The following is a 113,964-nucleotide window of genomic DNA, read 5'->3' as shown; positions in this document are numbered from 1 at the left end:
CGACGAGCGCGTCGAGGCGGGGGGTGCGGTCCAGCAGCCACGCCGCGGCATGGCCACCGGACGGGGTGGTGAAGTCACCGTACGCGATCAGCGGCTGGCGACCGGCGGCAGTCATGGCGCGACGGTACCCCTCGAGGCGGTCGGCCGCCGCCGGGGAGTCGGGCGGACCGGCGATCGTGGCGATCGTCCGGCGGCCGCCCAGCAGGAGGTGCTCGACGGCCTGGCGGGCGCCGTCGCGATTGTCGACGTCGACGAAGGGCACGGTGAGCTCGGGCCGGCCCGCGGCCCGCACCGGCACGCGGGAGGTGGCCAGGGACACGGCCAGGGGATGCCGGCCCGGCGCGCCGACCAGCAGCACGCCGCCCACGCCGCCGCCGGTGAGGAACTGGGTGGCACTGGAGACCGTGCCGTGGGGCGCGGACATGGTGAGCAGCGGTACCCCGCGCGTGGCGAGCTCCTCCTCGGCCCCGGCGAGCAGGCGGGCGACGAAGCCGTCGCGGAAGAGCCGGGCGGCGGGCTCGAACACGACGGCGGCCACGGGCAGGCCGGCGCTCTGGTGGTCGGTGCGGCGGGGGGCGCGGTGGCGGACATACCCCAGCCGGGCGATGGCGTCGTGCACGGACACCCGGGCAGAGGTGCTGACCCGCACCCGGCCCGTGAGCACGCGCGAGACGGTGGCGGCGGAGACCCCCGCGGCGGCGGCGACCTCGGTGACAGTGGGTTGGGCTGGCTCGGCAGCATGCTGGGCAGGCATCAAGTCTCCTGTGGGAGCGACTCGTGCGGTCAGCGTCAGCCACGAGTTACCGCGATGTCAACTATCGGTTTCGATCGCGCTCATGGTCACGATTGGGGCTATCGCAAGCGTGACCGAATAGGGAATAGTCGTCGATTGTGTCCGGGATCGAGGTTGGCCGCAGGGTGCTCGACCGCTACCTGCTGGTCCGCCCGATCGCCCGGGGCGGGATGTCGCTGGTCTACGAGGCCGTCGATCTGGAGCGGATCCGGCCGGCCGCGGTGAAAGTGCTGGCGCCGGCGTTCGCGCACAACACCCGGGCCTGTTACTCCGCGCGACGCGAACCTCACCTGATGCAGCGGGTGCGCCACCCCACGGTGCCGAAGGTCTTCGCGTTCGGCGAGGTCGAGACCGACGGCGCGTCCGTTCCGGCCGTGGCGATGGAGCTGCTCAACGGGGTGCCGCTGGCGACCCGCCTGGCTGAGGGGCCACTGCCCTGGCCCCGCGCGGTGGAGATCGCGGCCTCGGTCGCCGAGCTGCTCGCGGTCGCGCACCGGCGGGGCATCGCGCACCGCGACCTGACCGCCGACAACGTCATGCTCACCACGGCCGGGGTGAAGATCATCGACTTCGGGCTGGCGGTGCCGTTCGCGCACCCGTCGGCGACGCGGGTCGAGCACGCTCCGGCGTGGGACGTCTACGCGCTGGGCGTCCTGCTGTATCACATGCTGACCGGCCGCTCGCCCCACGCGCCCGGCGCCCGGCTGCTGCAGGCCGCACCGACGCCCGTGGTGCTCACGCCCGGCCTGCCACGCTCGGTGGCGGAGCTGTGCCGCCAGTGCATGGCCAAGCGCCCGGACGAGCGGCCGGAGAGCGCCGCCGTCGCGCTGTCGCTGTGGGCCGAGTTCGCACCCGACTGGCAACAGACCACGGACTTCACCGAGAGCTACAGCACACCGTCTCATCACGGTGTGTAGTCAGCGCATTTTGCCTGCGTAAGCGCTTTGTCGGGTCCTCGGTTGGACTTCCCGCCCGCACCCCCGTTACCCGTTGTAATCGCCGACCGGGGGCGCCAAGCTTCTCGGACAAGGTGCACGACGGTTGCCGGCAGGGAGCCGCCGGGCACCACCACCGGATAGCCGAGGGGAAGCTGTCATGTCAGGTTCGAAGGTCACCGGCGTGGTCGTGACCGGCGGAGCCACCGCCGGGTCACTGCCTGTCACCGGAAGCCCGGTCTTCGCCATCGTCGTCGCCGGCGTCGCGCTCGTCGTCACCGGGTTCCTGATGGTGCGGGCGTCCCGCTTCAAGCGCAGCGCCGCCTGAGCCATGACGACGATCCTGCTGGTCGGCTTCGCGCTGCTGACGCTGTGGCCGGCGTACAACCTGGCGCTGGTGGCGTTCAGCGCCGGCGACGCGGCCACCGCCGGACGCCGCCGCCGGCGCGACGCCATCGCGCCGAACGGCAACGAGCCGCTGACCTTCTGGATCGTCGTGCCCGCCCTCAACGAGGAGCGGGTGGTCGGCCGGACGGTGGGCGCCGCCCTGGCGCTGGCCGGACCGGAGGGCACGCGCACCAGGGTTCTGGTGGTCGATGACGGATCGGACGACGGCACCCCGGACGTCCTGGCCGCCATCGACCACCCGGGCCTGACGGTCCTGCGCCGCGACTTTCCCAACGCCCGCAAGGGCAAGGGCGAAGCGCTCAACGCGGCGTTCCGGGCGATCCGGGAACTCTCGCTCGCCGGCGGGGAGGACCCGGAGCGGGTCGCGGTCGGCGTCATCGACGGCGACGGGCGCGGCAGCGCCAACCTGCTCTCGGAGGTTTCGCGGCTCATGCGCGACGCCGAGGTCGGGGCGGTGCAGGTCCGCGTGCGCATCCACAACCGCGACAAGGTGCTCGGTGCCGTACAGGATCTCGAGTTCGCCGCGATCGCCAACGCCAGCCAGCTGCTGCGCGACGCGGCGGGGACGGTCGGCCTGGGCGGCAACGGGCAGTTCGCCCGGCTGTCCTCGCTGATGCGGCTGGGCAACGCGCCCTGGTCGCACTGCCTGGTCGAGGACCTGGAGCTGGGGCTGCGGATGCACCTGGGCGGCGAACGCATCCGGTACACCTCGCTGGCCCACGTCAAGCAGCAGGGCCTGGTGGACGTCAAGCGGCTGGTCCGCCAGCGCACGCGCTGGGCGCAGGGCAACCTGCAGTGCGTGTCGTACGTCCCGAGGCTGATCGCCTCACGGCGCATCCGCAACCACGCACTGGTGGAGATGCTGTACTACCTGCTCGCGCCCTGGATGAACGCATTCGGCACGGCGGCGGTGTTCGGCCTGTGGGGATACGCGATGTGGCGCCTGATCCCCGGGCACGGCGACACGTTCATGATCCACTCATGGTGGCAGATGGGCGAGGTCGCGCTGTTCTGGGCGATCGGGATGACGGTGCCCGGGCTGGTCTGGGCCGCCGTGCACCGGGTCCAGCTGCGCGACGAGAAGGCCTCGACACTGCTGCGGGCGGCGCTGGCCTACCCCTTCTTCCTGATGCTCGGCCTGGTCGCGACCTGGCGGGCGATCGGCCGGCAGGTCGCGCGGCGACAGGCCTGGGCCAAGACGGAGCGGCTCGCCGAAGAGCCCGCGGCCGCCTAGTTCCGACCCAATTTATACCGATAAATCCGCACGGATGCGGCACTTACCTTCATCAAAGGTGACGCAACATGCTTCCTGAAGTCTTCCTGATCGCCGGCACCCGCCCCGAGGCCATCAAGCTCGCCCCCGTCGCCGCCGCGATGCGCGCCGCCGGCCGGCTCAGCCCGGTCCTGGTCGCCAGCGGCCAGCACCCGACGATGGTCACCCAGGCCCTGGCCGCCTTCGACGTCGAGGCCGACGTGACGCTGCCGCTGCAGCGCGTGACCGGCAGCCAGCCGGAGCTGCTCACCGAGATGATCAAGCAGCTGGACTCGCTGCTGGAGACCCGCCGGCCGGCCGCCGTGATCGTGCAGGGCGACACCACCACCACGCTCGCCGGCGCGATGGCCGCGTTCTGGCGCCGCATCCCGGTCGTGCACCTCGAGGCCGGGCTGCGCTCCGGCGACCTGGACTCGCCGTTTCCCGAGGAGGCCAACCGCAAGCTCGTCGGCCAGCTCGCCGCACTGCACCTCGCCCCGACCGCGCTCGCCGCGACGAACCTGCTCGACGAGAGCGTGGCCCCGGCCAACGTCCTCATCACCGGCAACACGGTCGTCGACGCGGCGATCGAGATCGCGGCCCGCGAGCTGCCGTTCGACGACGCCCGCGTGGCCGCCGCGGTCGACGCCGCCGAGCACGGCGAGGCGCGCCTGGTGCTGGTCACCGCGCACCGCCGCGAGTCGTGGGGCGAGCCGCTGGAGCGCATCCTGCGCGCGGTGAAGCGCCTGGTCGAGGCGTACCCCGACATTCGCGTCGTGCTGCCGGCCCACGCCAACCCCGCGGTGCGGGCCCAGGTCGAGGCGGGTCTCGCGGGTGTACCGCGGGTGACGATCACCGACCCGCTGCCCTACCCGTCCCTGGCCCGCCTGCTCTCGCACGCCTACCTCGCGCTGACCGACTCGGGCGGCATCCAGGAGGAGGCGCCCACGTTCGGAGTTCCCGCGCTGGTACTGCGTGAGGTCACCGAGCGCGTCGAGTCCCTGCACGCCGGCTGCGCCAAGCTCGTCGGCACCGACGAGGACCTCATCGTCGCCGAGGCCGCCCGGCTGCTCGACGACCCGGCCCTGCGCGAGGCGATGACGGCCAGCGGCAACCCGTACGGCGACGGCCTCGCCTCGACGCGTACCGAGCAGGCGGTCGCCGCCCTGCTGGGCCTCGCGCCGATCCCCTCTCCCATGCCCGACTTCGCGCAGTCCACGTCCGGCTCGCTCGTCTGATTGGTGTTCCGTTCCATGCGAAAGCTGTCCGCTCTGCTCGGCCTCGTGCTGGCCGCGGTGCTCGGCGTCGCCGCCCCGGCGGCCCCCGCGCTCGCCGCGACCACGGCGAAGGTCGCCTCCGGCACCGGCGCCCCCGGCTCCAGCGCCTCGACGAAGACGCTCGTCCTGTACGACTACACCGGCCCGTACGCGTGGCTCGGTGAGGACTACGCGATGATGGCGACGAACCTGGTCTCGCACTTCGGGGCCTGGACCGCCCACCCCGTCGGGTCCTACACGGCCGGCGAGCTGTCCAAGTACAGCGCCGTGGTCTACGTCGGCTCCACGTACGACGAGCCGATCCCGACCGCCTTCCTCGACGACGTCCTGGCCACGAGCAAGCCGGTGGTGTGGCTGTACGACAACATCTGGCAGCTGACCGCGCGCTCCGCGGACTTCGCGACGAAGTACGGGTACACCTGGAAGGGCTTCGACGTCTCCGCCGTCGCCAAGGTCGACTACAAGGGCACGGCCCTGACCCGCGACACGCGCAACCTCGCCGGCATCATGGACTACGCCGTCTATGACAGCGCCAAGGCGGTCAGCGTGGCCGACGCCGTGCGCGCCGACGGCACGAAGTTCCCGTGGGGCATCAAGTCGGGCAACCTCACCTACATCGGCGAGATCCCGTTCTCGTACATCACCTCCAACGACCGGTACCTCGCGTTCTCGGACCTGCTGTACGACGTCCTCGCCCCGAAGACCGCGCAGCGGCACCGTGCCCTGGTCCGCATCGAGGACGTCGGCCCCGACGCCGACCCGGCCGAGCTGCGCGCCATCGCCGACTACCTGGGCAGCCGGAAGGTCCCGTTCACCGTCGCCGTCTACAGCCGTTACCGCGACCCGAAGGGCGTGAACAACAATGGCAAAGCCGAGGACTACACGCTGCGCCAGCGGCCACTGGTGGTCAGCGCCCTGAAGTACATGCAGAGCAAGGGCGGCACGCTGCTCATGCACGGATACACGCACCAACTCGACGCGCTGAACAATCCGTACGACGGCGTCTCGGCCAACGACTTCGAGTTCTTCCGGGCGCATGTCGACGCCAACGACGCCGTCATCTACGACGGGCCGGTCAAGAACGACTCGGCCGCCAACGTGACCGCCCGCGTCACCGCCTCGCGCGCCGACTGGCGCCTGGCCGGCCTGTCGCAGCCGACCATCTTCGAGCCGCCGCACTACGCCGCGAGCGCCCTGGACTACAAGACCATCAACTCGCTCTTCGGCGTCCGCTACGACCGTGGCCTGTACTTCCCCGGCGTGCTCGCCGGCGGCACGGTCGACAACAGCGTGGCGCACATGGTCGGGCAGTTCTTCCCGTACACGGTGCGCGACGTCTACGGCTCGACGGTGATCCCGGAGAACATCGGCAACATCGAGCCGGAGCCGTTCAACCAGCACCCGGCGGTCCTGCCGGCCGACCTGGTCGCGAACGCCAAGGCGAACCTGGCGGTCCGCGACGGCGTGGCGAGCTTCTTCTACCACCCGTACCTGGGCACCTCGTACCTGAAGCAGACGGTCGAGGGCATCCAGGGCCTGGGCTACACGTTCGTCTCCGCGGCGTCCATGTCGTCCTGAGCGGTTGCTCCGCCGGCTTCGGGCCGGGCTCTCCACGGAGGGCCCGGCCTTCGCCGTTTCCCGGGGCGGCTCCGCCTTCACGGCCTTCGCCGTCTCCCCGGGGCGGCCCCGCCTTCACGGCCTTCGCCGTCCGCGGGAGTTATCCACAGGCCGGAAGTTTGTCTTGCCTGCGGGCCGCGGGAGAGGAAGGCTCGAAGCATGACCAGCACGGGGATCGCTCGACCGCTTCAGCCGCCCGCCGGCCATGCCGTCAACCGTGGACCGCCCCTGGCTTCGGCGTGACGCCGCCGGGCGCGGCGGTTACTGCTCCAGAAGGAGGTGGGGCATCAGGCGCTGCACGGCGTCCAGGTCGTAGACGCGGCGGATCTGCGTCACCAGGCCCGCCTCGTTGATGGTCAGGAACTCCGCCAGGCGGAAGGTTTCGCCGTTCAGGGTGCAGTCGTAGATCAGGGCGGCACGGCCGCCCAGGATCGTCTGGGAGAAGACCGCGATGGTGTCCAGCGCCGCGGCGTAGGCCGTCAGCAGTTCGATGAAGTCGCCGTCCGGGTCGAGGTTGGTCTCGATGCCCGGGGCGGCGGCCAACAGTTTGAAGAGGTCGGCCGTGCGGCCGTTGGTCCAGGCCGCGACCCAGCGGCCGACGACGTCCTCCACCGAGTTTTCCATCGCCACACATCCTCGCATGCCGCCTTCCGGGCGTGCCGCGCGATCGCCCGGTCCGCGGGCCGGTGGACGTCGGGCGCGGGCGGGGTTTCAGGAAAGGGCTTTCCTCAGTACTATCCGGAGGCATGTTGCGCATCGACGAGGACATCACGGCGAAGGCGCTGCTCGCCGCCGTGGAGCGGATGTTCGAGCTCTCCGCCGGGAAGATCCTGGCCCTGGACCCCGACGGGGGCGACGGGTCGCCGGTGTTCACGGTCGACGGGCGATACACGGCGCGCGGGTGGACGGAGTGGACGCAGGGGTTCCAGGTCGGTTCGGCGCTGCTGCAGTTCGACGCCACCGGGGACGAGCGGTTCGGCACGCTCGGGCTGGAGCAGACCCGGAGGCTGATGGCGCCGCACGTCAGCCACGTCGGCGTGCACGATCACGGGTTCAACAACGTCAGCACCTACGGGGCGGTGCTGCGGCTGGTCAAGGAAGGCCGCATCGACGCGCGGCACCGGGACGCGGCCGAGCTCGCCCTCAAGGTCAGCGGGGCGGTGCAGGCGGCCCGGTGGCAGCCTATCGAGGACGGCACCGGGTACATCTACAGTTTCAACGGGCCGCAGTCGCTCTTCGTGGACACCATCCGGTCGTGCCGGGCGCTCGCCCTCGCGCATCAGCTCGGGCACGTGCTTATGGGCGAGCACGACGAGCGGATCGACCTTCGGCAGCGGATGCGGCAGCACGCGTACAACACCGCGAGGTACAACGTCTTCTACGGCACCGGGCGCGACGCCTACGACGTGCGGGGGCGCACCGCGCACGAAGCGCTGTTCAACGTCAACGACGGGCGGTTCCGGGCGCCGAGCACCCAGCAGGGGTACTCCCCCTTCTCCACCTGGACCCGCGGCCTGGCCTGGGCGATGCTCGGCTTCGCGGAGCTGCTCGAGTTCTCCCCCGACGACACGTTCGCCGAGGCGGCCCGGGCCACCTGCGACTTCTACATCGACTCGGCGCCGCGCGACGGCGTGCCGTATTGGGACACGGGGGCGCCGGGGATCGCCGGCCTGGACCTGGACGCGCCCGCGGACCCGTTCAACGACTTCGAGCCCGTCGACGCGAGCGCCGCCGCGATCGGGGCTCAGGGGCTGCTGCGGCTCGGGCGCGCGCTCGGCGACCCGCGATACACCCAGGCGGGCCTGACGGTCGCGCGAACGCTGCTGGCCGAGCCGTATCTTTCCACCGACCCGAACCACCAGGGCCTGCTGCTGCACTCCGTCTACCACCGGCCCAACGGCTGGGACCAGGTCCACGAGGGGCAGAAGGTCCCCAACGGCGAGTCGAGCATGTGGGGCGACTACCACCTACGGGAACTGGGGCTGTATCTGCTCCGCCTGGAGAATGGCCCCTACTACACGTTCTTCGGCGGTGTCGCGTGAGCGGTCCGGAGCGCAACGGCGCCCGATGTGGGTCGATCGGCGCGGAGCCAAATCGAGCCAGGCTGGGTGTTGGGGCCGCTCACCATGGACTCAGTTTCCTCGCGCCGGCACCGGAGCGTGCGGCGCCTGGCCCGAGCCGACCATCGCGAAGCCTCACCGAACCACACTCGACGGCGCCTGGCCCGAGCCGACCATCGCGAAGCCTCACCGAACCACACTCGACGGCGCCTGGTCTGGGTCGATCATCGCGAAGCCTCACCGAGCCGGACTGGGCGGCGCCTGGCCTGAGTCGACCATCGCGAAGCGTCGCCGAGCCGGACTGGGCGGCGCCTGGTCTGGGTCGATCATCGCGAAGCGTCATCGAGCCAGACTGGGCGGAGGTGCTGGCGTGAGCGCCGCCCTGGTCACCGGCGCGTCCCGCGGGATCGGGCGGGGCATCGCGCTCGCCCTGGCGCGGGCCGGGTGGGACGTCGTGGTCAACTACGCGAGCAACGCGGCCGCCGCCGAGCAGGTCGCGGCCGAGGTGGAGAAGCTCGGAGCGAAGGCGGCAACCGTCCGGGCTGATGTGGGCGATTCCGCGGACCGCGCCCGGCTCGTGGCGGAGGCGTACGAGGCGTTCGGGGACGTCGAGCTGCTCGTGAACAACGCGGGCGTCGCGCCCTCGGTGCGCGCCGACATCCTGCAGGCCGGGGAGGAGTCGTTCGACCGGCTCGTCGGGATCAACCTCAAGGGGCCGTATTTCCTGACGCAGGCCGTCGCGAATCGGATGATCGCGGCTGGGACCGCCGGGCAGATCGTGACGATCTCGTCGATGAGCGCATACGCGGCGAGCGTGAACCGCGGCGACTACTGCATCACGAAGGCCGGGCTGTCGATGCTGACCAAGCTGTTCGCGGCGCGCCTGGCCGAGCACGGCATCAACGTGTACGAGGTGCGGCCCGGCATCATCGCCACCGACATGACCGGCGGGGTCAAGGAGAAATACGACCGGCTGATCTTCGACGAGGGCGTGACGCCGATCCGGCGCTGGGGCACTCCGGAGGACGTCGGCAAGGCGGTGGTGGCGATCGCGAGCGGGCTGCTGCCGTTCTCCACCGGCCAGGTCATCGACGTGGACGGGGGCTTTCATCTGAAAACCTTGTAGGGCGCCGATTCGGTTGTCACGGCCGCCGGTGTGCTTTTTCACGTGTCGCCGGCGGCCCGACCGGGTAGGGATTAAAGGGTGCGTCTTCGTCCGAATGTTGCCCTGAAGGCCGTCTCCTCGCTGCTGCTGTGCGGATTGTTCGCCGGGGTGGTGGTGGCCGCGGCGGTGTTCCCCGGGCTCGCCTTCTCCGGGCTGGCCGCGAAGTCCGGGGCCGACACCTTCGAGGATCTGCCCACCGACCTCGACGTGCTGCCGTCGCCGCAGATCTCCTACATATACGCCAGCGACGGCAAGACGTTGCTGGCGATGATGTATGACGAGAACCGGCGCGACGTGCCGTTGTCGGATGTGTCGCCGTTCATGGCGCAGGCGATGGTCGCGGCCGAGGACACCCGCTTCTACGAGCACCGCGGCGTCGACCTCAAGGGCGTGGCCCGCGCGTTCGTCAACAACCAGGAGGGCGGGGACCAGCAGGGCGCCTCGACGCTCACGATGCAGTACGTGCGGCAGGTGACCTCCTACTCGGCCCGCACGCCGCAGGAGGTCGTCGACGCGACCGCCAAGACGCCGGCGCGGAAGCTGCGCGAGATGAAGCTTGCGATGGCGATCGAGAAGAAGCTCACCAAGCAGCAGATCCTGGAGCGGTATCTCAACATCTCCTCGTTCGGTCACGGCGCCTTCGGCATCTACGCGGCCGCGCACGTCTACTTCGGCAAGGACCCCAAGGACCTCACGCTCGGCGAGTCGGCGCTCATCGCCGGTCTGGTGAAGGCGCCCTCGACGAACGACCCGGCGACCGCGGACGGGCTGCCGCGGGCGGTCGCGCGCGAGGGGTACGTGCTGGACCAGATGGTGACGATGAAGTACATCACCCCCCAGCAGCGCGACGAGGCCAAGGCCGCCAAGCTGAGCGTCGTCGGCCAGCGCACCCCGGAGGGCTGCGAGAACATCCAGCGCCCGGATCTCGGGGCCGGTTTCCTCTGCGACTACCTGCGCCGCTGGTGGCTGGAGCAGCCGGCGTTCGGCGCCGACTCCTACGAGCGGGAGAACCGGCTGCACTCCGGCGGGTACACCATCATCAGCTCGCTCAACGTGCAGGCGCAGGCCGCCGCGTTCAAGTACGCGAAGGACCAGCCAGACGTCGGGGGCGCGAAGATCGGCATGGGCGACCCGGAGGCGGTGATGGTCGCCGCGGTCGAGCCGGGGACCGGGCGGGTGCAGGCGCTGGCCACCAACCGCAACTTCAGCAACGACCAGACCCACAACGGCCCGAGCACCAACTCGGGCAAGAAGGGGCAGAAGGGCAACTACCCCAACACCACGGTGCCGTTCATCACCGGCGGGCCTGAGGTGCCCGGCTACCAGGCCGGATCCACGTTCAAGATCTTCACGGCGGTCGCGGCGATGGAGTCGGGGCTCGCGCTGTCGCACACCGAGGACGTGCAGGCGCAGTTCGTCTCCAACTACCCGATCGACGCGAACAGCCCGGCGGCCTGCAACGGCCCGCACTACTGCCCGAAGAACTCCGAGGGCGACCCGACCGGCACGTTCAACATGTGGCAGAGCTTCGGCATGTCCCTGAACACGTACTTCGTGCCGCTGGAGCAGCGCGTCGGCGCCGACCACGTGGTCGACGTGGCCAAGCGGCTCGGCATCCAGTTCCGCGCCCCCAGCGACGCGAGCTTCGCCAAGGACGCCAAGGAGTGGGGCGCGTTCACGCTCGGCGTGTCGGACACCACGCCGCTGGACCTCGCGGGCGCTTACGCGACGCTCGCCGCCGACGGCAAGTACTGCGCGCCGACGCCGATCACCGAGATCCGCGACGCCGGCGGCAACAAGATCGACGCCGGGCAGCCGCAGTGCAAGCAGGTCGTCGACCCCGACATCGCCCGGGCCGCCGTGGACATGGCCCGGTGCCCGGTGGGCGACCAGTCCGCGTTCGGCGCCTGCCCCACCAGCGGCACCGCGATGGGCACCCGGGGCGACGTCGGCCGGCCGGTCGCGGGCAAGACGGGCACCACGGACAGCGGCAAGAGCGCGACGTTCGTGGCGATGACCCCGCAGCTCGCCGTGGCCGGCATCCTCACGGACCCGGACGACCCGCGGACGAACCGGAACATGTCACACCCGGTCATCAACAACGCGGTGACGTACACGCTGAAGGGCGCCCTCGCCGGGATGCCGGTGGTGCAGTTCAACCCGCCGAGTCACCAGCAGGCGTTCGGGAACTGACCGCGGCCGGTTCGCCGGCCGCCCTGGCCCGCAGCAGCTCGTGCACCTCGTCGATGTCCCGCGGCGAGGTGCGCGAGGCCAGCCAGTACATGATCCCGGTCGGGATGAAGAACACCTGGAACGCGGCGAGCCCGATCGCCAGGTTGGCCGGGGGCGGGAAGCTTCGGGCCAGGGCGGCGAAGACCGCGCCGACGAGCCCGTTGCCGGCGGCGCGGCCGACGCCGTTGACGAGGTTGCCCATGGAGTACACCGTGCCGCGGTGCTCGGGCGGGTTGACGTCGGCGATGAGCGCGAACCAGTTCGGCGAGTTCGCCGAGGTGAGCGCGAGCGCCAGCAGTGCCAGCGCGAACGCCCCGGCCAGGCTCGGCGAGGTGAACAGCGAGCCCAGGACCAGCTCCAGCGCCGGGCGGCCGTCCGGCTCCGGCAGGCTCAGCGGGGCGAAGAACAGCAGGACGTACAGCGGGACGCCGGCGAGAATCCCGATCGCCGCCACCTTGGCCCGCCCGCCCCCGTCGCGGCGCTGCCAGCGGTCGCCGATCAGCCCGCCGACGATCGAGAGCACCCCGCCGAGCTGGAACAGCGTGGCGAGCAGCCCGCCGATCGCGATCGCGGTCCGCTCGTCGTAGCCCTGCTCCTCGGCCCGGGCCTGGAACAGCCGCGGCAGCCAGACCAGCGACCCGAACGCGGCCTGCGCCGTGAGCCCCTGCATGACCAGCCAGACGTTGGTGCGCCGGGCCGCGATGCGTGGCAGGTCGTCGCGGGAGATCCGGTGCTCGTACTCCTCCCCCGCCGCGAACACCGCCGCCAGGTCGGGCTCGCTCTGGCCGCGGCGGATGTCGGCGGTGGTGAAGTACGCGACCCCGGCCACGACGCCGAGCGCGGCGAGCACGTAGAAGGGCGTGCGCCAGTCCTCGCCGCCGAGCTGGCTGGCGACCAGCACGCCGGCGAGCGTGCCGACGCCCTGCGACAGGCCCCACAGGCTCATCACCAGGCCCCGCCGCCTCGGCGAGATCAGGTCGCTGACCACGGAGAAGCCGACCGACCCGACGGCCCCGAGCCCGACGGCGGCGAGCAACTGGGCGGCGAGGAAGCCCCAGTAGCCGGTCGCGAACACCGTGAGGCCGGTGCCGGCGGCCCAGATCAGGGTGCCGACCATGAGCACGGGCTTGCGGTCGGTGCGGTCGCCCGCATACGCCCACAGCACCGCGGCCACGGCCGTGACCAGGTAGCTGATGGCGGTGACGACACCGAGGGCGCCCTCCCCGACGCCGAGGGCCCGGCTGATCGGCGAGTAGAGGGGCGGGACGAGCCCGATGGCTACGTTGTCGAGCGAGGCCAGAATGATGAAGACGACCACGCTGTACACCCGATGCACGCTGCCCACCCAATCACCGCCGCCCCCACTTTGGCCAGCGCAGGTGATCGGTTGTTGATCAAGTGCCCGGCAATCGGCCCCCTGCCCGCGCCCGCCTGCCACCACGCGCTCGCCTCGGCGGGTCCAAGCGCCAAGGAGGCCGAACACGATCTTGGCCGCCTGCCGGTCGCCCCCGAAGCGCCTGCGCCCGTCCGCCCGTGCCCGCCGTCCGTCCGCCGCCGTCCGCCGCCCCGCGTCCGCAGCGCGGCAGTTCAAGCACCAACGCGGCGCCGCGGTCTCGATTCCCCCTGTCGATCAACTTAGCCGATTTATCAGTATTTGACTGATAAAAAGTCCGAAGCCCGCGTGATTCGGGTTTATGACCCGACAGGCGAAGAATTCGATATGTCGGGTGGCTCGACCGTGAACTCCCCGACATATCGGGGTCGCCGGACTCCCCTGGGCAAAGCGGGCACTGGCGACGGACAGGGTGCGCAGGCGCTGGATGGCGTACGCCGTGGAGGCGATCGTGAACACGTCCGGCATTTCGGGGGAATCGCCGGACTGCCCTGGGCAAAGCGGGCGCCGGCGACGGGCCAGGGGGAAGTCCGTCGCCGGCGTGCTTGTCAGCCGGTCTCGCCGGCGACGGACAGGGTGCGCAGGCGCTGGATGGCGTACGCCGTGGAGGCGATCGTGAACACGCCCGCCATGACGCAGCTCAGGGGGACCGCCACGTTGCCGTGCAGCAGGTCGGTCGGGGCCAGCCAGTCGACGATCGCCTGCACGTACTGCTGCACCGACAGCTTCTGCGTGCCCGACAGGATGTTGCCAAGCACGCCCTCCCAGAGCACCACGTACGCCAGGCCGACGAGCACCGGGCGGCGGGTCAGCACGCTCATCATGAGGAACAGGCTGCAGTATGCCAGGGAGCCGATCACCGCGCCCACGAACAGCGCGAAGGCCAGGGCCGCCTCGCCGGCGATGAGGCCGACGATGAACAGTGGCACGCCGGCGAAGAGGGCGGTGATGCCGGTGGCCACGATGAGCTTGGTGAAGATGATCTCGGAGCGGGGCAGGGGCTTGGCGAGGATGTGCGTGATGGTGCCGTCGTCGATCTCGGAGCCCAGGACGCCGGTGCCGATGATGAGGGCGATCACGGGCAGTACCGCCGAGAAACCGAGCCCGCCGATGACGCCCTCGCCCCATTCTGCCGGCGCCGGCCCGAAGGCGCGGACCAGCAGCGTGAGGCCGATCAGGACGAGCGGCAGCGGCACCAGGAGCCAGATCCGGCGGCGGCCGAGCAGGCCGCGGGTCGTGATCATCGCGACTGTGGCGTTCATCGGGCACCCACCAGGTAGGAGAAGACGCTTTCCAGGGACTCGTCGGCCGGGATGAGCCGCCGCACGCGGACGCCTTCCTTGAGCGCGATGCGCGGCAGGGCGCGGGTGAACGTGCCGTAGTCGGACGCGCGTACCTGCAGGCCGGTGGCGTCGATGTCGACGCCGGCGACCGAGTCCTGGGCCATGAGGGCGACCGCGAGGCGGCGGTCGTCGCTGGAGCGGATCGTGAACACGTGCGGGCGGTTGGTCATGAGCCGCCGGATGGTGCGGAACTCGCCGGAGGCGGCCAGGCGGCCCGCGACCATCACCTGCACGGTGCCGGAGACCTGCTCGACCTCCTCCAGGATGTGGGAGGAGAACAGCACGGTCCGGCCGTCGTCGCCCATCTTGTGCAGCAGGTCCATCATGTGGAAGCGCTGCCGCGGGTCCATGCCGTTGAAGGGCTCGTCGAGCAGCAGGACGCTGGGCTCGTGGACCAGGGCGGCGGCGACGCGGATGCGCTGGCGCATGCCCTTGGAGTACGTCTCGATCCGCCGGTCCTGGGCCGGCTCCATCTCCACCAGGGCGAGCGCCCGGCGGGCCGCCTCCTCGGGATCGGGCAGCCGGAACAGTTTCGCGCTGGCGAGCACGAACTCCTTGCCGGTGAGGAACCCGTGCACCGACTCACGCTCGGAGACCAGGCCCAGGGTGCGGTACACGTCCGGGTTGCGCCAGGTCGGGGCGCCGTCCACGGTGAGCGTGCCGCGCGACGGCGCGAGGAACCCCGACATCATGTGCAGCAGGGTGGTCTTGCCGGCACCGTTGGGGCCCAGCAGGCCGGTGACGCCCGGCCCGAGGGTCATGGTGACGTCGTTGACGGCCACCACGTTGCCGTACCACCGCGAGACGTGCTGCAGGTCGACGGTGCTCATCTCAGGCGGCCACCTTCCGGTAACGCAGGATCAGGAGTCCGACTGAGCCGCCGAGCAGCACCAGCGCCCCGAGCCCGTAGGCGGGGCCCCAGTCGCCGATGGGCAGCCTCGTCGCCTCGGGGCCGAAGATCCACTGCTGCAGGCCGAGCATCAGCGTCATCGGGTTGGCCAGGAACGACAGGTGCTGCAGGGTGTCGTTGCCGAGGAACGACAGGATCGCCACGATCGGCGAGCTGATGAGGAAGACGCCGACGATGAACGCGGCGGCGAACGCGCGCCGGCTGCTCAGCGAGGCGATGAGCAGCGAGACGCCGGCCAGGATGAGGGCGCGGATTCCGGCTCCGGCCAGGCCCGGTCCCAGGTCGCCGAGCTCCAGCCAGGCGCCCTTGAACCCGTCGGTGCGGGTGAACACCGCGCCGAGGTAGATCAGCAGCTGCGGCACGCCGAGCAGCAGCACCACCGCGGTGACGAGGGCCGCGTACTTCGCCAGCGCGTAGTCCGTGCGGGACAGGGGCCGGGAGAAGTACAGCGGGAGTGTGCGGTCGCGCAGGTCCCGCGAGACGAGCTCGGGGGCGACGATCGCCAGGAACAGCATCACCGGGTAGCTCAGGCCGTCGGCGTAGGCGCGGTAGGACATCAGGGTCTGGCCGGAGATCGAGCGGTACGCGATGACGACCACGGCGACGAGCAGCACGATGCCGATGATCAGCCACGGGAAGATCTTGGCCTTGGCCCCGCGGCCGATGCCGAACGCGGCCCGGACGCTGTGCTCGTAGAGGGAGCGGTTCGCATACCACCGGCCGAGGCGGGCTCCCGTGTACCGCTGATAGCCGATGTCGTGGATGACACTAGTCTGCGGCGCCACGGCCGGCCTCCTGAACAGCGCTGACCGCGGGTGCGGTGACGGTGTGGGTCTGGAACAGCTCGGCCACCCGGTGGCGGCGCTGGTCGAGCCGGTGCAGCGGCAGGTCGAGCTCGGCGACGGCGACCAGGATGCGGTCGTACACGTCCTCGCCGTCCAGCGGCACGTTGAGCGCGGCCCCGTCGCGGCTGGCCGGGATGCCCAGCTCCGCGAGGCGGGCGGTGAGCTGGTCGACGCCGTCGCTGACCTCGACGGTGAGCACGTCCCGGCTGGTCGTCATGTCCTCGACGCTCGCCGAGCGCAGCAGCCGCCCGCCGTCGATGGCGATGATCGAGTCGCAGATGCGCTCGACCTCGCCGAGCAGGTGGGAGCACACGACGATGGAGATGCCGAACTCGGTGCCGATGCGGTGCACCAGCTCCAGCATGGCGTCGCGGCCGGCCGGGTCCAGGCCGTTGGTCGGCTCGTCCAGCAGCAGCAGGTCCGGGTCGTGCGCGAGGGCCTGGGCCAGCTTGACGCGCTGCTTCATGCCGGTCGAGTAGCCGCCGATCTGGCGGTAGCGCTCCTCGTAGAGCCCGACGTGGCGCAGCGCCTCGGAGGCGCGCTCGCGGGCGGCCGTGGCGGGCAGGCCGCTCATGCGCGCGAGGTGGGTCACGAACTCGGCCGCGGAGACCTCGCCCGGCAGGCAGTCGTGCTCCGGCATGTAGCCGACGCGGGCCCGCACGTCCTCGGCCTGCGTGGTCGGGTCGAGCCCCAGGACGCGCAGCTCGCCGGACGAGGGCCCCAGGAGCCCCAGCATGATCTTGATGAAGGTGGACTTCCCGGCGCCGTTGGCCCCGACCAGACCGATGATCCCCGGCTGGACGGCCAGGGTCAGGTCCGACAGGGCGATGACGCCGCTCCCACCCCCGTAGCGCTTCGTCAGCGCACGCGTCTCGATGAGTGTCACGCCGCCGAGACTACGGAACGTGTACGGCCCCGACCATCCGGAACGCACCTGAAAGCCGTTCCTTAGGGGTTCTACCTGTGATGATTCTCAGGTTCGGCATCCATTCAGGTCAGGGTCGAACGCGCCGGGTGAGGGGTATGCGGGCGAGCGCGACCTGGCGGTCCGGGGGGTGGCGGTCGCGGGCCGCGGACGCCGAGACGCACCGGATCAGGTCCGCGCATCACCTGCCGCGGGATGCAGGCCGGCCAGCCTCAGCAGCAGCTGCTTGACCTCGGTCGCCTTGACGGGGCCGGTCCGCAGGTCCGGGTCGCCGCACAGCCAGACCGGGCCGTCGCCGGGGTCGGCGGGAAGCAGCCCGTGCGAGCCCTTCACCGCGCGGGCGCCCGCGTCGAGGCCGACCGCGCTCATGAGGTACCGCATCCCGAGCTTCTTGCGCAGCAGCGCGAGCCCGGCCCGGGCCTTCGCCGCGCCCGGCCCGGCGGGGTCGAAGAACAGCTCCGCGGGGTCGTATCCGGGCTTGCGGTGGATCTCGACGAGCCGCGCGAAGTCGGGCGCGCGGGCGTCGTCGAGCCAGTAGTAGTACGTGAACCAGGCGTCGGGCTCGGCAAGCAGGACGAGCTCGCCGGAGCGCTCGTGATCCAGGCCGGCGTGCCGCTTGCCCTCGGCGTCGAGCACCTCGCCGACGCCGTCCAGGCCGGAGCACAGCTTGCGTACCGTGGAAACGTCCTGCGCATCGCGCACGTACACGTGCGCGACCTGGTGGTCGGCGACGCAGAACGCGCGGGACGTCCACGGGTCGAGGTACTCCATCCCGTCCTGGGTGTAGACGTTGAGCAGCCCCTCGGCGCGCAGCATCCGGTTGACGTCCACGGGCCGCGACACGTCCGTGATGCCGTACTCCGACAGCACGACCGTCGTGGCCCCGCGCGCCTCGGCGGCGTCCAGCAGCGGCCCGAGGACGGTGTCGAGCTCCGCCGCGGCCCGCGCCGCGCGGGGGTCGGACGGGCCGTAGCGCTGCAGGTCGTAGTCGAGGTGCGGCAGGTACACGAGGGTCAGGTCGGGCCGCTTGTCGGCCAGGATCCGCTCGGCGGCCCTGGCGATCCAGGCCGAGGAGGGCAGGCCGGCGCCCGGGCCCCAGTAGGTGAACAGCGGGAACGGGCCGAGCGCGTCCTGCAACTCGTCGTGCAGCGCGGGCGGGAAGGTGTAGCAGTCCGGCTCCTTGCGCCCGTCGGCGTAGTAGATAGGGCGCGGGGTGACGGTCCAGTCGACGTCGGCGCCCATCGCGTACCACCAGCAGACGTTGGCGACGGTGTAGCCGGGCTCGACGCGCCGGGCGGCGTGCCAGAGCTTGTCACCCTGGACGAGCGCGTTGTGCTGGCGCCAGAGGAACACCTCGCCGAGGTCGCGGAAGTACCACCCGTTGCCCACGATCCCGTGCCCGGCGGGCGGCTCGCCGGTGAGGAACGTCGACTGCACCGGGCAGGTGACGGCCGGCAGCACGGGCTCGAGCGGGACGGCGGGGCCGAGGCGGGCGAGGTTCGGCATGTGCGGCAGCAGCCGCGGCGTCAGCCCGACGACGTCGAGCACGACAAGGGGACGGCTCATGGGGTGCGCTCCAGGGATTTGAGGCCGAGATCCTGCAGGGTGTCGCGCGCGAACGCGAGCTCGGCGGCCATGCCGTGGGCGAGGGCGAGCGGGCCCTCGGGGCGGCGGCCGGGTGGCAGGACGCTCCAGGTGTACGTCTCCACCTCGAGGTGGTCGCAGGCCGCGATCGGGCCACCGACCAGGGCGCCCAGGCCGGCCCGCAGCACGCCGGTCGTGGCCCGCAGCGGCGGCTCCGGCTCGGCGTGCAGCGGCACGTGGTAGTGCACCCGCCACGGGCCGTCCGCCCCGGCCCGCAGGGCCTCGTCCAGGTCGTCGTAGGACTCGCGGCAGCCCTGGGTCCGGGTCTGGTGCAGGAAACGCGGCTCGGCGTAGCGGGCCAGCACGTCGCGGGCCCCGGCCGGGTCGGGGACCTCCAGCGCGGCCGAGACCTGGACCTTCACCACCGGCAGACCGGCGCGGGCCAGGCGCTGCACAGCGGTGACCGGGTCCTCCCAGGCGCACGCCAGGTGCGCCAGGTCGACGCAGACGCCCAGGAAACGGCGGTCGACCCGGTCCAGGTGCACGGCGGCCTGCAAGGTGTTCTCGATGACGCAGCCGGGCTCGGGCTCGAAGGCGACGCGGATCGTGCGGCCGGACCGGGCCGCCACCGCCGCGAGGCCCTCGGCCAGGGCGTCCAGGGTCCGGCCGACCCGGGCCACCTGCGGAGCGTCCCACGGGTTGCGCCAGCCCAGCGGCAGTGTCGAGATCGAGCCGCGGGCGGCGTCGTCCGGGAGCAGGTCGACCAGGATCCCGGCCAGGTCGAGGGTGTACCGCAGGCGCCGGGGATCGGCCCAGTCCGGGCTGTACACGGCGCGCTTGACGATCGGGGCGTGGAACTCGCGGTACGGGAAGCCGTTGAGGGTCACCACCTCCAGGCCGCGGGCGTCGAGCTCGCGGCGCAGTCGCCGGCGGCCGGCCACGTCGGCGGCGAGCTCGGCCGCGACGCCCGAGCTCAGCCACAGGCCGAGGCCGAGCACGCCGGTGCCGAGCCGTTCGCGCATCGGCGTGGCGTAGGTGTCCAGCTGCTCGACGATGCCGCGCAGGTCCTCGGCGGGGTGGACGTTGGTGCCGTACGCAAGGTGCACGATCTGGCCGTCGCGATGCCGCAATCGCATCAGTCACCCCCGCGCCGGATCGAGTTGCCCGCGTACGCCTCGTCCCGCTCCACCGCGGACAGCTCCAGCCGGCCGGACTGGCCGTAGAACTCGACCGGGTTGCGCCACAGCACGCGGTCCACGGTGTCCTCGTCGAAGCCGGCGGCCAGCATCGCCTCGCCCGTACGCCGGGTGAGCAGCGGATCCGAGCGGCCCCAGTCGGCGGCGGAGTTGACGAGCACGCGCTGCGGGCCGTACTCGCGCAGGATGTGCACCATCCGCTCCGCCGACATCTTCGTGTCGGGGTAGATGGAGAAGCCCATCCAGCAGCCGCTTTCGGCGACCTGGGCGACGGTGACCTCGTTGAGGTGGTCGACGGCGACCCGGCCCGGGTCGATGCCGGACTCGCGCACGACCGCGAGCGTCCGCTCAGTGCCCCGCGCCTTGTCCCGGTGCGGGGTGTGCACGAGCGCGGGCAGCTCGTGCTCGACGGCGAGGGCGAGCTGCGCGGCGAACACCTCGTCCTCCTCCGGGGTCATCGAGTCGTAGCCGATCTCGCCGACCGCGACGACGCCGTCCTTGTCCAGGTATCGCGGCAGGACGTCCAGGACCTCGCGGCAGCGCGGGTCGTTGGCCTCCTTCGGGTTGAGCGCGATCGTCGCGTGGTGGCGGATGCCGAACTGGCTCGCGCGGAACGGCTCCCAGCCGACGAGGGCGTCGAAGTAGTCGACGAACGACCCGGCGCTGGTGCGCGGCTGGCCGAGCCAGAACGCGGGCTCGACGAGCGCCCGCACTCCCGCGGCGGCCATCCGCTCGTAGTCGTCGGTGGTCCTCGACGTCATGTGGATGTGGGGGTCGAAGATGCGCATGAGGGCCCCTCTGGCAGGAGTGGGTGGGTCAGCGGGCGCTTGAACGGATACGCTGCAGCAGCTCGGTCGCGTCGGCGGCCAGCGCCCGCCCGGCGGCCCGGCGCTCCTCAGCGAGCCCGGCGAGCATTTCCGCCAGCTCCCCGTCGGCGCGCTCGTCGAGATCGGCGACGCCGGCCAGCGGCAGCTGCATGAACACCGCCTTGAGCACCCCGTGCCGCCACGCGGGCTGGTCGAGGTGCCGGGCGGCGGGGCCGAGCGCGGCGGCGACGAGCCGGGTGTCGTTGGTGCGCAGCGCGTCGTGCAGGATCGGCTCGGCGACCTCCCGCGGCAGGTCCAGCCACGGCAGCGCCCGCAGCACAGCCCGTTTCTCGGCGGCGTCGCCGTAGCGGTACAGCATCGGGATCTCGGTCTTGACCGGCAGCCGGGTCAGCAGCAGCACCCGGGCGGCGTCGTCGCTGCTCCAGCCGGGCGGCTGCGTGAGCATCCAGCGCCCGCAGCGCCGCCCGGCGGCCGGGAACAGCCGGGCGATGGCGGCGGGCTGGCGGGCCACGGTCGCAAGCGCCGTGTCGAGCCAGACCGGGTCGGTCAGCTCGGCCCGCAGCCCCTCGGCGACCGTCTCGATCCTCATCGTTGGGGTCCTCACGACACCGCCTCCTTCTCGCGCAGGAAGGCCAGGGACTCGCGGGCGACGGCCGGGGCGGCGTGACTGTGCCGCGGCAGCTCGACCGCGACCAGGCCGCCGTAGCCGATCTCGGCCAGCGCGCGCAGCACCGGCGGGAAGTCGACCTCCCCCTGGCCGAACTCGAGGTGCTCGTGCACGCCGCGGCGCATGTCGTCGATCTGCACGTTGACCAGCGACCCGGCGGCGCGGCGCACGCACTCGTCGGCCGGGACCGGCTCCAGGCAGCGACAGTGCCCGATGTCCAGCGTCAGCCCGAAGTGCAGGGGCGCGCCGAGGTCCGCGCGCAGCCGCTCCCAGTCGGCCATCGACTCGACTAGCATGCCCGGCTCCGGCTCGAAGCCCAGCATCATCTCCGCCCCCTCGGCCGCGGCGAGCACCTCGGCGCAGCCGCCGACGAGCCGCCGCCACGCCTCGGCCCGGTCCAGCCCGTGCGGGGGCACACCGGCCCAGAAGCTGACCGCCTCCGCGCCGAGGTCGGCCCCGATGCGAACCGCGCGCCGCAGGAACTCGATCCGCGGCCCGGGCTGGTCGTCCTGCAGCGTTGGGGCATGCTTGTGCCATCTGTCGAGCAGGTATCGAGCCCCCGTCTCGATCACCACCCCGAGGCCGTGGGCCTGCAGCCGGCGGGACACGTGTTGCACCTGGCGCGCGAGGTTGCCGTCGAACGGGTCGAGATGATGGTGGTCGAGGGTGAGCGCGACCCCGTCGTACCCGAGCCCGGCGATGACGTCGATCGCGTCGTCGAGCCGATGGTTGCTGAAGCCGTTGGTGCCGTAGCCGAACCGCAGCCCGCTCACGCCGGCACCTCCGCAAGCTCCGGCGCCGGCGCGAGGAAACTGAGCCTATGGTGAACGGCCCCTCCGCTGCGCTCCGGACCGCTCACGCCGGCACCTCCGCAAGCTCCGGCGCCGGCGCGAGGAAACTGAGCCTATGGTGAACGGCCCCTCCGCTGCGCTCCGGACCGCTCACGTCGGCGACACCTTCCGCGACAGGCGCCGCGCGACGGGCGCGGCCGCCGCGACGGCCAGGCCGGTCAGCGGGGCCCCGGCCCGGGCGGTCAGCGCGCCCTGCAGGACGGGAAGGTTGAGGATGCCGGCCCCGACCGCGCCGCGGATGTGCGCCGCGTCCGGATCCCGCACCGCCTCCACCTGCGGACGCCCGAATCGGACCGCGTACCAGGCCGCGAGCGCGGTCGCCACCGGCCGCCCGAACACGGCCGCCGGCTTCGGGCTCCCGGCCTCCGCCCTCGCGGCCACCGCGACGGCCGCCGTTGCGGCCAGGGTAGCTTTGGGCAGCTCGGGTGCTGCGCCGTCCACCTCGGCCCCGGACAGGGCGGTCACCGCGTAGGTGTGGGCGAACACGGTCGCCGCCGGCCAGAGCGCCTGCCGCAGCCGCCCGTCCGTCGCGCCCAGCAGGACGTTGAGGCCGCGGCAGGTCGCCATCACGGCCGGATACTTCAGGCGCAGGTCGTAGGCCCAGATCGCCCCGGCCAAGGGGACCGCGACCGCCAGGGCCCGCCGGCCGCCGGTGAGGCCCGCCGCGAGCACGCCCGCGGCGGTGAGGCCCGTGGCGACGCCCAGTGCCGTCGCCGGTGTCACGCGGCCGGACGGGATCGGGCGGCCGGGGCGTTCCTTGGCGTCGATTTCGCGGTCGGACCAGTCGTTGGCGGCCATGCCGGCCCAGTACAGCAGGACGCTCGCCCCGGCCAGGCCCGCCGTGCGCGGACCCAGCCGCCGCGCGGCCGCCGCGCCGGCGATGACGTCACCGGGGACCGAGAGCGCGGCCGGGGCGCGGACCAGTTCGGCCAGATCGCGCCAGGTCCCGCTCCGGCGAAGGCCGCCGGTTCGCCACGGTTCGGTCAGCTTTCGCCGCTTCATCGCAGGCTCTGCACGAAGGTGACGAGCGCCTCGAACTGCTCGGCCAGGCCGTGCGGGGGCGCGGTGCCGAGCGGGTCCTTGAAGAAGAAGGCGAGTTCCGGCAGCGGGCCGCAGAGTCCGTTACGGTGGGCGGCGGCGGTGATGCGGGCCAGGTCCAGGACCAGCGGCGCGGCGAGGGCGGAGTCGCAGCCGTGCCAGGTGAACTCCATGCGCATCGGGGTGCCCAGGAAGCCGGCGAAGGTGACCAGGTCCCAGGCGGTCTTGAAGTCGCCGATGTCGGGGACGTACTCGATGCGGGTGTGCCCGTCGGGGACGTAGCCCAGGGTCTCGCCCAGGACCCGCTGCTTGCTGGCCGACTTGGCGGCGTTGGCGGCCGGCTCCGACAGCGTGGCGCCGTCGCCGCCGCCGAGGAGGTTGATGCCCGACCAGGAGCGCACATCCAGCCGGCGCATGGCGAACATCGGGGCCAGCACGGACTTGAGCAGCGTCTCGCCGGTCTTGCCGTCGTGGCCCGCGTACGGGACGTTCTGGCGCGACGCGAGCTCGTGCAGTGCCGGGAGGCGGGTGCCGGTGGACGGGGTGAAGTCCACGTACGGGCAGCCCGCGCTCAGGGCGGCGTAGGCGGTCAGGGCGCTTGCCGGAAGTACGACATCCGGGGTTGCCAATGCCTGACGGAGACTCTCCAGGCTCTCGTGCGCCGGGTGTCTCGCGGCGGCGGGCTCGGTCGAGGCCACGTTGACCACGACGACCCGCTCCAGGTCGTGCCGCTCGCGGAAGGAGGCGATGTCGGCGGCGATCGCCTCCGCGGTGTCACGCTGGGTGTCCGCTCGCGGTAACGGTCGTACCTCCTCCTCCACTGTAGACAGTTCACTGTGGAGCGCGGCGACCAGTGGCGTGGGCACGACACCGGCTGCGGCGAGGGCCTCGGCCCGTTTCAGCAGTCCGGTGTCGGCCACGTCGTGACCACCGAACACCAGGTCAGCGAAGCCGGGCAGGGCCCCGCTGCGCAACCGCGGATGCTCGCAGACGCAACCGGCCGGTTCGGCGAGTCCGGCCTTCAGCGCCGCAGCGCCGACGATGCTGGTGACGGCGACGGAACCGCGCGCGCCTACCAGCCACACACCCGTACGCACGGGCTCCTCCTAGCGGGTGAGGAACTGTGGAGCTGAGGCGACATCGCCGACTGTCGCTGGGTACGAAGCCTAGATCCCCCTCCACCCTTTCCGCCAGTACCAACCGAACTTTCGTTGAAATCAAGGGAAGTTTGCGGCTATGTGAACTAAAGTCGAGGCAGGAACACCCATCGCTCGACGGCCGTCCACACCCCGGTCGTGACCAGGTAAATGCCGGCCGCGAGCGGCACGAGCGGCGCGAACACCACCGTCCCGAAGGTCGCCACACGCACGAGCCGCGGCGCGTCGGCGGGCAGCCGGCGCAGGTTCCACACCGCGACCGCCACCAGCAGCGCGACGATGATCCACCCGGCCAGCAGCGCCGGGTGCGCGATGAGCCGCAGGGTCAGGTCGGCGCCGAGCAGCGTATGGTCGTGCATGCCGCCGTTGGTGAACTCGCGATACAGCAGCCAGACGAACGGCGCCTGCGCGAGCACCGGTACCAGCCCGGCGAACGGCCCCGACCCGGCCGCGCGCAGCACGGCCGTCGTCTCCTGGGCGAGCACCACGGGCTCGTGCCCGTGCCGCTGCCGAAGCTCGGCGATCCGGGGCGCCAACCGCGCACGGACGCGCTGGGCGTGGTACGACCGCATACTCAACGGCAGCAGCAACGCCCGCAGCACGAGGGTGGCGACAACAATGGCGGCCGGCACCGATCCCAGCAACCCGGCCAGCCCCAGCAAAACATGATGAACCACGATTCCGACCCTTCACTGGTCGCAACGTCAACGTTTCTCGATCTCGACAGCCGCCACCGACCCGGCCGCGCGATGCGGTGCCCGGGTGCGATGACCTGGTTGATGCGCGTTCCTTGTGGATCTGTGCTGAACGCCGCTCGTCAGCCCGGCGGTGCGGTGGGTGAGCCCTTGGGTCGGGGAAGGCCGGGGGTCCCGGCGGTTGTTCCGGGTCGCGTCGGGACTTCGACCGCCGCGCTACGGACATCCAGGCATCCCGGCGTCGTGTTACCCGCACTGCGGAGTCCGGCATTGCGGAATCAGGCACGACGGAGCCCGGCACCACGGAACCCGGGACTGCGGAGAACCCAGCACCGTGGGATCCAGCACCGCGAAGTCGGCACGAGGACCCCGGCGCTGCCGGACCCGGTGTTGAAGATTCCGTCGCTACGGGGGCTTCAGCGTTATGGGTGTTTCAGCGCTGTGGCATCCCCGTCGCAAAGGCGCTTCGCGGCGGATTTTGGCCTGGGGTGCAATTCCGCGGCCGGCCACATCGCCTCATCGGGCATTGCCTGGAACCGGCCGGCCGCGCTGGGCAATGGCGATCCGCATGGCGGCCGACCCATTGCTCACACAGCGAGGCGATTCCAGTTTCAGCCCGGCAACCCGACCGCCGTGCCCACCCGTCACCGGAAGCCGGCCCGCTCTGCTCAGCCGACCAACCCATGAGCGGGCGGCCGAGCGGTGCCGTCGGGACGAGGCGGCGGGTTCAGATTCCGGGCGCGCGGGGCCGGGGACGGCCGGCCGCATCGGGATCGACGCTGCGAATGGGCTGCCGCCGGGCGCTACGGGCCCGGGCCGGCACGGCCAGCATCCGCGCGGAGGTCGCGGGGGCCCCGGCCACGAGCCGGGCGGCGAGCACGACGGCCAGCGCGGCCAGCACTGCGGTGGCCACCGCGACGACGTCACCGGGCGAGCCGGCGAAGGCCCACGCGGTGAGGAGGGTGGTCAATGACCACGACATGCGTCAGATGCTACCGAGCCAAGGCAACCGCGAACCAGGTTTGCGGCAAGACCGGCACAGTTCAGGCATGAGAGCCTGGGCGTCGCGATCGACTTGGCCCTGGACACAAGCAGGTCGACGCTGGTCGGCGGAGCGGTTGGCAGAGATGCGCACGGCCGGAGAACGGGTAGATCCTGACGCAGGTGGATCTGGGGATGGGCCGCTGTAGTGCAAGCGCGGGGCGGATGGGCCCCGAGGGTGGTGAGCCCACGGCGGCGGAGATGGGCCGGCAGAGTTCGGACGGCCGCGCTGGCGCGGGCGGCGGGTGGCGGTGGGCCACGTGGCGCGAGTCGTGGGCGCGGGGCAGGGGCCTGAGTCGTGAGCGCGGCCCGTGGGGCGTGGGGCGTGGGGCGCGAGACCTGGGCGCGGCGCGTGGGGCGGGGCGGGGGCACGGGCGCGGGGCACGGGGCACGGGCACGGGGCACGAGCGCGGGGCACGGGCACGAGCGCGGGGCACGGCGCGGGGCGCGAGACCTGAGCGCGGCGCATGGGGCGGGGCGGGGCACGGGCACGGGGCACGGGGCACGGGGCACGGGGCGCGCGGGGCAGAGCACGGGGCGCGGAGCACGGGCACGGGGCGCGGAGCACGGGCACGGGGCGCGGAGCACGGGCACGGGGCGCGGAGCACGGGGCGCGAGACTGGGTGCGGCGCGTAGGGCAGGACGTGGGGCGTGGGGCAGGGTGTGGGGCGTGGGGCAGGGTGTGGGGCGTGGATTCGTGGGTCAGGGAGTCGGGGTGCTGCGGGACTTTACCCAGGCGGCTATCTGGGTGCGGGAGTCCAGGTTGAGTTTGTTCAGGATGTTGGAGACGTGGACGGCGGCTGTTCTTGGGGAAATGTATAGGCGGCGGGCCAGTTCTGCGTTGGTCAGGCCCTCGGCCAGTAGGACGGCTACCTCGCGTTCGCGGGGGGTCAGGGACTGGTCGGCGGGGCCGGTGGACGGCGGTGCTGACAGGCCCAGGCGGCTGCGTAGGGCCGTCAGCTCGGCCACGCGCCAGCCCGCCCAGCGGGACAGGTGGGGCTCGGCGGCTCGGGTGTCGGTGCGGGCCGCGTCTGGGTTGCCCAGGGCCAGGTGGCAGCGGGCGGCTCCCAGGTGGCCGGTGCCGCGCTGGGCCGGCAGGAGCATGGTGGGCTCGGCGACCGCGGCGCGGTAGAGGCGCAGGGCCTCCTCGGTGTCGCCCTCGGCCTCGGCGATCTGGGCGTTGGCGAGCCAGCGATACGCATCGTCGAAGAGCGGGTCGTCGATGGCCTCGGCCAGGGGGCGCAGCTCGGCGGGGATGAGGCCGGCCGAGAGGCCCGCGGAGATCAGGTCGTGGGCGAAGTCGCGGCCCGTCACGCCGGTGACCCGCACCGCGTCGAGGACGGTGCGCAGCAGCTCGCGGGCCTGGTCGGTGCGGCCCAGGCGGCAGGCCAGATGGAACTGCAGGCCGGGGACCGAGGTCTGGGTGAGCATCGTGTAGGCGTCGGTGGACTGCTCGATCAGGCCGCGGATGACCATGTCGGCCTTGTCAAGCTCGCCGGCCTCGAGCAGGAGGCCGGCGAAGAGGACGCCGTGGTAGTCGCTGCCGTTGCGGGTGCGCAGCAGGCCGCGGTCGCGGCGGCGGGCCGACTCGAGCTCGCTCAGGGCGGCGCCCAGGTTGCCCTCCTGGACGGAGAGGCGGGCCCGGCCCTGGAAGTAGGCGGCGACGGCCAGCGACTCGAACCCGGCCCGCTCGGCGAAGGTGCGCATACGCTCGAGCGCGGCAGACCAGTCGGCGGGGCCGCCCGGGAGCAGGTTGTAGAGGTTGTTGAGCGACCGCGCGGCCAGCAGCCACTCGCCGGCCTCCTCGGCCTCGCGCGCGGCCTCGTTGAGCAGCTTGACACCCTCGTCGACGCCGGCGGCGACGTTGACCAGGGCGGAGCCCTTCTCGACCTTGCCGGCGAGCCAGACGGCGGGCAGCCCCAGCTCCTCGCCGAGGGCGATCGCCATGTCGGCCCAGGCCACGGCGCGCTCGGTGTCATCGTGCAGCATGTACGCCTGGGCGATCGCCGCATACGCCTGCGCCTTCGCCGGGCCGTCGTCGAGGTGCGCGATCTCGGCCCGCAGCTGGGCGGCCCGCTCCTGCATGCTGCCGCTGCTGCCGATCTCCCAGCTGAGCCGGACCAGCAGCCGCAGCGCGTCGGCGCGCTCCTCGCGGGTCGCGGCGGCGGCGAGCCAGCGCCGGCCGAGCTCCTGCGCGTCGTCGAGGAGGCCGGCCAGCCACGCGGCCCGGGCGCCGCAGGAGAGCAGCTCGACGTCGTCGGGCAGCTCGTCGAGGCCCATCTCGGCGAGCTGGAGCGCCTGGTAGGGCGAGCCCATCGCCAGATAGACCACCAGCCCGCGCCGCGCGGCCTCGACCATGTCGAGGTATCGCCCGGCGCCCTTGGCGTGGTGCGCGACCAGCGCGTAGTCCTTGCTGCCGGTCGACAGCAGCGTCTCGAGCGCGAGCTCGTGCAGGCGGCGGCGCTGCCGGGCGAGCATCTCGTCGACGAGGGCCTCGCGGGTCAGGGCGTGGCGGAAGCTGAACTCGTCGTCGCCGGTCTCGACCATGAGGCCGCGGCGCACCAGGGCCCGCAGGCCGTCGATGAGCTCGTTCTCGTCGAAGCCGGTGACGGCGGCGAGCAGGTCGAACGGGACCTTGCGGCCGAGCACGGCGGCCGCCTCGACGATGCGCTTCTCGGCGTCGTCGAGGTCGTCGAGCTGGCGGCGCAGGGCCTCGGCGACGTTCCACGGCAGGGGCCGGTCACACAGGGTGTCGAGGTCGCCGTCGCCGTTGGCCTTGAGCAGCTCCTCGAGGAAGAACGGGTTTCCGCCGGTGCGGTTGTGCATGGACAGCGCGGTGCGATATGCCGGAGGGCGCCCGGTCGCGGACTTCAGGAACATCGACGTGTCGGCGAGGCTGAGGCGCTCGAGCCGCACGTTGGTCACCGTGTATCGCCGTTCGAGCCGGGTCAGCAGGTCGGCGAGCGGGTGCCGGCGGGTGACCTCGTCGGGCCGATAGGTCCCGATGAGCAGCCGGGGGCCGGGCAGCTCGGCGATCCGCTCGAACAGCGCGACGCTCTCGGAGTCGGCCCAGTGCAGGTCCTCGAAGACCACGATCGACGAGCCGGGCGTGGTCAGCTGGCGCACGATCTCCAGGCCGGCCTGGATGCGGTCGATCATCGAGCGGGACGCGTCGGTGACGATCGTCAGCTGCTCCGGCTCGAGATGCTCGGAGCGGTTACAGCTGTCGATGGCGTCGAGGAGGACCTCGAAGGGGCGGCTGAGGGTGCCGGGATCGGCCTGGCCGTCGAGCACCGGAACCGTCTCGGGCTGCCCCGCGATCAGTTCCTGGACCAGACGGCTCTTGCCGATGCCCGGCTCCCCGCCGAGCATGGCGATGGAAGGCTCGGACGTGTCGATGAGGCGGCGCAACCGGCGCAGCTCGTCGCCGCGGCCGACCATCACCTGGCTCATTCCGCTACGGCTGGCCCGCACGCCACCAGCCTACCGGCGACCGGCCGGTGCTCCGGCTGTGACGGACGCGACCCGCGCCACCAGCGGCGGCGCCTGCCGCGGCCGGCCGCGCGGGCGTGCGAGCCGAGGCCGAGCAGGCCCTGCTGCCGGTGCTGGAGCTGGCTGAACAGAAAAACGGGGTGCATCATCTCGACTCCTTGGCCGGGTGGTTCCTTCGATGACTCCATGCTGTCGAAGTAAGGCCCCGGTGCCATCTGCACCTGTTACGTATTCTGACGCCTCCGGCCGCTCTAGTCATCGGGTTGGCACCTAACTAAGGCCTGTTCAGCCGAGCACGCCGACCGGAACCTGGCGGCTGGTGCTGCGCTGCGGCCGCCGCGGATCGGCATCTGGATGATGGCGCCGCCGGGGCGGTGGTGTCCGGAATCAGGCGCAGATCCGATGGCACGTCGCTACACCGTCAGCCAAGTTCGAACCACGGATCCTTGGTCATCACACTTGGGGACCCCAGAACCAGAGCAGCCCCGGTGCTGCGGCGCGGACCACCAGCAGGGGTATGGTCCACGCCGACGCACCGGGGCTGCTCTCCCCCGCGGTTCGGTCGCGGCAGGTTCGGGCACCGGACAGGCCGCCTTCCCGGGCGGCCCTCGCAGCGGCATGTCAGGCGGTTGCGCGCTCGCGCTCGCGCCGCGTTCGACGCCGCAGCTTCACGCGGCTTGACCAGTGCTTGGCCTCGTCGAGCATGTCCAGGTGGCGCTGGCGGACGAGCTCGGTGAGCAGACCGTCGTGGACGTTCATGGTCGGGACCCCTTTCAACCTTGTGACTCCATCCTGTCGGAGTAAGGCCCACGCTCCATCGGTATCACTTACGTAATCCCACCTCCCCGACATACGTAGACGGCACGGGCGGCCGTCTACGTATCCCTAGCCCCGTCTAGTCATCCGGCGTTTGCGCAGGTTACGGCGGCCTCAGCCGGGGAATTGGTCGATACATGATGCGTATCGGGACCTCCGGCTGGCAGTACCAGGACTGGCGGGGCCGCTTCTATCCCCGCGACGTCCCGCACCGCCTGTGGCTGGAGCACTACGCGGCGGCGTTCTCGACGGTCGAGGTGAACAACGCGTTCTACCGGCTGCCCGAGCGGCGTACGTTCGAGGACTGGCGGGCGCGCACCCCGGCGGACTTCGTCGTCGCGGTCAAGGCGAGCCGCTTCCTCACGCACGTCAAGCGCCTGCGGGAGCCGACGGAGCCGGTCGAACGCCTGATGGACCGGGCCGCCGGGCTGGAGCGCAGGCTCGGGCCGGTACTGCTGCAACTGCCGCCGACCCTTCCCGCGAACCCGGAGGCCCTCGACGAGACGCTGCGGGCCTTTCCGCGTGGGGTGCGCGTCGCCGTCGAGCCGCGTCACAGTTCGTGGTGGAACGGCGACGTCAGGGCGGTACTGCTGCGAAATGAAGCGGCCTTGTGCTGGTCGGACCGCAAGGGCCGCCCGCAGGCGCCGCTGTGGCGCACCGCGAAGTGGGGCTATCTGCGCCTGCACGAGGGGCGCGCAGCGCCCTGGCCGCGTTACGGCCGCTCCGCCCTCGACACCTGGACGGGCCGTCTGGCCGAGGCGTTCCAAGATTCGGACATTTACGTGTACTTCAACAACGATCCCGGATGCGCCGCCGTCGCCGACGCCGTGGCGTTCGCCCGCCTGGCGCAGCGGCGCGGACTGGCGCTCGGGCGCGCCCCGGAGCAAGTTCCGCGCTGGTCGTAGGCTTCCTTCGTGGCCAAGTTCTGTTGCGCGGTGTTCGTGCTCGCCGCATTTTTCGCGCTGCTGGTGTGGCAGCGCCGCCACCTGCTCAACCGCGACCACGACGACCGCCGCCGCTGATTTCACGCGGCTGCGCGCCCGAAGACGTCCGCCGGTCGCGATGGCCGACGTTCGGGATGAGCGGCAACCGGCAGTTCAGGCCGGGCGGGCCACTACGCAGCGCCACCGGGAACCGGCAGAAGCACCGGCAGAACCACGAACGTCACCGTCGAGGCCTACGCCACACCGATCGGCGCCGATGTATCAGACGGGTCGCATCGCCACTCTCCTCCTGTGCGGGCGGCGACGAGGAGCCTCCCGACGACCACAAGAGGTTTCAACTCATCGGATATCCGGCAGAACAGCCGGACAAACCCGGTAAACGCCCAGATGGCAGCCACCGGAGGGTCGCGAGAAGGTTGCCCAGAGTGACGATGGAACAACGGAACCAGGACGTTCCCGATATTCTGTGTACTCGATGTGGGGACCGGAGGGGGGCCGCCCATATGGGCAAGCACGGGGTCGCGGCGGATCGAGCAGGAACGCGCGGAACACGGTGACCACAACGCTCGGCAAGAACGGCTCCGGCGCCTTCGACGGGGCGACCGAGGCCGTGCTCCACCTGCACCGCGCCGCCAACGCCGTGCGCCAGCACGTCGAGCAGGAGGTGCTGCGGGCCCATCAGCTGACGTGGACCGGGTTCGTCGTGCTGCGCACCGTCTGGGCCGCGCGCCGCATCGAGACCCGGCACGCCGCCGAGCAGGCGGGCATCTCCAAGGCCACCCTGACCGGCGTGGTGGACACGCTGTCCGGGCGCGGGCTCATGCGGCGCAGCGACCACCCCGACGACGGCCGGCTGGTGCTGCTGCAGCTGACCCGCAAGGGGCACCGCCTGATCCGGGATCTGCTGCCGGAGTCGCAGGGCGCCGAGGCGTACGCGCTGTCGTATCTTGAGCCCGGCGAGCTCGCGGTCATCACGACTGCACTGCGTGGACTGGTCGACCACCTGGAGCGACCTCGCTAACGGCGCGCCAACCCCCAATGGCCCCGTTGAGGGGAATTGCGTCATTCTCCGGCCCGCCGATCGTTGGAGAAAGACCGGAACAGTGCCATAACAGGTGTGACCTCCGGCGCGGACGAACGGGCTTGCCTGGACTACTGTTCGAGGCAGCGTCGACGACGATCCGCAGCACACAAAGGTGTCCGAACGGACACATGGGATGCATACAGCGTGGTCTTTTCATCGCCCGATGAAGGGATCAGACTGCACGAGAACGGCCCGACACCCCCGGACCCGCGAAGACCGTGGAAGGACCCCGATGACCGAGGCAGGCAAGCACGACGACGCCGGCGAGTCCGGCCCGCCGGACCTGCCGCTGCGCTCGGCCGCGCCGGCCCGGCGCGCCACCGTCGGCGACCTCACCCCGAACGACCCGATCCGGATCGACGAATACCGGCTGCTCGGGCAGCTCGGCGTCGGCGGCATGGGCACGGTCTACCTGGCGCAGTCGCCCGAGGGCAACCGCGTCGCGGTCAAGCTGGTCCACCAGCACCTGGCCCGCGACCCGCGCTTCCGGGTGCGCTTCGCCGGCGAGGTGCGCGCCGCCCAGCGGGTGCCCGGCTTCTGCACGGCGCGAGTCCTCGACTCGGGCGTGTTCGAGGAGCGGCCCTACCTCGTGACCGAATATCTCGAGGGCATCCCGCTGTCCCGGCTGGTCGCCGACGACGGCCCGCTCGACCCGGCCATGCTGCACAGCGTGGCGCTCGGGGTCGCGGCCTCCCTCGCGGCCATCCACAACGTCGGCCTCGTGCACCGCGACCTGAAGCCGAGCAACCTGATGGTCACGCTCGGTGGCGTCCGGATCATCGACTTCGGCATCGCCCGGGCGCTCGACGCGGCCAGCGACATCACCGGCACCGGCAACATCGTCGGCAGCCTCGGCTGGGCCTCCCCCGAGCAGCTGCGCGCCGAGGAGCCCACCGCGGCGATGGACATCTTCGGCTGGGGCTGCCTGGTCGCCTTCGCCGCGACCGGCCGCCATCCGTACGGTGGGGAGGAGGCGGCCGCCCGCGCCTGGAAGATCCTCGAGGGCGAGCCGGACCTCAGCGGCGTGCCCGACCCGGTGCGCGACCTCGTCGCCGCGGCCCTGAGCCGCGATCCGCAGGACCGCCCGGACGCGCGGCAGCTGCTGCTCGGCCTGGCCATCGACGACCTCGAGACGGCGACCGTCCCGGTGCAGCGGCGCTGGCTGCGCGGCCCGGCCCAGATGTCGCGCCGGCGGGTGACGTCGATGGCGATCGCCGTACCGATGGCGCTGGCTCTGGTCTTCGCCGCCGCCGAGACGACCTCGGACCTGATGGGCGGCACGCCCAGCACCGACACGCACCACGGCACGACCGGCGGCGACTCGGTCACCACCAACCTGTCGCCGCTGCCCGTGCCGCACGCGACCGGCGGTGCCGACAGCCGGCCCAACGGCGGGGCGACCGCGACGCAGATCGGCAACCCGACCAACATCGCCCAGACTCCGGCGCCGACGCAGACGGTCGACGGCCCGGTGACCACCCCGACGACGACGACCCCGGTCCCGACGACCACGCCGCCGCCGGTGGTCACCACCACCACCACGACGCCGCCGGACCCCACTACGACGGCTCCCACGCCGGTCGACCCGACGACGACGAATCCGGTCAACCAGCCGCTGGTGCACCTGCCGTAGGCCTGCCCTCAGACGACGTGCTCGAGGTACCGCTGAATGGTCTCCTCCAGCACCTCCTGGCCGGGGCGTGACCACAGGTCCTCGTGGAAGACCTCGACCTCGATCGGCCCGGTGTACCCGGTCGCGTCGACGGCCTCGCGGAAGCGGCGCATCTGCACACAGCCGGTGCCGGGCAGCCCGCGGCCGAGCAGCACCCCCGCCGGCAGCGGCGTGATCCAGTCGGCGACCTGGAAGCACGCGATCCGCCCCGCCGCCCCGGCCCGCGCCAGCTGCGCCCAGACCTGGTCGTCCCACCAGAGATGGTACGTGTCGACGGCGACCCCGACGGCGTCCGCCGGGAACGGCTCGGCGATGTCGAGCGCGTTGCCGAGCGTCGAGATCACGCACCGGTCGGAGGCGAACATGGGGTGCAGCGGCTCGATCGCGAGCTGAACCCCGGCCCCCTGCGCGTGCGGGACCAGCCCGGCGATCGCGTCGGCGACCCTTTGTCGCGCTCCGTCGATGTCGCGGCTACCGTCCGGCAGGCCGCCGCTGACCAGGACGAGGACGGGGGCACCGAGCGTGACGGCCTCGTCGATGGCGCGCAGGTTGTCCTCGCGCCAGGCGTCGGCGGTGAAGAACCCGCCGCGACAGAGCGTGGTGACGTCGAGCCCGGCGGAGCGGACGAGGGCGGCAGTACGCTCGACACCGTACGTGTCGACCTGGTCACGCCACAGCCCGATCCCCGTCACACCGGCCGCCACACAGCCGGCGACGGTGTCCTCCATGGGCCAGCGCTTGGTGGTCGCCTGGTTCAGCGAGAATCGCGACAAGTCACCCAAAGTTGCCTCCATTGCTTGAAAATTTCGCACTTGTACCGCATGTGCCCACCCGCTGCCGGGCCGCCCGGGCTCGCACAGCGCAAGTCCCCACCCACGACGGGCACGGCCGTTGCGCCGTCCGGGCCTCCCCTTGCAAGAATTCGGCCGCCCCGACCGCTCCGCGCACAACCGTTCCCGCCGGTGGCAGGCCCGCGCCGAGAGCGGGCCGCAACGCGACCACGCCCCTGTCGTGCAAGGCACGTTCCGCCAGTAGCACGCCCCGTGCCAGGAACAGACCGCCACGTGCAAGAACAGAGCCGCAACGACGACTCCCGCCAATGGCACGCCCCTTGCCGCAGTCGGGACGCCGCTTGCGACAAACGAACCGCCACGACCGCGCCAGGCACGACGACCGCCAGTGGGGGCACGCCCGTTGCCAAAGAGCGGGCCACCACGTGCAGCACCTGGCCGCGACGACCGCATCCCCGCACGACCACTCCTGCCAGGAACACGCCCCTTGCCACAGCGGGCCTCCGTTTGCCAAGTCGTGACACCCGTGCCACAACGGGACGCCGCGCACCACCGCCAGAACGCCCCTGCCAATGCCCGAACGCCGCTTGCTGCTGCGGGGGCGCCCCTGCCAGTGCCCGAACGCCGCGCACGACCGCCGGAACGCCCTTGCCGCTGCCGGAACGCCGCTTGCCGCTGCCGGGGCGCGGCGAGCCGCAGCTGTGATGCCGCTTGCGAACCGCCGCGACCGCGCCGTGCACGACGACCTCCGCCCGTGGCATGCCCGTCGCCACGTGCACGACCCCGCCGCCACAAGCGTGCCCGGCGCGGCGATATCCAGCGTGGGCACGAGCGGGTCGGCGGGTGTGGGCGTCGAACACGGTGTGGCCGGTGAGCGTCGTCGCGGTGCTGTGGTTTACAGGTCCAGAGACGGGATCTCGATGCGCCGGCCGGTGCGGGCCGACTCGAGGCCGAGTTCGGCCAGCTGCACGCCCCGGGCGCCGGCCGCGAAGTCCCAGGGGAACGCCGTGTCGTCGACCACGTGGCGCAGAAAGCGCTCCCACTGTACCTTGAAGCCGTTGTCGAACGGCTCGTTGTCCGGCACCTTCTGCCACTGCTCGCGGAAGCGCTCCGTGGCCGGCAGGTCGGGGTTCCACACCGGCTTCGGGGTCGCGCCACGGTGCTGGATGTGGCATTCTCGCAGGCCCGCGACCGCGCTGCCGTGGGTGCCGTCGACCTGGAACTCGACCAGCTCGTCGCGGTGCACGCGGACCGCCCACGAGGAGTTGATCTGGGCGATGATGCCGCCCTCCAGCTCGAAGACGCCGTAGGCCGCGTCGTCGGCGGTCGCGTCGTAGACGGCGCCGGACTCGTCGACCCGCGTGGGAATATGTGTCGCGATGGTCGCCTGGACAGAGCGTACCGGGGCGAAAATGCGCTCCAGAACGTACTGCCAATGGGGAAACATGTCCACGACGATCCCGCCGCCATCGGCCGATCGGTAGTTCCACGACGGGCGCTGCGCCGCCTGCCAGTCGCCCTCGAACACCCAGTAGCCGAACTCGCCGCGCACGGACAGGATGCGGCCGAAGAAGCCGCCCTCGACCAGCCGCGCGAGCTTGCGCAGGCCGGGCAGGAACAGCTTGTCCTGCACGACGCCGTGCTTGACCCCGGCGGCGCGGGCCGCGCGGCACAGGTCGGCGGCGGCGGCGGTGTCCTCGGCGAGGGGCTTCTCGGTGTAGACGTGCTTGCCGGCCTCGATCGCGGCGCGGATCGCCTTCTCGCGCTGCTGGGTCACCTGCGCGTCGAAGTAGATCCGCACGTCGTCGCGGTGCAGGGCGGCGTCGAGGTCGGTGGTCCAGTCGGTGAGGCCGTGCCGCTCCGCGATCTCCTGCAGCTTGGCCGGGTTACGGCCGACGAGGATCGGCTCGGGCCAGATGCGGCGGCCGTCCCCGGCGGGCAGGCCGCCCTCCTCCCGGATGGCCAGCAGCGAGCGGACGAGATGCTGGCGGTACCCCATGCGGCCGGTCACGCCGTTGAGGACGATGCCGATCGGAACGCGGTTCACGGGTCTCCTTCAGGGAATGTAGATATCAAGCAGGCCGCACATGCCGTGCCGCCCCGACTCGGTCGGCGCCGGCAGCACCTCGATGCCGCCGGCCGCCAGGTGCGTGAGGTCGCCGTTACCGAGTGCGTCGAGCTGCCGCCCGGTCGCAAGGGCCACCTCCAGCGCCCCGGACTCCCACCGCTGCCGCCAGTCGGCCAGGCGCGGGGCGACCAGCTCGGCGGCGGCGCGGCAGAACGCGGTGAACGCCTCGGGGCCACCGGCGCGCATCGCCAGGAAGCCGGTGACGGCAAGGTCGCGGCGGCGGTACGCGGGCGCGAGGTCGGCTCCGCCGGGCAGGGTCGCGGCGGCCCGGTACGCCTGCGGGTCGCCGACGACGTCGGACGGGAACGTCAGCACCGCGTCGCCGGCCTCGGGCAGGCCGCTGTTCTGCATGAGGACCACGATCCGCAGCCCGCCGTCGTTGACGAGCCGGTGGATGGTGCCCGGCCGGAACCAGGCGACCGTCCCCGGCGTCAGCGCGGTCTCGCGGTAGCCCTCCCCCGACAGCGTCTGCACACGGCCCGTTCCGGCGAGCACGACGTACCCCTCGGAGCACGTCAGATGCATGTGCGGCGTGCCCCCGTGCAGCCCGTCGGGCGCGGTCGTGTCGTACACCGACAGCCGCGACACGCCGACCGCGCCGGGCAGATGGGACCCCATGGAAACCCTCCGGATTCAGGAAACCGCTTTCCTGAGGCTAGCCGGTACGCTGAGCGCGGGTCAATGGAGAGGAGTCCCGATGGCGACGCTCGCCGACGTCGCCCGCCGTGCGGGCGTGTCACCGGCTACCGCTTCCCGGATCATCAGCGGCAGCACCAAGCTCGTCACCGACGAGTTGCGCGCCCGGGTCCTGCGGGCCGTCGACGAGCTGCAGTACGTGCCGAACGCGCACGCCCAGCTGCTGGCGAGGGCGCAGCGCACGGCGGTCGGCGTGATCGTGCACGACGTCTCCGACCCGTACTTCGCCGAGATCACCCGCGGGCTGCAGCAGGTCGCCACCGCGCACGGCCGGCTCGTCATCATCTGCAACAGCTACCGCGACCCGGCGCGCGAGCTCGAGTACGTCGAACTGCTGCGCGCCCAGCAGGTCGCCGCGATTGTCCTGGCCGGCTCGGGCTACCACGACGCAGTGTTCACCAAGGCGCTGAAGGGCAAGCTGGCCGCGTACACCCGCACCGGCGGCCGGGTCAGCGTCATCGGCCGCCACGAGCTGCCCGGCGACGCGGTCATGCCGGCCAACGAGGAGGGCGGCTACCTCGCCGGCCGCGAGCTGTTCGGGACCGGCCACCGCAAGGTCGGCGTCATCGCCGGCCCGCGCGTGCTCACCACGACCACGGACCGCCTGGCCGGCCTGCGCCGGGCCGCCCGCGAGTCCGGCCGCACGCTGCCGGCGCGCCGGGTGGCGTACGCCGGCTTCGACCGCGACGGCGGCGCCGAGGCCACGGCGGAGCTGCTGAGCTCCTCCCCCGACCTGACGGCGATCGTGGCGCTCAACGACCAGATGGCAGTGGGCGCCCTGAGCACCCTGCGCGAGCGCGGAGTCGCGGTGCCGGAGCAGATCTCGCTGATCGGCTTCGACGACATGCCGATCGCCCGGGACGTGACCCCGGCCCTGACCACGGTCCGCCTCCCCCTGGCCGAGATGGGCGCCCGGGCGATGTCGATGGCGCTGGAGGACGGCAACGGCGACGAGTCACGCATCGAGCCGGCCGAGGCGACCCTGATCCGCCGGGCGAGCACGCAACCGCTGCCGTCCTGACCGGCGCTCAGCCGTTGACGTCCTGATAGCTGGGCAGGTCCGCCCGGACCGCACCACCGTCGCGCACCGCCGTGGCGGTCTCCACCACCGCGGCCAGCGAGGCCCGGAAGAGCAGCGACCCCATGCTGACCCGCGCGACACCGAGTGCAGCCAGTTCGCGCACGGACGGCCCGCTTGGAAGCGCAAGAACATTCAGCGGTACCGCGAGCGCTTCCACTATTTCCGAAATCTCCGATCTGTCCGACATCCCCGGTACGAACACTCCATCGGCCCCGGCATCCTGATACATCCGCGCACGCCGAACCGCCTCGCGCACGTCCCCGGCCCGCAACCAGTGCGTATCGGTCCGAGCGTTGACGAACAGGCCGGGCACCGCCCGCTTGATGTCCCGGATCAGCCGGGCGTGCGCGGACGGCTCCGCGAGCCCGTCCTCGACGTTGACCCCAGCTCCCCCGGCCTCGGCAACCGCGCTCGCGGCCGCGACCGACCCCCGCTCGATGTCGGCCGAGACGAACACCGGCAACGAGCTCAGCCGCCCGACGAGCCGCAGGGTCGCATCGACGGCGGCCCCTTCGCCGTCGGGGACGCCGTGACCGGCCGCCACCCCGAGACTGGTGGTACCGACGGCCGCGAACCCGGCCGCGACCAGCGCCCGCGCCGAGGCGACGTCCCAGGCGTTGGGCAGCACGAGCGGCTCCCCGGCCCGATGCAACTGCGCGAACTCACTCCCGCTCACCGCAAGGCTCCTTCCACCAGCGCAAGCGCGTGTTCACGGCCCGGGCACGCTCGCGGCCCCGACCCGAACGGCGCATCCTTCAGCGGCACCGCGATGACCTCACCGTCCGGCGCCACCCGGCGGGTCGCGACCACCGGCGGATCGTCGCGCAGCACCTCCTGCACCGGCCTCGCCCGCGCCCGCTCGATCAGCGCCGCCGTGGCGTCGCAGGCCTGCACGAGCACGGCGACGTATGCGGCGGTCCGCTCGTCGTACGTGCCCCCGAACGCCGCGACGAGCCGATCGACGGCGGCGTCGGCCGTGGTGTCACCGGTCTGATAGGCCCCGGCCGCGACCCGGACGTCAGCGACGACGCCGGGAACCGCCGATTCCGCGATGCCGAGGGCACCGGCGAGCCGCCCGGCGGGATGTCCGGCATACGGCTCGCGCAGCGCGGCAGGATCGATCCCGGCCAGCAACTCCTCGACCGCCGCCCGGCGCCGGGCGTGCACGGCGCCGTTGCTGAACCGGCTGACGGTCGCCCGCAGCCACCCGATGCCGGCCGCGGCGGGCCCGGGTTCGGGGACGGGATACCAGAGCTGACGCATACCGCCGACGCTACGACGGGAACCGTTCGGCCCCGGCCGAACCGTCCGCGCGGATGATGGAGCCAGGGGGTTCCCAGACACCGTGCCCGGACGACGCGGAGAGGACCGAGCCATGAGCACCGACGCCCGTCAGCTCGCCGCCCTTGCGACACTGCTCGCGGACGAGACGCGGGCGGCCATGTGTCTGGCGCTGCTCGACGGGCGCGCCTGGACCGCCGGCGAGCTGGCCCGGCACGCCGGGGTCGCCCGCTCCACCGCCACCGAGCACCTGCACCGGCTCGTCGGCGGCGGGCTTCTGGCGCAGGAGCGGCAGGGCCGGCACCGGTACGTCCGGCTCGCCGACGCCTCCGTCGCGCACCTGGTCGAGGATCTCGCAGCCCGGCTCGAGCCCTGCGGACATCCCGGCCGGGGGCTGCGGCAGGCCGCCGCGACGGAGGCCATGAAGCGCGCGCGTACCTGCTACGACCATCTCGCCGGCGAGCTCGGGGTCGCGGTCACCGACGCCATGACCGAGCGCGGACTGCTCGATCAGCGCGCCGGCTTCGCCCTCACCGACGCGGGGCTGGCCTGGCTGACCGGCGATGGCGGCATCGACCCGGCGTCCCTGCGGCGCCAGCGCCGCCCGCTCGCCCGCGGCTGCCTCGACTGGACCGAGCGCCGGCCGCACCTGGCCGGCGTGGCGGGGGCCCAGCTGTGTGAGCGGTTCCTGGCGCAGCAGTGGCTGGTACGCATCGGCAGCGGCCGGGCCGTCAAGCTCACTCCCGCCGGCCGCACCGGCCTGCGCGACCTGCTCGGCATCGGCTGACTCGCCCCAGCCGTGCACAGATCAACTGGGACGCGGGCAAACGCTGTCGACACCGCACCAGGACGTGGTCCATTGCCGCCTCGGTCCAGCAACGCGCCGGCGCGAATCTGGCGCCGGCCTGCTGGACCGGGCCCGCGACGACCAAGGCGACCCGCGCACGCCGAAGCCATGATGAAAGTTGCGATGATCCGGCTGGTGGCCGCCCGCCTCGCCGGTGAGGACATCGAGCCGAAGTAGCCCGACCGGCAGGTGATGGTCAGGCGCGCGGGGCGGCTGTGCTGGCGCGGATGATCAGGTCGGCGGGGAGGCACAGGTGTTCGGCCGGGGCGGGGTCGCCCGTTCTGGACGCCTCGATGGATCGGGTCAGGGCGGCTGCCGCCGCGTGGCCCTTCGCGTGGATGTCCTGGCGCACTGTGGTCAGGGGCGGGCGCATCCGGGCCGCCGCCGGGCTGTCGTCGAAGCCGACCACCGACAGGTCGCCGGGGACGGTCAGGCCCGCGTCCACGGCGGCCTCCATCACGCCCTGGGCCAGGGCGTCGGAGAAGCACAGGATCGCCGTCGGGGGGTTGGGGGCGGCCAGGAGGAGCTGGGCCGCCTGGTAGCCGGACTCGGGGTGGCCGTGGGGCCGGCGGGCGATCGACGGCGTGATGCCCGCCGGGGTGAGGGCGTCGAGCCAGCCCCGCAGGCGCTGGGAGCCCACGAAGCCGTCGATCATGTCGTCGGGGCTGACCATGCCGTGGCCGCCCCGCATGCCCGCCGTGACGATGCCCACCCGGCGGTGGCCCAGGTCGACCAGGTGCTGGGCCGCGGCCCGGGCACCGTCACGGTCGGCGACGTTCACCGCGGGGACGCCGTCGGCCGGGATCTGGTCGATGAAGACCAGGGGGATCTTGCGGCGCAGGAGCCAGTCGACGCCGGTGCTCTCCGGGTCGCACGAGTAGACCAGGGCGCCGTCCATGGCCACGTCCCGGGCCGGGATCACGTTGCCGGCCTCGGTCGTGGTCAGCAGGGTCAGGCCGAGGCCGGTCGGGGCCAGCTCGTCGGCGATCGCGCCGAGGAAGGTCGTGGCCACCTCGTCGCCGAAGGCCTTGCTCAGGGAATCGGTGAGGAGGATGCCGACCGCGCCCGTGGTGCCCTTGGCCAGCGCCCGGGCGGCGGGGTCCGGGCCGACGTAGCCCAGTTCGTCCGCCACCGCCAGGATCCGGTCGCGCAGGGTCGGGGACAGCTGGTCCGGGCGGGAGAACGCGTTCGACACCGTCATCCGGCTCACTCCGACCTGGTCGGCGATCGTCTGCAGGGTCACCCTCCCCACCGCTGCGCCTCCCATGTCGATCGGTGCTCCTGCCCAGACCTTAACGCGCCAGGCAGACCTTAACGTGCCGGCGTCGAGCGCATCGCCGGGGCGGGGGCCACGGCCTCCGCGGCGCGGTGCAGTGTCGCGGCCAGGGCCGCCCGGGTGCGGTACGCGCGCGGCGGCCGGGCCGGAGCGTCGTGGGCGACTACCGGGGCGCCGGGCAGGGCGCTGGCGTACTCGAACTGCTCGCCGTTCCAGGCGCCGCCGAACTCCTCGGACAGGGCGGCCTGGGAAACGATCAGTAGACCCGCGGCCCTGTACCGGTCAAGCCGTTTTCTGTCAGCGGCGGCGAACCCACCACAGGGCGGCGCCGCCGAGCAGCAGGACCCCCGCGACCGGCCAGATCCAGACCGGCGACGAGGACGAGCCGGAGGGGGCCGGCGCGGCGGAGGACGGCGCCGGCGGGGGCGAGCAGGTCTTGGAGTCCGGCATCGGCGTCGCGTCCGCGGCGGCGACGTGCAGGACGCCCTCGCACCGGCCGATCGCCGGGGTGCCCATGTCGGCCACGACGGTCCAGTCGCCCGGGGCCAGGGTCCCGCTGTACGTGACCGCGTCCCCGTTGCGCTTCAGCGGCGCCGGCCCGACCCGCTGCCCCGCGGCCGACGTCGCCAGCATCGTCATGCCGATCGGCTCGGTGACCGGGTGGCCGTCCTGCCAGACCGCGGTCACCCAGACCGAGCCGCGGCCGTCCCCGTGCAGGGTCAGCACGACCCCGGCGTGCGCGCCGGCGCCCTCGGCGAAGCCGAAGACGGCGATGGCGACCGCGATGAGGGTCGCCGCGAGACACGCCGCGGTCCGGCGCCACAGGGGCGCCGGGCCAGGACGTTCGATCGGGGGGTGTGTCATGCCTGCTGCGGCACCCAGCTCTGGTACCGCGCACCGCCGGCCTTCTGCAGCACCAGCAGGCGGCTGCCGAAGTACTCGTTGTTGCTCACGCCCACGACCAGCCCACCGGGCGAGGTCAGGGCCACGCCGTAGTCGGTCTTGGCGACCGTCCACTTGAGGGCGGCACCGCAGTCCGTCTGGACCACCGTGGCGCCTGCGGCGTCCTTGTTGCCCGCGGTGCTCAGGCACTCGTTCGTCGCCTTCGAGCGGACCACGAACGCGTTGCCCGCCGGCTCCAGCTTCCACTGCTGGTTCGCGCCGTTGTGGCGGCTGTACAGGATCACCGGCGTGCCCGGCGCGCGGCGGGCGCCGAACAGGTCGACCACCCCGCCGGTCAGGCTGTTGCCGAAGACCGTCCAGGCGCCCGCGGCCGGGGCCTTGGCCGCGGCGGTGTGCACCGTCACGGTCTTGGTCCACGGGGTCAGGGTGCCGTTCTGCGCGAGCGAAATCCCGATCTGGTAGTCGGTGTCGGGGCGCATGCCGACGATGCGGACGTTGGTGACGGAGACGCGGCCGATGGAGCGGCCGCCGAGCATGACCGCGTAGCGCGCGCCCTTCCCGGCACCGTCCCAGGACAGACGAACAGAGGTCGCGTCGACAGCACTGGTCCGCAGCTCCTTCAGGCCGCCCGTCGAACTCCCGGTCGGCGTCGGAGTCGGGGTCGGGCCGGCCGTCTTCGTCGGAGTCGGCGAGGCGGTGGTCCTGCTCGGCGACGGGCTCGGCGAGGCCGTCTTCGTCGGGGTGGGCGAGGCCGTCGTCTTCGTCGGCGTGGGTGAGGCGGTCGGGGACGGCGGCGGGGTCGTGCCGCCACCGCTGCCGGCGATCAGGAACTGGTTGTTGGCCACGTTCCAGTTGTTCGCCAGGTAGCTGCCCGGGCTCGGGTTGGTGTTGTAGTAGTCGTCGTGGTTGCAGTCGAGCCGGTCCTCGTGGGCCCGGTCGCTGCACTTGACGCTCGTCTTCAGGCCACCCGAGTCGTTGTAGCACATGATGTCGTACTCATCGAGGCAGTGCGCGGCCTTGCTGGAGTTCGGCGCGTTGTTGTTCACGGCGCCGAGGTTGTGGCCGAGCTCGTGGGCGGCGACGCTCGCGGCCCAGCAACCGGTGTCGCTGCGGCCGTAGCCGGGGCCGCCGTTGCTGCGGTTGTTCGCGCCCGGCTGGGTGTCGCCGGCGAAGGTGCCGATCCCGCAGTACACCTTCGACTCCCCGAAGATCATGTACTTGCGGTCGGTCCGGTTGTAGCCCAGCGCCTTCAGGCCGTTGATCGTGGCGTCGAAGGTGTCCAGGCCGCCGGCCGGCAGCTCGACCTCGCGGACGTCGACCTTGCAGTCGGAGGTGGTGACGAAGCGGACGTGCCGCTCGCCGCCGGTCTCCTGGGCGCTGGCGTTGTAGATGGTGTCGACGCCGGCCGACCAGGTCCGGAACGACTCGAGGTACTGGCTGAAGCGGCTGGCGGTCTTCGCGTCGCGCACGTAGAGCACCTGCACGCGCTTGCCGGTGACCCCGTCGCCGTCGCAGGCGACGCCGCTCGATCCGACGGTGACCGCGGCGGTGCCGTCGGAGGCCGACTCGGGCACGACCGCGAAGCCGCCGTCGGCCCCCTCGGCCGCGCCGTCGTCGGCCAGGACGGTGGTCTCCGGCGGGGCGGCGGCGGTGTCGGTCTCGGCCACGGTCTGCTGCGTCGCGGCGGCGACCGGCTGCACGTCGGCGTGGACGCTGAGCCCCGGCGGGGGCACGTCCGGGCCGTGGCTGCACTGTTCGCGCTCGGTGAGGACGTATCCGCCGACGCAGGGCTCGCCCTTCTTCGCGGGCGTCAGGCCCTGGTACACCAGGCCCAGGTCGGGGTTGTCGGCCGGGGCGTGTCCGATCGCGGTCGGGCCGCGGTCCTTCTCGTGGAACAAGGACTGAAAGGCGCCAGGGCCGGCGATCGCAGTGCCCGCGGCGAGCACGACGACGCCCAGGGTCGTCACAACACGGCGCATGAGGCGGCGGGACTTCTCGGGTCGCGCTTGCACGCTCGGTTCCTCCGGGAGGGGAAAATGGCGCGCGGCGAGGACCGGCACAGGGCAGAGGTACCGATCCCCGCCGCGCGCGGGACGCCGGCCTTCGGGAGTGGCAAGGCGGGTGAGTGCCGGGCGTCCACGTGGGAACGCGCTGACGATAGCCAGGCCGACGGCAACCTATCCACCCGAAAGAGGTCAGTTAAGCCACATCTAATCCAGACTTGTTCCGGCCCTCAACGGTCAAACAGTCTTCCTATCCGGAGACCTCAGCAGGACCAGTTCGGGGACCGCGGTAAGACCTATTCGAAGGAGCGGAAGAAGCCGCGGCCACGGCGCTCGTTGGGCTCGCGGGACAGGCGCCCGACCAGCCAGCGCGACGGCGGCGGGGCCTCCTTCGGGGCCGGGTCGGCGTCGGCCATGACGATCACCACGCTCGCCCCGCCCAGGGCGCTGGTGCCGATGTTCACGGTGCCGTTGCCGGCGACCGCGACCCGCCGCACGATGTCCAGGCCGAGGCCGGTGGAGCCCTGCTGGCTCTCGCCGCGCTGCATGGCGAGCTCGGGGTCGGGGATGCCGGGGCCACCGTCGTCGACGCGCAGCACCACGTATCCGTCCTCGCGCCGGGTCACCGCGACCTCGAACGGCACGCCCTGCGGGGTGTAGCGGATCACGTTGCCGATCAGGGCGTCCAGCGCCGCGGCCAGCTCGCTCTTGGGCACGGTGACCGGGGCGGGCGAGTCGGTGCCGATCGCCTTGCACTCGCGCTCCTGGTCGCCGGCGACGGCCGACCAGAACATCATCCGGTCCCGGACGATCTCGGCGACGTCGCAGCCCTCCTCGCCGGTCGACGCGGCGGCCCCGTCGGCGCGCTCGCCGCGGTCGGGGGTCGGCGAGTGCGCGTCGATGGGCTCGCGCATGGCCCGGATCAGCTTGTCGACCTCGACCTCCAGCGCGGCGATCGCGTCGCGGATGCGCTCGGCGTCCTGGGAGTCGTCGAGGGTCTCGGCGTCCAGGCGCAGCGCGGTCAGCGGGGTGCGCAGGCGGTGGGAGAGATCGGCGACGAGCTCGCGCTCGTTGGACAGCAGCGCCATGATCCGGTCGGCCATCACGTTGAGCGCGAAGCTCGCGTCGGCCAGTTCCCGGGGGCCCTGCGGGTCGATGCGGACGTCGAGGTACCCCTCACTGAGCGCCCCGGCCGCCCCGGCCAGTTGCCGCGCCGAGATGATGATCTTCGCCGCGAGCCGGTCGGCGACCCACACGGAGGCGACGATCAGGCCGAGCGCCACCGCGGCGAGCGCCCACCACGCGCCGCTGACCCCGCTTTCCAGCTCCGAGGCGGGGATGAACACCTCGACCACGGCGGTGTGCCCGGAGCCGAGGTCGACCGGCTCCAGGTAGGACTGACCGCCCGGCACGTCGGCGATCACCGGCGCGGCCTGGTCGGCGGCGCGGTCGAGGTCGCCCACGGCCGCGTGGCCGGAGCCGATCTCGGTGCCGTCGTCGCCGAGGTTGTGCACGGAGACGCGCGAGACCGCGGGGCCGCCGGTGCTGGCGATGGCCCGCTCGATGCTGAGCGGGTCCGTGGTCACGGTGAGCACCGCCACGACCACGGCGGTCTGGCGTTCGGCGTCGGCGAGCGCCCGCTCCCGGGCGAGTTGCTGGACGACGAGACCCAGCGGGATCAGGAAGGCGAGCGCCACCATCGTGGTGACCGCCGCGGAGACGTAGGCGAGGGTGCGCCTCAGTCCGGCGCGCTGAACCTGAAGCCCACGCCCCGCACGGTGTGCAGGTATCTGGGTGCTGACGCGCTCTCGCCAAGTTTCCGGCGTAGCCAGTACAGATGCACGTCGATCGTCTGGTCCTCGCCCACTGAGGGTTGCCGCCATACCTCCTCCAACAGCTCACGGCGTGAGACCACCCGGCCGGGCCGGGCGGCGAGGTACGCCAGCAGGTCGAACTCCTTGCGGGTCAGGGTCAGCGGCTCGCCGTGCAGGTAGGCCTGGCGCTGGCCGATGTCCACCCGCAAGCCTCCCACCTCGATGGTGGTGGGCTCCTCGCGACTCGCCCGTCCCGTGCGGCGCAGCACGGAGGTCATCCGGGCGTCCAGGTGGGCCGAGGTGAACGGCTTGATCATGTAGTCGTCGGCGCCCGCCTTGAGCAGCCGGACGATCTCCGCCTCGTCGTCGCGGGCGGTGGCGATGATGATGGGCGTGTCCGCGATGCCGCGCAGCATGCGCAGCGCGTCCGCGCCGTCCAGGTCGGGCAGGCCGAGGTCGAGCACGACCAGGTCGGGGGTCTCGGCGGCGAAGCGGCGCAGCGCCTCCAGCGCGGTGCCGACCGCGTGCACCGTGTGACCCCGGTCGGTCAGGGAGCGCAGCAGGGCGCCCCGCACGACATGGTCGTCCTCAACCAGCAGCACCGTGGCCATGCGAAGAAGGTACTGCCTGTGTCCAGCCGGAGTCCCGACGGCCGATGGACGAATCCGACATGTACTAATTTTCGCCAACACAACCTGGCGGACCGCCAGGCGGACGCCGAATGGATGCCTATCCGCGCAGGGTCGGCCTAAACCCGCTCCGGGCGTAGGCCCACGCCGATGACCCGCGCGGGGATCGCGCGCAGCAGCGGGTGGCGGTCCAGCAGTCGGATCGGCAAGGGTGGCCGGGTCGGGCGCCCGGTCACCGCCGGCGCGAGCACCGCCCGCTGCAGGGCGCGCTGGACGAGCTGGGTGCCCGCGGTCGGCAGGGTGCGGCGGCGCTGGAGCGCGGCCAGCTCCCGCTCGGTCGGCGGGCGCCCCTGCTCGAACGCGCCCGCGATCACCCGGGCGGCGGCGACCGCGTCCTGGATCGCCAGGTTGATGCCGACGCCGCCGACCGGGGACATCGCGTGCGCGGCGTCGCCGATGAGCAGGGCGCCGGGGACGTGCCAGCGGTACAGGCGGTCCATGCGCACGGTCAGCGTGCGCACCTGGCCCCAGTCGCGGATCTCACCGACCCGGCCGGCCAGATAGGGCACGCTCGCCGCGATCCCGGCCCGGAACTCGTCCAGCCCGGCGGCGCGGATGCGCGCGTCGCCGCCCTTCGGCACGACCCAGCCCATCTGCCAGTACTCGCCGCGGTCGATGCCGATGAACAGCCGCCCGTCGTCGACCCGCCCGGCCAGGCCCTCGGGGTCGTGCGGCTCGCGGGGCAGGCGGAACCACAGCACGTCGATCGGCGCCCCGAAGTCCTTGGAGCGCAGGGCGAGCTCACGGCGTACGATCGAATGGCGCCCGTCGCACGCGACCGTCAGGGGCGCCACGACCTCGACCTCCCCCTGCGGGGTGCGCGCCGTCACCCCGACGACCCGGCGGTCCCGGCGGTTGACCGCGACCACCTCGCAGCGGCGGTGCAGCGCGAAGTCCGCGTGCGCCGCCAGCAGCTCGAGGAAGTCCCACTGGGGCAACATCATGATGTACGGGTGCGGGGTGTGCAGCCGCTCGAAGTCGACCGGGCGGAACGTGCCCTCGTCATAGGTGAAGTGGATCTGGCGCACGATGCGGTGCGGCAGCCGGGCCAGCTCCTCGCCCAGGCCGAGCTCGTCCACGAGCCGCAGGGTCGAGGGGTGCACGGTGTCGCCGCGGAAGTCGCGCAGAAACGTCTCGTGCTTCTCCAGGACCACGGTGTCGACGCCGCGCCGGCCCAGCAGCAGCGCGAGGACCAGCCCCGCCGGTCCGCCGCCGACGATGCACACGTCCGCTTTGACGATCATCACGAACCTTCCAAGAGCCGCCCGATGATCTCCAGTGCCTGCTCAACGTCCGGCTCGCCATCCGCGATGGCGTCCGCATACAGGAAACTCTCCCCGATCCGCACGATGACAAACGCGAGCGTGCGCGCGTCGAGCCGCGGCGCGAACGCTCCCGCCGCGATCTCCTCGTGCATCAGGTTCTCCAGGTGGGCGACCACGCGGCCCTGGACGATCCCGCGCTTGGAGGTCAGGATGCGAAGCGCCGCCTCGGGCTCGGTGGCCAGGAAGTGGCGCAGGCTCGGCTGGTCCTTGACCGCGTGCAGGAAGTGTCCGATGACCGCGACGACCCGCTGGGGCCCACGCAGCCCCTCGGCGTGGCGGACCGCCCGGTCGAGGTTACGGTCGGTGAGGTACCACAGCACGTGCCCGAGCACCTGGTCGCGCCCGCCCGCGCGGCGGTACAGCGTGGCCCGCCCGATGCCGAGCTCGACGGCGAGGGAGCGCATGTCGATGCGCCGCCCGGCGAGGAACCGCTTCAGAGCCGCGTCGAAGACCTCATCCGGCGGCATGCGCGGTCTCGGCGAGCAGCGTCGCGGGGTCGGTGTTGGCCCCGCACAGCACCACGACCGCGGTGCCGGGGTCCTCGACGAGCGCCAGGCCGGCGAGCGCGGTGGCCGCCCCGTGCTCGACAGCCAGCCGGTGCTCGCGCCACAGCTCCCGCCGCGCCGCGACGATCGCCTCGTCGGGCACGAGGATGCTCTCCACCTTGTGCCGTACGGCAAGATCGAAGGCGATCGCCCCGACCCGCCGCGCCCCGAGCGAGTCCCCGGCGACGCTGTCGACGCCCACGTCCACGGGCGCCCCGGCCGCGAGAGCCGCGTGCAGCGCCGACGCCCCCTCGGGCTCGACCGCCACGACCCGCGCCCGCTCCCCGACCGCGGCCGCGATCCCGCCGACCAACCCACCGCCGCCGACCGCGACGAGCACCGTGTCGGCCGCCGGCAGCTCCAGCCCGACGGTCCCCTGCCCGGCGACGATCTCGGGCTGGTCGTAGGCGTGCACGAACAGCGCCCCGGTCTCGGCGACCCGGACCGCCGAGGCCGCGTAGGCCTCCGCGTACTCCCGCCCGTGCTGGTGGACCCGCGCCCCGAGCTCGCGCAGCCGGGCCACCTTGGTCTCCGGCGCGGTCACCGGCACGAACACCTCGGCCGGCACCCCGAGCCGCCCGGCCGCGTAGGCGACCCCGAGCCCCGCGTTGCCGCCCGAGGCCACGACGACCCCAGGCGCGGGCAGCGACCCGTCCGCGCGGGCGGCGAGGATACGGTTGAACGCCCCGCGCGCCTTGAACGACCCGCTGTGCTGCAGCATCTCGAGCTTGAACCACAGGCCGGGCCGCACCTGCCACGACGGCGTGGGCCGGACGTGCCCGTCGATCCGCCGCGCCGCCGCCTCGACATCCGCCCTGTCCACCATGCCGATTACCCTAGTCCCGCACCGTGGCGCCCCTCACCGGCCGCGAACCGGGCCGCGCCGAGCGATGCGCCACTCGCCAGCGACCGCACGCCGAAGCGGTGCTCGGTCGCGAGGCCGTCCTCGACGCCACGGCCCAGGGAGTCGTACAGCGAGAGCCGGTCGTTGCGCAGACACTCCTGCGGCAGCGCGCTGAGCTTCCCGGCGAGCGCCTCGGCGGCCTCGCGGGCGGCACCGCGCGGCACCACCCGGTCGGCCAGGCCGATACGGTGGGCCTCCGCGGCGTCGACCGGCCGCCCGGTGAGGATGAGGTCGAGGGCCCGGCCGGCGCCGATCAGCCGCGGCAGCCGCACGGTGCCGCCGTCGACGAGCGGGACGCCCCAGCGGCGGCAGTACACGCCGAAGACCGCGTCCTCTTCCACCACCCGCAGGTCGCACCAGATCGCCAGCTCCAGCCCGCCGGCCACGGCGTGCCCGGCGACGGCCGCGACGACCGGCTTGGACAGCCGCATGCGGGTCGGGCCCAGCGGCCCGTCGCCGTCCGGCTCGACGCGGTTGCCGCGCCCGGCGGCGACGGCCTTGAGATCGGCGCCGGAGCAGAAGGTGCCACCCGCGCCCCACAGCACGGCGACGTCGGCGCCCGGGTCGGCGTCGAACTCACGAAAGGCGGCGGCGAGCGCCTCGGCGGTCGGGCGGTCGACCGCGTTGCGGGTTTCGGGCCGGTCCAGCACGACGGTCAGGACCCGGCCGCGGCGTTCAATCCGAACGGTCATACGCCCAGTCTGGCCCCGGCCGGGCTTCGTGAATGCCGGCTCGGGCCGGGCGGGGCTAAGGTCGTGTCATGGCTACCGCACAGTTTCGGCGGGAGACCTCGGCCCGGGGTGAGTTCGTCCGCCAGCCCAACCGGTTCACCGGCCGGATCACCGCTCAGTCGGCCTCCGCGCCGGGTGAGGGCCCGGACGAGCTGGACCGCTGGCCCCTGGAGGCGGGTCGATACCGGCTGATCTGGTCCCGGGCCTGCCCCTGGGCGCACCGCGCGGTGATCGTCCGCGGCCTGCTGGGCTTGCAGGACGCCGTCTCGCTCGGCACGGTCGACCCGATCCGCGACGAGCGCGGCTGGCGCTTCACCCTCGACCCGGACGGCCGCGACCCGGTGCTCGGCATCGAGTTCCTGTCCGAAGCATATGCGCGCACCGACCCGCAGTATGAGGGTCGCGTGACCGTGCCCGCCCTGATCGACACGCTGACCGGCCACGTGGTGAGCAACGACTACCCGCAGATCACCCTGGACTTTTCCACCGACTGGGCGCCCCTGGCCACCCAGTGGCCGGACCTGCTCCCGGCCCACGTGCGCGGCGAGATGGAGCAGCTGATGCAGGAGATCTACGAGGACGTCAACAACGGGGTGTACCGCTGCGGCTTCGCCACCGGCCAGGAGGCCTACGAGGAGGCCTACGACCGCCTGTTCGCGCGCCTCGACCGGCTGGAGTCACGCCTGGCGTCCCGCCGCTTCCTCTTCGGCGAGCACATCACCGAGGCGGACGTGCGGCTGTTCACCACCCTGGTGCGCTTCGACGCCGTGTATCACAACCACTTCAAGTGCAATCGCAACAAGCTCACCGAGATGCCTCACTTGTGGCGCTACGCACGCGAGCTGTTCAACACCCCGGGCTTCGGCGACACCGTCGACTTCGACCAGATCAAGCGGCACTACTACGGCACCCACGCCCAGCTCAACCCGTCCGGGATCATTCCGAAGGGTCCGGACCTGGCCCCCTGGACGGCGTGACGGGCCCCTGCCGGACCTCCTGGGTCACGGGGCGCAGCCGCTCGGCCGAGGGGCGGTAGATCTCCTCGGCGACGCTGAGCAGCCCGCCGTGCAGGTTGCGCCGCCGGATTCGCCTCGCCAGCAGCACCAGGGCCCCGAGGATCACGGCGAATGCCGCCCCGACGAGCAGGAGCGCGCGCAGACCGTCCATGGCTGCAGAGCGTACGGCCCGCGCGCGACTGCCGGCTATCGCCGGGCGTAGCGGCGGCGCCGGTACGAGCCCCAGCGACCCGACGTCCAGGTGCCAGCCCCGGCGAGGTGCAGGGCGATGCAGAGGAACCCGGCGAGGCTCAGGGTGCCGACGTCGAGAATCGGGCCGGTGCCGGCGCCGAGCAGGTCGATCAGCAGGGCTACCGCGAACAGGATCGCGGCGATCACAGCGAACACGTCAGCCTCCGGGGGTTCGTAAAGGTTGACCGCTGTCTACCCAAAGCCGCGAAATCCTAATCGACGCCCGGTCCCTCCCCGCGGTCGAGTAGCTCGGGCACCGCGGCCGGCATGCGCGCTCCTGCGGCGTGAGCCGAGCCGTGATCGAGGCGGGCGACGAGCTTTCCGCCGCCGGGTTCGCGGTGACGGTCTTCGGCGAGCGGCACGCCCAGATCAGATCGTCGAGGGCCGCATCCTTCTTCGTACACGGTGGCGTCCGTGGCCGTAGAGACGGCGCTGCCGCCGATCAGCGGTCCGTGGACCAAGTTCGGGGAGGCCGCCGACCGTGCCCCGGGGCGGGTGATCCAGGTGCGGAGCTGATGCTCAGCACCCTGGGGCAGAACTCGGCCCGCACGCTGCCCGGCGAGCGGGGGCTGGCAGGAGGTCCTGCCCCACGGCGAGTCCACCGAGCTCTGACCGGAGTCGCCACCCATCTCCCCTGCTTGGACCGCGTTCACGCGCGGCGCCGGTCACCGGTGCGTGGCCGGCATGCCGGATGAGTCGGGCAGGTGGCCGCCGGTGCTGGCCGGAGTGTGACGGGCCGCCGCCCGGGGAGCTGGCGGCGCGCCCGCCCGGTGGCCTTCACCGCCGCGTTCGAGCGCCTCGGCGAGCCCGTCGAGGCGGCTGGCCGCCCGCCCGTGGCGGGCGCTCGGCGCCGAGGCGACCGAGCGCTGCGCCACGCTGCTCGCGCCGATCGCCACCCGGATCACCAGGCCGCGGCGAGCTGCCGGCCCCGGCGCCGGACAGCCCGAGGCACCGGTCCTCGCGGTCGGGGCGTACCTGCTGGAGGCCGGCGTTACACCCGTCGACCGGTGCGCGGCCGCCGTCACCGCCGTCACATGCGAGTTAGTTGACTTGCGGAATACTTCTGACGCAAGTAGCGTTGTCCGCAGCGTCAACCGCACGCGACTCCGGAGGAGGGGTCATCATGCCCGCCGTTACCGTCGACAACGTTCTTGCGCTTCCGCGCGTCGTCGCGCCCGATCCGGTCGGGGCGCAGGCGCGGCCCGTCGTGTCCGTCACAACGGCGCCGAAGGGGTTCGAGGGCGAGGGGTTTCCCGTCCGGCGCGCCTTCGCCGGCGTCGACCTGCGGGCGCTCGACCCGTTCATCCACATGGACCAGATGGGCGAGGTGGAGTATGCGCCGGGTGAGCCCAAGGGCACGCCGTGGCACCCGCACCGCGGGTTCGAGACCGTCACCTACATCATCGACGGCGAGTTCGTCCACCATGACTCCAACGGTGGGGGCGGCACCATCACCAACGGTGACACGCAGTGGATGACCGCCGGATCCGGGATTTTGCACATCGAGACGCCGCCGGAGCACCTGGTGGTCAGCGGCGGGCTGTTCCACGGGTTCCAGCTGTGGGTCAACCTGCCCAAGGCGAACAAGCTGGCGGCGCCGCGCTACCAGGACATCCGCGGCGGGCAGGTCGCGCTGCTGTCCAGCACCGACGGCGGAACACTGCTGCGGGTCATCGCCGGTGAACTCGACGGGCACGCCGGACCGGGGATCACCTACACGCCGATCACACTCGTACACGCGACACTGTCCCCCGGCGCCTCACTGACACTGCCGTGGCGCAAAGACTTCAACGCGCTCGCCTACACACTCGCGGGCAAGGGAACCGCCGGAGTGAAGGGGCGCCCGGTGGAACTCGGGCAACTGGCCGTATTCGGAGCCGGGGACACCATCACAGTGACCGCCGACGCCAAGCAGGACCCGCACCACCCCACTATGGACGTACTCTTCCTCGGCGGACAGCCGATCCGCGAGCCCGTGGTGGCGTATGGTCCGTTCGTCATGAACACCAAGGCCGAGGTCATGCAGGCGTTCGAGGACTACCAGGCCGGCCGGCTCGGCAGCATCCCCGCGGCGCACGCGGACGTTCGGGGAGAGGCTTCGGGTGACGCCTCGTAGCCCACTGAGAGACCTCACGGTCGCTGATAGTCTGACCACACAGGGCCAGGTGGAGGGAGGTTCGATGAGCGCGCCAGCTCCAATGCGGTGGCCAGTGCCGCCACCTGGTGGGTTCACCGCGGAGGATCTCGATCGTCTCCCCGACCTTCCGGCGCACACCGAGCTCATCGACGGGAGTCTGGTGTTCGTGAGCCCGCAGAAGGCGTTCCACACACTTGTCCTCGACCTGCTGGTCACGGCCCTGCGTCTCAGCGCACCCAAGAACCTGCGAGTGCGGCGGGAGATGTCCGTCGTCCTGGACCGTCGTCAACGACCCGAGCCCGATGTAACGGTCGTGCGGGCTGACGCAGTGACAGGAGGGGACCAGACGGCGTATCCCGCCGACGCCGTCGTGCTCGCGGTCGAGGTTGTCTCACCCGACTCCGAGGTACGTGACCGCGAACGCAAGCCGCAACTGTACGCCCGTGCGGGCATCGGGCACTTCTGGCGCGTGGAGGACGACGGCTCAGGCAACGCCATCGTCTATATCTACGAACTCGACCCAGCCAGCAACGCCTACGCCCTGACCGGCATATTCCACGATCGGGTGAAGGTCAATGTTCCGTTCGACATCAACGTCGACCTGACCGAGATTCAACACCTCTGATCGCGCAGCTCGCCGCCACGCGTGCGAGCCTGCCCTCGGCGGGCGGCCACCTCGGCAGCATCCCCGCGGCGCGCGCGGACGTTCGGGGTGAACGGCCGAGTGGTTCACGCTGCTGTCCTGCAATTTCGCGATGTACGACCCATTCGGGGCACGCAGTACAAAATTCCTGAAGATACCATATCGGACATGGATGGTGATCCACATGCGGCTTTTGGTCGATTCCGATGTGGGTGTGGACGAATGACCGCCGGCGGGCTGTTCCACGGGATCCAGCTGTGGGTCAACCTGCCCAAGGCGAACAAGCTCGCGGCGCCGCGCTACCAGGACATCCGCGGCGGGCAGGTCGCGCTGCTGTCCAGCACCGACGGCGGAACACTGCTGCGGGTCATCGCCGGTGAACTCGACGGGCACGCCGGACCCGGGATCACCTACACGCCGATCACGCTCGTACACGCGACGCTCTCCCCCGGCGCCTCACTGACACTGCCGTGGCGCAAAGACTTCAACGCGCTCGCCTACACACTCGCGGGCAAGGGAACCGCCGGAGTGAAGGGGCGCCCGGTGGAACTCGGGCAACTGGCCGTATTCGGAGCCGGGGACACCATCACAGTGACCGCCGACACCAAGCAGGACCCACACCACCCCACCATGGACGTACTCTTCCTCGGCGGACAGCCGATCCGCGAGCCCGTGGTGGCGTATGGTCCGTTCGTCATGAACACCAAGGCCGAGGTCATGCAGGCGTTCGAGGACTACCAGGCCGGCCGGCTCGGCAGCATCCCCGCAGCGCACGCGGACGTTCGGGGAGAGGCGTCCTGAGTGGACTTCCAGGTCGTTGACAACGCCGATCACAACCGGTTCGAGATCCGGGTCGACGGTGAGCTCGCGGGGTCGGCGTATTACCGGCTCCGCGAGCAGGAGATCACCTTCACCCACACCGAGGTGGAGGCGGCGTTCGAGGGCAAGGGCGTCGGCAGCAAGCTCGCCAACGGCGCCCTGACCCTCGCGAAGGACCGCGGGCTTCAGGTGGTCGCGCAGTGCCCGTTCATCGCCGCGTATCTCAAGAAGCACCCCGAGCTGGCATAGGCAGGTTGATCCAGGTCGGGTAGAAGTCCCGCAGCACGTCGGTGATCCGGGTGGCGATCGGCGCGAGCAGCGTGGCGCAGCGCTCGGTCGCCTCGGCGCCGAGCGCCCGCCACGGGCGGGCGGCCAGCTGGTCGGTCGCCTCTTCCAGGGTGGCGTACGCCGTGCGCGCCTTCTCCGTCGCCGCCCCCTCGCCGTCGAGGTAGCCGCGCCGGTGGAGCCGGCCGCGGGCGGCGTCCCACTCCTCGTCGCTCCAGCCACGGGCCGGCTGGGCCATGCCGCGTCCGCGGCCCTCGTTCAGCGCGACCCGCCACACCATCGCCTCGCAGCCGTCGAGGCCCTCGACGAGCAGGGCGGCGAGGTGGCCGTCGCCGCGGTGCTCGCGCAGGATCGTGGCGGCCTGCCACAGGATGCCGGGGGTGTCCGACGGCCACGGCAGGGCGGCGTTGGCGGCGGCGAGCACTCGGCCGTGCGGCTCGGCACCCTGAGCCGCCACCTTGAGCAGTTCGGCGGCCTCGTCCGCCCCGGCGGTCCCGTCCAGCGCCGGGGCGAGCGCGCGGCGGGCGCCGTCCAGCCGGGCGGCCAGCGCGCCCTCGGAGGTGATACGGGTCCAGACGTCGGGCAGGGCCCGGGCGACCATCGACGGGGCGAAGCCGTAGAAGGCGCCGACGACCGGCCCGGGGCCGACGGCGCCGAGCGGGGCGGCGCGGCCGGCGAAGTACCCCCGCCAGAAACCGCGCAGGCCCGCCTCCTCGAACGCCGCCCGGCCCTGCGGGGCGAAGTAGGTGACCGCGTGCAGCGGCTCGAAGAGCGACCACATGCGGCGCTCGGTCGACAGCTCCGTCGTCATGAACCTGACGATAGGTGGGAGCGAGCCCCGGCAGTACCGCCGGGACCGCCCGGTTTGTCACAGCGCCGCTCTGGTCCGGCGCGGCCACCCGAAGCGTTCGACCTGCGTAACGCCGCATTCGCCCCGTGAGAACCTCGGTGTGGCGGCGCTCACACAAGCGGTGTACGGAACGGTTTCGTTTCGCGTTGACGGTCGAGCTACATTTCGAGACGGAACGGTTCCGTACACCTTGTTTCGGGGAGGTCAGCGTGGGTACGGCGACGAGGCCGGAGCGGCGCGAGGCCATCTGCGAGGCGGTGTTCGAGCTGCTCGGCGAGGTTGGGTACGACCGGATGTCGATGGACGCGGTGGCGGCGCGGGCCCGCGCCAGCAAGGCGACCATCTACCGGGGCTGGCCGAGCAAGCCCGAACTGGTGATGGAGGCGATCGAGCATCGATACGGCGGGGCAATGGAGCCCCCCGACACGGGCTCGCTGCGCGGCGACCTCATCGCCCAGCTGAACGCCGTGTGCGCGGCGGCCGGCGGGGCGGACGGGGCCGTGTTCACGGGGCTGCTGACGGCGGCGACGCACAACGCGGAGCTGGCCGAGTGCATGTTCCGGTGCGCCTACGAGTCCAAGCACGTGATGTACGAGTCCATGCTCAAGCGCGCGGTGGAGCGCGGCGAGCTGCCCGAGGGCACGCGCGCCGACCTGCTGCACGAGGTGCTGCACGCGATGGTCACGAGCCGGCGCATGTGGCAGACCGGTCCGCTCGACGCCGCGTTCGTCGAACGCCTCGTCGACCGCGTTCTCATCCCCGTGCTGCACACCTGACGCTGCAAGCGATGTCGTGATCCGTCCGCGGCGCGCGGACGGAGGTTTCCCGCTGCCCTGGAGGCTGGCTACATGGCAAACGACGCGGTCTTCACGCCCGAAATATCGGTTAAATCCCCTTCTTCGGTCCCACCCGATCCGCGCCGCTGGCTCGCGCTCGCCGTCATCGCCGTGGCGCAGCTCATGGTCGTGCTCGACGCCACGATCGTGAACATCGCCCTACCGTCGGCACAGCAGGCCCTGGACATCTCCACCGCCGACCGGCAGTGGATCGTCACGGCGTACACGCTCACCTTCGGCGGCCTGCTGCTGCTCGGCGGCCGCATCGCCGACTTCTTCGGCCGCAAGCGCACCTTCCTCATCGGCCTGCTCGGCTTCGCCGGCGCCTCGGCGCTGGGCGGCGCCGCGGTCAACGCCGGCACCCTCTTCGCCGCCCGCGGCCTGCAGGGCCTCTTCGGCGCCCTGCTCGCCCCGGCCGCCCTGTCGCTCATCACGGTCACCTTCACCGAGGCCCGGGAGCGCGCGAAGGCCTTCGGCGTCTTCGGCGGCATCTCCGGCGGCGGTGCCGCGATCGGCCTGCTCGCCGGCGGCGTGCTGACCGAGTACGCGGACTGGCGCTGGTGCCTGCTGGTGAACATCCCGATCGCCGTGTTCGCGTTCGCCGCCGCGATCCCGCTGGTGCGCGAGAGCAAGGCGCAGGGCGACACCCGGTACGACATCCCGGGCGCGGTGCTGGCGACCGCCGGCCAGGTGGCCCTGGTCTACGGCTTCACCAAGGCGGCCACCGACAGCTGGAGCTCGGGCGTGACGATCGCCTGGCTCGCCTCCGCGGTGGTACTGCTCGGGGCGTTCCTGTTCTGGGAGGCGCGCACCGCCCACCCGCTGCTGCCGCTGCGCGTGCTGTTCGACCGCAACCGGGGCGCGTCCTACCTGGTCTCGATCCTGCTCGGCGCGGGCATGCTCGGCATGTTCCTGTTCATGACGTTCTACCTGCAGCAGACGATGGGCTGGTCGGCCCTGAAGAGCGGCGTGGCCTACATGCCGTTCTCCGGCGGCATCATCGTCGCGGCGATCATCGCCTCCCGCCTGCTGCCCCGCACCGGCCCGAAGGTCCTGATGTCGGTCGGTGGTGTCCTCGCCACCGCAGCGATGATCTGGCTGACCCGCCTGGACCTCGGCTCCAGCTACACGGTGGACATCCTGCCGGCGTTCGTCGCGATGAGCCTGGGCATGGGCCTGGTCTTCGTGCCGCTGTCGAGCCTGGCCCTGTCCGGCGTGGCCAACCACGACGCCGGCGTGGCCAGCGCCATGGTGAACACGACCCAGCAGGTCGGCGGCTCGCTGGGCACCGCCCTGCTGAACACCATCTTCACCACGGCGGTGACCGGCTACGTGACCGACCACGCGGCCTCGGCCGCCCAGGGCGGCGCCGCGGGCGCGCAGCTGCTGCAGGCCCACGCGGCGATCCACGGGTACAACGTCGCCTTCACGGCGAGCGCGGTCCTGCTGGCCATCGCCACGGTGGTGGTGATCGTGATGATCCGCAACTCCTCGGCCACGACCGCGACGACGTCCCCGGACGCGGCTCCGGTCCACATCGGCTGACCCTGTGCCGCTGCGCGGTCCTGGTGCTGCGCATCAGGGCCGCGCAGCCGCTCGTCTTCGCCCTCAGGTATGCCCTCGCGGCTTCAGATGGGGGCGGAGCTGCCGATGTGAGGAGGCACGTCACATCAGGCGTAAGGGAGTCGCGAAATGCCCGGGGTGCTCTCCTGGCTCATGCCGAAGGTCAGGCTCAGCGACGCCGCGTTCCGCTCACGGCACCGGGCGCTGACCGCCGTGCTGTGGCTGCACCTCCCCGTGCTCATCATCATGAGCCTGGTCAACGGGCACAGCGTCGTCGGTGAGCACGTGCACGCGGCGAGCTGGGTGGTCTGGTGTTTCATCGCGGGCGTGTTGCTGTGCGCGCTCGCGGCCGGGATCGCGCGTACGCGGCGGGGCGGGTCGGTCGCGGTGTCGATCGGGCTGCTCCTCGCGGCCATGGCCCTCGTGCACGCCGGGAACGGGCTCACCGACCTGCACTTCCACTTCTTCGTGGTGGTCGGGCTCGTCAGCCTGTACCAGGACTGGATCCCGCTCGCGCTGGGCGTGCTGCTCGTCGCCGTGCACCATCTGGCGATCGGGCTGACCATGCCGGAAATGGTGTTCTCGAGCCCGCAGGCGCGCGCCCACCCGGTCTGGTACGTGCTGCTGCACGCCGGGTTCGTGCTCGCGATGTGCCTGACGCAGCTGACGTACTGGCGATTCGCGGCGCACGCCGAGGCCGAGGCCGACGCCGAGCAGGAGCGGCTGGCCGCCGAGAACCAGGACCGGCTGCGCGCCGCCGCCGAGGCCGCGAGCCGGCGCGAGGAGGAGGCCGCCGCCAACGCCGCGGAGCAGGTCGCGCGGAGCGAGCAGCTGGGGCGGCGCCTGGAGACGGTACTCGCCGACGTCGCCGACGCCGGCGTGCGCCTCGGTGCCGAGGCCGGCTCGGCGATGCAGTCCTTCCAGTCAGCGCTCGCGGGCATGAACAACACGGTGCAGGGCGCCGTCGGCGACGTCGAGGCGGCGCTGAACGACTCGAACCACGCGCGTCGCGTCATCTCGGAGCTGGAGTCGGCGGTTTCCGACATCGCCACGGTCGCCGGCCTGATCCAGGCGGTCGCGGACCAGACGAAGCTGCTGGCGCTCAACGCGACGATCGAGGCCGCCCGCGCGGGCGAGGCCGGCAAGGGCTTCGGCGTGGTCGCGAACGAGGTCAAGGATCTCGCGGCGCAGACGGCCGCGGCCACCGCCCGCATCGAGACGACCGTCGGGCAGGTGACGGCCGGCGCCGCCGCGGTGGCCGGGGCCGTCGGCGGGGTCGCGGACCGGCTCGGCGCGGTGGCCACCGCCCAGCGCGAGGTGGCCGCCTCCCTCAACGAGCAGACGAGCCTGGCCGCCGCGACCCGCGGCTCGGTCGCCGCGGCGGCGGAGAAGGTCAGCGCGTCCGCGCAACAGTCGTAGCGTCCGCCTCTCGGGCCGGCCCATCTCGTCATGTCGGGTGTTCGGCGTCGGCTCGCTCGCGCTGCCGGACAAAGTCCCGCCGACCTTGGCGGGATGACGTGGCCGGGGGCAGGGCGATGCGGTTGCGGTTGGGGGTGCCGCTGCGCAGCACCGCGGCGAGCCTGGTGACGGCGGACACGGTGCTCCGCATCTGCTCCGGGTAGCCGGCGACCAGGAGCGACGACACCGAGCGCGCACGGCCGGAGCGGCCGGAAGCGTTCAGCCCGTCGCGCCGGCCGGGGCCGGGGACGTCGCCGGGGCGGGGGTGCGAAACGCCGGGGCGAGCAGCACGATCCCCGCGGCGAGCCCGGCCGGGATCGCGAACGCCCAGCGCAGCGACAGGCTCTGCGCCACCGCGCCGATCAGCCCGGCGCCGACCACGAAGCCGACGTAGTTGAACAGGTTGACCCGCGCGATGGCGATGCCCGTCCCGGCCGGGTCCAGGCGGCCCGCGGCCGAGAAGGACTGGGGAACGACCAGGGACAGGCCCAGGCCGACGATCGCGAAGCCGGCGATGCTCAGCGCCGCCGTGCCCGAGACCGCCACCAGGATCAGGCCCAGGCCGCCGACCACGCCGCCGACCGAGACCGCCGCGGTGGGGCTGAAGCGGCTCACCAGGCGGTCGCCGGCGGTGCGGCCCAGGAGCATCGTCGTCTGGTACGCGGCCAGGCCCAGCGCGGCGACGCTCGTGCTGGCGTGGAGGGCCTTCTCGATGAACACGGAGCTCCAGTTGGAGACCGCGGAGTCGGCGATGAACATGAGCATCATCGCGATGCCGACCAGCACGATCGGGCGCCACGGGACGGCGGCCTCCGCGGCGGCCTGGGTCGCGGCCGGGACCTGCTGGGCCTCCTCCGCGCGGCGCAGCTGGCCCGGGCCGGCGAGCAGGGCCAGAACCACGCCGGCGGCGGCCACCGTGGCCAGGGACTCGGCGGTGGACCAGCCCAGGTGCGCCGTGCCGGACGTGGCCAGCGCGCCCAGGATCGCCCCGGCGCTCCAGACGGCGTGGAAGGAGTTGAGCACCGGGCGCGCGTATCGGCGCTCAACCCCCACGCCCTGCATGTTCATGGTCGCGTCGACGAGGCCCAGCATCAGGCCGACGAGCGCCAGTGCGACGTACAGCTGCCAGCGCTGCCCCGCGAAGCCCGTCAGGGCGATCGCCACCGCCACGCCCGGGCCGCCCGCGCGCAGCACCAGTGAGCTGCCCAGGCGCGCGCTCAGCAGGCCCGCGACCACGCTGCCGACGCCGGCCACGACCGGCACGGCCAGCAGGACCAGCGACAGCTGGGTGTCGTCGAAGCCGAACTTCTTCTGCAGCGAGGCGACCTGGGTGAGCAGGCCGGCGAAGCAGAAGCCCTGCGCGAAGTACGCACCGGCGACGGCGAGCCGCGCCCGGCGATCACGCTGATCCACTGGCCGGTCTCCTCGATGAAGAGAAGTGAAATTATCTCGGAAGCATTGTCGACCGCGCGGCCGAGCGCAAGAGCACCGTACGGTTCACAGGTTGAGGTCGCGGCCGCGGAAGAACCGGGCGGCGGACGATCACTCGGGCGACGTACCCACCGGGGCGTCGAGCAGAGCCGTCAGCAGGTCGCGCAGCAGCCCGATGCCGTCCTGGCTGAGCACGGACTCGGGGTGGAACTGCAGGCCGGCGAACGTCCTGCCGCGTAGCGCGTGCACGTCGCCGTTGTGCGGGTCGCGGGCGACCTCGACCGGCCCGTACCCGGTGTCGAGCCGCTCGCTGTCGTGCGTCGCCGCGAAGGTGGAGTAGAAACCGACCCTGGCCGCGCGGCCGAAGAGCTGGATGTCGCGCTGCATTCCCTGGTACGGCTGGGCCTTCCGGCGCAACGGCAGTCCCAGGAGGCCCGCGGTGAGCTGGTGGCTCAGGCAGATCGCGAGCATGGGCCGGCCCTCGTCGAGCAGCCCGGCCACGATCCGCCGCATGCGCGCGATCTTCGGATCGTCCAGCTGTCGCGGGTCGCCCGGGCCGGGCCCGGGGATGACCAGGTCGAACTCTTCGACCGGGATTTCGCAGTCGTACCGCACGAGCCGCGTCGAGAGCCCCAGCACCCGCAGCTGATGCACGAGCATGCCGGTGAACGTGTCCTCGGCGTCGACGACCAGGGCGCGCCGGCCGGCCAGCGCGGGATCGGCGGCGAGGCCGTCGCGGGGCTGAAGCCAGAACGGCGCGAGGGTCGCGTTGCGCGCGACGAGCGCGGCCTGCACCTCGGGATCGGCCGCGAGCGAGGCGGGCGCCTCCGGGCCGGCCGCGGATGCCGTCGCGCCGGAGTTGCCGGCGGCTGAGCCAGGCCCTTCGGAGCCGGCCACGGCGGGCGTTTCCGGACCCCTCGCGGCCGATTTGTCCATTGTGGACTGTTGGGGGTCGAGGCCGAGCGCCCGGAGTACGGCTGCGGCTTTTGTATGGGTTTCCAAAACCTCGCCGTCGGGCGTGGAGTGGCGGACCAGCGTGGCGCCGACCGGGACCCGCAGGCGGCCGGCGTGGTCGATGTCGGCGGTGCGGATGAGGATCGGGGCGTCCAGCGTCGGGCGGCCCTGGGGGTCGCGGCCGAGCAGGGCCAGGACCGCGCCGTAGTAGCCGCGGCCGCGGCGCTCGTGGCGGGCGACCACGCGGCAGGCATTCTCGATCGGGCTGCCCACGACCGTCGGGGCGAACATCGTTTCACGCAGGACGTCCCGCACGTCGCGGGAGCCCCGGCCCGCCAGGAGATACTCGGTGTGCACGAGATGGGTCATCTCTTTCAGATACGGCCCGATGACCTGGCCCCCGAGGTCGGCGACGGTCGCCATCATCTTGAGCTCCTCGTCGAGGACCATCGACAATTCGTCGATCTCCTTGCGGTCGGCGAGGAACCGCAGCACCGCGGGCCTGGTCGGGGTGCCGCGCAGGGTGCCGCTGATCGGGTTCATCATGACCAGGCCGTCGTCGACGCTGACGTGCCGTTCGGGGGTGGCGCCGACCAGGGTCCGCTCGCCGGTGTGGACGACGAACGTCCAGTACGCGCCGCGCTCGCGGGTCAGCAGGCGGCGGAAGACCGTGAGCGCGGCCGCGACCGGGTCGCCTTGGAGGTCGGCCTCGAAGGCACGGTGGATGACGAAGTTCGAACCCTCGCCGCGACCGATCTCGTCCCGCAAGACCGTTCGCACGATGTCCGCGTACTCGTCGTCCGCCACGTCGAAGCCCGCGTTGTCCAGCACGATAGGGTCGTCGGGCAGCGCGGCGACGAGGTCGGAAACGGAAACCTCGTGCCGACTCCGAATGTGCAGAACCGACAGCGGAGTCCCGTCGTCGACGCAGTCGAATCCGCGCTCGCGAACCTGCCAGAACGGCACCAGTGCAAGGCATTCCTCGGGAAGGTCGGCGAGACGCTCCACCGTGGACACCGGCCCGGCGAGCACCTCGACGGCGTCGCGCCCCTCCCGCCGCAGCAACGCGAACGGAGTCCCATGCGGCAGCGCGTTCCCGGCCGCACTCGCGAGGCGGGTTTCACGCGGCGGCGCGGACGGGGCCTCGGGTGGCGACGCGTTTCCGGCGGCCGGTTCGACGCGCTCGCCGACCGGTGGGTGTGCGGCGGCCCGGGCCGGCGCGGGCTGAGCCTTGGGGTTGCTCGTCATCGGTTTCCCTTCGGGGTCGGTGGCCGCCTGCGAGGCGGCCCCGGCTTCCCGGGAAAGCACAACGGCCGCCTCGATGGGCGGCCGCGGATGGTGTCGCGCGGAAGTGTGGCCGCCTCGTCAGGCGGGCCACCAGCAACTGTTCATGCGCGCGGACACGAGCAAGAGCGTACGGGGCGAACCCCGCCGGCGCCAGCACCCCGGCGGAGTTCGTCGAAACGGCGAGCGCCTCAGGTCACCTGTTGAGGGAGCCCATCTCGGCGTAGCGGGCGCCCGCCACCCCGCGGCCGATGGAGAGTTTCTCGATGGCGGCCAGGTCGTCCGCCGTGAGCTCGACGTCCAGGGCCGCGGTGTTCTGCTCGACGTACTTGCGGCGCTTGGTTCCCGGGATGGGCACGATGTCGTCGCCCTGCGCGAGGACCCATGCCAGGGCGAGCTGGGCGGCGGTGACGCCCTTGGCCTCGGCCAGCTGGCGTACCTCGGTGACCAGATCCAGGTTCTTCTGGAAGTTCTCGCCCTGGAAGCGGGGGTTGGTGGCCCGGAAGTCGCCGGGGCCGAACTGGTCGGGGCTGGTGATCTCGCCGCTGAGGAAGCCGCGGCCGAGCGGGCTGTAGGCGACCAGGCCGATGCCGAGCTCGCGGAACAGCGGGAGGATCTCGTCCTCGGGGTCGCGGCTCCACTGCGAGTATTCGTACTGGCCGGCCGTGACCGGGTGCACGGCGTGGGCGCGCCGGACGCTCTGCGCCGAGGCTTCGGAGATGCCCAGGTGGCGGACCTTGCCCGCGGCGACCGCCTCGGACAGGGCGCCCCAGGTCTCCTCGACGGGGACGGTCGGGTCGACGCGGTGCTGGTAGTACAGGTCGATGTGCTCGACGCCGAGGCGCTGCAGCGACGAGTCGACGGCCCGGCGGACGTACTCGGGGCTGCCGTTGATCCGGCGCGCGCCGCCCTCGCGCTGGATGCCGAACTTGGTGGCCAGCACCACCTGGTCGCGCCGGTCGGCGATGGCGCGGCCGACGAGCTGCTCGTTGGTGAACGGGCCGTACATGTCCGCGGTGTCCAGCAGCGTCACGCCCAGGTCGAGCGCGCGGTGGATGGTGGCGATGGACTCGGCGTCGTCGCCGGGGCCGTAGAACTCGCTCATGCCCATGCAGCCGAGGCCGAGCGCCGAGGTGGTCAGTGCACCGAGGTTTCTCGTTCGCATGCCCCCTACGTTCCCCCTTGGAGCGCGCTCGAAGTCAAATACACTGCGAAAACATGGAAGCCGGGTTCACCATCGCGGAAGTGGCCGAGCACACCGGGCTGACCGCGCACACGCTGCGCTACTACGAGCGCGCGGGGCTGCTGAGCCCGCCGTCGCGCGGCACGAACGGGCATCGCCGATACTCGGAGCTCGACCTGGGCATGTTGCGAATCCTCACCCGGCTGCGGGCGACCGGGATGTCGATCGCGGAGATGCGCCGCTACGCGCAGCTGTGCCGCAGCGGGCCGGCGACGTTCGAGGCGCGGCGGGTGCTGCTGGAGGAGCATCGCCAGCAGGTGCTCGACCGGATCGCGGGGCTGCGGGCCGACCTGGAGAGCATCGAGACGAAGATCAAGCTCTACGCGGAGGGCGACTCGCGGGACCTGCCGGTCCGGCGGGAGCGGGCCAGGCCGTAGAGGCAGACCAGGGCGGCCAGAACCATCGGCGCGCCGTCGCGGATCAGGCCGTCCGCGCCCAGGAGCAGGTAGCACAGCGTGGGCTGCACCAGCAGCACGAACGCGGAGATGCAGCCGAGCAGCAGGCGGGCCCAGCCGTGCCCGAACAGGGCCACGAAGCTGATGATGCCCGCCACCAGGCCGATCGCCAGGCCCAGGACGAACCAGGAGACCACCAGCGGCACCGAGATCTCCGGCCGCAGGCGTGGGATGTCGAACAGCGAGCCGAGCGCGACCAGGCACGGCACGAGCATCAGCGCGGAGTAGGACAGCGCGGCGACGCGGGCCGTGAGGACCCACGGCGGTACCACTCGCCGGGGCTGGCGGCGGGTGAGGTGCTCGTCGATGCCGGGCGAGCGGAACAGCTGCCAGAGGACCGCCGCGCACAGGGCCGCGACCACGACGAGGCCGACGATGACCGGGACACGGGGCAGGAGGGCGCCCTCCTTCGGCTGGACCAGCCGCGCCGAGGCGAACACCGTGGTCACGGCCAGGATCAGGCCGAGCGGGCGCGCCGTGAGCCGGCCGAGGCGCACCTCGCGCATCAGCAACAGCAAGCCGATCGCGCGCAGGATCGCCCAGAACGTGCGTACGCCCAGGCCGAAGCCGGCCTCGGCGGAGTACCGCAGATTGATCACGTCGACCACGACGGTCGCCACGGCCGTGAGCAGCAGGAGCCGGCGCAGCCGGCGGCTCGCCGGGGTGGGCGGCGGCGGGCGCTCGAACCGCACGAGGTCGCTCAGCGAGCGTCCCGCGCCGTTCATGGAACCGCACGCTAACATCCGGGCTCGCGGCTTATCGTGGGGGCATGCTGGAGCACCTTCGCGTCCTGGTCGTCGACGACGAGCCGGATCTGTGCGAGATCGTGCGCAGGGTGCTCAGCCGGGCCGGCGCCGAGGTGCTGACCGCTTCGGGGCTGGCCGGGGCCCAGCGCTGCCTGGCCGAGCACCCCAAGGGCATCGACCTGGCGATCACCGACCTGAAGCTCAACGACGGCTCCGGCACCCAGGTCGCCGAGGCGGTGCGCGCCAGCAGCCCGGACGCGATGATCATGTACATGTCGGGGCTGCCGTACTTCGACGCCGCCGTCATCGAGCTCGGCCCGGACGCGTCCGTCATCGCCAAGCCGTTTCGCGCCACCGAACTGGTCGACACCGTGCAGACGGCACTCATCAGGGCCGGAAGGGTCGCCCCGGAACGTTAACGGGCGGTCACCGCGGGGCATAGGGTCCTTACACCGTGTCCCCGGGAGGTGGCGCACTCGATGACTGCCAAGCCTTCTGAGCCTTCTGACGACTCGGTCACCGAGGCGCAGCCCTCGGACGATCCGGTCCCGGGCGGGCCCGATCGGCCCACGCGCCTGAGCCGGCGCTCGTGGCTGGGGGTGCTCAAACGCACCGTCAAGGAGTTCAACAACGACAACCTCACCGACTGGGCCGCCGCGCTGACGTACTACGGCGTCCTGTCCATCTTCCCGGGCATTCTGGTGCTGTTGTCGGTTTCGGGGCTGCTGTTGACCGACACGACCCAGGATGCGGTACTGAACAATGCTCAGGCGCTCTTCCCGGCCTCGATCGCGGGGCCGATGACCGCCGCGATCACCGAGCTGAAGCGGGGCTCGCACGTGGCGGGTCTCCTCGCCGTCATCGGCCTGCTGGGCGCGATCTGGACGGCATCCGGATACGTCGGGGCGTTCATGCGCGCCTCCAACGCCATCTACGACGTGCCGGAGGGGCGGCCGATCTGGAAGGTGCTGCCGATCCGGCTCGGGATCACCATCGCGGTCGGCACGCTGATCGCTGCGGCGGCGCTGAGCGTCGTGTTCACCGGCCGGTTCGCGGAGCAGGCCGGCGGGTGGGTCGGGCTGTCCAAGGAGTCGGTGCAGATCTTCGACATCGTGAAGTGGCCGGCGCTGCTGGTCGTGGTGATGCTGATCCTGGCGATCCTGTACTGGGCGGCGCCGAACGCCCGCCAGCACGGGTTCCGCTGGATCACGCCCGGCGGCGTGCTGGCCGTGTTCATCTGGCTGATCGCCTCCGGCGCGTTCGCCGTCTACGTCTCGAACTTCAGCTCCTACAACAAGACGTACGGCACGCTCGGCGGGATCATCGCCTTCCTCGTCTGGTTGTGGATCTCCAACATCGCGATCCTGCTCGGCGCCGAGTTCGACGCGGAGCTGGAGCGGGGCCGGGCGATGGAGGCCGGACTGGCGGCCGAGGACGAGCCCTACGTGCCGCTGCGGGACGACCGCAGCGTCAACAAGGACCAGCAGACCGGCCTGAACTGATCAGCGGGTCGACGGGGTCAGGGCGGCGCCGACCTGCTCGACGAGGCCCGACATCTCGAAGGCCACCTGCCCCACGTCGCAGCCCGGCTGGACCATGGCCGCGAGGCTGGCCAGGTTGTCGCCCTCGCCCAGCGCCATGACGAACAGCAGGCTGCGGTCCATCTCCACGATGGTGCGCAGCACCGGGCCCGACGCGGTGCAGGCGGACAGGCCCTGGGCCAGGCTGACCACTCCGGCGACCATGGCGGCAAGCTGGTCGGCGCGCTCGGGCGGCAGCTCGTTGGAGGCGGCGACCAGCAGTCCGTCGCCCGAGACGGCCACCGTGTGGCGAACGCCGACGACGCGTTGCGTGAAGCCGCTCAGCAGCCAGTCCAGCCCGGTGGTCGGTGTCATGCCGCAGGAGGTCCTTCCGTGTTCGTGGCCGCGGTCACCGGATGCGGGGTGGCCGCCTGCTGGTAGCCGGTCAGGAGATCCCGGACGGCCTCGGGCTCGAGGTCCACGGTAGGGCCATCGGGCGTGCGTACGGGACCCCGGACGACGGGGACGAGGGTCGAGCGCGGGTGCGGCACGTCGACCGGCTCGCCGCCCGGCAGCGCCTGGCCGCGTTCGAACGGGCGCGGCGGGAGGCGGCGCACCACCGGCGGGTCCACGGCCGGCAGCGGGGCGCTCAGCACCAGGGCCGGCGGCAGCTGGACGATCGCGCGCAGGCCGCGGCCCGACGGCGGCGGGCGCAGGGTGACGGTGAGCCCGTGACGGGCCGCCAGCCGGGCGACGACCGCGAAGCCCAGGCGGTGCGCCTCGGCGGCGTCGAGCGGCGGCGGGTCGGCGAGGCGCGCGTTGTGCTCGGCCAGGGCCGGGGCGGGCAGGCCCGGGCCGCGGTCGGCGATCTCGATCACGGCGCCGGCGCCGGCGCGGCGGGCCTCCACCAGGACCGGGCGGTCGGGCGGGCCGTTGCGGGTGGCGTTGTCGAAGAGCTCGGCCAGCAGGTGTACGACGTCATCGACGGCCTCGGGCGCGATGTGGACGTCGGCGGCGACCCGGACGTATTCGATGCGGGGGTAGTCCTCGATGCGGGACTGGGCGGCGCGGACCAGGTCCAGCAGGGTGACCGGGTCGCGGCGGCCGACGGACGTGTCGGCGCCGGTCAGCACGAGCAGGCTCTGGTTGTCGCGGCGGATCCGCGTCGCGAGGTGGTCCAGGGCGAACAGCTGGGCCAGGCGGTCCGGGTCGGCCTCGTCGCGCTCGGCGGCGTCGAGGTGATGGACCAACTCGTCGGCGAGGTGCTGGCTGCGGCGGGCCAGGCCGATCACGGCGGCCGAGGTGCCGGCGCGCAGGGCGGCCTGCTCGGCGACGGCGCGGGCGGCCTCCTCGCGTACGACGTGGATGTCGGAGTCCACGTCGAGCAGCACCGGCGCGACCCGGCGCGGGGTCCGCGCGGTGCGCACGGCCAGGGCGATCGACGCCGCGACCAGGGCCAGAACGGCCACCAGGCCGGCGATCAGGGTGCGGTTCTGCTCGTCGCGGGCGGCGCGGGCGAGGGCGGCCTCGTCGGCGCCCGCGGACGCGGCCAGGGTGCTCAGCGCGTCCAGGGCCGGCTGGGCGTCGCCGGCCAGGCCGGACGGGACCCGGGCCAGGCGGTCGCGCCACGCCGGGGGCACGCTCTCGCCGAAGCGGCGCAGGGCGTCGAGGTGGGCGGCCTGGTGCGCGGCGAGGCTCTCGTGCCAGGCGGGGGTGTCGTCGCCGCGCAGGTCGAGGAGCTGGATCTGGGCGAGCTGCTCGCGGGCGACGGCGAGCCAGCCCGACGCACGGGCGGCGGCCGCGACGGACGGCGGGGCAGGGCGGCGGGTGGTGTCCTGCCGCAGCTCCACCACGTCGGCGATCAGCTGGGTGTATTGCAGGAGGAACTCCCCCGCCCCCACCCCGGGCGAGCCGGCGGCGGCCCGGGTGCGCAGGTCGCCCAGGGCGTCGAGCTCCGCGACGAGCGCCGGGGTGAGCAGGCCGGCGGCCGCGGCCCGGGCGCGCAGGTCCCGCAGGGCCGGGTCGGCGGCGGCGATCTTCTCCTGCAGCGCGACCTTCGCCTCGCCGGTGCCGGACAGCAGCACGCGGGCGGCGGCGTAGCGCTCGGCGCCGAGGGCGGTGGCCGCCGTGTCGGCCGCGACGCCGGCCGCGATCGCGGGGCGCGGGTCGGCCAGGCGGCCGTTCTGCCCGGCGTACGCGTAGGCGGCCACGCCCGCGAGCGCCAGCAGCCCGGCCACCGGCAGCAGCAGCGCGAGCAGGAATCGGGGACGACGACTGGGCGCAGCATCGATCGGCACCGCTACCCCCTGACCTCATGTCCGGTCACTCATACGTACCACCCCTCGCAGGGAGTACGGAATAGATGACTTTTGGTAATCACGATTCATCCAGCTCACGCTGCCGGTTTCACCCGCTTTTGCGCGGAAGGCCGGGCACTTAAGCGAGAAGAAAGACAAAGTTGAACCGTGCTCGCACCTGGCCGCTTGAGGCCCGAACCGGCGCTCACTAGATTCTGCAGGCGTGGCCGAACGGCTCTTCCCGGATGACCCGGGCGACGCGCCCAAGAAGGTGAAGGGCGCGTTCTTCTCCGACTACACCGGCGAGTTTCCCATGCCGCGCGTCCTGCAGTCGGCGAAGGAGGAAGCCCCGCGGCAGCCGGCCGCGAAGCCGGCCCAGCCGAGCCGGGGCCCCGCTCCGGCCTGGCTGCGCACCGGGCGCCCCGCCCTGCACGAGCTGACCCGCAACCGCCGGCAGGCGCTCATGGCCCTCGGCGGCGGCGCGGTCGCCCTCGGCGCGCTCGGCACGACGGCCGCGGCCGTCTTCGGCCCGCCCGCGGCCGACCCCGACGACTTCGTCAAGACCGGCAGCGGCGGCGGCAACATCTCCCCGCACGACGCCGGCTCGTTCTCCAACCGCGACGCGAGCTACACCAGCGGCCAGGGCGACCTCAACGACCTCGGCGCTTCCGGCACCGCCGACACGCCCTCGGCGGCCGCGGTCGCCGCGATGCGCGCCACCCCGCGCTTCCCGACCCCGCTCACCCGCGACCCGGTGCTGCACCTGCTGCGCCGCGCGACCTTCGGAGCGACCCCGGCCGACGTGGCGCTGGTCAAGCAGATCGGCATCGACGCCTGGATCGACCAGCAGCTGGAGCCGGACAAGATCCCCGATCCGGTCGCCGACGCCGCGCTCAAGGCCGTGCCGACCGTCACCATGACGACCGCGCAGATCCGCTCGTCGGTCAAGGACGGCGACGGCAAGCCGATGATGGAGCTCTCCCGCGCGGTCATCGCCCGGCAGATGTGGAGCAGCCGGCAGCTGTTCGAGGTGATGGTCGACTTCTGGAACAACCACCTCAACGTGACCAGCCCGTTCGACGGCGGCTGGGACGTGCGCGGGCCGTACGACTCGGGCGTCATCCGCAAGCACGCGCTGGGCAAGTTCTCCGACATGCTCATCGCCTCGGCGCGCGACCCGGCGATGATGCGCTACCTGGACAACACCTCCTCGGACCAGCGCAACGTCAACGAGAACTACGGGCGCGAGCTGCTGGAGCTGCACACCGTCGGCATCGACGGCGGGTACAACGAGAAGGACGTGCGCAACTCGGCGTACCTCATGACCGGGCGCACCGCGACGCGCGAGGGCACGTTCAAGTACGAGCAGAACCGCCACCGGACCGGCGCGGTGAAGGTGCTGGGCTTCCAGCACGCCAACAAGTCCCGCACGGACGGGCTCGCGGTCGGGGACGCCTATCTGCTGTACCTGGCCACCCACCCGTCGACGGCCCGATACGTGGCCCGCAAGCTCTGCGTGCGCTTCGTGTGCGACACCCCGCCGCAGGGGCTGGTGGACCGGCTCGCCAAGGCGTACCAGGAAAGCGGCTCGGCCGTCGTGCCGGTGCTCAAGGTGCTGTTCCGCTCGCTGGAGTTCTGGATCGCCACCGGCCTCAAGACGCGCCGGCCGCTGGAGAACTTCATCGCCACGGGGCGGGTGGTCGGCACCGCGCCGGGCACGGACACCGCCAAGGCGCTCGAGGACCTGTACAACTTCACCAACAAACTCGGGCAGCCACCGCTGGGCTGGGGCCCGCCGGACGGCTACCCGGACGTGGCCACGGCGTGGAGCTCGGCGGCGGGCATGCTGGAGACCTGGAACGCGCACCGCATGTTCCTGCAGCAGTCGTGGAAGGGCCTGGCCAACCCCAAGGCCGACAGCCTGGTCACACAGCCGGCCGCGACGCTCGGCACGTATCTCGACGTGCTCGCCAACCGACTGCTCTTCCAGCCGATGCAGCCCGCCGAGAAGGACGCGCTCATCAAGTTCCTCGGGGCCAAGGCCGACACCCGCATCACCGACACCAACCTCGGCGGCAAGCTGCCCCTGCTGGCCCCGCTGGTCCTCGACTCCGTCTACCACGCGCTGCGGTGAGGGACATGACCGACTTCCCGGACTTCCCGGACTTCCCGGAGGGTGAGCGCCGTCCTCAGAGCCTCGAGGAGCTGCGGCGGCACGGGCCCAACCTGTGCGAGGCGGCGATCCGCGTCCACGCCGAGAAGGTCACCGACGAGCTCGCCGCCGAACGCGACAAGTGGAGCAGGGGCTTCACCCGCCGCCGGCTCGTGCAGGGCGCGGGCTTCGTCGGCGTCGCGGCGCTCGGCACCCAGCTGGTGACCAGCCGGGTCTCGTTCGCCGCGCCCGAGGACAACAAGAACACGCTCATCGTCATCTTCCTGCGCGGCGGGATGGACGGGCTGTCGGTCGTGGCGCCCGGCGACGACGCGAACTACAAGCAGATGCGGCCGAACATCGCGGTGCCGATGGCGGCGATGAAGCCGGCCGGGCGCGGGTTCGGGCTCAACCCGGCGATGACGGCGCTGTACCCGCTGTGGGACGCCGGCAAGATGGCGGCCGTACACGCCGTGGCCTCCCCCGACGCGAGCCGCAGCCACTTCCAGGCCCAGGACGCGCTCGAACGCGGGGCCGCCTCGGTCGCGGTGCGCACCGGCTGGCTCGACCGCGTGCTGGCGCAGATGGGGCCGGGCACCACGTTCCGCGCCATCGCACAGGGATCGGCGCTGCCCCGCTCGCTCGTCGGCGGCGAGCAGGCGATCGTGCTCAACGGCATGCGGGACTTCCGCATCGACAACGACAACATGCGCAGCCAGACGATGGAGGCGCTCAAGACGCTGTACACCGGCCTCGACCACCCGCTCGCGAGCACTGCGGGCTCGACGCTGCAGGCGATCAACACCGCGCAGAAGCTCGCCACGACGCAGTACCGGCCGGCCGAGGGCGTGACGTATCCCGGCGGCGGCCTCGCGGACCGGCTGCGCGACATCGCCCAGCTGCTCAAGGCCGGCGTCGGGCTGCGCATCGCCGCCCTCGACGTCGGCGGCTGGGACATGCACACCAACCTCGGCGGCGTCGGCGGCGGCGACATGAAGAACTCGCTGACCAACCTCTGCGAGGCGATCGGCGCGTTCTGCACCGACATCGGCCCGCTGCTGGACAACACGACCGTCATCACGATGAGCGAGTTCGGCCGCCGCGTGCAGGAGAACGGCAACGCCGGCGTCGACCACGGCCACGGCAACGCGATGCTGCTCTTCGGCGGCGGCCTCAACGGCGGCAAGGTGCACGGCAACTGGCCGGGCCTGGCCGCATCGGCGCTCGACCAGGGCGACGTGGCCGGCGCCAACGACTACCGCGACATCCTGGCCGAGATGCTCAAGAAGCGCTTCAGCGTCGGCGACTCAGCCGCCATCTTCCCCAACCACGACTTCAAGACCCTCGACGTCTTCAAAGGCTGAACACGGGGCCCGTCGTCGTCTGCAGGGTGCACGCGTTGCCGAAGGTGTGCTGGTACGCCACCTTGCGCCCCTTCCAGCGGCCGCTCGCGGTCACCGTCACCGGGTCCCACTGCATCGTGCACAGGCCGCCGCCCAGCTGCAGCTTGTCGAAGCGCCCGCCGACCCTGGCGAGCTGCGCGCACGCCTCGCGCGCCTGGTGGTGGCTGCCGCCCGCGGGCTGGCAGCGCAGCGAGGCGCGGCGCTGGGCGGGCTGCGTCGAATCGCCCTTGGCGACGGTGAGCACGAGCTGGATCGGCTTCGGTCCGCTCGCGGCCTGGGCCGCCCCCGCACTCGCCGCCTCGACCGCGCCGACCGCCGCCAGCAGCATCGACGCTGCCGCGACCGCTCGCGTTACACCCATTCGTGTCCCCTGTTCGCGCGTTGACCCGTGCGGAGAGTCTACGCCGGACCGGCGAATTTTCCGGACATTTCATGATTTTTCGGTACTGCCCGTGCTGGATTCATGCGGGCCTTGCTCCCCGTTGATCGTCGCGCGGGATTAGGGTGCTCTACACGCGCACTTCCACCGCCGGAGGTTGGCCCCGTGCCCCTGGAAGCACAGGCCCAGAAGCTCGTCGCCGGCTTGGTCCGGGTGGCCGCGATGGCCCCCGTGGACGGCCCGGCGCCGGACCATGGGCTGCCGCCGGCCCACCGCCAGGTGATGCTGCTGCTGGGCCGCCGCGACCGCGAGTATCGGCTCTCCGACCTCGCCGCGGACCTGGGCGCCTCGGTCGCCGCGACCATGGCCCTGCTCTCCCCGCTCATCGCCGACGGCCTGGTGGAGATGAGCCCCGCCCCGTCGTATGCTGCCCGCGACATGCGCGTCGCCGCCACCGACCGCGGCCTGTCCACCACCCCCGCCCCTGCCAACTGGGCCGACCGCCTGCTCGCCGAGGTCGAGGGCCTGAGCGACAATCAGCAGGCCCGCCTCCTGCGCATGGTGACCGCACGGATCGGCCTGCTGCAGCAGCAGGGCAGCATCCCGATCACGCGGATGTGCCTGTCCTGCCGGTTCTTCGACGGATACCGCCACCCCGGCACGCCGGCCCCGCACCACTGCTGGTTCGTCGACGCCCCGTTCGGCTACCGCGAGCTACGCCTGCACTGCCCCGACCACATTCCCGGCGCCCCGCCCACTCCCGGCCGATAGGACCTTCACGCTCCGTGCACGGCCACGGCCCGTCGGCGCCCCACATCGGTGAACCTCGGCACGCTGTCCCGTGCGCGGGGCAGGAAGTGCTTTTATGCTGTTCGCGTGACAGGTTGGGGTACGCCATGAGCATGTCGGTGACGACCAACGTCATGATGGACGGATCGACCGTACTCTCCGTCCGGGGTGAGATCGACCACAGCAACGCGACCACACTCCGTCAGGAAATCGTGTCAGCCGCCACGCAGCGCCGCCCCGGCGCCCTGCGGGTCGACCTGGGCCTGGTGACGTTCATGGATTCGGCCGCGGTGGGCGCCCTGGTCGCAGCCCAACGCGAGTCAGGCGCCGAGGGCGTCCGGATGGTGGTATGGCGAGCCAGCCCGTTCGTACACCGCCAGCTACGCACAGCAGGAGTCCACGAGATCCTGGGCACCCCAGCCGAACAGGACACCGACCACATCCCGTTCTGACGGCCCCTTCCCGCCACGCTTGCGACTCGACCTCCCGGCTCGAACGTTTCCGGCCGCGGTTACTGATTGCGACACCTCCCCGTTTCATCGCCCAGTCCCCCCTGGCCAGCCCCAACACAACTACGCTCCGCGGGAAGCACCATGCCGGATTTTTCGCCTGCCGGGAGAAAAATCGGGCGTGAGGCACGGTGCGAGCCGGCCAAGACGCCGAGCCAGCCAGACCGACGAGCTGGACTGACCGACGAGCTGGGCCGACGAGCCGGGCCGACGGGCCAGTGGGCCGCCAACAAGCCAGTTGCGCTGCCGGCGGGCGAGGCCAGCAAACCAGGCTGGACCGCCGACGAACGACAGCGCTCAGTGCATCCGCGAGTCGGTCGACTCCGTCCCAGCCGGGCGCCTGCGGCTGATTCTGTGTGCCCGCTCCCCCGCCGTCACGCTGCAAATCGCTGACAATGGGCTCCTGCAGGCCCTGCGATCACGGGCCGGATTTTTACCTTATAGGGCGAAAAATCCGGCGCGCACGCCGGATCGCCAAGCTGAGCCGCTGGCGAAGAACCCCTTGGGGCCTCCCACTCCGACACGACGGCGTCGCCGCCGCGCGGCGAGAGCAGCATGTCGGATTTTTCGCCCGACGACGGATAAATCCGGCGCGGAGCGCCGGATTCGCTGCAGAAGACGGCGACGACGCACGGGAAGACGAGGGTGGAGGGGTCGGACGGACCCGGGCACGTGGACTCGCCGGGAACCATGCCAGAGGGCCGAACGAACGGCGTGAATCTGCCGGAACCGTGGGCAAAGAGCCGGACGCCGGAGCGTGGACTCGCCGGAACCCGGCCAAAGAGCCGGACCCTGGAACGTGAACCTCCCGGAACCACAGCAGAGGACAGAACCCGGGAGCATGAACCCGCAGGCGTCAACGACGCTCGAAATTTGACCCTCTGGCGACGCGCCTCCCGCAGAGGGTCATTTTTCGGCCGTCGTCGACAGCCGGAACCGGGGCAAAGAGTCGGGCCCTGGAGCGTGAACCTGCCAGGAACCACAGCAGGGGCCGGACTGGGCGGCGTGAATCCGCCGGGACCGGGGGCAAAGAGCCGGACGCCGGAGCGTGGACTCGCCGGAACCCGGCCAAAGAGCCGGACCCTGGAACGTGAACCTCCCGGAACCACAGCAGGGGTCCGAACGAGGCGGCGTGGACTCGCCGAAACCCGGGCAAAGAGCTTGAACCTGCCGGAGCCAGAGCGGAGGGCAGGAGCCGGGATTGAGCCCGCCGGAAATCAGAGTCGACGGGAACAGGAGCTTGGCAGGGACGGTGGTGGAGGGGCCGCGTTGACCGGCCGGATACCCAGCACCGGAGCGGGGGTGTTGGAGTCGGGGCACCAGAACGGGCTGGAAACGGGTCGGTCCTCCGAAGTGGCCCGTGCGGCGGCGGGGGGCTTCGGAGGACCGGTTGGGTCGCGGGAAAGTTTCTTCAGGCGTTTGAGATGTCCGACGATACCGGGGACGGGACCGCGGCCGGCTGGGTTGGGACCTCGTAGCGGTTGGCCGGGGCTGGGCGGACGTCGTCGTGGGGGAAGACCCAGACTCGGTAGGCCCACAGGCGGAAGACCATTGCCAAGGCTACGCCGATCACCATGCCGAAGATGAAGTCGGAGAGCTCCTCGACTGTGCGGCTCACGTTGGGCACGTGCAGGCCGAAGATGTACTGGGCCACCCACAGCGGGGCCGAGTTCAACGCTACGCCAATGCCGTTGACCACGGAGTACAGCAGCATCTCGTGGTGCCGGCGGCGGCCGCCGCGGGTGCGGAAGGACCACTCGCGGTTGAGGAAATACGAGACCACCGTGGCGATGACGTTGGCGATCGTCAGCGCGGTGACCGGTTTCGCATCGAGGACGGTCAGGCGTAGGCCGTAGTTGAGGACCAGGCTGACCACGTAGCAGAAGCCGCCGACGATGAGGAACTTCACCGTCTCGCGCTTCCTGCGGAGCAGGTCCGCTACCTGCCCCGGCAGCAGATTAAGGGTCCGGTCTATAAGCCGCATCGCCGCGACTATACCCGGCAAACCTTGCGCCACGCGCACCGCTGCTAGTGAAAAACTGTCCGGTACCCCTCAGCGACCCACCGTGCACACGGATGCCGCGAGCGTCATCGAAACCGACTCCTGCAGGGGGCCGACCACGACGCAGTACGCGACGGCGGGGTCGACGCCGCGCACGACGTACTCGGCGGTGCCGGGCGGGACGGTGCCCAGCACCGTCGCGGGGGCACCGGCGCGGGACAGCGCGACGACGATCGTGACCGGGAGCGCCGCCCAGGTGACGGTCAGCTCCTTGCCGCCGTCGCGCAACCGTAAGTCGCGGATCACGGCGCCGGACGGGGCCGCCGACGGCGCCGATGACACCGGGGGCGGCGTGGCGGTCGGCACGCTGGGCTCGAGGCCCGCGGCGGCCGAGGCGCCGGCCCGGGGGCCCGCGTCCGGGAACTGTTGCCAGAGGACAAGCCCAGCGAGTACGGCACCCAGGAAGAGCACGACCACCACGGACATCAGCGGCCACACGGACCTCGCCGCCGGCGCGGGCGGCGGCTTGGACGGCGCGACCGGGTCGACGACCGTCGGCGGCGGCGCGATCGAGACCGGGGCCGAGGGCATCGGGGGCTCGACCGCCGCCAGCTCCCACTCCACGGCCTTGGTGAACGGGTGGCGGGTGCCCAGCCGGGCCCGGGCGGCCGCGTGGGCCAGCGTGAAGAGGCGGCGGGCCTGCAGGGCGTCGCCGGTGGCGTACTGCAGCGCCGCCAGCTCGGCCGCGATACGGATGGTGTCGAGATCCTCGGCGCCGTACTCGCGGCGGTGGATCACGTAGGCGGCGTTGAGCATACTCAAAGCCAGGGCCGTCTCGCCGCGGTCGCGCTGGAGCAGGGCCAGGTTGACCCGGGCCAGGCGCACGGCGCGGCAGACCGGGTCGGTGCCCTCCTCGTCGATGCCGCTGTCCAGGACGCGGTGGTAGAGCCGCTCGGCCTCGTCCCACTCGTCGTGGTCGTGGCGGACCGCGGCCAGCACGGCGACGGCGTGGACCGTGCGCGGGTCCACCTGGCCGTATCGCCGCTCGGCCTGCGTGGCGACGGCCTCCGCCAGGTCGTAGGCGGCGTCGAGCTCGCCGAGCTCGCGCAGCACCTCGGCGAGCAGCCGGCGCGCGGTGAGCCGGTCCTCGTCGGACAGGGCGGGCTCGGACAGCAGCCGCTGGACCTCGTCGCGGGCGCTGGTGAAGTCCCAGCCCACGATGAGACGCTCGACCTCGTCCAACCGGTCGGTGACATCGACAGTACTCACAGTATCCCTCCGCCCCCGAGAGCTTAGGGATGCCGATGACGCAACGCCAGCTTTCGATCACGCAAAGATGCGGACCGTGCGACAAATGGCGTCGGCCCCGGCAGCCTGCCACGTCGCTGCCGGAGCCGAGCCGTCCGCGTCACCGCGTCAGAAGCCGCGGGCGCCGCACACTGTGAAGGTTCGGCCACCCGCGGAAAGCCTTGAGGGATTCAGCCGACGATTCGCTGGTACAGCCGCAGATAGTCGGCCACCATGCGCTCGGCGGAGAAGCGTTCGAGTGCGCGGGCGCGGACCCGGGCGCGGTCGAGCTTGAGCGCGTCGTCGAGCACGCCGGCCGCCTCCTGGACGCCCGCCGCCAGGTAGCCGGTGACGCCCTCGTCGACGATCTCGGACATCGAGCCGAGCGGATAGGCGACCACGGGGGTACCGCAGGCCATCGCCTCCACCACCGACAGCCCGAACGGCTCGGCGAAGCCGATCGGGTGCAGCAGGGCCGCGGCGGAGCCCAGGATCTCGGCGCGCTCGGCCGGGCCGACGTTGCCGCCGTACACGATCTGCTCGCCGTCGACGTGCGGCAGGACCTGCTCGGCGTGGTACTCCCGATCGTGCACCGGGCCGCAGATCAGCAGGCGGCGGCCGGTCGTGCGGGCGATCCGGATCGCCTCCGCGGTGCCCTTGTCCGGGTGGATGCGCCCGAACGCGACCAGGGTCTCCCCCGGCTCCGGGCAGAACGGGAACTGGCGCACGTCGATGCCGTGGTAGATCGTCGCGGCGTAGTCGAGGCCGGGGCCGCGGTCGGCGTCGGAGATCGAGACGAAGGCCGAGCGGGAGCGCTGGTACGCCGGGAGGATCGCCGGCGAGCAGAAGCCGTGCACGGTGGTGAGCAGGCGCGTGCGGCAGAACTCGCTCATCGCCAGCGGCAGCCAGTCGAGGTGGTTGTGGACGAGATCGAAGCGGCCGCTGCGCTCGTAGCAGTGAGCGACGTGGATGGCCTCCCAGACGCGGCCGTCGTACGTGGCGTCCTCGTTGTACGGGCGCCCGACGACGCCGTCGAGCCGGGCCGAGGTGATCGAGTCCAGGCTCGCGAAGAGCGTGACGTCGACGCCGCGGGCCACGAGACCCTCGGCGAGCAGGGAGACGACCTGTTCCCACGGGCCGTACGCGCGCGGCGGCGTCCGCCAGGCGATCGGCCCGAGCAGTGCGACCTTCATCGGAGCCCCCTACCCCCGCGCCCCCGCGCGAATCCCCTTACACCGGCGGGCCGGGCTGCCGATAGGACAACGGATGAATCGCCCGAAGCCCCGCCCAGACCGAACATAACCGAAATATCGGATATGTCGGTGTGCGAAGCGCCCGACATATCCGGATCACGAACGCTTTCGAGGAAACTTCCACCTCGTCACCGCACAGGGAGACCGATGACCGCTTGGCGCTGGTATGCCGGCCTCGGGCTCGGCGCCGTCGCCGTCGGCGGGTTTCTGCCGGTCATGGCCAGGCAGGGGCTGTACACCCTGCTGGGCATCGCCGCGGCCGTGGCCGTCACCACCGGGATGCGCCGGTACCGGCCCGGCGACCGGCGCAGCTGGCACGTGTTCGCGGCCGCGATCTGGAGCTCGGTCGCGGCGGCGCTGCTGTACGGGGCCGAGTACGCGATCAGCGGCCGGATCGGCTTCCCGGCGTGGAAGGACCTGCCGTTCCTGGCGTCGTACCTGCTCATGGCGGTCGGAACGCTGCGCTGGGTCCGGCCCGACCCGGCCCGGCCGCGGGCCGAACGGTTCATCGACTCCGGGATCGTGGCCTCCGGCGTGGCCGCGCTGGCCTGGACGTTCATCGTGCACCCGCTGCTGTTCGAGCACCGCGCGGACGTCGCGCACGAGGTGAGTCACATGACGTACGTCGTGATCGACCTGATCCTCGTGGTGCTCACCGCGCGCATGATCTTCACCAGCAGTGTCCGCAGCCCGGCGCACGCGCTGGTGTCGTGCGCGCTGTCGAGCGTCATCGTCGGCGACGTCGTCTACTACGCGGCGATCGCCTGGACCGGCAGCACGAGCGGGGACAGCCTGTCGACGGTGCTGTACCTCTGCGCGTACACCCTCATCGGCACCGCCGCGCTGCACCCCTCGATGGCCGGGGCGGCCGGCCGGCCCGAGCGCTCCCAGCAGGTCATCCCGCGCCACCGCGTCCACCTGTACTCCGTGCTGGCCCTCGTCGGCCCCGCGGTCGCCATCACGATGCTGCTGGCGGCGCGGCCGCTGCCGTCGCGCTGGTGGGTGCTCGTCCCGCTGGCCACGTCGGTGGTGACGTCGGTGCTGCTGATCGCCCGGCTGAGCCAGCTGGTGCGCTTCGCCGACCGGCGGGTGCACGAACTCGACGCGCACGCCGCGGCGCTCGGCGAGGCGCTGCGCGAGCAGGAGGCGCTGCGCCAGCAGCTGACCCATCGGGCGCTGCACGACGCGCTCACCGGGCTGGGCAACCGCGCGCTGCTGCAGGAGCGGCTGGAGCACGCGCTGGCCCGCTCCAGCGCCGCGCACGGGCTGCTGCTGCTCGACCTCGACGGGTTCAAGGACGTCAATGATACGTACGGCCACCCGACCGGCGACGCGCTGCTCATGGAGGTCGCGGCGCGGCTGCTGGGGGTCGTGGGCACCTGCGACACGCTGGCCCGGCTCGGCGGCGACGAGTTCGCGATCCTCATGGAGGACGCGGACGCGCAGCGGGTCGAGCGGGTCGGGCGGCGGGTCGTCGAGGACCTCGGGCAGCCCTTCGCCGTGCACGAGCGCGAGCTGTCGGTGACCGCCAGCGTCGGGTCGCTGCTGTTCGCGACCCCGACGACGCCGTCGGAGGCGCTGCGCAACGCGGACCTGGCGCTGTACGCGGCCAAGGCGGCCGGGAAGAACCGGCTGACGGCGTACGACCCCCGCCTGGCCTCCGAGCGCACCGAGCACATGCGCATCGCCGCGGAGCTGCGCCGGGCCATCGCCGGCGAGGAGTTCACGGTCAACTACCAGCCGGTGGTGGACCTGGCGACCGGGCGGGTGACCGCCGTCGAGGCGCTGCTGCGCTGGTCGCGCGACGGGGTCGCGGTGCCGCCGCTGGACATCATCCCGGTGGCCGAGCAGCACGGCCTGATCGTGCCGATCGGCGCGTGGGTGCTGCGGCGCGCGTGCCGGGACGTGCGCACGTGGTACGAGCGCTTCGGCATCTCGGTCACCGTGAACGTCTCCGGCCGCCAGCTGCGCGAGCCCGACTTCGCCGAGACCGTGATCGCCGCGCTGCGCGACGCCGGGGTGCCCGGCACGGTACTCATCCTGGAGATCACCGAGAGCGTGCTGGTCTCGGCCGGCTCGGCCGCCGACGACGTGACGGCGCTGCTGACCCGGCTGCGGGCCGAGGGCGTACGGGTCGCGGTGGACGACTTCGGCACCGGGTACTCCTCGCTGGCCTACCTGCGCCACCTGCCGGTCGACATTCTCAAGATCGACCGGACGTTCACGCCGGACGGCGGGATGGCCGAGGAGATGGCGTTCACCCGGGCCATCGTCGAGCTCGGCAACAGCCTGCACCTGTCCGCGATCGCGGAGGCCGTGGAGACGCCGGAGCAGGCCGAACGCCTGCGGGAGCTGGACTGCCCGCAGGCCCAGGGGTACCACTTCTCCCGGCCGCTGCCCGCGGCCGACCTCGACGAGGTGCTGACCGCCTCGGGCGGGGTGCTGAGCCGGGCTACGCCTTCCGCAGCAACCGGTGCTGCCTGACGACCGGGACGGCGAGCGTCTTGTACCCCACCTGCTCGAACAGCACCGTCATCTGCTCGCCCGCGTAGGACAGCACCACGCCCTTGCCCCACTCGCCGTGCCGGACCTCGCTGTGCACCGGGAACGGCGCGTCCGCGGCGGCGGCCAGCCCCGCGGCGGCGCTGCCGTCGGTGCAGTTGTCGCAGTGGCCGCAGGTGCCGTCGAGGTGCTCGCCGAAGTACGCCAGCAGCGCCGCGCCCCGGCACTGCTCGGTCTCGGCGAAGTTGCGCATCATGTCCAGCCGCGAGCGCGACACCGTCTGCTGCCGCTCGGCCTGGGCCTCGGCGAGCTCGGCGGCCTTGGCCGGGGTCGGCGCCCAGCGCGGGGCCTTCACCTTGCTCCCGTGCAGCATCCGCGCCCCGCCGACCTCCTCCAGCAGGGCCAGCAGCTGCCCGAGCTTGCGCTCGCCGAGCCCCGTGCGCTCCTCGAGCTCGTCGCGGGTCAGCGGCTCGCCGGCCGCCCGCAGCAGGGCCGCGAGCGAGGCGACCTCGTCACGGTCGACGCTGACGTTGGTGAAGAACTTCCGAAGACCGCTGTCCTCGGTACGGTGCAGCAGCAGCACGTTCGCCGGCTGCCCGTCGCGCCCGGCGCGGCCGATCTCCTGCAGGTAGGAGTCGGGCGAGTCCGGCAGCGAGACGTGGTTGACCCAGCGGATGTTGGGCTTGTCGATGCCCATGCCGAACGCGGTCGTGGCGACCATCACCGGCACCTCGTCGGCGAGGAATGCCTCGTGGGCCCGCTCACGCTCGCCGGCGCTCATCCCGCCGTGGTACGCGACCGCCTCGATGCCCTCCTCGACCAGGCGCTCGGCGAGCTCCTCGGTGCCGCGACGGGTCGGGGCGTAGACGATGCCGGGCGGGGCCGAGGAGCGGATGCGCGCGACCAGGCGGCGCCAGCGGGTCTCCTCGTCGGGGCAGTGGACCGACTCCAGGTACAGATTCGGCCGGTCCAGTCCCGTGACGACGACCTCCGGGTCGCGCATGCCGAGCCGCTCGATGATGTCCTCGCGCACCGGCGGCGACGCGGTCGCGGTCAGGGCCACCACCGGCGGGCGGCCCAGCTCCCGGATGAACTGCCCGAGCTGCAGATAGTCCGGGCGGAAGTCGTGGCCCCAGGCCGACACGCAGTGCGCCTCGTCGACCGCGACCAGGCTCGGCTTGAGCGCCTTGATCTGGCGGACCCGGGCCGGGTCGGCGAACTGCTCCGGGGTCAGGAACACGAACTCGGCGTCGCCGGCCTTGAGCGCCTCCAGCGCCTCCTCGCGCTCGCTGCGCCCCTCGGCCGAGGAGAGCCGTACGGCGACCAGTGACTCGTGGTGGCGCGCGGTCAGCGACGCGATCTGGTCCTGCTGCAGCGCCAGCAGCGGCGACACGACGATCGTCGGCCCGGGCAGCAGCGGGGCCGGTACCTGGTAGATGGCGGACTTCCCGGCACCCGTCGGCAGCACCGCCAGCGCGTCCCGGCCGGCCATCAGCGCCTCCATGGCGCGCAGCTGCTCGTCGCGCAGCCGCTCCCAGCCGAAGCGCTCCTTGGCGACACGGCGCAGTTCTTCCGCACTCATGCGCGCCTTCCTATCATCCCGGCGCCCGTTTCTCTGATAGGACCTCAGGTATGCCTATCGAGACGCAAGGTGTGGTCGCACTGGGGAAGGGCCGGCCGGTCAGCCTGGAGACGATCGTCGTACCCGAGCCGGGCCCCGGCGAGGCGCGGGTCGAGGTGCAGGCGTGCGGCGTCTGCCACACCGACCTGCACTACCGCGAGGGCGGCATCAGCGACGACTTCCCGTTCCTGCTCGGCCACGAGGCGGCGGGCATCGTGGAGTCCGTCGGCCCCGGCGTGACCGACGTGGCCCCCGGCGACTTCGTGATCCTGAACTGGCGCGCCGTGTGCGGCCAGTGCCGCGCCTGCCTGCGCGGACGCCCCTGGTACTGCTTCAACACCCATAACGCCAAGCAGAAGATGACCCTGTCCGACGGCACGCCCCTGTCCCCTGCCCTGGGCATCGGCGCGTTCCTCAAGCACACGCTGGTCGCCGCCGGCCAGTGCACCAAGGTCGACCCGCAGGCCCCCGCCACGGTCGCGGGCCTGCTCGGCTGCGGCGTCATGGCCGGCATCGGCGCCGCCGTCAACACCGGCAACGTGACCCGCGGCGACTCCGTGGCCGTCTTCGGCTGCGGCGGCGTCGGCAACGCGGCCATCGCCGGCGCCCGCCTGGCCGGCGCGAAGACGATCATCGGCGTCGACGTGGACGTGCGCAAACTGAACTGGGCCACCGAGTTCGGCGCGACCCACGTCGTCAACTCCCGCGAGACCGACCCGGTGGCGGCGATCCGCGCCCTGACCGGCGGCTTCGGCGCCGACGTGGTCATCGAGGCGGTAGGGTCGCCGCAGGTGTACGAGCAGGCGTTCTTCGCCCGCGACCTGGCCGGCACCGTGGTCCTGGTAGGCGTGCCCCGCCCCGACATGCAGCTGACCCTGCCGTTCCTGGAGGTTTTCGGCCGCGGCGGCGCGCTGAAGTCCAGCTGGTACGGCGACTGCCTACCCTCCCGCGACTTCCCCATGCTGGTAGACCTGCACCTGCAGGGCCGCCTGCCCCTGGACAAGTTCGTAACGGAGACCGGCAGCCTCAACGACGTGGAGGAGGCCTTCCACAAAATGGAGCGCGGCGAGGTCCTACGCTCGGTAATCGTAATCTGACCTACCGCTCCCCCGGCCCGTGGCGCCTCCTCACCGCGCCACGGGCCGTTTCACGCAACGGGCCAGCCGCCCCGCGCCACGACTCAACACCTCACACCCGATGAATGAGGCCGCTTACCATCGCGACTCGAAGCTGGACAAACAGTCCCCCGCATCCGCATGCCCGCCCGCCGCAAGCCCGCGTCGCGACAGTTCGGCAGCGCAGCATGGTCTGGTCTCGCATCGGTCAGCAACGCCGAGTGTCCGGTCCGGCGACCCGGGTGACGGCGGAGCCTCGACCTCCACCTGATGACGACATGACGGTCAGTTCGGCGGGGACCGTGCCCCCGCTGCTGTTGTTGTTCGATCCCGACTACCCAAGGCAACGAACGCGAGGAGCACCCGACCCGGCGTCGTCCTCCGTGGTGATGTGGTCGAGCCGCGCGTCCATCGACCGCCTTCTCGCCGTCCGGCGACCCAAGCCCACGGCCGGCAAGATCGGGCGCGCGGATGACGCGGTGAACGCGCCCCGGGAGCAGCATGTCGCGGCCAGCCCGAAGGTGGGCTCAGCGGCGACGAGGGCTGCGCCAGTGCGACGGCGGCCCGACCGGTGGCGGGCGCCGGGGAGGTGTGCGGTGACGCAGCGTCGCTGGAACAGCTCGACCGTTGCCGCGGCGGCGGTGACGCGGAGTCACCAGAACCGCTCGACCGTCGCGACGGTGACGGTGCCGGTGGCGGTGACACAGCATCGTCGCCGCAACGGTCTGGCCGGTGCAGTGACGGTGGCGCGCCGGCTCGACAGCACGCCGACCGGACAGGCCGGGAACGCAGCGACTCAAGCGGCCCGGAACACGGTGGCGGAACCGGCCGAGAACGCGGTGACTGAACCGGCCCGGAACACGGTGGCGGAACCGGCCGGGAGTGCGGGGGCGTCGGTGCAGGCTGGGAACGCGACGACGGCGAGGGCCTTGGCGAACGTTCCGGCGAAGGCTCTGGCGATGGTGCACGGGACACCGGCGGCGATGGTGGCCTCGGCGACGGTGTTCGAGATGTCGGCGGGGGCTGCGACGGTGGGGCAGCAAGGTCGTGCGGACGAGACGGTCCGGGCGGGGTGGGCGCGGTCGGATCGGAGCGAGGGTTGGGCCGGACGGACGGACAGCGGGGACCGGGCTGGATACGCAGACGACCGGAGTCGGACTGCGTCACCGGACCGCTGGAGTCGGGCTGCACAGGCGGACAACCCAGGCCAGGCCGAGCCGACAGACAGCGGGGACCAGGCTGGACACCCACACGACGGGAGTCGGACTGCGTCACCGGACCGCCGGGGCCGGGCCGCATCACCGGACCGCCAGAGTCGGACTGGGACCCCGAACCGCCGGGGGCGGGCTGCGCTGGCGGACAGCCCGGGCTGGGCCGAGTCGACGGACAGCGGGGAGCGGGCTGGATAGCCGGACGACGCGAGTCGGGCCGCATCACCGGACCGCCAGAGTCAGGCTGGGACCCCAAACCGCCGGAGTCGGGCTGGGCCGGCGGACAGCCCGGGTCAGGCCGAGCCGACGGACAGCGGGGAGCGGGCTGGATTGCCGGGCGGCGGGGGTCGGGGTGAGTCATCGGACCGTGGGAGACGGACTGGGCTGGCGGGAGGCGAGAGTCGGGTCGAGCCACCGGCCCGCCGGGGTCGGGCTGGGCTGGCGGACGACCCGGGCTGGGCTGAGTTGACGGGCGGCTCGGGTTGGGCTGGGGCGCCAGGGAGCGGCGGCGGGCGGCTCGGGCGTCCTGCTCTGCCCAGTGGGCGGTGATCTCGGCGGTGCGGGCCTCGGCGTCCAGGCGGGCCAGGCGCTCGGCATGACGCGCCTCCAAACCACGGCGGCGGGCCTCGGCGAACTCGGCGCGCACCGCACGACGACGAGCCACCCGACGACGGTGCTCGGCCAGCATCGCATCCAACCGAACACGCCACTCCGAATCGGTAATCCCGGTCAGCACCTCACCCATGACAAGAACCTAGAACAGGGGTACGACAAAAACCCCTGAGCAGGGGAAACAGGCGGCGGCAGGTGATGCGTCGGGATTCAGAGTGGTCATGCCGGATGGCACGGGTGCCCGACATTTCGGATCCGCACCACGGCGGCGGTTGAGCCCGTTCCGCTCGACCGTCGCGGCCAGATGCGTTCGCGTCCGATTTGTCCGGCATAAGGCCCCGCAAATCGGGCGTGCGTAGCCGTGGTCACCGGAGAGGGACTATCGGAAGGGGTTGTCGGCGATAGGTTTCCGATATATCGTCGAAGTATCAGAAGACGATAGAACCACGAGATGGGGGATGCGATCATGAGGTCGCGACACGGATTCTTTGACACCGGCGCCTGGCAGCGGGGGTTTGGCAGCTTCGTTCCGCCGTTCCCGCCTGGCGAAGGGCGCGGCGGCTGGGGTGGCCGTGGGCATCACGGCGGGCATGGGCGCGGGCGGGCCCGTGGCGGGCGGCCGAACGTGCGCAACGCGGTTCTCGCGCTGCTGCACGAGCGTCCCATGCACGGCTACGAGATGATCCAGGAGCTTGAGCAGCGTACGGGTGGCATCTGGCGGCCCAGTCCGGGCTCGATCTACCCGACCCTGCAGATGCTGGAGGATGAGGGGCTCATCAGCGCGGAGGAGAGCGGTGGGCGCAAGCGATTCGTGCTCACCGACACCGGGCGGCCCGAGGCCGAGGCGGCGGCGCAGAACGCGCCCTGGCAGGAGTACGGCGACGAGAACGTCTCGCAGGCGCAGGAGTTCCGCGACGCCGCGTTCGGGATCATGGACGCGCTGCGGCAGGTGGGCTTCAACGGCACGAGTGAGCAGCGCGCCCAGGCGCTGGAGGTGCTCACCGAGACCCGCCGCAAGCTGTACGCCATCCTCGCCGATTGACGCCGACAGATCAAAAGCCGATCAAAACCAGACCCGGTCCCGGGGCGTGCGGGCCCCGGGACCGTACCGCGCGCAGAAGGAACCGCCATGCGTTGGTGGACCATCCGCCCGGCGCCGTTGCCACCCGCGCCGGCACCGGAGACGACTAAGGCCGCCGGGCCGGATCCTCGTTCCGGCCACCCAGCGCCGCCCAGACCTGGTTGACCGTCTCGAATTGCGTGTCCTCCGGCAGCCGCTCGAGCGCGTCGAGCACCTCGTCGGGCGCGTTGAACTCGGTCGCGCCGGCGATCAGATCGTCGCGGTCGCCGGGCAGGCTCGCCATCGGGATGTACCGTCCCAGATTGCTCCTGCCCTCGACCTCGTCGGCCGTCATGCCGACCGGTGCCCCGAAGGTGCGGGTGCCCTCGCCCTCCGGGTCGACCTGGCGCGCCTCGAGCTCCGCCTCGCGCTGAAGCCGGTCGTCGAGGGCGACCCCGTGCTTCGTGTTTCCTCGCTGCATGGCATCCATGAATCCGCAGGTACCCGGGCGAATTCCCGCCAAACGGGTGGTCCCCCGATTGGAAACCGGTGGGTCTGGGTAGCTGGATAACACTCGCCCGATTCACCGGACTCCGAACCCCCCGGCGTGCCGGACCGGGCGCTTCGCAGGAGGTGAACACGCAGTGGCACCACGCATCGGGCAGATGTTCGGCGCCCGCACCGCGACCGAGCGCGACGGCGTGGACGACCGCGCCGAGGCCCGCACCTGGCGCCTGGGGCGCAAGCACGACAAGGACGGCGACGGGATCGACGACCGTACCGAAGCCACCACCACGGGCACGATTCCCGCGGTCGGCGTCGTGGACCCCGATCGCGACACCGCGCCCATCCGGCGCACGGTCGACCGCGAGCCGGTGCCGGTCCGCCCGGCCACCGCGCGGGCGAGCCTGCTGGCCACGCTGGGCCTGATCCTGGGTGTCGCGGGCGTCGCGGTCGCGCTGACCGGGCTGCTGGCCCCCTGGGCGATCGCCGTCGGCGCGCTGGGCCTGCTCTTCTCGTTCGGCGGCATCATCGCCGGCGTACGCCCCGATGTGGCCGGCCGCGGCCTGGGGACGCTGGGCGTGCTGCTCAGCGGCACGGCCGTGGTGTTCGGCATCCTCGCGATGACCGGGCAGGTCGGCTGGCTCTCCACCGACACCGACCAGGTCGCCCGGCTCAACGACTGGCTGGACACCAAGCTGCCCTGGATGAAGGACTGGTGATCGCGTCGGCCCCCCGCAGTTCGCGCACGGCGCCCCCCGCCAAGGGGTCCGGGCACGCGTGCCCGGACCCTGCTCACGCGGCGGGGGCCACCCGGGGTGCGGGCTCGGGGCCGGGGGCCTTGCGGCGCGTGGCGAGGATCGAGCCGGCCAGGATCAGCGCGAACGCCACGCCCGTCAGCCAGGTCACCTCCTCGCCCAGGACCAGGGCGCCCAGGACCACGGCCACGGCGGGGTTGACGAAGGTGATCACGGTGGCGCGTACGCCGCCGACCTCGGCGATCAGCGCGAAGAACAGCACGAACGCCAGCGCCGTGCAGATCACCGCCAGTGCCAGCGCTGCCAGGGCCGGGCGCAAGGTCAGGTGGCTGAGCAGGGCGGGCAGCTTCGGCACCGAGACCGGCGCGAAGAGCAGGGCGCCGACGACCAGCGAGGCGGCGGCCACGCCGTAGCGGGGCACGTCCGACAGCCAGCGCTCGATGATCAGGGGGCCGATCGCGTAGCAGACGACGACGCCGCCCAGCTCGAGCATGGGCCGGGCCCCGCCGCCGCCCGCGTGGAAGCCCAGCAGGACCGCCACGCCCGCGAAGCCGACCAGCAGGCCGCCGACCCGGGTGGCGCTCAGGCGCTCGCCGCGGTCGCCCAGGCGGGCGATCACCGCGGCGACGAGCGGCACGCCGGCGATGACCAGGCCCGTGAAGGAGCTGTCGACGTGCCGCTCGGCGTCCGACAGCAGCAGCCAGGGCAGGCCGATCTCGACGACCGTGTAGACGAGCAGGGGCAGCCACGGGCGCAGGGAGGCGCGCACCTCGCGGCGGGCCAGGGCGACCGGCAGCAGCAGCACCGCGCCCAGGGCGGTGCGGACGAAGACCAGCTCGGCGGGGCCGATCTCGCGGACCGCGACCTTGATCAGCAGGTAGGGGATGCCCCACACGACGCACATCGCGCCGAAGAGGAGCCAGCCACGACGACTCATGGCCCCGATTTCACGCCGGCCGGCGCATCGCGTCTTGAACGCTGTTGCGGAACGCCGCCGGGGTGACGCCCGTCACGCGCTTGAACCACCGGGTCAGGTGCGCCTGGTCCGCGAAGCCCACGGCGCCGGCCACCTCGGCCGGGGTGCGGCCCGAGGCCAGCAGGTGGCGCGCGTGGCACACCCGCTCCAGCACGAGCCAGGCGTGCGGCGGGAAGCCGGTCGCTTCGCGAAAGACTCTCAGCATGTGGTACGGCGAGAGCTCCACCCCCGCCGCCAGTTCCCGCAGGCTGGGCGCGCAGCGCAGGTCCGCCAGCAGCCGATCGCGGATCTCGGCCACCTTGCGCCCCGCCGCCGCGTCGCCCGGCTTCGGCGCGCCGGGGGCCGGGCGCAGCGCGCCGTGGCGCTGGACGACCGCCTCCAGGGCCCAGGCCAGCTTGGACTGCGCCGCGAGCGGGTCGACACCGGCGGTCAGCTCCTCGTGGGCGGAGCGGACCAGGTGCACGCTGCGCGGGTCGGTCACGACGGGCTCGCGGAAGATCGCGCGCTCGGTGCGGCCGTCGAAGAGCAGGGACTCGCTCGGGTACAGCACCCGGTAGGCCCAGCCCTCCGGCCGGGCCGCCATGCCGTCGTGGGGCTCGTCCGGCTCCAGGATCGCGAGCGTCCCGACGCCGGCCCGGCGCAGGACACCGCGGTAGCGGAACTGCTCCTCGCCGCAGGTCACGACGCCGATCGCATACGTCGCGTGGCTGTGCCGGGCGAACTGGTGGCGGTGGTAGCTCGCGGTCAGCAGGTCGAGCGCTTGCCGCCCGTCATCGACCCGCGTCCACTCCGCCGACTCCCCCACGCAGCGAACGTAGCACTGTGCGAGCCGGATCAGGCGTGGGTCGCGACGCTCAGCACGCGGTCGGTCAGGGTGGGGTCGGCGCGCAGCTCGGCGGCCGAGTGGGTCGCGGCCACGACGCCGTCGGCGAGCAGCGCCACGCGGTCGGCCACCGCCAGCGCGTGCTCCGGCTGCTGCTCGACCAGCAGCACCGTCAGGCCCGCCCGGGCCAGCTCGGCGACGACCGCGCGCACCCGGTCGGCCAGGTCCACCGCCAGGCCCTCGCACGGCTCGTCGAGCAGCAGCACCGTCGGCTGGGTCAGCAGGGCCCGGGCGATCGCCAGCATCTGGGCCTCGCCGCCGGAGAGCTGGTCGCCGCGGTTGCGCTTGCGCTCCTGCAGGCGCGGGAGCAGCTGCAGGACCCGCTCGACCGTCCACTCGCCGCGGCGGCGGGACAGGGTCAGGTGCTCGGCCACGGTCAGGCTCGCGAAGACGCGGCGCCCCTGCGGTACGAGCGCGATCCCGGCCCGGGCGACGCGGTGCGCGGGGCGGCCGGCCAGCTCGGCCCCGTCCAGCGTCACCGCGCCCGCCTTGGGCTTGACCAGGCCGCAGATGGTGTGCACGAGCGTGGTCTTGCCCGCGCCGTTGCGGCCCAGGACGGCCAGGGCGGTGCCGGTCGGGACGGTGAGGTCCACGCCGTGAAGGACGGTGCCGCCGCCGTATCCGGCGTGCAGGCCCTGGACGGTCAGCGTCACGACGTCGCTCCTGTGATTCCCGCGTACGCGGCCTTGACCTCCGGCGAGCGCCGCGTCTGCTCGACCGTGCCGGTGTGGACGTGGCGGCCCGAGTGCAGGACGGTGACATGGTCCGCGAAGCCGTACACCAGGTCGAGATGGTGCTCGACCAGCAGCACCGCCACGCCCTCGGGCAGCGTGGCGAGCAGGCCGGCCAGCAGCTCGACCTCCGGCGGGGCCAGGCCCGCGGCCGGCTCGTCGAGCAGCAGCAGCGCCGGCTCGCCGGCCAGCGCCATCGCGAGCTCCAGCTGGCGGCGCTGGCCGTGGGACAGCGAGCCGGCCTTCGTCGCGGCCACGTCCGCCAGGCCGACCGCGGCCAGGTGATCGCGGGCGCCCGGACGCAGCCGGCCCCACGGGCGGCGGGCGGCCACGAGCACGTTGTCCAGGGCCGTGAGCGTCGACCAGACCGCTGGATGCTGGTGGGTACGGCCGATGCCCAGCCGCGCCCGCCGCGCCGGCGACATCCGGGTCACGTCGCGGCCGTTGAAGCGGATCCGGCCCGACGTCGGGCGCAGGGCGCCCGCGACCAGGTTGAGCAGCGTGGACTTGCCTGCGCCGTTGGGGCCGATCAGGGCCCGGCGCTCGCCGGGGGCCAACTGCAGGGCAACGCCGTCCAGGGCGGCCAGGTCACCGTAGCGGCGGCCGAGGTTCTCGACGGTCAGGATCATCGCGCCGCCCCCGTCGTGGTCTCGTCGATCGGGGCCCGCTGGGCCGGGATCGGCGGCGGGGCGGCCGGGCGGCGCCGGCCGAGCCGGGTCAGGAACGACAGGGCCGCCCGGTCGCCGAGCAGGCCGTTGGGCAGCAGGTACACGCAGGCGATGAACAGGATGCCCAGCAGGAGCGGCGCGTGGCCGGCCTCGGCGAGCCAGTCCCGCGTCGCCACCACCAGGCCCGCGCCGACCAGCGCGCCGACCATCGACGTGGCGCCGCCGATCACCACGGCGAGCAGGATGAGCGCGGCGACGTCGAAGGCGCCGTCGCTCGGGGAGACGTACGAGTTGACCGTCACCAGCAGCGCGCCGGCCACGCCGGCCAGGGCGCCGGCGACCACATAGGCGACGGTGAGATAGCCGTTGACCGGATGGCCGCTGGCCTTCATGCGCCGGACGTCGTCGCGGGTGGCCCGCAGCAGCGCGCCCGCGGGCGAGCGCAGGGCCAGCAGGACGGCCGCGACCAGGACCGTGACGACCACCAGAGTGTAGAGGTACACCGCGGAGTCCGTGTCCAGCTCGGCCAGGCCCGGCAGCGGCGTCACCTTGGCCAGTGCCACCATGCCGTCGGTGCCGTGGGTCAGCGACTTCCAGCGGCCGGCGACCGTGGACGTCAGCTCGCCCAGGGCCAGGGTGATCATCAGGACCACCACACCGCGGGCGTAGACCACCAGCGGGGCGGTGATCAGGGCGAAGAGCGCTCCGGTGCCGGCCGCGGCGAGCAACTGCAGGATGCCGAGGTCGACGTCGTGCTGGATGAGGATCGCGGTGGTGTAGGCACCGACGAGGTACGGCGCCGTCTGCCCCAGCGTCGGCAGCCCGGCGACGCCGGTCAGCAGGGCCACGGTCACCGCGAGCAGGCCGACGATCAGGATGCGGGTGAGCATCAGGTTGGCGTACTCGTTGAGCGTCCAGGCGAACGACGCGAGCAGCCCGAGCACGGCCGTCGTGACGAGGGCCAGCAGCCACTTCATGCCGACCGTCCCGAGGGCAGCAGGCCGCGGGCCCGGGCGGCCAGGGCGATCGCCATCGCGCCGAAGAGCACGAAGGGCGCCGCGGTGGAGAAGTTGGTGACGCCGACAGTCTGGATCTCGCCGACCGCGATGGCGGCCACGAGGGCGCCGGCGATCGAGCCCATGCCGCCGAGGACGACGACGACCAGGGAGAGCATCAGCACCTCGTCGGCGGTACGCGGCCCGGGGCCGATGATCGGGGCGCCGAGCGCGCCCGCGAGGCCGGCCAGGGCACCGGCTCCGGCCAGGACGCTGGTGCGCACGGTGAACGGCGAGACGCCGAGCATCGCGACCATGTCCCGGTCGTCGACCGTGGCGCGGACCAGGTGCCCGGCCCGGGTGCGGGTCACCACCAGGCCGAGCGCGGCCGCGATGAGCGCGGCGACGACGATGAGCGCGAGGCGGTACCCCGGATAGCTGTGCCCGGCCAGGTCGACCGGCCGATCGAGCACCTTCGGCACGACGACCGGGAGGTTGTCCCTGCCGAAGATCGCGGTGAGCCGGTCGCCGACCACCAGCGCGACGCCGAAGGTGAGCAGCGCCTGGGCGAGGTGGCCGCGACCGGCCAGCGGCACGAGCATCACGGAGAGCAGCGCGCCGCCGAGGGCCGCGGCCGCGGTGCCGACCAGCACCGCGAGCGCGAGCGAGCCCCAGCTGCCGTCGCTGATCTTCGCGGCGGCGTACGCGCCGAACGCGAACAGCGTCCCGTGCGCGAGGTTGAGCACGTCACCGACGCCGAAGGCGAGGGTGAGCCCGGCGGCGACGACGAACAGCAGCAGGCCGTAGGCCACGCCGTCGACCGCCGGGATCAGGTACGTTTCCAAGGAACTAGGAGCCGACCGTCGCGAGGTCCTGCACCAGCACGTTGGCCAGCGCACGGCCGTCGTTGCGGACCTGACGCAGATACCACTTCTGCACCGGCGCGTGGGTCTTGGCGCCGAACTGCCACTGGCCGCGCGGGCTGGAGATCTGGCCCAGCTTGCCGATCTGCTCGTTGATCGACTCCGACGTCGGGTTGGCCCCCGCCGCGCCGATGGCCCGGTCGAGCACGGCCGCCGCGTCGTAGGAGGCCATCGCGTACGTCGTCGGGGTCGCGTCCGGGTAGGCCTGGCGCCAGGCGGCGACGAACTTGCGGTTCTCCTCGTTGTCGAGGTCGGGCGAGTAGTTGCAGACGGTGAAGACGTCCTTGGCGGCGTCGCCCTCGGCCTGCAGGATCGAGCCCTCGGTGACGAAGGCGGCGTAGAGCGGGATGTCCTTCACGTCGGACTGCTTGTACTGCTTGACGAAGTCGATCGCGGCCTTACCGGCGTAGAAGGTGTAGACCGCCTTGGCGCCGCTGGACTTGATCTCGTTGAAGTACGGCAGGAAGTTCGTGGTCGCCGGGAACGGCGTCCACTTGGTCTTGCCGCCCGGGTTGGCCAGCTGCCCGCCGATCTTGGCGAACTCGTCGGTGAAGCCGCCGACCTCGTCCCAGCCACCCTGGTAGTCCGGGCCGATCGCGTAGACCGGGCCGTTGACCTTCTCCTTGATGTACTGCGCGATGGACTGCCCCGGGTCCGACGACATGAAGCTCGTCATCCACACCCGGCTCAGGTCGTCGAGCTTCGGCCGGCCGTTGGAGCCGACCAGCGGGATCTTCGCCTGGTTGAGCATGTCCGCGACGGCGGCGACCGAGCCACCGCCGACGATGCCGGTCACCGCGACGACCTTGTCGTCCTTGACGAGCTTGGTCGCGGCCGGAACGGCGGTGGCCGCGCCGTCGCCCTCGTCGGCGATCCTGAGGTCGATCGGGTGACCGCCGAGCTTGCCGTCGTGCGTCTTGAGGTACAGCTCGAACCCGTTCTTCAGGTCCGTGCCGACTGCCTGGTAGGTGCCGGTGATCGCGCCGAGGAAACCGATCTTCAGGGTGGACGCCGCACCGGCACTGTCGGACTTGTCGTCCTTGGCGCACCCGGCGCCGGCGAGCACCAGGCCGGTGGCCAGCGCGATGCTGACCAAACGTCGTGGCAGGAACATTGTTCTCCTTGAGGGGTTATCGGCGAGCCCCGGCGCGCTGCGCGAGGGCATGCTCGGTCACGGCGACGAGGATCTCCTTGGCCGACGCGCGCGAGCGCACGTCGGCGTCGAGCATCGGGACACCGCGGTGCACGGCCAGGGCGTCGCGGATGTCCTCGAGGTGGTAACGCGCGGCACCGTCGAAGTTGTTGACGGCCACCACGTAGGGCAGGCGACGGTTCTCGAAGTAGTCGATGGCGCCGAAGCAGTCCGCCAGCCGCCGTGTGTCGGCGATGACGACGGCTCCGATGGCGCCCCGGCACAGCTCGTCCCACATGAACCAGAACCGCTTCTGGCCGGGGGTGCCGAAGAGGTAGAGGACCAGGTCGGAGTACAGCGTGATGCGGCCGAAGTCCATCGCCACCGTCGTGCTGCCCTTGTCGGGCACCAGGCTAGCGTCGTCGTGCGCCAGGCTGGCGGCGGTCATGACGGCCTCGGTGGTCACCGGCGGGATCTCGGAGATCGAGCCGACGAGCGTGGTCTTCCCCGCACCGAAGCCGCCCGCGATGATGATCTTTACGGCGGTCGGGCGCCCGCGCCGGTGCGGATCGCTCACGACGGGCCCCGCACCGCGGGGGTGAGCGCTTCGCCGATGCGGTTGGCGAGCTCGGTCATCTCGTACGAGACCTTGCCGACGTCGGCGTAGGGCGAGGCGAGCACGAGCAGCGACGCGCCGTCGCTGAAGGCCATGCAGAACATGAAGCCGCCGTCGAGCTGGGTCACGTTGGAGATGACCTGGCCGGCGTCGAAGAAGCGGGCGGCGCCGGCGAGGAGGGCGACGAGACCGCTGCCGGTGGCGGCCAACTGGTCGGCCCGGTCCCGGGGCAGGGCCCGGGTGTGGGCCAGCACGAGACCGTCGGTAGAGATCGCCAGCGCATGGCTGACGTCGGGGGTGCGGCTCGCGAAGCTATCCAGCAGCCAACCGAGATTACTCGGGTCGGTCACAGACGTGGTCCTCTCCAGCTGTTGCAGGTGTATCCCAACGGTTCCCCCCGGAGCCGATCAGCCTTGCGGGCGTCGGTTCGCGACGCCACGTGCGTATGCCGACATCGCCGCCGCCACCTGCGAGGGGTCCCGCTTGGGCGTGCCCGTCTGGACCGGCGCGCCGGGGCGCTGGGCCGGCTCGGCCGCACCGGGCACCAGCTGGCGGCCGGCCGCGCGGACCGGCAGGCCGGCCGCGGTCGTCGTGCTGACCTCCGGCGTCGCGGCCGCGGCAGCGGCCTTCCAGCCGGCGTCGGCGCCGGACTCCCAGTTCAGCGGCTCGGCGATGGCCGCGGGCTCCAGGCCCGGCGGCGTCTCGGTGCGGAACCAGCCGTTGACGGACTGGAAGATCGGCAGCTCGATCTCGTCGTCGGCGCTGGCGAGGGCCGCCGGCACATCGGGCTCCGGCAGCGGCGGCCACATGCCGGGTCCGGGCGGGGCCGGGGGCGGCGGCAGCTGTATCGCGGGCTGCTGGATCGTCTGCGCCATCGACGCGGACGGGTAGCCGGCCCCCACCGGCTGAGCCGGCCGGTCCGCCGGCTGCATCGGCTGGATCGGGGCCAGCTCCTGCGTCGCCCACTGCTGGGCCTGGGCCGGCACCTCGAACAGGCTCGGCTCGCTGGGCCGCTGCGGCGTGAACAGGTCGTTGGGGCGCCCGCCGTTGCCATTGCCGTTGCCGTTGTGCCCGTGCTCCGCAGGGACGGAGACCGGCGGCAGCTGGGGTCCCCGCTCCGATGCCATGATCGGGCGGAAGACATCCTTGGGGATGACGATCTCGGCGAGCGTGCCGGTGTGCTGGCCGGGGCGCAGCTGGACGGTGATGTTGTACCGCGCGGCGATGTGCCCGACCACGGTCAGACCCATGGCGCGGACCGCGGCGATGTCGATCGCCGGCGGCTGCGAGAGCAGCTGGTTGAGCTGGTCCCGGCGGGTCGGCGACAGGCCCACGCCGACGTCGACGATCTGCACGATGACCCGGTCACCCAGGCCGCTGGCGGTCACCCAGACCTCGGACTCCGGCGGCGAGTAGCCGGTCGCGTTGTCCAGCAGCTCGGCGAGCAGGTGCACGATCTCGTCGACGGCCTCGGCGACGACCGCGACGTCGTCGTCGACGCTGCCGAAGCGGACCCGCACGTAGTGCTCGATCTGCGAGATGGCGGCCTGCAGGACCTTGCCCAGCGGCGCGTCCTCGCGGCGGACGCGGGCGGCGCCGGAGCCACCGAGCACTAGCAGGCTCAGGTTGATCCGGGCCATCCGGGTGGCCAGGTGGTCGAGCTGGTAGAGCTCCTGCAGCCGGTCCGGGTCGGTCTCGTCGCGCTCGACCTTGTCGACCTGGGCCAGCACCGCGTCGACCAGTCGCTGCTCGCGGCGGGACAGGTGGACGAAGATCTCGGCGACGTTGGAGCGCATGACGGCCTGCTCGCCTGCGATCTTGACCGCCTCGCGGTGGACGGCCCGGAAGGCCTGGGCCACGTCGGCGACCTCGTCCGAGCCGGCGACCACGAGGGTCGAGGACGCCCGGTCGGCGACCTCGTCCGGGTCGACGGTGCCGGGCGCGGCGGCGCGCAGCTCCGCCACGACGGAGGGCAGCTGGTCGTAGGCGACCGTCCGCGCGGCGTCCTGCAGGTAGCGCAGGCGCCGGGTCAGGCGCCGGGCCACGTAACTGGTGAGCACGATGGCGACGAGCAGGACGATCGCCACGCCGGCGCTCTGCAGCGCGGCCTGGGTCATCTGGTCGTCGTGCACGACCTCGACGGCCTGCTCGACGTCCTGGTCGACCTGCTGCTCGACCCCGTAGAGCAGGCCCTCCCAGCCGGACATCGCGTTGATCCAGGCGGCCGCGTCGAGCTTGAGCGGCGTCCCGGTCGCGGTGCGGCCGACCTGGTCTTGCTGGCGCTGGGCGGTGACGACCTGGTCGCCCATGCCGGCCTGCTCGTACCAGGTCCGCCACTTGGCGGGGGCGAGGGAGTTGAACGCGACCGTCTGCTCCGTGAAGCTCGTGCGGGTCGCGGTGATCTCCTGCTGCAGCGCGGGGGTGAGCTCGCGGGCGGCGATCGCGCGGAGCACCGCGGCCTGCTGCTGCCCGACGGCCTCGGCGGCGCGGGAGAGGGCGGCGGCGGCGCGGATCTCGTCGGCCAGGTCGGTCGGGGCGCCGGAGCGGGCCACCGACTCCCGGTAGTCCAGCAGGTCGGCGATGAGGATGCGGTAGCTGAACGCCACCGCCGAGACCGACGCTTGCTTGCCGTTGCGGACCTGCTCGCGCAGCTTGGTCAGGGAGTCCAGGCCGGTGTCGATGCGCTTGAGCGTCTCCGAGTCGCCGCCGCCCGACAGGCCCTTGCGCTGCTGCTGGTAGATGCGGACCGCGTCGTCGGTCAGCATCGTCTGCTGCTGGAAGGCGTCCTGCTGGGTCGCCTCGGTCTTGAGTACGACGTTGACGGCCGCGGCCCGCTCGCGCTGCAGCGCGTGGGCCAGACCACCGGCGTCGGTGGCGAGCGCGGCGAGGTCCTGCAGGGTGCGCGCCCGGTTCACCTCCTGCACGGTGGCGATGAAGGCGACGCCGGCGAAGACGATGACGGCGACGAGCGGCAGGGCGACGATGAGGCGGAGCTGATCGACGATGCGTCGGCCGGTCCGCTGTCCCGGGCGTCGCTCCTCGGCGCCGCGGCGCGGAGGCTGCGGCTGCTCACGGCGGGCGAGTGCGGCGGTATGGCGAGTTGGCCGACGCTCGGGGCTCTGCCGCGGGTCGCGACCCTGCCATTGGGCGGGCACGGGCAGCGAGCTCTGGCTTTGGGTCACGAAAAGTCCCCGCAGGCATCCGAGATTGACAATGCAGTTCGATGCGGCCCGAACGGCACGGGCGGAGGCCCAATATCCCGTCGGTCGCATCGACGTTGTGCACAATCACAGAGCGGCCGATCCGTGTCAATACCGACGTACGTGATCGCGCGACGATCGCCCCATTCCAGCTCATCCGTTCGCCGCGACTTAGCCAACCCGTACGGACCCAAACGGCTGCACCGGACGGATTTCCGACTGATGTCTTCCGATATGAGCAACGCCGGTGTGATGTTAACTTTACGCTGCCGCAATGATCACTGAATGCGTTGTCGACAGTACGCGCAGTGAGTTATTGTCGCGCAGAAATATGTTTTGCCGACAATGTTCATGCGCAGGCAAATATCTCACCGGCTTGGGCCGGCCGCTCCCGCGACACGCGGAGGCGGCCCGCGAAGCCCGGCCGCGCTACGCCCGTGCTCGACCCGGAGAAACGGGTCTGACCAGGGCATTTGTCCGCGATCGGGGGCCCGATACCGGCGCCAGCCGCAGCTGTGCGCGTAGGCGCGCCTCGGCGAGCAGCGGCTGGGCCACCCGCGGTGCCCGGGCGATCTCCGCAGCGGCCAGGCCACCGGCCGCCGTCTGCACTGCGGGCATGATCACGATCCGCCCGACCGGCAGCCCGATCGCGTCCTCGGCCTCCGTGTGCTCGGCGCCGCCGAGCACACGGCCACGAGCCCGGGCGCCGCGACGGACCGGGTGGCCCGCGGCACGGCCCCCGGCGGTTTCGGCCATTCGGCCACGCCGCCCCGGTCTCACGCGCGACCGTAGGGGTGACGATCCAAGGAGGAGACATGGCTTCCGACGCCGTCACACTGATCATGAACGACCACCGGATCATGGAGCAGCTCTTCGAGCGGCTGGAGGCCGCGGAGGGCGACCTGCAGGTGCTGCTCGACGAGTGCGCCGCCCGGCTGACCGCGCACAGTCACGCCGAGGAGCAGAAGGTGTACCCCGTGCTGGCCGAGCTGGACGAGCAGGCGCGCCAGGACGCCCACCACGGCGCCGACGAGCACCACGACGCCGAGCGGCTCCTGCACGACCTGCAGCGCATCTCGCCCGAGGGCCCGGACTTCTTCGACCGCCTCGAGAACTTCATCGCCACCGTGCGCCGGCACGTGGAGCACGAGGAGACCGTGCTGCTGCCGGCCCTGCGCGCGTCCCTGACGCTCGAGCGGCTGGAGGAGATGGGCGCGGCGTTCCAGGAGGTACGCGCGGCCGAGCTTGCGGTGGCCGGAATCCGGGTGTAGTCGCGGGGTCGTCCGTGCTTGCCGATTGGCTGCCCTTCGGTACAGTCGGGCTGGTCATGGTCAGTTTCGGCGGCCTCATCGGGGACCCTGTCGGGGCGGCGCGCCTGAGCGACCTGCCCGTGGGGCGCTCACCCGTGCAGACCGCGAACCACGTGGTGATGCTCGTCAGCGCTGGGCAGGGCACGCACGGGCTGGACTTCGTGACGTACGCGTGCCGCCCCGGAACCCTGGTGTGGGGCCGCCCGGGCCAGGTCCACCAGTTCGGCGGCCAGGCCGGCTTCGACGCCACCGTGCTCGCGTTCTCCCCCGCCGTCCTGCCCGAGCTGCCGCTGCCCGAGCTGGTCGCCGACCCGTTCGCGCCTGCCTGCTGGCAGCCGGCCGGCGAGGACGAGGACGCGATCGTCGCCGAGATCGCGCAGATCGGCGTCGACCAGGTCCGCTACGGCGGGACGCCCTTCGGCACGACCCTGCTCGCCCACTCTCTGGCCGTATTGCTTATGCGCATCGCGGCGCTTGCTCCAGCGCCACGGCGAAGCCCGGCAGATTTACTTATAGGGCAGCTGCGGCGGGAGCTTGAGCGGGAGGTGCGCCACCGCCGGGTCGAGGACTACGCTGAGCAGCTACGATGCTCGGTTCGGACCCTGACCCGGGCCTCGCTCGCCGTGACCGGGCGCAGCGCGAAGCAGCTCATCGACGAGCGGGTAGCGCTGGAGGCCAAGCGGGTGCTCGCGACCAGCAGCCTGCCGGTGTCCGACGTCGGGCGGCAGCTCGGGTTCGAGGAGCCGACCAACTTCGGGCGGTTCTTCGCCCGCGAGACCGGGCAGTCGCCGGGGACGTTCCGGGCGGCGCTGCGGCGCTCGCCGGTGCCCCGGGTGCCGCACCAGCGTTCGGCCCTGCCCGGGCGGCTCACCCCGCGCACCGCGTGAGCTTCTCGGGACCGTACCTACCGCTGAGCCAGGTTGCCTCTCACCGGAGCCCACACCCGCCGCACCGACGGACGCTTGAGCAGCCCATTCTGACGTCGACTCTGGCGATACGCGGGCCTCCGCCCGCCAGCCGCAGCGGGTGTCCGCCAACCCGCACCCTCAGCCCGCAGCGGGCATCCACCGACACCCCGCGCCCGCGCCTGTCAACGGTCAGGACGAAGCGCCCGAGCCCACCAGCCTGCCAGCCTGCCGCGCGTCCGCGTTGCGGCAGTGCGAGCCGCTCAGCATGGTCTGGGCTCACGTCGGTCCGGTGCGCGGGGTGGCCAGGTCGGCGACCAGGGGGACGGCGGAGGCTCAGCTCCGCCTGGTGACGACATCACGGTCACACTTCGGCGGCGACCGTGCTCCCGCTCCCGCTCGCCCCCTACCGCCCGAGGCGGCGAGTGCGGGGAGCCACGGACCCGGGGCCGGCCATGGTGGTGTCGTCGAGCCATGCGGCCAGCGGCTGCATTCAGGCCGCCTGGTGCTCGATGGCGACGGCCGGCGCGATACGAGGCGCGGATGACGAGGCGGACGCTGCCCGCGAGCAGAACGTGGTGGCCTGGTCGAAGGACAATTCGGCGGCGGCGAGGGATGCGCCCGTGGTGCGGGGGGCCGGTGGGTGGCGGGCGCCGGGGAGGCGGGCGGTGGCGCGGCGTCGCCGGAACGGCTTGGCCGCTGCGGTGCTGGTAGCGGCGGCGTGGCATCGCCGGAAGGGATTGGCCACTGCGGCGGTGGTAGCGGCGGCGTGGCATCGCCGGAAGGGCCTATCCGCTGCTGCGGCAGCGGTGACGCGGCGTCACCCGACCGGCTTGGCTGCTGCTGCGGTGGTAGCGGCGGCGTAGCACCGCCGGAAGGGCCTATCCGCTGCTGCGGCGGCGGTGGCGCGGCGTCGCCGGAACGGCTTGGCCACTGCGGTGCTGGTAGCGGCGGCGTGGCGTCGCTCGACCGGCTTGCCCGCTGCGGCGGTGGGGGCGACGCTATGGATCGAGAGCACGACGGCTGAACGGGCCGAGGGCGCGGTGGCTGGACGGGTCGGGGGCGCGCCGGCGTAGATGCGGGCCGGGAACACGGCGGCAGCGAAGGGCTTGGCGAAGGCTCTGGCGATGGCGCACGGGACACCGGCGGCGACGGTGGCCTCGGTGACTGCGCAAGCGATGCTGGCGGCGGCTGCGATGCTGGGGCGGCAAGGCCGTGGGAGCGCCACGGCCCGGGCGGGGCGGGCGCGGCGGGCGCGGACGGATCACAGCTCGGGTCGAGCTGGGTGGCCGGCCCTCCAGAACCAGGCCGGATCACGGGCGCTCGAGAACCAGGCTGGGTCACGGGCCCGCGAGAACCGGGCTGAGTCACGGGCAAGCGGGAATCGGACTGGACCACCGGACCGCCTGAGTTCGGCTGGGTCACCGGACGGCGGGAGTCGGACTGGGCTGCTGGACAGCGCGGGTTGGGTTGAGGCTCTGGACGGTGGGGGCTGGGCTGGGTGGCCTGCGAGCGGCGATGGGCGGCTCGGGCATCCTGTTCAGCCCAATGGGCGGTGATCTCGGCGGTGCGGGCCTCCAGGTCCAGGCGGGCCAGACGCTCGGCATGGCGCGCCTCCAAGCCTCGACGGCGGGCCGCCGCGAACTCGGCACGGACTGCACGGCGGTGGGCCACACGACGGTTGTGCTCGGCCAGCATCGCGTCAAGCCGGCTACGCCATTCCGTCTGGGCGGCTGCGGTCAGCACCTCGGTCATGAGCAGAACCTAGAACAGGGGTACGACAAAATCCGCTGAGCAGGGGAAACGGTGGCCCGGCCGGTGCCAAGCGGGCGACCGCGCGGATCTTGAACCATCGGCGGTCGTTCCAATTCGCGGCGCGAAGTGTCCGACTTGCCGGCAGCTGCGAGCGCCCGTCGACAGGCGCTTGGCCATCGGTCGTCAGCCGCGACGCCGAAATACGCCTCGGCACGGCTGGGGGGCGCGCATCGGCGGTTCGAGCGGCCGCAATCCTGGCCCGTTGCCGAACCGAGGTAATTGCCCGAATTGCGTGGACCCAAAGCGCAACCGGACGGTGCGATCAACGCAACGGAAAGGAGCGAAGAACGGCCGGGCGGCGACAATTTCCTGCGGCTATTGCGACAATTCTCATATGCGAAATGTCGGATATGTCGCGACGCGGAGCGCCCGACATATCCGGTATCAGCACCAGGACCAGCCAGGCGTCACGGGGTGATCCGGCACTCCGCGGGCTTGGCCGGGGTCGATGGCGGCGGCTGGTCGGCGTCCAGCTCCAGGGCCGCCTCCTCGCGGCCGAGGAACGGCACCAGCGTGAAGTACGCCAGGGTCGGCAGCAGCTCCGGCAGCTGCTCGACGCGGCCGGCCGCGACGTAGCGGTACACCGTGGCGTAGATGCCGCCCACGATCGTCTCCACCAACTCCTCCGGCATCGGCAGGTCCGACGCGCGCGGGGCCTCGGCGAAGAAGCGGTCGAAGCGGCGCAGCATCTGGGCGCGCTCGTTGCGGCCGTGTGGGCCGGCGGCGTCGATCTCGACGATCGCCATCGTCGCGAAGGCCGGCAGCTCGGCCAGGACCTGGAGCATGACGCGCAGGGCGGCGCGGGTGCCCTCGCGCCAGCCTGGCTCGGCGCGATACGCCTCCTCCATGATCTTGAACAACAGGTCGGCGCCGTGACGGTAGGTCGCGATCAGGGCGTCGTCCTTGCCGGCGAAGAGGGCGTAGAACGCGGGCCTGGTCACGCCTGCGGCGCGGCAGATGTCGCTCACGGTGGCGTTGGCGTAGCCCTTCGCGGCGACGGTGTGCACGAGGGCGTCGTAGAGGCGATCACGCTGGTTGGCGGCGACTACCTCGGGCGGGACCCGGCTCGGGCCGCGCTTGATCGCGCGGGCGGGGTCGCGGCCCTCGCGCGCCCCGGGCAGCGGGGTGAGCGGTTGTCTCGCCATCGGTCAAGTATCGATCGAGGTCCCAAACCGTGCCCATCACGGCTCAGCGACCTGAGCCGATCATGGGACATCGGCCGCACCGGGTGGCGGGCGGGCGGGGGGACAGGGCACAGTATCCGCGTGTCCTCGTCCGCCCAGTTGGCCAACGCCGTGCACGGCGCGCGGGCGCTGTCCGCGCAGGGTGACAAGCGGGGCGCCCTGGCGCTGCTCGACCAGGCGCTGGACGCGGCGGCGCTGACGCTGGGCTCCGACGATCCGGACGTGCTCGCGGCGACCGCGCAGCTGGCGCGCTACCACGTCGAGATCGGCGAGCTGGGCGACGCGCGGCGGGTGCTCGAGGAGGGGCTCGCGGCCGGGCAGCACCGCCTCGGCGACGGGCACGGGGTGATGCTCAACCTGTCGTTCGAGCTGGCCCGCATCGCCGACGAGCTCGGCAACGTGTTCGAGGCCAAGCGGCGTTACAATCAGCTGGTCAGGTTCGGCCCGCAGGCGCTCGGCGACGGGCATCCGAGCGTGCGGGCGGCCCGGGAGTATCTGGGGCTGCCCGACCCGGCCGGCGCCGCCCACGCGAGCGCTCCCCCGCCGCCGGCGTTCGCCCCGGTGGTGAGCCCGCCGCCGTCGTTCGCCCCGGTGAGCCCGAGTCCCGCGTACGACCCGGTGAGCCCGGCACCCGCGTACGACCCGGCAGGCCCGACGACCGCGTTCCACTCCGGTGCGAGCCCCGCGACCGCGTACGACTCAACAAGCCCGGCGACCGCGTACGACCCGGCGAGCGCGCCGCCCGCGTACGACCCGGCAGGCCCGGCGACCGCGTCCCACTCCGGTGCGAGCCCCGCGACCGCGTACAACCCGGCGAGCGCGCCGCCCGCGTACGACTCAGCGAGCCCGGCGACCGCGTTCGACCCGGTGGGCCCCCCGCCGCTGGGGCCGCCGCCGACCTTCGACCCGGTCACGCCGCCACCGCCGTCGCAGCATCCTCCGATCTACCGCCCCGAGCCGCGCGAGGACAACTACGCGGCGTACAAGGACGAGGACGACGACGAGGACGACTACCAGCCGGCGCCGTGGCAGCGGGCCGCGCCGGGAGTGATGCAGCGCGCCTCCTACCAGCCGGCGGCCATGCCAGTCACCGCGCCGCCGCGGCCGGTCGGCGACCCGCCACGGCGGCGCCGCTCGCCGCTCGCCGCCATCCTGGTGATCGTCGCGGTCGCGGTGCTCGGCGGCGGTGTCGCGGCGGGCATCGCGTTCGTGATGGCCAGCAAGGACGGCGGAGGCAACGAGCCGGCGCCGGGGCCTACGGTCGCCGCGCCCGAGCCCGGGCCGGTGTCCCAGGCGCCGTCCGCGCCCGCCCCGGCCGGCAACACCCGCGCACCGGGCGGACTGGCGCTGCGGGACGACAAGACCAGCGTCACGCTCACGTGGAAGGACCCGACGAAGGGGACCGTGCCGTTCATCGTCGCGGGCGGCACCCAGGGCACGATGCGCGAGCTGCAGGGGCTGCCGGCGGGCACCGCGAAGTACACCATCAACGGCCTGAACCCCAAGCTCGACTACTGCTTCACGGTCGCCGCGGTGTACGGCACGCAGGACGTTCAGCTCTCCGACCTGGCCTGCACCAAGCGTCAGTGAACCATCCACCACCGTCCGTAACCACGGGTATCGCCCACCCATCGACCGGAATATGATGGGCGCCGGTTTCGGGGAGGGGGCCGGGAAGGTGACGAGATGCGCCTGAATCTGCGCTCGGGCAAGAGCGGCGGGCTGATCACGCTCGGCACCATCGTGGCCCTGGTCGCGGTGCTGGGCCTGACGCTCTACGGCACCGGCGCGGCGAACCACGCCGTGGCGAGCTTCGACGTCAGCGCCTGGCTGTGGAGCAACGACAAGGGCGAGCTCGCTCGGGTCAACGGCGTCACCGGCAAGGTGGACACGCGCACGAAGATCACCGATGCGCAGGGCCACACGATGCAGGTGACCCAGAGCGACCGGTTCGTCATCCTCCGGGACCTCAACACCGGCAAGGTCAGCGTGCTGGACCTGTCGAGCCTGAGCCTGGGCGCGACCACGCAGTCGACGCCGGGGCTGGGCGTGACGGTGGCCGTGCACGACGACACCGCGTTCGTCATCGACACCGTGCAGGGCCAGGTCCGCCAGCTCGACCCGATGACGCTGCTGCCGGTCGGTGAGACGCTGAGCTTCCCGCCGGGCATCTCCGGCGGCACGTTCGACGACAGCGGCAAGCTGTGGCTGCTCGTGCCGTCCGAGGGCACGGTCGTGGCGATCGAGGCGGCGCCCGCGAAAAAGGCGTCCCCCGCGGGCGGGCAGGGCGGCGGGTTCACCGGCGACCCGGTGAAGGTGAAGACCGTCGGCGTGGCCGACCCGAGCCACGACCTGGCGCTGTCCATCCTCGACTCCGGCGTGGCCGTGCTGGACAAGACCGCGACCACGCTCACGACGCTGCGCGGCGACACGGTGAAGAAGGTGCCGCTGAAGCTCGACGGCGAGGGCGCGATGCCGGGCCGCACGGTCGGTGGCGAGGTGCCGGTCACGGTGGTCGACGGCGCGCACGTCTACGTCGTCAACAACGACAAGGTCAGCGACTTCGCGGTGCCGGGTGACAGCCCGCGGCTGCAGCCGTGCGTGGCCTGGTCGGGCCGGTTCTACTGCGCCGACGACGCGACCGGCACCGTCTACGTGCTCGACTCGCAGGGCAAGGCCCTCGACCCGATCCGCATCCAGGGCGGCGGCAAGCCGCTGGAGATCGAGGTCCGCGAGGACCGCATGTTCATCAACGCGCCCGGCGGCTCGACCGCGCGGGTCGTGGACGACAAGAACCACGTGACCACCGTCGACAAGTATGCCAACGACGTCCTCGGCGGCGACGCCCCGCCGGCCCCGCCCCCGCCGCCGCCGAGCAAGCCGCCGGTCGGGCCGCCCGGGGCGCCCGCGCGGGTCAACGCCGTCGCCGGCAACCAGACCGCCCGCGTGACGTGGACCGCCGCGCCGCCGAACGGTGCCGCGATCACGAAGTACGTGGTCGAGGGCGACGGGCAGCCGCCGCACGAGGTCGGAGCGAGCCAGCGGGCGCTGGACATCACGGGGCTGACCAACGGGCAGACGTACAAGTTCACGGTCTATGCGGTCAACGCCAAGGGCAGCGGGCCGAAGAAGGCCGCGAACCCGGTGGTCCCGACCCGTGACGTGCCCGACCCGCCGGCCAGCGTGGCCGCGGTGGCCAACCCGGACGGGACCGTCGCGGTGACGTGGCCGGCCGCCAACGGGCAGGGCCACAAGATCACCAAGTATGTCGTCACGACCGTCGGCGGCGGCGAGTCGAAGACCTACGAGTCGGCGCAGCCGCAGTTCACGGTGCCCGCCGGGGAGCTTGCGTACGGCACCCAGGTCGCCTTCAAGGTTGCCTCGATCAACGACATCGGCGCCAGCTCCGAGCAGTCGCCGCTGAGCCCGTCGGTGGTGCCGTTCAACAAGCCGGGCGCGCCGACCGCGCTGGCGGTCAAGGCGTCGCAGACCAAGCGCGGCACGGTGGTGGCGACCTGGAAGGCGCCGGCCGACAACGGGGCGTCGCTGAGCGGCTACGAGGCGACCGTCAACGGCACCAAGATGAACATCGACACCGCGCTCACCCACGAGTTCGGCGGGTTCAAGGACGCCGAGCACGTCACGGTGCAGCTGCGGGCGGTGAACAAGGCCGGCCAGGGCGCGGTCACCAGCGCCGCCGGGGACACCCTCGCCCAGCCGAAGATGAGCGTCACCGGCAGCAACGCCGGGCTCAACTCGATCACCGTGACGTTCACGGCCACCGACGGCGGCGCGCCCGGGACCTGCCGGCTCGACGTGGCCGGGGCCGGCGGCACGCAGGGCAACTGCTCCGGGTCGCTGACGATGAACGGGCTGTGGCCCAACACGGCGTACAGCTACACCGTCTCCATCACCAACGGCGCCGGGATGGCCGCAACCGGGACCGGGTCGGCGAGCACGCCGGTCTACAAGGGCACCGTCGTGTGCACCGACAACAGCTACTGCGGGCACGGCGCGAAGGACGGCGGCATCTGGGTGTACAAGACGCCCTCGCAGAGCGGCGCCTCGGTCGGGGACGTCTACGCACCCGACAGCTACGTCGCCGTCTGCCAGACGAACACCAGCGTGAGCATCAACGCCGAGCCGTACGGCGGCAAGAAGAGCACGCAGTGGATCAAGATCCAGTTCCAGGGCGAGAACTACATCCCCTACGCCTGGTTCAATCTGCCCAGCGGCACGGGGCCGCTGAAGCAATGCTGATGGAGCACCGTGATCTCGGCTGAACAGTCCTTCGAACAACCGGGCAGGGAACCCCAGGGTCCCCCGAGCAACGAGGAGGTCAGCGCGGCCGCCGAGCTGGTGGGCCGGCTCGCGCGCAACGTCGAGTCGATCGTGCTGGGCAAGCCGCACGTGGTGCGGCTGACGATGGCCGCGCTGCTGGCCGAGGGGCACGTGCTGCTCGAGGACGTGCCCGGGGTCGGCAAGACGACCCTGGCGCGGGCGCTCGCCGCGAGCGTGCAGGGGCAGTGGCGGCGCATCCAGTTCACGCCCGACCTGCTGCCCTCCGACGTCACCGGCGTGACCATCTTCAACCAGGCGACCCGCGGCTTCGAGTTCCACCCGGGGCCGGTCTTCGCCAACATCGTCATCGCCGACGAGATCAACCGGGCCTCGCCGAAGACGCAGTCGGCGCTGCTGGAGGTCATGGAGGAGCGTTACGTCACCGTCGACGGCGTCCGCCACGGGGTGCCCCGGCCGTTCCTCGTCGTCGCCACGCAGAACCCGATCGAGATGGACGGCACCTACCGGCTGCCGGAGGCGCAGCTGGACCGGTTCCTCATGAAGCTCGCCGTGGGCTACCCCGCCGAGGAGGTCGAGATCGAGGTGCTGCGCGGCGCGGTCAGCCGCTCCCCCGAGGCGCTCGACCCGATCACCGACACGCAGGTCGTGGCCCAGCTGGTGCGGCTGGCCCGGCGGGCGCACATCGCCGACCCGCTGCTGGGCTACGCGGTGAAGCTCGGCAACGCCACCCGCGCCCACCCGCAGGTCCGCATCGGGGTCAGCCCCCGCGGCGTGATCGCGCTGACCCGGGCGGCGAGCGCCTACGCGCTCACCGACGGGCGCGGCTACGTGGTGCCCGAGGACGTCAAGGCCCTCGCCGAGCCGGTGTTCGCGCACCGGCTGGTGCTCTCGCCCGACGCCCAGGTGCGCGGCGTGGCCCCGGCCGACGTGGTGCGCCAGGTGCTCGACACGGTGCCCGTGCCGTCCCCCGTCGCGGCCTGAGCCGATGCGCCTCACCGCTCGCGGGGCCGGGCTGTGCGCGGCGGCGGCAGCCCTGCTCGCCGTCGGGCTGATCTTCGGCTACCGGCACCTGGTCGTGCTCGGCACCGCGTGCGTGGCATCGCTGCTGTTCGCGGCCGGATACGTCTGGTGGCGCCCGCGCCTGACCGTCTCCCGCGGCGTCGAGCCGGACCGGGTCATGGGCGGCGAGTCCAGCACGGTCACGCTGCGCGTGGGCAACACGAGCCGGTTTCGGGGCGCCACGCTGGTCGCGCACGACCGGTGCGGGCCGGCGTCCGTGCCGGTCCCCCTGCTGCGGCTGCGGGCCGGCGGCGAGACGACCGCGCAATACGCGGTGCCGACCGCCCGCCGGGGCGTGGTCGCGATCGGGCCGCTGCGCGTGGTGCGCCGCGACCCGCTCGGGCTGATGGCGCTCGCGCGCGGTTACGGCGGCACGGCGCAGGTTTGGGTGTACCCGCGGGTGCACCGCCTCTCCGCGGTGCCGACGGGCATCACGCGCTCGCTCGACGGGCGCGACGACCGGGTGCCGCACGGCACGATCACGTTCGACACGCTGCGGGAGTACGTCGTCGGCGACGAGCTGCGCCGCGTGCACTGGCGCACCTCGGCCCGGGTGGGCGAGCTGATGGTGCGCGAGCAGCTGGACACCAGCCTGCCCCGGTTGGTCGTACTGCTCGACGACCGCCGGGCCTCGTATCCGGACCCGGAGCTGTTCGAGTCCGCCTGCGAGGCCGCGGCCTCACTGGTCATGGCGGCGTTCCGCGAAGAGCTGCCGATCGCGCTGCGCCTGCTCTCGGGCCGCCACGCCGCGGGCAACGCCACGCGCGACTACCTGGACCTTCTGGCCGAAGCCGAAATATCCGACATATCCGAAAAATCCATCGAGGAGCTCCGCACCCGGCGCGCGGGCGACACCCTCGTCTACCTCACCGGCGACCCCGACCTCTCGCGCGTGAGTGCGCTGAAGACCGCCTACCCAACGCTGGTCGCCGGCGTCTTCGGGGAGGCTGCACCGGCGCTGGAGCGGGTCGTCGTGCTCGCCGTGCGCGACGGCACCGAGTTCGCCGCCGCCTGGGACGGGGTGCGGACGTGGTGAGGCGCCTGTTCGTGCCGGCCGCGCTGCTCGGCATGCTGGTCCTGGCCGGTCTCGCGCTCGCCCCCATCTACAACGGCACCCTGCTGCCGTTGCTCACCACGGTCGCCGCGGCCGCCTCGGTACTGATCAGCGTCGCCGTGCGCCGGCTGCCCGCCTACACGGCCGCGCCGGCGTCGGTGCTGGGCCTGGCCGGCATGGTGTACGTGACCGTGCGGGTCAGCGCCCAGGCCGGCCAGATCCCCGGCGCCGTGCCGGACGTGGCCCGCGAGGCGCTGCGCAACAGCATCCCGCGCCTGCTCACGGCGCTGATCCCGATCGAGCCGCAGCCCGACACCGTGCTGCTGCCGGTGATCGTGACCTGGCTGGCGGGGCTCGCGGCGGCCGAGTGCGGCGTGCGGTACAACCGCGTATTGCTCTCCTACACCGCGCCCACGGCGCTGTTCGGCGGCGCGCTGTACCTCGTCGGCCCCGACACGACCGCCGCTCGCGCGACGACGTGGATCCCGCTGGCGTACGCCGCGTTCGCGATCCTCGGGCTCATCGCCAGCGCCCGGCCGGACCTCGGCGGCGACACGCTCACCGGCGCCCAGCGCCGCACGCTGGGCCTGCGCGTCGGCGGCGGCGCGGCGGCCGGCCTCGCGGTGATCGTCGTGCTGTCGCAGCTGCTCGGCCCGACCGTCGCCGAGCAGGGCAACGACACCCCGGTCGACCCGCGCAACTACGTGACCCCGCCGCAGTTGGACGCCCTCGACGAGAACCCGCTGGTACGGCTGTCGGGCTGGAACCTCAACAAGGACCAGCACCTCTTCGACGCGGTCGTCACGCCCGGCCCGGACGCACAGCCCGAGCCGCTGATCCGCCTCGCGGTGCTCAACGACTACGACGGGGTGACCTGGCGGATCGGCTCGGTGTACCGCAACGCCGGCCGCGTCCTCGGCCGCTCCGACGGCGCCGGCCCCGAGGTCACCCAGACCATCACGATCGACGAGCTCGACGGCCGCCTGCTGCCCGGCATCGCCACCCCGGAGCGGGTCGAGGGCGTGCGCGTGGCCTACGACGCCGAGACCGGCACCGTGGCGCTCGCCGACAGCCTGCGCAAGGGCCTGACGTACACCGTCACCTCCCGCCAGCGGCCCCGCCCCGACGACCAGGCGCTCTTCGCCGCCGAGGTCCCCTCCCCCGAGGAGGCGGCCCGGTTCGTGGCGCTGCCGGGGAAGGTGCCGGACTCGATCGCGCAGCTCTCGGCGCACCTCGGCGAGGGCGTCTCCAACCCGTACCAGCGTGCCTTCGCCATCCAGCAGTGGCTCGAGGAGCACTACAAGCTCGTCGCGGACGCGCCCAGCGGGCACGCGTACCCCAACGTCGAGCACTTCCTCTTCGGCAGCAAGCAGCTCGGCGGTCAGAAGGGCACCTCGGAGCAGTTCAGCGCCGCGTTCGCCGTGCTGGCGCGGCTGGCCGGCCTGCCGACGCGCGTGGTCGTGGGCTTCGGAACCCACAAGGGCCAGAAGGCGGTCCGCGGCGCCGACGCGATCGCGTGGCCGGAGGTCGAGTTCAAGGGCTTCGGCTGGGTGGCGTTCGACCCGCTGCCGAAGTCCGACACGGTGCAGCGCCCGGTCGAGGACGACTTCCGCCCGAAGGCGCCCCCGTCGCAGCCGCCGCCGCAGTCCGTCCCGCCGCCGTCGGTGAGCGCCAGCCCGCCCGCGTCGCACTCGGCCGGCCCGTCCGCGGCCGCCGCGCCCCGGTCGGAGGACCGGACGACGCTGCTGGCCGTCTCGGCCGCCGCGGCCGCGTTCCTGCTCGTCGTCGCCTATTTCGCAGCAGTACCGCTGGTGCTTGCCCGACGCCGCCGACGCCGCCTGAGCGAGGGCCCGCCGGCCGTGCGCATCGACGCCGCCTGGAACGAGGTGCTCATCGGCCTGCGCCAGGCCGGGCGACCGGCCCCGCCGCACCTGAGCGCGGGCGAGATCGCCAGCTACGCGCGCAACGCCGCCGAACCGCGCGCCCACGCGAGCGCCCGCACCCTGCGCCCGGCGGTCCCCCCGGTCGACGAGCTGGCCGCCCTGGTCAACGCGGT

General features: G+C 72.3%; 102 protein-coding genes and 1 pseudogene (2 of these 103 running past the window's edge). 41 read left to right on the top strand and 62 right to left on the bottom strand.

What is annotated here, in order from left to right:
• Positions 1–754 carry the 5' portion of a LacI family DNA-binding transcriptional regulator gene (locus tag ACQPY0_RS12050; RefSeq protein WP_432987951.1) on the bottom strand. The gene continues 245 nt to the left of window position 1, outside the view, so only the first 754 of its 999 coding nucleotides appear in the window; it begins with the start codon at positions 752–754; the stop codon falls past the left edge of the window.
• Between the two features lie 164 nt (positions 755–918).
• On the opposite strand from ACQPY0_RS12050, the gene ACQPY0_RS12045 reads away from it, so the two are divergent.
• The 5 genes from ACQPY0_RS12045 to ACQPY0_RS12025 all read left to right on the top strand — a co-directional run bounded on the left by ACQPY0_RS12045 (position 919) and on the right by ACQPY0_RS12025 (position 6,243).
• A complete protein-coding gene (locus ACQPY0_RS12045; RefSeq protein ID WP_432987948.1) occupies positions 919–1,710 on the top strand; it encodes a serine/threonine-protein kinase in 792 nt (263 codons plus the stop codon).
• A gap of 178 nt (positions 1,711–1,888) precedes the next feature.
• On the top strand, positions 1,889–2,056 hold the full coding sequence (locus tag ACQPY0_RS12040) for an LPXTG cell wall anchor domain-containing protein (protein ID WP_432987947.1): 168 nt from the start codon (positions 1,889–1,891) through the stop codon (positions 2,054–2,056).
• A gap of 3 nt (positions 2,057–2,059) precedes the next feature.
• Positions 2,060–3,370, top strand: coding sequence for a glycosyltransferase (locus ACQPY0_RS12035; RefSeq protein ID WP_432987944.1), 1,311 nt, complete (start codon positions 2,060–2,062; stop codon positions 3,368–3,370).
• A 68-nt stretch (positions 3,371–3,438) separates the two neighbouring features.
• Complete coding sequence (gene wecB, locus ACQPY0_RS12030) at positions 3,439–4,626, top strand: non-hydrolyzing UDP-N-acetylglucosamine 2-epimerase (RefSeq protein ID WP_432987942.1); 1,188 nt, start codon at positions 3,439–3,441, stop codon at positions 4,624–4,626.
• A gap of 15 nt (positions 4,627–4,641) precedes the next feature.
• On the top strand, positions 4,642–6,243 hold the full coding sequence (locus ACQPY0_RS12025; protein WP_432987940.1) for a DUF2334 domain-containing protein: 1,602 nt from the start codon (positions 4,642–4,644) through the stop codon (positions 6,241–6,243).
• A 300-nt stretch (positions 6,244–6,543) separates the two neighbouring features.
• Here the strand turns inward: ACQPY0_RS12025 and ACQPY0_RS12020 are convergent, their stop codons facing one another.
• On the bottom strand, positions 6,544–6,906 hold the full coding sequence (locus tag ACQPY0_RS12020; protein ID WP_432987938.1) for a hypothetical protein: 363 nt from the start codon (positions 6,904–6,906) through the stop codon (positions 6,544–6,546).
• A 122-nt stretch (positions 6,907–7,028) separates the two neighbouring features.
• Here ACQPY0_RS12020 and ACQPY0_RS12015 point away from each other — a divergent pair, with 122 nt between their 5' ends.
• The 3 genes from ACQPY0_RS12015 (at position 7,029) to ACQPY0_RS12005 (ending at position 11,700) form a co-directional block, all read left to right on the top strand.
• Positions 7,029–8,324: a hypothetical protein gene (locus ACQPY0_RS12015; RefSeq protein ID WP_432987935.1), complete on the top strand. Its 1,296-nt coding sequence runs from the start codon at positions 7,029–7,031 to the stop codon at positions 8,322–8,324.
• A gap of 388 nt (positions 8,325–8,712) precedes the next feature.
• A complete protein-coding gene (locus tag ACQPY0_RS12010) occupies positions 8,713–9,468 on the top strand; it encodes a 3-ketoacyl-ACP reductase (protein ID WP_432987932.1) in 756 nt (251 codons plus the stop codon).
• A gap of 78 nt (positions 9,469–9,546) precedes the next feature.
• Entirely contained in the window at positions 9,547–11,700 is a 2,154-nt protein-coding gene (locus tag ACQPY0_RS12005) for a transglycosylase domain-containing protein (RefSeq protein ID WP_432987929.1), read from the top strand.
• On the opposite strand, the gene ACQPY0_RS12000 is transcribed toward ACQPY0_RS12005, so the two are convergent.
• From ACQPY0_RS12000 to ACQPY0_RS11925, 16 genes are all read right to left on the bottom strand, one after another.
• A complete protein-coding gene (locus tag ACQPY0_RS12000) occupies positions 11,663–13,123 on the bottom strand; it encodes an MFS transporter (protein ID WP_432995190.1) in 1,461 nt (486 codons plus the stop codon). The two genes, ACQPY0_RS12005 and ACQPY0_RS12000, sit on opposite strands and share 38 nt — an antisense overlap.
• Before the next feature lie 557 nt (positions 13,124–13,680).
• The gene (locus ACQPY0_RS11995; protein ID WP_432987926.1) at positions 13,681–14,394 is read right to left on the bottom strand and encodes an ABC transporter permease subunit; all 714 of its coding nucleotides are present in this window, start codon (positions 14,392–14,394) and stop codon (positions 13,681–13,683) included.
• Complete coding sequence (locus ACQPY0_RS11990) at positions 14,391–15,305, bottom strand: ABC transporter ATP-binding protein (protein ID WP_432987923.1); 915 nt, start codon at positions 15,303–15,305, stop codon at positions 14,391–14,393. Before ACQPY0_RS11990 ends, ACQPY0_RS11995 begins: the two co-directional genes overlap by 4 nt.
• A gap of 1 nt (position 15,306) precedes the next feature.
• Positions 15,307–16,170, bottom strand: a complete 864-nt coding sequence (locus ACQPY0_RS11985; protein ID WP_432987921.1) for an ABC transporter permease — start codon at positions 16,168–16,170, stop codon at positions 15,307–15,309.
• Positions 16,154–17,116: an ABC transporter ATP-binding protein gene (locus tag ACQPY0_RS11980; protein ID WP_432987918.1), complete on the bottom strand. Its 963-nt coding sequence runs from the start codon at positions 17,114–17,116 to the stop codon at positions 16,154–16,156. Before ACQPY0_RS11980 ends, ACQPY0_RS11985 begins: the two co-directional genes overlap by 17 nt.
• Before the next feature lie 207 nt (positions 17,117–17,323).
• Positions 17,324–18,721, bottom strand: coding sequence for an alkaline phosphatase family protein (locus ACQPY0_RS11975; protein WP_432987915.1), 1,398 nt, complete (start codon positions 18,719–18,721; stop codon positions 17,324–17,326).
• Entirely contained in the window at positions 18,718–19,875 is a 1,158-nt protein-coding gene (gene eboE / locus ACQPY0_RS11970) for a metabolite traffic protein EboE (protein WP_432987912.1), read from the bottom strand. The genes ACQPY0_RS11975 and eboE overlap by 4 nt, the downstream gene beginning before the upstream one ends.
• Entirely contained in the window at positions 19,875–20,723 is an 849-nt protein-coding gene (locus ACQPY0_RS11965) for a TatD family hydrolase (protein ID WP_432987910.1), read from the bottom strand. Before ACQPY0_RS11965 ends, eboE begins: the two co-directional genes overlap by 1 nt.
• A gap of 28 nt (positions 20,724–20,751) precedes the next feature.
• Positions 20,752–21,351, bottom strand: a complete 600-nt coding sequence (locus ACQPY0_RS11960; RefSeq protein ID WP_432987907.1) for an EboA domain-containing protein — start codon at positions 21,349–21,351, stop codon at positions 20,752–20,754.
• A gap of 11 nt (positions 21,352–21,362) precedes the next feature.
• The gene (locus ACQPY0_RS11955; RefSeq protein WP_432987904.1) at positions 21,363–22,202 is read right to left on the bottom strand and encodes a sugar phosphate isomerase/epimerase family protein; all 840 of its coding nucleotides are present in this window, start codon (positions 22,200–22,202) and stop codon (positions 21,363–21,365) included.
• A gap of 168 nt (positions 22,203–22,370) precedes the next feature.
• Positions 22,371–23,282: an SCO3242 family prenyltransferase gene (locus ACQPY0_RS11950; protein WP_432987902.1), complete on the bottom strand. Its 912-nt coding sequence runs from the start codon at positions 23,280–23,282 to the stop codon at positions 22,371–22,373.
• Positions 23,279–24,415, bottom strand: a complete 1,137-nt coding sequence (locus ACQPY0_RS11945) for an inositol-3-phosphate synthase (RefSeq protein ID WP_432987899.1) — start codon at positions 24,413–24,415, stop codon at positions 23,279–23,281. Before ACQPY0_RS11945 ends, ACQPY0_RS11950 begins: the two co-directional genes overlap by 4 nt.
• 146 nt (positions 24,416–24,561) lie before the next feature.
• Positions 24,562–25,152: a YidC/Oxa1 family membrane protein insertase gene (locus ACQPY0_RS11940; RefSeq protein ID WP_432987896.1), complete on the bottom strand. Its 591-nt coding sequence runs from the start codon at positions 25,150–25,152 to the stop codon at positions 24,562–24,564.
• 745 nt (positions 25,153–25,897) lie between these two features.
• The gene (locus ACQPY0_RS11935) at positions 25,898–26,152 is read right to left on the bottom strand and encodes a DUF6412 domain-containing protein (RefSeq protein ID WP_432987893.1); all 255 of its coding nucleotides are present in this window, start codon (positions 26,150–26,152) and stop codon (positions 25,898–25,900) included.
• A gap of 761 nt (positions 26,153–26,913) precedes the next feature.
• Positions 26,914–29,685, bottom strand: coding sequence for an ATP-binding protein (locus ACQPY0_RS11930; protein ID WP_432987891.1), 2,772 nt, complete (start codon positions 29,683–29,685; stop codon positions 26,914–26,916).
• A 639-nt stretch (positions 29,686–30,324) separates the two neighbouring features.
• Positions 30,325–30,462 carry a hypothetical protein gene (locus tag ACQPY0_RS11925; RefSeq protein WP_432987889.1) on the bottom strand — a complete coding sequence of 46 codons (138 nt, stop codon included), beginning with the start codon at positions 30,460–30,462 and terminating at the stop codon, positions 30,325–30,327.
• A 194-nt stretch (positions 30,463–30,656) separates the two neighbouring features.
• Here ACQPY0_RS11925 and ACQPY0_RS11920 point away from each other — a divergent pair, with 194 nt between their 5' ends.
• The 3 genes from ACQPY0_RS11920 to ACQPY0_RS11910 all read left to right on the top strand — a co-directional run bounded on the left by ACQPY0_RS11920 (position 30,657) and on the right by ACQPY0_RS11910 (position 34,180).
• Positions 30,657–31,424 carry a DUF72 domain-containing protein gene (locus ACQPY0_RS11920; protein ID WP_432987886.1) on the top strand — a complete coding sequence of 256 codons (768 nt, stop codon included), beginning with the start codon at positions 30,657–30,659 and terminating at the stop codon, positions 31,422–31,424.
• A gap of 592 nt (positions 31,425–32,016) precedes the next feature.
• Positions 32,017–32,484: a MarR family winged helix-turn-helix transcriptional regulator gene (locus tag ACQPY0_RS11915; RefSeq protein ID WP_432987883.1), complete on the top strand. Its 468-nt coding sequence runs from the start codon at positions 32,017–32,019 to the stop codon at positions 32,482–32,484.
• A 295-nt stretch (positions 32,485–32,779) separates the two neighbouring features.
• The gene (locus ACQPY0_RS11910; RefSeq protein WP_432987880.1) at positions 32,780–34,180 is read left to right on the top strand and encodes a serine/threonine-protein kinase; all 1,401 of its coding nucleotides are present in this window, start codon (positions 32,780–32,782) and stop codon (positions 34,178–34,180) included.
• 8 nt (positions 34,181–34,188) lie between these two features.
• Here ACQPY0_RS11910 and ACQPY0_RS11905 read toward each other — a convergent pair whose 3' ends face one another.
• The 3 genes from ACQPY0_RS11905 to ACQPY0_RS11895 form a co-directional block, all read right to left on the bottom strand.
• Positions 34,189–34,992, bottom strand: coding sequence for a sugar phosphate isomerase/epimerase family protein (locus ACQPY0_RS11905; RefSeq protein WP_432995188.1), 804 nt, complete (start codon positions 34,990–34,992; stop codon positions 34,189–34,191).
• A gap of 913 nt (positions 34,993–35,905) precedes the next feature.
• Entirely contained in the window at positions 35,906–37,057 is a 1,152-nt protein-coding gene (locus ACQPY0_RS11900) for a Gfo/Idh/MocA family protein (protein WP_432987878.1), read from the bottom strand.
• Positions 37,058–37,066: 9 nt separating this feature from the next.
• Positions 37,067–37,756: a cupin domain-containing protein gene (locus tag ACQPY0_RS11895; RefSeq protein ID WP_432987875.1), complete on the bottom strand. Its 690-nt coding sequence runs from the start codon at positions 37,754–37,756 to the stop codon at positions 37,067–37,069.
• A 79-nt stretch (positions 37,757–37,835) separates the two neighbouring features.
• Between ACQPY0_RS11895 and ACQPY0_RS11890 the strand changes: the two genes are divergently transcribed.
• The gene (locus ACQPY0_RS11890; protein ID WP_432987872.1) at positions 37,836–38,855 is read left to right on the top strand and encodes a LacI family DNA-binding transcriptional regulator; all 1,020 of its coding nucleotides are present in this window, start codon (positions 37,836–37,838) and stop codon (positions 38,853–38,855) included.
• Positions 38,856–38,862: 7 nt separating this feature from the next.
• Here the strand turns inward: ACQPY0_RS11890 and ACQPY0_RS11885 are convergent, their stop codons facing one another.
• Both ACQPY0_RS11885 and ACQPY0_RS11880 read right to left on the bottom strand, forming a co-directional pair.
• Positions 38,863–39,591 carry an isocitrate lyase/PEP mutase family protein gene (locus tag ACQPY0_RS11885; protein WP_432987869.1) on the bottom strand — a complete coding sequence of 243 codons (729 nt, stop codon included), beginning with the start codon at positions 39,589–39,591 and terminating at the stop codon, positions 38,863–38,865.
• Positions 39,588–40,178, bottom strand: a complete 591-nt coding sequence (locus ACQPY0_RS11880; RefSeq protein ID WP_432987866.1) for a hypothetical protein — start codon at positions 40,176–40,178, stop codon at positions 39,588–39,590. The genes ACQPY0_RS11885 and ACQPY0_RS11880 overlap by 4 nt, the downstream gene beginning before the upstream one ends.
• Positions 40,179–40,290: 112 nt before the next feature.
• Between ACQPY0_RS11880 and ACQPY0_RS11875 the strand changes: the two genes are divergently transcribed.
• Positions 40,291–40,983, top strand: a complete 693-nt coding sequence (locus ACQPY0_RS11875; protein ID WP_432987864.1) for an ArsR/SmtB family transcription factor — start codon at positions 40,291–40,293, stop codon at positions 40,981–40,983.
• Between the two features lie 256 nt (positions 40,984–41,239).
• Here the strand turns inward: ACQPY0_RS11875 and ACQPY0_RS11870 are convergent, their stop codons facing one another.
• The 9 genes from ACQPY0_RS11870 to ACQPY0_RS11830 form a co-directional block, all read right to left on the bottom strand.
• Complete coding sequence (locus ACQPY0_RS11870; protein WP_432987861.1) at positions 41,240–42,286, bottom strand: LacI family DNA-binding transcriptional regulator; 1,047 nt, start codon at positions 42,284–42,286, stop codon at positions 41,240–41,242.
• A gap of 330 nt (positions 42,287–42,616) precedes the next feature.
• The gene (locus ACQPY0_RS11865; RefSeq protein ID WP_432987858.1) at positions 42,617–43,183 is read right to left on the bottom strand and encodes a hypothetical protein; all 567 of its coding nucleotides are present in this window, start codon (positions 43,181–43,183) and stop codon (positions 42,617–42,619) included.
• Positions 43,180–45,234 (bottom strand): RICIN domain-containing protein, encoded by a 2,055-nt coding sequence (locus ACQPY0_RS11860; RefSeq protein ID WP_432987856.1) that lies wholly within the window; start codon positions 45,232–45,234, stop codon positions 43,180–43,182. The genes ACQPY0_RS11865 and ACQPY0_RS11860 overlap by 4 nt, the downstream gene beginning before the upstream one ends.
• Before the next feature lie 287 nt (positions 45,235–45,521).
• Positions 45,522–46,925 (bottom strand): sensor histidine kinase, encoded by a 1,404-nt coding sequence (locus ACQPY0_RS11855; protein WP_432987853.1) that lies wholly within the window; start codon positions 46,923–46,925, stop codon positions 45,522–45,524.
• Between the two features lie 38 nt (positions 46,926–46,963).
• Positions 46,964–47,650: a response regulator transcription factor gene (locus ACQPY0_RS11850; RefSeq protein WP_432987851.1), complete on the bottom strand. Its 687-nt coding sequence runs from the start codon at positions 47,648–47,650 to the stop codon at positions 46,964–46,966.
• Positions 47,651–47,787: 137 nt separating this feature from the next.
• Positions 47,788–48,972, bottom strand: a complete 1,185-nt coding sequence (locus ACQPY0_RS11845) for an FAD-dependent oxidoreductase (RefSeq protein WP_432987848.1) — start codon at positions 48,970–48,972, stop codon at positions 47,788–47,790.
• Positions 48,972–49,520 (bottom strand): QsdR family transcriptional regulator, encoded by a 549-nt coding sequence (locus ACQPY0_RS11840; protein ID WP_432987845.1) that lies wholly within the window; start codon positions 49,518–49,520, stop codon positions 48,972–48,974. The genes ACQPY0_RS11845 and ACQPY0_RS11840 overlap by 1 nt, the downstream gene beginning before the upstream one ends.
• Positions 49,507–50,424 carry a serine/threonine dehydratase gene (locus ACQPY0_RS11835; RefSeq protein ID WP_432987842.1) on the bottom strand — a complete coding sequence of 306 codons (918 nt, stop codon included), beginning with the start codon at positions 50,422–50,424 and terminating at the stop codon, positions 49,507–49,509. The genes ACQPY0_RS11840 and ACQPY0_RS11835 overlap by 14 nt, the downstream gene beginning before the upstream one ends.
• Before the next feature lie 5 nt (positions 50,425–50,429).
• Positions 50,430–51,194: a crotonase/enoyl-CoA hydratase family protein gene (locus ACQPY0_RS11830; protein WP_432987841.1), complete on the bottom strand. Its 765-nt coding sequence runs from the start codon at positions 51,192–51,194 to the stop codon at positions 50,430–50,432.
• A gap of 68 nt (positions 51,195–51,262) precedes the next feature.
• Between ACQPY0_RS11830 and ACQPY0_RS11825 the strand changes: the two genes are divergently transcribed.
• Positions 51,263–52,210, top strand: a complete 948-nt coding sequence (locus ACQPY0_RS11825) for a glutathione S-transferase family protein (RefSeq protein WP_432987839.1) — start codon at positions 51,263–51,265, stop codon at positions 52,208–52,210.
• Here ACQPY0_RS11825 and ACQPY0_RS11820 read toward each other — a convergent pair.
• From ACQPY0_RS11820 to ACQPY0_RS11810, 3 genes are all read right to left on the bottom strand, one after another.
• A complete protein-coding gene (locus ACQPY0_RS11820) occupies positions 52,170–52,400 on the bottom strand; it encodes a hypothetical protein (RefSeq protein ID WP_432987837.1) in 231 nt (76 codons plus the stop codon). The two genes, ACQPY0_RS11825 and ACQPY0_RS11820, sit on opposite strands and share 41 nt — an antisense overlap.
• A gap of 35 nt (positions 52,401–52,435) precedes the next feature.
• Positions 52,436–52,636, bottom strand: coding sequence for a hypothetical protein (locus tag ACQPY0_RS11815; RefSeq protein ID WP_432987834.1), 201 nt, complete (start codon positions 52,634–52,636; stop codon positions 52,436–52,438).
• 509 nt (positions 52,637–53,145) lie between these two features.
• A complete protein-coding gene (locus ACQPY0_RS11810) occupies positions 53,146–53,376 on the bottom strand; it encodes a hypothetical protein (RefSeq protein ID WP_432987832.1) in 231 nt (76 codons plus the stop codon).
• 227 nt (positions 53,377–53,603) lie between these two features.
• On the opposite strand from ACQPY0_RS11810, the gene ACQPY0_RS11805 reads away from it, so the two are divergent.
• The 4 genes and pseudogenes from ACQPY0_RS11805 (at position 53,604) to ACQPY0_RS11790 (ending at position 56,328) form a co-directional block, all read left to right on the top strand.
• Entirely contained in the window at positions 53,604–54,596 is a 993-nt protein-coding gene (locus ACQPY0_RS11805) for a pirin family protein (protein ID WP_432987829.1), read from the top strand.
• 64 nt (positions 54,597–54,660) lie between these two features.
• Positions 54,661–55,242 (top strand): Uma2 family endonuclease, encoded by a 582-nt coding sequence (locus ACQPY0_RS11800; RefSeq protein WP_432987826.1) that lies wholly within the window; start codon positions 54,661–54,663, stop codon positions 55,240–55,242.
• Between the two features lie 246 nt (positions 55,243–55,488).
• Positions 55,489–56,061, top strand: a pseudogene (locus tag ACQPY0_RS11795) (pirin family protein); the annotation flags it as partial.
• Entirely contained in the window at positions 56,062–56,328 is a 267-nt protein-coding gene (locus ACQPY0_RS11790; protein WP_432987824.1) for a GNAT family N-acetyltransferase, read from the top strand.
• On the opposite strand, the gene ACQPY0_RS11785 is transcribed toward ACQPY0_RS11790, so the two are convergent.
• Positions 56,303–57,175 carry an SCO6745 family protein gene (locus ACQPY0_RS11785; RefSeq protein WP_432987821.1) on the bottom strand — a complete coding sequence of 291 codons (873 nt, stop codon included), beginning with the start codon at positions 57,173–57,175 and terminating at the stop codon, positions 56,303–56,305. The genes ACQPY0_RS11790 and ACQPY0_RS11785 overlap by 26 nt on opposite strands.
• 248 nt (positions 57,176–57,423) lie before the next feature.
• Between ACQPY0_RS11785 and ACQPY0_RS11780 the strand changes: the two genes are divergently transcribed.
• From ACQPY0_RS11780 to ACQPY0_RS11770, 3 genes are all read left to right on the top strand, one after another.
• A complete protein-coding gene (locus ACQPY0_RS11780) occupies positions 57,424–57,990 on the top strand; it encodes a TetR/AcrR family transcriptional regulator (RefSeq protein WP_432987818.1) in 567 nt (188 codons plus the stop codon).
• A gap of 171 nt (positions 57,991–58,161) precedes the next feature.
• On the top strand, positions 58,162–59,595 hold the full coding sequence (locus ACQPY0_RS11775; RefSeq protein WP_432987815.1) for an MFS transporter: 1,434 nt from the start codon (positions 58,162–58,164) through the stop codon (positions 59,593–59,595).
• A gap of 147 nt (positions 59,596–59,742) precedes the next feature.
• Positions 59,743–61,032, top strand: coding sequence for a methyl-accepting chemotaxis protein (locus ACQPY0_RS11770; RefSeq protein WP_432987813.1), 1,290 nt, complete (start codon positions 59,743–59,745; stop codon positions 61,030–61,032).
• A 28-nt stretch (positions 61,033–61,060) separates the two neighbouring features.
• Here ACQPY0_RS11770 and ACQPY0_RS11765 read toward each other — a convergent pair whose 3' ends face one another.
• From ACQPY0_RS11765 to ACQPY0_RS11750, 4 genes are all read right to left on the bottom strand, one after another.
• Positions 61,061–61,258, bottom strand: coding sequence for a hypothetical protein (locus tag ACQPY0_RS11765; protein WP_432987810.1), 198 nt, complete (start codon positions 61,256–61,258; stop codon positions 61,061–61,063).
• 32 nt (positions 61,259–61,290) lie between these two features.
• Entirely contained in the window at positions 61,291–62,484 is a 1,194-nt protein-coding gene (locus ACQPY0_RS11760; RefSeq protein WP_432987807.1) for an MFS transporter, read from the bottom strand.
• Between the two features lie 129 nt (positions 62,485–62,613).
• Positions 62,614–64,704, bottom strand: coding sequence for an anthranilate synthase family protein (locus tag ACQPY0_RS11755; RefSeq protein WP_432987805.1), 2,091 nt, complete (start codon positions 64,702–64,704; stop codon positions 62,614–62,616).
• Positions 64,705–64,936: 232 nt separating this feature from the next.
• A complete protein-coding gene (locus tag ACQPY0_RS11750; RefSeq protein ID WP_432987803.1) occupies positions 64,937–65,905 on the bottom strand; it encodes an aldo/keto reductase in 969 nt (322 codons plus the stop codon).
• 53 nt (positions 65,906–65,958) lie between these two features.
• Here ACQPY0_RS11750 and ACQPY0_RS11745 point away from each other — a divergent pair, with 53 nt between their 5' ends.
• On the top strand, positions 65,959–66,360 hold the full coding sequence (locus tag ACQPY0_RS11745) for a MerR family transcriptional regulator (RefSeq protein ID WP_432987800.1): 402 nt from the start codon (positions 65,959–65,961) through the stop codon (positions 66,358–66,360).
• Here the strand turns inward: ACQPY0_RS11745 and ACQPY0_RS11740 are convergent.
• Positions 66,303–67,163: a hypothetical protein gene (locus ACQPY0_RS11740; protein WP_432987797.1), complete on the bottom strand. Its 861-nt coding sequence runs from the start codon at positions 67,161–67,163 to the stop codon at positions 66,303–66,305. The genes ACQPY0_RS11745 and ACQPY0_RS11740 overlap by 58 nt on opposite strands.
• A gap of 44 nt (positions 67,164–67,207) precedes the next feature.
• On the opposite strand from ACQPY0_RS11740, the gene ACQPY0_RS11735 reads away from it, so the two are divergent.
• Positions 67,208–67,603: a response regulator gene (locus tag ACQPY0_RS11735; RefSeq protein WP_432987794.1), complete on the top strand. Its 396-nt coding sequence runs from the start codon at positions 67,208–67,210 to the stop codon at positions 67,601–67,603.
• A 60-nt stretch (positions 67,604–67,663) separates the two neighbouring features.
• Positions 67,664–68,686, top strand: a complete 1,023-nt coding sequence (locus tag ACQPY0_RS11730; RefSeq protein ID WP_432987792.1) for a YihY/virulence factor BrkB family protein — start codon at positions 67,664–67,666, stop codon at positions 68,684–68,686.
• On the opposite strand, the gene ACQPY0_RS11725 is transcribed toward ACQPY0_RS11730, so the two are convergent.
• Both ACQPY0_RS11725 and ACQPY0_RS11720 read right to left on the bottom strand, forming a co-directional pair.
• The gene (locus ACQPY0_RS11725; RefSeq protein ID WP_432987790.1) at positions 68,687–69,079 is read right to left on the bottom strand and encodes a roadblock/LC7 domain-containing protein; all 393 of its coding nucleotides are present in this window, start codon (positions 69,077–69,079) and stop codon (positions 68,687–68,689) included.
• Entirely contained in the window at positions 69,076–71,001 is a 1,926-nt protein-coding gene (locus tag ACQPY0_RS11720) for an ATP-binding protein (RefSeq protein WP_432987787.1), read from the bottom strand. Before ACQPY0_RS11720 ends, ACQPY0_RS11725 begins: the two co-directional genes overlap by 4 nt.
• A gap of 223 nt (positions 71,002–71,224) precedes the next feature.
• Between ACQPY0_RS11720 and ACQPY0_RS11715 the strand changes: the two genes are divergently transcribed.
• Together ACQPY0_RS11715 and ACQPY0_RS11710 are read left to right on the top strand one after the other, a co-directional pair.
• The gene (locus tag ACQPY0_RS11715; protein WP_432987784.1) at positions 71,225–73,135 is read left to right on the top strand and encodes a DUF1800 domain-containing protein; all 1,911 of its coding nucleotides are present in this window, start codon (positions 71,225–71,227) and stop codon (positions 73,133–73,135) included.
• A 5-nt stretch (positions 73,136–73,140) separates the two neighbouring features.
• On the top strand, positions 73,141–74,517 hold the full coding sequence (locus ACQPY0_RS11710; RefSeq protein ID WP_432987781.1) for a DUF1501 domain-containing protein: 1,377 nt from the start codon (positions 73,141–73,143) through the stop codon (positions 74,515–74,517).
• Here the strand turns inward: ACQPY0_RS11710 and ACQPY0_RS11705 are convergent.
• Positions 74,507–74,917, bottom strand: a complete 411-nt coding sequence (locus ACQPY0_RS11705) for an SSI family serine proteinase inhibitor (protein WP_432987779.1) — start codon at positions 74,915–74,917, stop codon at positions 74,507–74,509. The two genes, ACQPY0_RS11710 and ACQPY0_RS11705, sit on opposite strands and share 11 nt — an antisense overlap.
• Positions 74,918–75,100: 183 nt before the next feature.
• Between ACQPY0_RS11705 and ACQPY0_RS11700 the strand changes: the two genes are divergently transcribed.
• Both ACQPY0_RS11700 and ACQPY0_RS11695 read left to right on the top strand, forming a co-directional pair.
• Complete coding sequence (locus ACQPY0_RS11700) at positions 75,101–75,706, top strand: hypothetical protein (RefSeq protein WP_432987776.1); 606 nt, start codon at positions 75,101–75,103, stop codon at positions 75,704–75,706.
• Positions 75,707–75,837: 131 nt separating this feature from the next.
• The gene (locus ACQPY0_RS11695; RefSeq protein ID WP_432987774.1) at positions 75,838–76,176 is read left to right on the top strand and encodes an STAS domain-containing protein; all 339 of its coding nucleotides are present in this window, start codon (positions 75,838–75,840) and stop codon (positions 76,174–76,176) included.
• Between the two features lie 1,468 nt (positions 76,177–77,644).
• Here the strand turns inward: ACQPY0_RS11695 and ACQPY0_RS11690 are convergent.
• From ACQPY0_RS11690 to ACQPY0_RS11680, 3 genes are all read right to left on the bottom strand, one after another.
• Complete coding sequence (locus ACQPY0_RS11690) at positions 77,645–78,142, bottom strand: GtrA family protein (protein WP_432987772.1); 498 nt, start codon at positions 78,140–78,142, stop codon at positions 77,645–77,647.
• A gap of 144 nt (positions 78,143–78,286) precedes the next feature.
• Complete coding sequence (locus ACQPY0_RS11685) at positions 78,287–79,504, bottom strand: hypothetical protein (RefSeq protein WP_432987770.1); 1,218 nt, start codon at positions 79,502–79,504, stop codon at positions 78,287–78,289.
• Positions 79,505–79,713: 209 nt separating this feature from the next.
• On the bottom strand, positions 79,714–80,715 hold the full coding sequence (locus tag ACQPY0_RS11680) for a glycosyltransferase family 4 protein (RefSeq protein ID WP_432987767.1): 1,002 nt from the start codon (positions 80,713–80,715) through the stop codon (positions 79,714–79,716).
• A 207-nt stretch (positions 80,716–80,922) separates the two neighbouring features.
• Between ACQPY0_RS11680 and ACQPY0_RS11675 the strand changes: the two genes are divergently transcribed.
• Positions 80,923–83,259: a putative bifunctional diguanylate cyclase/phosphodiesterase gene (locus tag ACQPY0_RS11675; protein ID WP_432987764.1), complete on the top strand. Its 2,337-nt coding sequence runs from the start codon at positions 80,923–80,925 to the stop codon at positions 83,257–83,259.
• Here the strand turns inward: ACQPY0_RS11675 and ACQPY0_RS11670 are convergent.
• Positions 83,228–84,859, bottom strand: a complete 1,632-nt coding sequence (locus ACQPY0_RS11670) for a RecQ family ATP-dependent DNA helicase (protein WP_432987761.1) — start codon at positions 84,857–84,859, stop codon at positions 83,228–83,230. The genes ACQPY0_RS11675 and ACQPY0_RS11670 overlap by 32 nt on opposite strands.
• A 50-nt stretch (positions 84,860–84,909) precedes the next feature.
• Here ACQPY0_RS11670 and ACQPY0_RS11665 point away from each other — a divergent pair, with 50 nt between their 5' ends.
• From ACQPY0_RS11665 to ACQPY0_RS11655, 3 genes are all read left to right on the top strand, one after another.
• A complete protein-coding gene (locus ACQPY0_RS11665) occupies positions 84,910–85,995 on the top strand; it encodes an S-(hydroxymethyl)mycothiol dehydrogenase (RefSeq protein ID WP_432987758.1) in 1,086 nt (361 codons plus the stop codon).
• A gap of 1,767 nt (positions 85,996–87,762) precedes the next feature.
• Positions 87,763–88,008: a hypothetical protein gene (locus ACQPY0_RS11660; protein ID WP_432987756.1), complete on the top strand. Its 246-nt coding sequence runs from the start codon at positions 87,763–87,765 to the stop codon at positions 88,006–88,008.
• A 294-nt stretch (positions 88,009–88,302) separates the two neighbouring features.
• The gene (locus ACQPY0_RS11655) at positions 88,303–88,878 is read left to right on the top strand and encodes a PadR family transcriptional regulator (protein ID WP_432995186.1); all 576 of its coding nucleotides are present in this window, start codon (positions 88,303–88,305) and stop codon (positions 88,876–88,878) included.
• A gap of 145 nt (positions 88,879–89,023) precedes the next feature.
• On the opposite strand, the gene ACQPY0_RS11650 is transcribed toward ACQPY0_RS11655, so the two are convergent.
• Positions 89,024–89,377 (bottom strand): DUF2795 domain-containing protein, encoded by a 354-nt coding sequence (locus tag ACQPY0_RS11650; RefSeq protein ID WP_432987753.1) that lies wholly within the window; start codon positions 89,375–89,377, stop codon positions 89,024–89,026.
• 163 nt (positions 89,378–89,540) lie between these two features.
• Between ACQPY0_RS11650 and ACQPY0_RS11645 the strand changes: the two genes are divergently transcribed.
• Positions 89,541–90,119 carry a hypothetical protein gene (locus ACQPY0_RS11645; protein ID WP_432987751.1) on the top strand — a complete coding sequence of 193 codons (579 nt, stop codon included), beginning with the start codon at positions 89,541–89,543 and terminating at the stop codon, positions 90,117–90,119.
• A 73-nt stretch (positions 90,120–90,192) separates the two neighbouring features.
• Here the strand turns inward: ACQPY0_RS11645 and ACQPY0_RS11640 are convergent, their stop codons facing one another.
• The 11 genes from ACQPY0_RS11640 to ACQPY0_RS11590 all read right to left on the bottom strand — a co-directional run bounded on the left by ACQPY0_RS11640 (position 90,193) and on the right by ACQPY0_RS11590 (position 101,035).
• Entirely contained in the window at positions 90,193–91,092 is a 900-nt protein-coding gene (locus ACQPY0_RS11640; RefSeq protein WP_432987749.1) for a DMT family transporter, read from the bottom strand.
• 10 nt (positions 91,093–91,102) lie between these two features.
• Positions 91,103–91,936, bottom strand: a complete 834-nt coding sequence (locus tag ACQPY0_RS11635; protein ID WP_432987746.1) for an AraC family ligand binding domain-containing protein — start codon at positions 91,934–91,936, stop codon at positions 91,103–91,105.
• Positions 91,937–91,965: 29 nt separating this feature from the next.
• On the bottom strand, positions 91,966–92,667 hold the full coding sequence (locus tag ACQPY0_RS11630; protein ID WP_432987743.1) for an ABC transporter ATP-binding protein: 702 nt from the start codon (positions 92,665–92,667) through the stop codon (positions 91,966–91,968).
• Positions 92,664–93,374, bottom strand: coding sequence for an ABC transporter ATP-binding protein (locus ACQPY0_RS11625; RefSeq protein WP_432987741.1), 711 nt, complete (start codon positions 93,372–93,374; stop codon positions 92,664–92,666). The genes ACQPY0_RS11630 and ACQPY0_RS11625 overlap by 4 nt, the downstream gene beginning before the upstream one ends.
• The gene (locus tag ACQPY0_RS11620) at positions 93,371–94,390 is read right to left on the bottom strand and encodes a branched-chain amino acid ABC transporter permease (protein WP_432987738.1); all 1,020 of its coding nucleotides are present in this window, start codon (positions 94,388–94,390) and stop codon (positions 93,371–93,373) included. Before ACQPY0_RS11620 ends, ACQPY0_RS11625 begins: the two co-directional genes overlap by 4 nt.
• Positions 94,387–95,253: a branched-chain amino acid ABC transporter permease gene (locus ACQPY0_RS11615; protein ID WP_432987736.1), complete on the bottom strand. Its 867-nt coding sequence runs from the start codon at positions 95,251–95,253 to the stop codon at positions 94,387–94,389. The genes ACQPY0_RS11620 and ACQPY0_RS11615 overlap by 4 nt, the downstream gene beginning before the upstream one ends.
• Before the next feature lie 4 nt (positions 95,254–95,257).
• The gene (locus tag ACQPY0_RS11610; protein WP_432987734.1) at positions 95,258–96,445 is read right to left on the bottom strand and encodes an ABC transporter substrate-binding protein; all 1,188 of its coding nucleotides are present in this window, start codon (positions 96,443–96,445) and stop codon (positions 95,258–95,260) included.
• Between the two features lie 16 nt (positions 96,446–96,461).
• The gene (locus ACQPY0_RS11605; protein ID WP_432987732.1) at positions 96,462–97,040 is read right to left on the bottom strand and encodes a GTP-binding protein; all 579 of its coding nucleotides are present in this window, start codon (positions 97,038–97,040) and stop codon (positions 96,462–96,464) included.
• Entirely contained in the window at positions 97,037–97,429 is a 393-nt protein-coding gene (locus ACQPY0_RS11600; protein WP_432987730.1) for a roadblock/LC7 domain-containing protein, read from the bottom strand. Before ACQPY0_RS11600 ends, ACQPY0_RS11605 begins: the two co-directional genes overlap by 4 nt.
• Before the next feature lie 57 nt (positions 97,430–97,486).
• Positions 97,487–100,261: a sensor histidine kinase gene (locus ACQPY0_RS11595; protein ID WP_432987728.1), complete on the bottom strand. Its 2,775-nt coding sequence runs from the start codon at positions 100,259–100,261 to the stop codon at positions 97,487–97,489.
• A 447-nt stretch (positions 100,262–100,708) separates the two neighbouring features.
• Positions 100,709–101,035, bottom strand: coding sequence for a hypothetical protein (locus tag ACQPY0_RS11590; protein WP_432987726.1), 327 nt, complete (start codon positions 101,033–101,035; stop codon positions 100,709–100,711).
• Positions 101,036–101,094: 59 nt separating this feature from the next.
• Between ACQPY0_RS11590 and ACQPY0_RS11585 the strand changes: the two genes are divergently transcribed.
• The gene (locus tag ACQPY0_RS11585; RefSeq protein ID WP_432987724.1) at positions 101,095–101,550 is read left to right on the top strand and encodes a hemerythrin domain-containing protein; all 456 of its coding nucleotides are present in this window, start codon (positions 101,095–101,097) and stop codon (positions 101,548–101,550) included.
• Positions 101,551–101,606: 56 nt separating this feature from the next.
• Positions 101,607–102,476 (top strand): helix-turn-helix domain-containing protein, encoded by an 870-nt coding sequence (locus ACQPY0_RS11580; RefSeq protein ID WP_432987722.1) that lies wholly within the window; start codon positions 101,607–101,609, stop codon positions 102,474–102,476.
• 511 nt (positions 102,477–102,987) lie between these two features.
• On the opposite strand, the gene ACQPY0_RS11575 is transcribed toward ACQPY0_RS11580, so the two are convergent.
• Positions 102,988–103,242 (bottom strand): hypothetical protein, encoded by a 255-nt coding sequence (locus tag ACQPY0_RS11575; RefSeq protein ID WP_432987720.1) that lies wholly within the window; start codon positions 103,240–103,242, stop codon positions 102,988–102,990.
• Positions 103,243–104,012: 770 nt separating this feature from the next.
• Here ACQPY0_RS11575 and ACQPY0_RS11570 point away from each other — a divergent pair.
• On the top strand, positions 104,013–104,288 hold the full coding sequence (locus ACQPY0_RS11570; RefSeq protein WP_432987718.1) for a hypothetical protein: 276 nt from the start codon (positions 104,013–104,015) through the stop codon (positions 104,286–104,288).
• A 428-nt stretch (positions 104,289–104,716) separates the two neighbouring features.
• Here ACQPY0_RS11570 and ACQPY0_RS11565 read toward each other — a convergent pair whose 3' ends face one another.
• On the bottom strand, positions 104,717–105,454 hold the full coding sequence (locus tag ACQPY0_RS11565; protein WP_432987716.1) for a TetR/AcrR family transcriptional regulator: 738 nt from the start codon (positions 105,452–105,454) through the stop codon (positions 104,717–104,719).
• 120 nt (positions 105,455–105,574) lie between these two features.
• On the opposite strand from ACQPY0_RS11565, the gene ACQPY0_RS11560 reads away from it, so the two are divergent.
• The 5 genes from ACQPY0_RS11560 to ACQPY0_RS11540 all read left to right on the top strand — a co-directional run.
• Complete coding sequence (locus tag ACQPY0_RS11560; RefSeq protein WP_432987714.1) at positions 105,575–107,083, top strand: tetratricopeptide repeat protein; 1,509 nt, start codon at positions 105,575–105,577, stop codon at positions 107,081–107,083.
• A 96-nt stretch (positions 107,084–107,179) separates the two neighbouring features.
• A complete protein-coding gene (locus ACQPY0_RS11555; protein ID WP_432987712.1) occupies positions 107,180–109,753 on the top strand; it encodes a fibronectin type III domain-containing protein in 2,574 nt (857 codons plus the stop codon).
• 96 nt (positions 109,754–109,849) lie between these two features.
• On the top strand, positions 109,850–110,776 hold the full coding sequence (locus tag ACQPY0_RS11550; RefSeq protein ID WP_432995184.1) for an AAA family ATPase: 927 nt from the start codon (positions 109,850–109,852) through the stop codon (positions 110,774–110,776).
• 4 nt (positions 110,777–110,780) lie between these two features.
• Positions 110,781–111,890 carry a DUF58 domain-containing protein gene (locus tag ACQPY0_RS11545; protein WP_432987710.1) on the top strand — a complete coding sequence of 370 codons (1,110 nt, stop codon included), beginning with the start codon at positions 110,781–110,783 and terminating at the stop codon, positions 111,888–111,890.
• Positions 111,884–113,964, top strand: partial view of a DUF3488 and transglutaminase-like domain-containing protein gene (locus tag ACQPY0_RS11540; RefSeq protein ID WP_432987708.1) — the 5' portion only. The gene runs 163 nt beyond the window's last position; 2,081 of the gene's 2,244 nt are visible here — the first part of the coding sequence; it begins with the start codon at positions 111,884–111,886; its stop codon lies off the right edge, out of view. Before ACQPY0_RS11545 ends, ACQPY0_RS11540 begins: the two co-directional genes overlap by 7 nt.

The sequence above is a fragment of the Dactylosporangium sp. CA-233914 genome (assembly GCF_050942935.1).
GTDB lineage: Bacteria > Actinomycetota > Actinomycetes > Mycobacteriales > Micromonosporaceae > Dactylosporangium.
The sequence above is the reverse complement of the archived record's forward strand: the minus strand, read 5'-3'. Positions and strand labels throughout refer to the sequence as shown.

What these genes read in the sequence shown, in the direction of transcription:
- ACQPY0_RS11835 (WP_432987842.1), bottom strand. Translation starts at nt 50,424, where the DNA reads ATGGTGGACAGGGCGGATGTCGAGGCGGCGGCGCGGCGGATCGACGGG.
- ACQPY0_RS11670 (WP_432987761.1), bottom strand. Translation starts at nt 84,859, where the DNA reads ATGAGTGCGGAAGAACTGCGCCGTGTCGCCAAGGAGCGCTTCGGCTGG.
- ACQPY0_RS11965 (WP_432987910.1), bottom strand. Translation starts at nt 20,723, where the DNA reads ATGCGCATCTTCGACCCCCACATCCACATGACGTCGAGGACCACCGAC.
- ACQPY0_RS12025 (WP_432987940.1), top strand. Translation starts at nt 4,642, where the DNA reads ATGCGAAAGCTGTCCGCTCTGCTCGGCCTCGTGCTGGCCGCGGTGCTC.
- ACQPY0_RS11725 (WP_432987790.1), bottom strand. Translation starts at nt 69,079, where the DNA reads ATGACACCGACCACCGGGCTGGACTGGCTGCTGAGCGGCTTCACGCAA.
- ACQPY0_RS11895 (WP_432987875.1), bottom strand. Translation starts at nt 37,756, where the DNA reads ATGGGGTCCCATCTGCCCGGCGCGGTCGGCGTGTCGCGGCTGTCGGTG.
- ACQPY0_RS11920 (WP_432987886.1), top strand. Translation starts at nt 30,657, where the DNA reads ATGATGCGTATCGGGACCTCCGGCTGGCAGTACCAGGACTGGCGGGGC.
- ACQPY0_RS11935 (WP_432987893.1), bottom strand. Translation starts at nt 26,152, where the DNA reads ATGTCGTGGTCATTGACCACCCTCCTCACCGCGTGGGCCTTCGCCGGC.
- ACQPY0_RS11845 (WP_432987848.1), bottom strand. Translation starts at nt 48,972, where the DNA reads ATGATCGTCAAAGCGGACGTGTGCATCGTCGGCGGCGGACCGGCGGGG.
- eboE (WP_432987912.1), bottom strand. Translation starts at nt 19,875, where the DNA reads ATGCGATTGCGGCATCGCGACGGCCAGATCGTGCACCTTGCGTACGGC.
- ACQPY0_RS11590 (WP_432987726.1), bottom strand. Translation starts at nt 101,035, where the DNA reads ATGGCCGAAACCGCCGGGGGCCGTGCCGCGGGCCACCCGGTCCGTCGC.
- ACQPY0_RS11640 (WP_432987749.1), bottom strand. Translation starts at nt 91,092, where the DNA reads ATGAGTCGTCGTGGCTGGCTCCTCTTCGGCGCGATGTGCGTCGTGTGG.
- ACQPY0_RS11995 (WP_432987926.1), bottom strand. Translation starts at nt 14,394, where the DNA reads ATGAACGCCACAGTCGCGATGATCACGACCCGCGGCCTGCTCGGCCGC.
- ACQPY0_RS11735 (WP_432987794.1), top strand. Translation starts at nt 67,208, where the DNA reads ATGCTGGAGCACCTTCGCGTCCTGGTCGTCGACGACGAGCCGGATCTG.
- ACQPY0_RS11665 (WP_432987758.1), top strand. Translation starts at nt 84,910, where the DNA reads ATGCCTATCGAGACGCAAGGTGTGGTCGCACTGGGGAAGGGCCGGCCG.
- ACQPY0_RS12040 (WP_432987947.1), top strand. Translation starts at nt 1,889, where the DNA reads ATGTCAGGTTCGAAGGTCACCGGCGTGGTCGTGACCGGCGGAGCCACC.
- ACQPY0_RS11840 (WP_432987845.1), bottom strand. Translation starts at nt 49,520, where the DNA reads ATGCCGCCGGATGAGGTCTTCGACGCGGCTCTGAAGCGGTTCCTCGCC.
- ACQPY0_RS11570 (WP_432987718.1), top strand. Translation starts at nt 104,013, where the DNA reads ATGGGCGGCTCGGGCATCCTGTTCAGCCCAATGGGCGGTGATCTCGGC.
- ACQPY0_RS11865 (WP_432987858.1), bottom strand. Translation starts at nt 43,183, where the DNA reads ATGACACACCCCCCGATCGAACGTCCTGGCCCGGCGCCCCTGTGGCGC.
- wecB (WP_432987942.1), top strand. Translation starts at nt 3,439, where the DNA reads ATGCTTCCTGAAGTCTTCCTGATCGCCGGCACCCGCCCCGAGGCCATC.
- ACQPY0_RS11565 (WP_432987716.1), bottom strand. Translation starts at nt 105,454, where the DNA reads ATGGCGAGACAACCGCTCACCCCGCTGCCCGGGGCGCGCGAGGGCCGC.
- ACQPY0_RS11745 (WP_432987800.1), top strand. Translation starts at nt 65,959, where the DNA reads ATGGAAGCCGGGTTCACCATCGCGGAAGTGGCCGAGCACACCGGGCTG.
- ACQPY0_RS11800 (WP_432987826.1), top strand. Translation starts at nt 54,661, where the DNA reads ATGAGCGCGCCAGCTCCAATGCGGTGGCCAGTGCCGCCACCTGGTGGG.
- ACQPY0_RS11610 (WP_432987734.1), bottom strand. Translation starts at nt 96,445, where the DNA reads ATGTTCCTGCCACGACGTTTGGTCAGCATCGCGCTGGCCACCGGCCTG.
- ACQPY0_RS11695 (WP_432987774.1), top strand. Translation starts at nt 75,838, where the DNA reads ATGTCGGTGACGACCAACGTCATGATGGACGGATCGACCGTACTCTCC.
- ACQPY0_RS11625 (WP_432987741.1), bottom strand. Translation starts at nt 93,374, where the DNA reads ATGATCCTGACCGTCGAGAACCTCGGCCGCCGCTACGGTGACCTGGCC.
- ACQPY0_RS11655 (WP_432995186.1), top strand. Translation starts at nt 88,303, where the DNA reads ATGAGGTCGCGACACGGATTCTTTGACACCGGCGCCTGGCAGCGGGGG.
- ACQPY0_RS11805 (WP_432987829.1), top strand. Translation starts at nt 53,604, where the DNA reads ATGCCCGCCGTTACCGTCGACAACGTTCTTGCGCTTCCGCGCGTCGTC.
- ACQPY0_RS11585 (WP_432987724.1), top strand. Translation starts at nt 101,095, where the DNA reads ATGGCTTCCGACGCCGTCACACTGATCATGAACGACCACCGGATCATG.
- ACQPY0_RS11680 (WP_432987767.1), bottom strand. Translation starts at nt 80,715, where the DNA reads ATGAAGGTCGCACTGCTCGGGCCGATCGCCTGGCGGACGCCGCCGCGC.
- ACQPY0_RS11740 (WP_432987797.1), bottom strand. Translation starts at nt 67,163, where the DNA reads ATGAACGGCGCGGGACGCTCGCTGAGCGACCTCGTGCGGTTCGAGCGC.
- ACQPY0_RS11650 (WP_432987753.1), bottom strand. Translation starts at nt 89,377, where the DNA reads ATGCAGCGAGGAAACACGAAGCACGGGGTCGCCCTCGACGACCGGCTT.
- ACQPY0_RS11990 (WP_432987923.1), bottom strand. Translation starts at nt 15,305, where the DNA reads ATGAGCACCGTCGACCTGCAGCACGTCTCGCGGTGGTACGGCAACGTG.
- ACQPY0_RS11880 (WP_432987866.1), bottom strand. Translation starts at nt 40,178, where the DNA reads ATGCGTCAGCTCTGGTATCCCGTCCCCGAACCCGGGCCCGCCGCGGCC.
- ACQPY0_RS12020 (WP_432987938.1), bottom strand. Translation starts at nt 6,906, where the DNA reads ATGGAAAACTCGGTGGAGGACGTCGTCGGCCGCTGGGTCGCGGCCTGG.
- ACQPY0_RS11545 (WP_432987710.1), top strand. Translation starts at nt 110,781, where the DNA reads ATGCGCCTCACCGCTCGCGGGGCCGGGCTGTGCGCGGCGGCGGCAGCC.
- ACQPY0_RS11825 (WP_432987839.1), top strand. Translation starts at nt 51,263, where the DNA reads ATGGCTACCGCACAGTTTCGGCGGGAGACCTCGGCCCGGGGTGAGTTC.
- ACQPY0_RS11675 (WP_432987764.1), top strand. Translation starts at nt 80,923, where the DNA reads ATGACCGCTTGGCGCTGGTATGCCGGCCTCGGGCTCGGCGCCGTCGCC.
- ACQPY0_RS11710 (WP_432987781.1), top strand. Translation starts at nt 73,141, where the DNA reads ATGACCGACTTCCCGGACTTCCCGGACTTCCCGGAGGGTGAGCGCCGT.
- ACQPY0_RS11925 (WP_432987889.1), bottom strand. Translation starts at nt 30,462, where the DNA reads ATGAACGTCCACGACGGTCTGCTCACCGAGCTCGTCCGCCAGCGCCAC.
- ACQPY0_RS11910 (WP_432987880.1), top strand. Translation starts at nt 32,780, where the DNA reads ATGACCGAGGCAGGCAAGCACGACGACGCCGGCGAGTCCGGCCCGCCG.
- ACQPY0_RS11620 (WP_432987738.1), bottom strand. Translation starts at nt 94,390, where the DNA reads ATGAAGTGGCTGCTGGCCCTCGTCACGACGGCCGTGCTCGGGCTGCTC.
- ACQPY0_RS11820 (WP_432987837.1), bottom strand. Translation starts at nt 52,400, where the DNA reads ATGGACGGTCTGCGCGCGCTCCTGCTCGTCGGGGCGGCATTCGCCGTG.
- ACQPY0_RS11875 (WP_432987864.1), top strand. Translation starts at nt 40,291, where the DNA reads ATGAGCACCGACGCCCGTCAGCTCGCCGCCCTTGCGACACTGCTCGCG.
- ACQPY0_RS11890 (WP_432987872.1), top strand. Translation starts at nt 37,836, where the DNA reads ATGGCGACGCTCGCCGACGTCGCCCGCCGTGCGGGCGTGTCACCGGCT.
- ACQPY0_RS12035 (WP_432987944.1), top strand. Translation starts at nt 2,060, where the DNA reads ATGACGACGATCCTGCTGGTCGGCTTCGCGCTGCTGACGCTGTGGCCG.
- ACQPY0_RS12015 (WP_432987935.1), top strand. Translation starts at nt 7,029, where the DNA reads ATGTTGCGCATCGACGAGGACATCACGGCGAAGGCGCTGCTCGCCGCC.
- ACQPY0_RS11830 (WP_432987841.1), bottom strand. Translation starts at nt 51,194, where the DNA reads ATGACCGTTCGGATTGAACGCCGCGGCCGGGTCCTGACCGTCGTGCTG.
- ACQPY0_RS11770 (WP_432987813.1), top strand. Translation starts at nt 59,743, where the DNA reads ATGCCCGGGGTGCTCTCCTGGCTCATGCCGAAGGTCAGGCTCAGCGAC.
- ACQPY0_RS11960 (WP_432987907.1), bottom strand. Translation starts at nt 21,351, where the DNA reads ATGAGGATCGAGACGGTCGCCGAGGGGCTGCGGGCCGAGCTGACCGAC.
- ACQPY0_RS11750 (WP_432987803.1), bottom strand. Translation starts at nt 65,905, where the DNA reads ATGCGAACGAGAAACCTCGGTGCACTGACCACCTCGGCGCTCGGCCTC.
- ACQPY0_RS11730 (WP_432987792.1), top strand. Translation starts at nt 67,664, where the DNA reads ATGACTGCCAAGCCTTCTGAGCCTTCTGACGACTCGGTCACCGAGGCG.
- ACQPY0_RS11855 (WP_432987853.1), bottom strand. Translation starts at nt 46,925, where the DNA reads ATGGTGGCGCTCGCCTTCCTGATCCCGCTGGGTCTCGTCGTCCAGCAA.
- ACQPY0_RS11755 (WP_432987805.1), bottom strand. Translation starts at nt 64,704, where the DNA reads ATGACGAGCAACCCCAAGGCTCAGCCCGCGCCGGCCCGGGCCGCCGCA.
- ACQPY0_RS11555 (WP_432987712.1), top strand. Translation starts at nt 107,180, where the DNA reads ATGCGCCTGAATCTGCGCTCGGGCAAGAGCGGCGGGCTGATCACGCTC.
- ACQPY0_RS11950 (WP_432987902.1), bottom strand. Translation starts at nt 23,282, where the DNA reads ATGAAGCGGCGAAAGCTGACCGAACCGTGGCGAACCGGCGGCCTTCGC.
- ACQPY0_RS11850 (WP_432987851.1), bottom strand. Translation starts at nt 47,650, where the DNA reads ATGGCCACGGTGCTGCTGGTTGAGGACGACCATGTCGTGCGGGGCGCC.
- ACQPY0_RS11785 (WP_432987821.1), bottom strand. Translation starts at nt 57,175, where the DNA reads ATGACGACGGAGCTGTCGACCGAGCGCCGCATGTGGTCGCTCTTCGAG.
- ACQPY0_RS11975 (WP_432987915.1), bottom strand. Translation starts at nt 18,721, where the DNA reads ATGAGCCGTCCCCTTGTCGTGCTCGACGTCGTCGGGCTGACGCCGCGG.
- ACQPY0_RS11705 (WP_432987779.1), bottom strand. Translation starts at nt 74,917, where the DNA reads ATGGGTGTAACGCGAGCGGTCGCGGCAGCGTCGATGCTGCTGGCGGCG.
- ACQPY0_RS11580 (WP_432987722.1), top strand. Translation starts at nt 101,607, where the DNA reads ATGGTCAGTTTCGGCGGCCTCATCGGGGACCCTGTCGGGGCGGCGCGC.